Below are 114,680 nucleotides of genomic sequence, written 5' to 3'. Positions count from 1 at the left end.
TGAACCGATCAGATGGCGCGTAAAAACGTTGTTGAAAGACTTGCAGATGGCGGTTGATTTGTCGAACCGCCAAGGCAGCGCCATGCCCATTTCCGGTCTTGCCGCACAGCTGATGCAGCTGCACGCCAGCAATGGTTATGCGGAACAAGACCCCTCCACATTAATAAAATTGTATCCCTCACCCGATGCCTAATTTTTCCGCCAACCTCAGCATGTTGTTTGCTGAACATGCTTTGCCCGACCGTTTTAAGGCTGCCCGTCAGTGTGGCTTCAATGCGGTGGAAATACAATTTCCTTATAGTTTAAATGCGGCAGCTTTAAAAGCTCTGTTAGATGATAACCAATTGAAAATGGTGTTGTTTAACGTCGATGCCGATGATTTGCTGCAAGGCGGGGAAGGCTTGGCTTGCGTACCCAGCAAATGTGGACAGTTCTTGCAAGGCTTGGAGCAAGCCTTGCGCTATGCCGAAGTTTTAAAGCCTGTCGCCGTTAATGTTTTGCCGGGACGCTGCTTCGATAGCCGCCAGCAGGATGCCTATCGGCAAACCTTGTTGGCAAATTTGCAGCTTGCTACGCAAAGCTTGGCATCATTAGGTGTGAAATGCGTGTTTGAGGCCATTAACAACCAAGATATGCCGGGGTTTATCGTCAACACCGGCGAGCAAATGGTGGCAATACTGGATGAGTTGAACGAACCCAACCTGTCGATGCAATACGATATTTACCACGCCAAGATGATGGGTGCAGATGTCGTGTCGTTCATAACCGCACACGCTCAACGTATCGGTCATATCCAATTCGCTGATTGCCCAGGGCGCGCCCAACCCGGAACAGGGGAGATTGGTTTTCAAAAACTGTTTTCTGTAATTGACGATGCCGGTTATGACGGCTGGGTAGGGGCCGAATACAAGCCGCTTGGGGCAACTGCAGCCAGTTTGCAATGGCTGGATTAAGCCGCAGTGCTTGCGGGGGAAATCCTCTCTCCTGAGTTTGCAGATTCTTGTCTAGGGCTTCATGCGACTGGGTTGTTGGCGATGATGCGGGCAATCAGGATGTCGGCGGCATAATTTTCCTGTTAAAAGTAAGTTTATTTTTATAAACTTTGGCAACTGAGCAGTGCTGTTAATTTTTTGTTAATGCACCTTTCATTTCAACGTTTTGGAGAATTTGCATGACAGTCATTAGTTCAAATATCAGCGCGGTGTTTGCTGGGCATACCTTAAGAGAATGGCGCAATACGAATGCTTTTGCCGTTATTAAAAACGATGGTTCGGTGGTTGCTTGGGGTGAAAGTGATGCGGGCGGCGATCTGTCGGCAGTAGCTGATAAGCTTGATGGAACACAAGATGTGGTACAGATTTTCTCTACTGAAACGGCATTTGCGGCAATCCGGGCCGATGGTTCGGTCGTCACGTGGGGCGACGCTAATGCCGGAGGTGACAGCAGTGCCGTCGCCAGCAAGCTAAGTGGTGCCAATGATGTCCTGCAGATAGCTTCCACCGCTTTTGCGTTTGCCGCTTTACGCAGTAACGGTTCGGTTGTGGCTTGGGGCGATACCGGTTTAGGCGGGGATAGCAGCGCTGTGGCGGCTAAGCTCAATGGTATTACCGATGTGGTGCAATTATTTTCTACCCGTTATGCGTTTGCAGCCTTGCGCACCGACGGTTCGGTCGTGACATGGGGCGAGGGTGGTTCCGGTGGCGACAGTAGTTCGGTGGCTGCACAGATCAATGGCACAACAGCGGTCACGCAAATTATTTCTACCGGTACTGCTTTTGCTGCGTTACGTGCCAATGGCACGGTGGTGACGTGGGGCGATGCCAATGCCGGTGGTGACTGTAGCGGTGTGGCGGCACAACTCAGTTCGGTCAGTAAACTCGTTGCCAATGAATATGCGTTTGCCGCTTTGCGTGCGGACGGTTCGGTGGTGGCTTGGGGCGATGCCAATGCGGGTGGAGATAGCGGCGCTGTTGCATCCGCCATTAACGGTGCAATCAACGTAGTGGCGATTTTTTCGACCGCCAGCGCCTTTGCTGCCTTGCGTGAAGACGGATCATTAATCACTTGGGGAGATGGCAATGCGGGGGGCGATAGCAGCCAGGTTGCGTTGTCGCTGAATGGCGTGACGGATGCGGTACACGTTTTTGCCACGAGCTTCGCTTTTGCCGCCTTGCTGGCTGACGGGTCGGTGGTGACGTGGGGCGATGTCAATGCCGGTGCGGATAGTGGCGAAGTGCTTGCTGCCCTTAACGGAAGCGTGGATGTGGTCAACATTTTTTCTACAAGCAGCGCTTTTGCCGCCTTACGTGCGGACGGTTCGGTGGTGACGTGGGGCAATGGCAGTTACGGTGGCGATAGCAGTCAGGTCGCGGCACTATTGGACGGAAGCGTCAATATTGTGCAAATTTTTACGACCGCAGGCGCGTTTGCTGCGTTGCGTGAAGACGGTTCGATTGTGGTTTGGGGGAATGAAGAATTTGGTGGTGATAGCAGTGTTGTCGCTAGCCTGATTGCGGCTGGGGTGGTCAGTGCTGCCAATATTTATACCAATGATGCTTTTCATGCGCCGCCGGATTTAACTTTAATTGGCAGCAGCGTTAACGACGTGCTGGTCGGTGGCGATGGCAATGACACGCTACAAGGCGGTGGCGGAACCGACACGATGACCGGTGGATTGGGCAATGATGTTTATATTGTCGATAATACCGGCGATGTGGTCATTGAAACATCCACTCTGAGTACCGAGATTGATACGGTAAAAAGCCGGGTCACTTACCAATTAGGCAACCATTTGGAGAATTTGGCCTTGCTGGGGACGGTGGCTATTGATGCGATAGGCAACAGCCTTAACAATAACTTATTGGGCAATAGCGCCGACAATATTTTGGACGGTGGCTTAGGCGCTGATACTCTGACCGGCGGCTTGGGCAAGGATACTTATGTTATTGATAATAGTGGCGATGCCATAATAGAAACCTCAACCTTGCCGACGGAGATGGATACCGTAAAAAGCTATATCAGCTACAGCTTAGGGGCAAATCTGGAAAACCTCAGCTTGCTCGGTACTTCCGCCATTAATGCGACCGGTAATGCCCTTAATAACGTCTTGGTAGGTAATAATGCGGCAAATCGTTTGGATGGTGGCATCGGAGCGGATAGCCTAACGGGCGGTTTAGGTGGTGACATTTATTGTGTTGATGATACTGGAGATGTGATAGTTGAAACCTCTACGTTGATAACTGAAATCGACACGGTTGAAAGCACCATTTCTTATGTATTGGGCGCAAATCTTGAAAATTTGACCTTGGTGGGTGCTGCCAAAAACGCGACGGGAAATGCCTTAGCTAATGTCATTACTGGAAATGCTGCGGCTAATGCCTTATTGGGCGGTGCTGGCAATGATGTATTGGTTGCCGGTAACGGTGCCGATGTGTTGACGGGCGGCGGTGGCAAAGATTATTTGGATTTAACAGAAAGCGTTGCGGCTAAGGACACCGTAATAATAGCCTCCGGTAACAGTACCGTGGCGAACTTCGACGTCGTGGCAGGTTTCCAAGAAGGGCTTAGCGGCACAACAACGGCTGGAGTCGATAAGCTAGACTTGGCCAGTACAAGCATTGCTGCCAATACGGTGGCCAGTAATGGTGTTGATGCAGGCGCAATCAAAAGCCATAGTATCAACAATGGCATCATCCGTTTTGATGATACGGATGCTTTTAGTAACGCATTGGTTATCAATGCCGGAAATTTGGCTGATGTGCTGGCATATTTACAAAGCAATATCACGCTTGCCGGTGCGACGGTTGCCTTCAACGTAGGCGCTGACGCCTATGTTTTCCAAAACGAGGGGGGCAACGATGTGTTGGTGGAATTGCTGGGTGTCAATCTAACAGGTGTTGGCACTAGCGGTTTGGGGGTGGGTACTTTGTGGATTGCTTGATGGCTTCAAACGGGCTGCGATAGATGCTGTTTAGTTTTTCAGCCCTTGTTTTTAGGAAACAATTTGGGACGGTGTGACTGCTTTTTGGATCAACGCCCAATTTGCGTGACCACGGCATCGATGCCGCTTTTTTTCAGTCTTGATTTGACCGTATCGACGCTGGTCATTTTGTTGTAGGGGCCGATTTTTACCCGATACCAAACTTTAGGCTCAAGATTCGATTTTTCAGCTTTGTTGTTGACCTTGACGGTTACTTTATCAATTTTGGCGGGAATGCCCATTTTCGCCAGCTTTTTTCCTAATTGCTCGGCTTCTTTGCTGCTGCTGAAAGAGCCCGCCTGCACCATATATTGCTTGTTGTCATTGCTTTTACCGACTGCTTCTTCACGGCTGCGGGTTTTTACCTCGTGTTCGGGGATGACAATCTCTTTCTTGGGAAGGCTGTGATAGAAATCGAAATGCGGGTATGCCGGTTTGGCGGCTTGTTTTTCGGGTTCGGTCTTGGCTACATCGGTAGGGGCTGTTTTTTCGGCTGTTTCTTCCGAGGCGACAGGTGTTTTAGGTGTGGAAAAATGCAAATAGGCCAAAACCCCGCCGAACCCCGCCAACACCAGCACGACAGCAATGATTCGCAACGGGCCAGGGCCTTGCCGGCGCCCGCCCCGTGGTGTTTTTTTGCCTTGTACTCGGTGTTTGTAGTCGCGGGCCATAAGTTACATTGATTCGGGAGTGGTGACGGAAAGTAGGCCTAAGCCGTTAGCCAATACTTGTTTAATGGCGCAAATTAAGTTGAGTCGGGCATCACGCAATTTGGCGTCTTCAACCAAAAATTGGTGGGCGTTGTAGTAAGTATGGAATTCGGTCGCCAATTCACGCAGATATTGGATCAGCTGGTGCGGCTCGTAGTTGAGGGCGGCGCGTTGCAAGGCTTCTGGGTAACGGCTTAGGGTGCCGAGCAAAGCCGCTTCGTGCGGTTCGACCAATAACGCCAAATTTTCCATGCCTAATTGGATATTGCGCTCCAAAGCTTTTTCGTCCAGTTGACGCAGCACACTGCACACGCGGGCGTAGGCGTATTGTACATAAAACACCGGATTCTCGTTGGTTTTCGAGGTGGCGAGTTTTAAATCAAAGTCCATATGCTGTTCCGAACGGCGCATCACATAGAAAAAGCGCGCCGCGTCTTTGCCCACTTCATTGCGCAATTGTCTTAAGGTGATGAACTCGCCGGAACGGGTGGACATTTGTACTTTTTCGTCGCCACGATACAAGGTGGCGAATTGCACCAGCAAAACTTTCAGTTTGGCTTCATCAGCACCTAAGGCCTGCATGGCGGCGCGTACGCGCGGAATGTAGCCGTGGTGGTCGGCGCCCCAAATGTCGATGATTTGCTCAAAACCACGGTCAAGTTTGTTCATGTGGTAGGCAATGTCGGAAGCAAAATAGGTGTACTGGCCATTTTCGCGGACGACAACACGGTCTTTTTCATCGCCCAAAAGGCTGGAGGCAAACCAAGTTGCGCCTTCTTTTTCGTATAAGTGTCCGCCAGCTTGCAAGCGTTGCAAGGCCTGGTCGACCGAACCGTCATCCATGAGCTGGCGTTCTGAAAACCATTCTTGATAATCCACGCCAAATTCATGCAAATCGTCGCGGATGTCGTCCAGGATGGTGTTCAGGCCAATGGCGAAAAAGTCACGGTAAAGCGTGGTTCCTAATAAGGTTTTGGTGCGGGCGATCATCGCGTCGATAAACAGTTCTTTATCGCCGCCTTGCGGTTCGTCCAAAGGCAAGTTTTCCAACACCAAGTTGGCTGGTCGGCGGTATTCGTTGCCAGCGTTTTTGTGGGTTTGCCAAGCGATGTCGCGGACATAATCGCCGCGATAGCCGTTGCTGGGGAAGGGCAGCACTTCGCCGCATTCTTCCAGATAGCGCAACCAAATGCTGGTGGCGAGGATGTCCATTTGCCGTCCGGCATCGTTGACATAGTATTCGCGGTGGACATTAAAGCCGACGGCTTGCAGCAAGTCAGCCACCACCGAGCCATAGGCTGCGCCGCGTCCATGTCCGACATGCAAGGGGCCGGTCGGATTGGCGGAGACGAATTCGACTTGCACTTTTTTGCCGGCGCCCACTTGGCTTAAGCCAAAAGCAGGGCCTTGGGTGTGGATTTGCCCAATAATTTGGAATTGTGCGCTTTTATCAACAAAGAAATTGATAAAGCCAGGCCCTGCAATCTCGACTTTAGTGATGGTGCTGTCTTGCGGCAACGCGGCAATCAGTTTTTCCGCCAAGGCGCGGGGCGGCATTTGTGCCGGTTTTGCCAGCAACATCGCTAGGTTGGAGGCAAAATCGCCGTGTGATTCGTCACGGGTGCGGTCTATGTTGATGTTGGGGCTGATGTCGTGGTTGAGCGTGCCGTCGGATTTGAGTGCGGCAAGCGCTTGCAGGAGAAGGTTTTCTATCTTGTTTTTCATTACTGCCAAAGAGTGGTTTTATCAATTAATAGTGGGGCATTATCCATGAAAATCATCTCATTATCCATTCAAACAATACCGCTTTAACGGGCTTGCCAGCACAGGCCAGATAAGCAAAAATCAGCCTTTTATGTTCACTTAAAAGAAGGCCGTTATGATGGATCCGCGATTTAATCCCGCCAAACCTTTAGCCATTATTGCCGTGTGTGTGATTGGTTTTATTAATGCCACGCAAATGCTGAATTTGGTTTTTTCGCCAATGACCAAACAATTGGGCGGGATTTACCCGGCTTATTTTGGTGTTTCGGTGTTGGTCAGCGTACTGTGCTTGCTGGGGTTGTGGATGATGAAACGCTGGGCGGCGTTGGCCTATATTGCCGTGTTGGTCGCCAACCAGGCGGTTTTGCTGGCGACTGGGTTTTGGGAAATCAGCGCCTTGATAATGCCCTTGTTGATGGTTGGCCTGTTGCTTAAGCATTTGGCGGCAATGTCGTCTTAACAGCTTCAATACAAATCAATCGGATCAACATCCAAAGACCAGCGCACTTTTTGCGAGGGTTTATGTTGTTCTATGGCGGGTAACAAGGCATCCAGCGTGGCTTGCAAGTCTTGCCGCTTATGGCTTTGCAACAGCAGTTGGTAATGGTACAAGCCGGCGCGTTTGCTCATGGGGGCAGGAACCGGGCCGAGGATTTGCAAGGTCGATTTCAAATGCTGGCGCGCCAGTTGGCTGACGGTTTCCAAAAAAACAGGCGGCAAACGTGCATCAACAGCGGCGGCTCGGAATAGGGCTTGATAGCTGTAGGGCGGCAAGCCTGCTTGTTTGCGTTCAGCCAACGCTAAAGTGGCAAAGCGTTGATAGCCGTCTTGGATGAGGGTGGTCAGCAGCGGGTGTTCGGGATGGCGGGTTTGCAGGATGACGCGGCCTGGCTTTTCGGCGCGACCAGCTCGGCCTGACACTTGCACAATCAGTTGCGCGAGTTTTTCCGGCGCGCGGAAGTCAATGCTGAACAGGCCGCTATCGACATCTAAAATAGCCACCAGCGTTACATTGGCAAAATGGTGGCCTTTGGCGAGCATTTGTGTGCCTAAAATAATATCAGCGTGGCCTTGGTTGATTTGCTCCAAATAGTTTTGTAACGCGCCTTTGCGCTGTGTGGAGTCGCGGTCCAGGCGCACGATGGTTTGTTGTGGAAACAATGCGTTCAGCACGTTTTCCACCCGCTCAGTCCCTAGGCCCAAGGCGGTCAGCGTGCCGCCCTGGCAAGCGGGGCAGTGGTGCAGCAAACGTTGTTCTTTGCCGCAATGGTGGCAGCGCAGCAATTGCTCGAAGGCGTGGATGACCAAGTTGGCGTCGCAGCGTTGGCAATGCGCCACCCAGCCGCAGCTGTGGCAAATCAGTGTGGGCGCAAAACCTCGGCGGTTTAAAAACAGCAAGACTTGTTCATTTTTGGCGAGGGTCTGCTCTATGTCTGCCAGCAAGGCGTCAGATAAACCTTCTTGCAAGGGTTTGTTACGGATGTCCAGCAGTTGCAACACCGGTGCCAAGGCGTTGCCGGCCCGCTCTGGCAATTGCAGCCATTGGTAGCGTCCCCGCTGGGCGTTGTAAAGGCTTTCCAGTGACGGTGTCGCAGAACCCAACAGCACCGGGATGCCGTGTTGTTTGGCGCGGACAATGGCGACATCACGTGCTGAAAAACGCAGGCCTTCCTGTTGTTTGAACGAGCTGTCGTGTTCTTCATCAAGAATAATCAGGCCTAGGTTTGGGCATGGCGTAAACAAGGCCGAGCGCGTACCCAGCATGATTGCGCTGCGGCCTTGCTGCATTTGTAACCAAGCGGTTTGGCGTTGATTGTCGGTCAGTTTCGAATGCGATACGGTAATGGCGGCGGCAAAGCGTTGCCGGAAACGCTCTTCCAATTGCGGCGTCAGGGTAATTTCAGGCACCAGTACCAGTACTTGCAAGCCTTGCGCCAGCACTGTACGGATAATCTGCATATACACTTCGGTTTTGCCGCTGCCCGTCACCCCTTCCAGCAAAAACACCGCAAATTGCCCAAGCTGTGTGCTGACGGCGTTAATGGCGGCTTGTTGTTTGGGGTTGCAGGGCAAATCGTCTGCGCCCAGTCCGTGCGGTAGGGTATTGCTGCTGTCAAGGGTCAGCAATTGTTTGTCGATCAAGCTTTTTACCGCTGTGCGCCAATGGCTGTTCCACGCGTTTAAGGTGCTTTCCGATAATGGCTGGGAGTGTTCTTGGAATTTCTCCAAGACGCTTTTTTGTTTGGGCGAGCGTTTCAGTGTTTCGCTGGCGGTGGTTTTGCCAAGCGCGGTTAGCGCATAGCATTTTTCGCCTTGCAAGGTGGCAGCTTTGCCTTGGCGCAAGCCTACCGGAAATGCCGTGCTGAATACTTCACCTATCGGGTGGTGGTAATAACGGGCGACCCAATGCAGCAATTTTAAGTCTTGTGCTGATAGCAGTGGGTGTTCATCAATAATACGGCAGACGCGTTTGAGTTTGTTGGGGTCAATATCGCTATCGCCCACTACCGCTATCAAATAACCAATTTTATTGTTTTTGCCGAAAGGTACTTCTAAACGCGTCCCTGGTTTTAAGTTGGGATTGGGGTTGCTTTCTGGCGGTAGATAATCGAATAGCCGATAAAGCGGAACGGGGATGGCTATCCGATAAGCCAGCGTTTGTTGGAAAGGCTTTTTAGCCATGTCTGTTAAAAAGAAAGTGATAAGTTGTGTCTAAGTGACTGAATTTAGGTCTTGAGATTTTTACCCACAGGAGCTGTGGATAACTCTGTGGATAGAGCCTTTATAAAAGCCCTTAATGCTGGTTTTTATTACAATTTAGTCATATTGGCTAATTTTCAGACGTTTTTTATTTTTCTTTATATTTCAGTTGCTTATTTGTTTTTGAAAGAGGCGGTCTTGAGAAAAGTGAGTAATGTTTCACATTATTTTGCGTATTTCTTAACACGGCCTACAAGCTTGCCAAGTTGTTGATAGTTCGTTTTCGATACTACCTTTGAGATTTCCATAAGCATCCGACACAAGCATTTTTTAATGCGGCTGTCATATTGCCAGGCGTAAAAAAATAGGTTTTACGCCTGGCTGAGCGTTTACTTAGGTTTGACAAATTTAAGTGTCATCCGGTCGCTTTCACCAATATTAAGATACTTTTGCCGGTCTTTCTCAGACGATCGTAACGCCGGTGGCAAAGCCCAAACGCCTTCTGGATAGTCTTTGCTGTCTTTGGGGTTGGCATTGATTTCTGATTTTGCCAAAAACTCAAACCCTGCGTTGCGGGCTAGCGAGATGACATAGTCTTCGCTGACATAACCCGATTCAGCTTTCGGGTCTTGTGGTTTGTTGGCTGTATTGCGATGCTCCACCACGCCCAATAGGCCGCCTGGTTTTAAGGCTTTGTACATGGCTTTAAAAACCATTGCCGCTTGGTCGTTTTTCATCCAATTGTGGACATTGCGGAAAGTCAGCACGCGGTCAGCCCAGCCTTCCGGCGCAATTTCCAAAAACTTGGGCGGTTGTAAAACCGTTAACTGCATTTTGCTGTAGAGATCGGGGTTCTGCTGGGTTTTATTGATGAAACTGTTCAGGTTTTCGCGATAAAACGCTTGTTCGGCATCGGCTGAAAAATGCGCGGCGTAGAGCTTGCCGTGGTCTTTGAGATAGGGGGCGAGGATTTCGGTGTACCAGCCTTGACCGGGCCAGACTTCCACTACCGTCATAGTGGCTTTGACATCAAAGAATTCCAAGGTTTGTTGGGGGTGGCGATAGCGGTCACGGGCTTTGTTGTCGGCTGGACGATGTTTGCCGTTAATGGCTTCTGCCAAGCCGGCAAAATCATCAGCCAGCGCGTTACCATTCAATAAGGCCAATAACATCAGCCACGGAAATTTTTTCATGATGGGGTTCCTGGTTAGGATTTAGAGGTGTTCCAGATTTGCAAAAGGCTTAAGGTTGCCAGCATCAGGAAGGCGAACAATGTCCAAACGGGCATGCTCAGGCCGAGCATTGTCCAATTGATTTCAGCGCATTCGCCTGTACCGCTGAGCATGAGTTTGATGGTTTCCGATAAAGGGAAGTATTTAAAGACAAATTCCAGTTCTTGGCATTGCGGCACTTGGTCTTTAGGCAGGTTTTGCAACCAGACATGGCGGCTGGAAACGGCGGCACCGCACAAGGCTGTTACCGCACCGATGATGGCGTAGATTTTTACACCTTGTTTTGCCGGATTGTGCAAGGTGGCTATTAAAAACACCACGCCTGTCAAAAAGATGGCAATCCGTTGGGAAATGCAGAGCGGGCAAGGTTCCAGACCATCCACAAACTGATAATAAGCACCCATCGCCAGCAAAAACACGCATCCTAGAAAGCCCAGCAAAAACCAAATTCTGGGATTAAATTTAATGGCTTCGAACACCTTCAACCTCGTTTTTAAATTGTTTGATTTCTGAAGACGGCCCCATAACCACCAGCACGTCACCTGCGTTCAATTCGTGATGGTTGCCACCAATCACAAAATGCAATTGATCGCCCAAGGCTTTATCAACCACGGCGATCAGGATTAAATTATGCTTCTCCTTCAGGTTTAAGTCACTGGTTTTGACGTTTTCCAAGATGGAGTCGGGCGGAATTTCAATCTGTGCCATTTTTAAGTCATGACGACCAAAGACGGTGTTGTCCAAAATCGTGGAAATATCCGGGCGGATGAGCATTTCGTGGGTTTTACGCCCGCAAATCTCATAAGGATCAATGATTTTGTTGGCACCTGCCGCCAATAGTTTGGGGGCTGATTCGGGGTCGTCGACAATGGCGATAATGCTGACGTTTTTATCCAAAGCGCGGGCGGAAATGGTCAAAAACACATTGTCGGAATCTTCGGGGTAAAAACAGAAGATGATGTCAATGTCGGTGCCGATACCAATGGCGCGCAGGTCGTCATCGTTTTTAAAGTCGATGACGCGGGCGTGAAAGCCTTTGTCTTCAACTAATGCTGCTTCCTGTTCATCTTTGGCAATAAAAATCAGCGCATATTTGTCTGACTTTAAGCGGTTCATGGCCTCAAACGAAAGGCTGCTATAGCCAAATACGGCGATACGTTTCATGGTTTTCGGCTCCGTTTCAAGCGGCTGGTTTCAATCAGGCCGCGAAAATAGTCAATGCTGTAATCCCTTCCCATCACCATCAACAGATCACCGCTTTGCAATTTAAGCTGTGCGGGCGGGTTAAAATAAAAATATTGGTCTTTAATGGTGTAGCGGTTTTTATGTTTTTGGTGGATGGGGTTGCTGCTGATAATGCCTATCAGTAGGAGCTTTCTTTGCTCAAATTCAACCTCGCTAATCGTTTTGCCTTCTATCATGGAGTGTTCTTTGACGCATAAGGTTTCCATGATGAATTGTTGCTCCTCGCGTATAATTCCGAGGATAGCCTCAAAGGCAACGGGCTGTCCGACATATTCGGCGACCACCATGCCTGCAATTTCAAACGGTTGGATGACGTTGCTGGCACCCGCCTGGTACATTTTTTTGACATTGTCTTCCCGGTTGACACGGCTGATAATGCGGATGTCCGGATTTAGGTGGCGGCTGGTCAAGGTGATGTAGACGTTAATCACGTCGTTGCCGGTCGTACATAAAACCGCCGATGCGCCCGCGTTAATACCGGCATTGCTGAGTACCGAATTTTTGCTGGCATCGGCTTGGATAGCCAAATGCCCTAGTTGTTTGGCGTTAACGATGGCGACGGGGTCGGTGTCGATGATGACAAAATGTTGGCGGTCTTTTTTTAGCTGCGCGGCAATGTGTTGCCCCACCCGCCCAAAACCACAAATGATAATAAAGTGATTAAAACGGTTAATTTCCGCATAAATGCGATTTTCCCTCAGCACATTCATTTTATCGTTAAATGCCGAGACTATAATTGATACAAAAAACGACAACACGCCCAAGCCCGATAAGATCAGTGCCATTGTCACCACTCGCCCGCCGGTGGTTTGTGGGGAAATATCGCCGTAGCCAACCGTGGCAACCGTGACGACGGAAAAATAAAAGGCATCGAACAGGTTTTTGATATGGCTGTTTTGGGCAGGGAACTCAAACAAATAAATGGCGGCGCTGCCGATAAATACCAAAAAGCCTAAGAAGGTTGCTAGGGTGTACAGGTCAAAGCGTTTGCTGGCGAGGATTTCGGTGAACAGTTTGATGCTGTCAAAATAGCGGAACAGTTTGAACAGCCTAAAAATCAGCAGCACCCTAAAAATCCGCAAAGGCCGGTAGCTGGGCAATATCGCCAACAAATCAATTAACGCCAGGGGCGAGAGGATGTGTTCTAGCTTTTTGGCAATAATCAGTTTGATGGCATAACCCAGGCGGAAACGGATATTCAGGTAGGTGGCTTTTTCATAATGTTCAAGGATGATTTTGTGGCAATCGTTGAAGAGCCACAGCCTTAGCAGGTATTCGGCAATGAAGACGTTAATCAGGGCTTGTTCAAAAAGCTTTTCCGCTTCAGTGAGTTGGCGGTTGACTTCGTAGATCAGCAAGGACACGCTGAACAGCACCAGGCAAATCATAAAGACATCAAAGCATGATTTGTAAGGGCTGTTAGGGTTTTCTAGCACATTGTAGAAAAACTGCTTGCAGCGCCGATAACGTGCCGATGATTTTAAAAAGTACGCAAAATTGATAATCAGCCGGGTCAACATGTTTTTAATGGGTGTCTGTAAAGAGGGGCGCTTGAGTTGTTTGCTTGGCAAGTGCTTGAAATAATCAGAAATCCTAAAAAGGTTTGCCTGCCGCTAATATTAACCTTATGAGCCATCAAGCGGTCAAAAATTTGCTTTTGTGCAGATGTTAGCTACAGTGTTTACAGTGCAATTGTTTGTGAAATATTCCACAAGATGCCAATATTTTGTTAATTTACCGCAGAACCCATCCGATAAATGCCAGTGAAGAACAACAGAAAACTCCAGTTCGTCCAACCTTATACCAATAAGTTTTTGGTATTTGCCAGATCGCTTGATGCTTTGGTTATTGGTTTGACTTTATGGTCAATTTTGGGGGTTTTTGAGACAGAGTGGACACCAATTAACACTTGGTGGCTATTGATTGTGCTGGTGACGTTCGATATTTTTGCTGAATTTAATGAGTTGTACCGGCAATATTTTGATGCCTCGATATTTAGGGAATCGATTCGGATTATTTTTTCTTGGTTGTGGACCATTTTGGTTTTATGGGTGGTCAATGCCGTCCATCCTATTATTGAACCCCATCAGCTCAAGTTGTTTTGGGCTTGGGTTGCCGTTACGCCCATCGAGTTGTTATCTTGGCATATTGCCGCTATTAGTATTGTTTTGCTGGTTAAGCGCCTAGGATTTAAAAAACAGCGGGTCGTTATTTATGGTGCTACGCCGTTGGGTGCTGAGCTGGAAAAAATCTTTAAAAAAGAAGATGAGGATATTGATTTTTTAGGGTTTTTTGATGACCGCCAAAATTATGGCTCTGATCGTGGTATCGTTAAGGATGTTATTGTTAGTGGCAATTTTGAAGATTTGCTAAAGCAAGCAAGGGAAGGCAAGATTGATTTGGTGTGCATCGCTTTACCTATGCGCAACGAGCCGCGTATCAGGGACATGATCATTAAGCTTTCGGATACGACGGTGTCGGTTTATATGCTGCCTGACTTGGTGACCTTTGATTTATTGCGCTCAAGCTTGCGCAATATTAAAGGCATACCCGTCATCAGTGTGCACGAGACACCTTTTTATGGTGTGGATGGCATCATGAAAAGGCTTTTTGATATTTTCTTCAGTAGCTTCATTTTGCTGCTTATCGCTATTCCAATGCTTGTCATCGCTATTTTGGTCAAGCTCGGCTCACCAGGGCCGGTGATATTCAAACAACGCCGTTATGGCTTTAAAGGCGAAGAGATTGTCGTTTGGAAATTCCGTTCTATGACGGTTTGTGATGATGGCGGTGTTGTTGAGCAAGCCAAAAAGAACGATCCCCGCTTAACCAAGCTTGGTGCGTTTTTACGCAAGTCTTCACTGGACGAGTTCCCTCAGTTTTTTAATGTCCTGCAAGGCCGCATGTCAATTGTTGGTCCTAGGCCACATGCGGTTGCCCACAATGAGTTTTATCGCGGACAAATCCAAGGCTATATGCTTCGTCATAAAGTAAAGCCCGGTATTACCGGTTGGGCGCAAATCAACGGTTTTCGCGGCGAAACGGATACGCTTGACAAAATGGAAGGCCGGATACAGTACGATCTTGAGTACATAAAAAACTGGTCAATTTGGCTAGACGTAAAAATTATTTTCCTCACCATCTTCAAAGGCTTTTTTGGCTCCAAAGCCTATTAGATTTGTTCCGCGGTATCGCGTCTGTTCTGTGATGACTGCTTGGCGCAGATTTTCCCCTTAAAAAATTATCTGCTTAACTAATGCCGACATAAAAGTGTGGTAAATTGTGCCACAGTCTGGAAATCGTTTTTTTGCCGGATGTTGCACTTAAAATTTTTTCAATATATTCAGCCAGCCGGCTGACTCTTGTAGGACTTAGTTTATGAAAGCAATTTTCGTATTGGTGTTATTACTTATTTCTCCATGGACGCATGCGGGTACTGAAAACTATGCAATCAATCCCGGCGATCTTCTCGAAATAACCGTTTGGGATGAAGAGAAGCTCCATAAAGAAGTGCGTGTATTGCCAGACGGTACGATTAGCTTTCCTTTGTCGGGTGTTATCAAAGTGGCTGGCAAAAGTGCCGGTGCCATCCAAACCGAATTGACTGAGAAATTAAAGCCGTATATTGCCGAGCCTGTGGTTAACGTTTCCGTCAAGGCGGTTGAGGGCAATGTGGTTTATGCACTGGGGCAGGTAAAAAAACCGGGGCAATTTATCATGACCCAGTCTATGAATATGATGCAGTTGCTGAGTTTGGCGGGCGGATTAAGCCAATTTGCCAAGGCTGACGATATTGTCATTTTGCGCCGCCATGAGAAAGGTTCGGAGGCGATCCGTTTTAAATACAGCGAACTGGAAGGTGGTGAAGCACTGGATAAAAACTATCTGCTAAGCAGTGGTGATGTCGTGGTTGTGCCATAGGCTTTGTTTACCATGCTAAATTTAAATATGAACGGGAAAATGCTTGCCGCCTGGCGGATGGTTTTGGCAGGGTGCGTGTTTGCCCCTACCGCATATGCGGCGGAATGGTCTGTTAAATCGGACATCAAACAGAACATCGCTTATGATGATAACGTAAGGATGAGGAAAGAGGCGCAAGGGTCCATGTTTTATACCATCATGCCGCGTTTGGCGTTTGCCCATAAAACCGAAGTGTCCAATGTGACCGCAATGGCCAGTTATGGCACCCAGCGTTATGAAGCGATCGAGGGGTTAAATCAAGATATCCAAGCTTATGATTTAAATGCCAACTATTCCACCGAAAAATGGGCTTGGGGTGTTGTTGGCGCTTTTGACGCCACACCAAGCCGAAACTCTGCGGTAGACGATGCGGGTAATTTTGCCTCAACTGCAATTAGAACCGTCAAATCAATCAGCCCTTCACTTTCCTATACACTTTTTGAAACAGACAGGATCACGCTTGCGCCCAGTTATAGCGAAACCAGCTATAGCCAGAGCGGTTTCTCCAATAATAGCAGCCGATCCGCCAACCTCAGTTGGGTGAGGCAATGGTCTGAGGCTTATCAAACGTCATTAAGCGGTTTTTTTTCCAATTATGAGTTTGGGCGGATAAATGGTATTTCCCAAACCAGTACCACATCCAACAGTTATGGTGTCAATTTTGGTAACAACTACACGCTCTCTGAACGATGGGCGGTGAATTTATCCGTGGGTATACGTCAAGTTGAAAATAACAGCTTGACGGACTTCATTTTTTTTCAAGAAACCACGACCAGCACTTCGACAGGTTTCCTAACCGACTCGGGGGTTAGCTACACGGGCGAAAATTTTTCTGGCAAGCTTAGGTTAAGCCGCTCATTGGTGCCGTCAGGTCAAGGCCAATTGCAAGAACAAAGCTCGATAGGTATTGGTTTAGGCTATAACTTGTCAGAAACCGTCAGGGCTAAATTAGACAGTTCTTATCAGGAAAATGACTCAACTAACCCAACGCAGTCAATTTCCAGGAAAAACATCAATTTTGCACCCTCGGTATCTTGGCATCTGTCTACAGAATGGGTGTTATCGGCAAGTTACCGTTATCGTCAGCAAGACAACAATAGTACTATCGGTGCTGTTGATTCAAATTTATTCATGGTCGGCGTGAACTATGATTGGCAAGGCCTAAGTTTTTCGAGATAAAAATTTATGATAATGGAAGAACAAGAGAAGTCGCTAAAAGAATATTTGCATATTTTAGTCAGGCGCAAATACATGATTGTCGGGCCGATGATGGTCATGTTCGTGTTGAGTGCCATTGTTGCTTTAGCGTTACCGGCCATTTACCGGTCTGAAGCTACCATTCTGATCGAACAACAGCATATCCCTCCCGACTTAGTTAAGTCCACGGTGGTCAGTTTTGCGGATGAACGGATCAAGGAGATCCAACAAAAACTGATGACCGTTGATAATGTCACCAAGGTGATTGAAAAGTTTAATCTTTACCCCAGCGAGCAAAAATCAGCCAGTCCGTTTGTATTGGCTGAGCAGTTTATGGAGAACACGGAGCTTGAATTGGTGAATGCCGAGGTTATTGGTCGAGGCAAAACCACCAAAGCAACGCTGGCATTTAAGCTTTCATTTAATGACCAAAATGCCCAATTGGCGCAGAAAGTGGCCAATGAGTTGGTGACTCTATTTTTGGACGAAAACGTCAAATCAAGAACACAGCGCGCCGAAGAAACCACCGAGTTTTTAGAAGAAGAATCTGAAAAATTTAAGCGTGAAATACAAAAACTGGAAAGCCAGTTGGCGGAGTACAAAGAAAAATACACCAACAGTTTGCCGGAAATGCTGCCCGCAAACGTAGCGTCTATTGGACGGGTCGAGGCGCAGCTACAACAATTGCAATTGCAGGAAAAAATGGTTGGCGAACGCCGCATTAGCTTGCGCACACAGTTGGCAGTTACTAGCCCCAATGTCGTGACTATAGAAACCAAAGATAAGCCTGTTGAAACGCTGGAAAGTTTAGAAGGCGAATACAAAAGCCTAATGGAAAAGTATTCCGAGTTGCATCCGCAAGTTAAGGCTTTAAAACGCAAAATTGATAGCTTTGACAAAACTAAGCAACCTGCCAGCGAAGCAAGTAAAAAATTAAGCGCAACCAATCCTGTTTATTTGCAACTGCAAAGTGAAATAGATATTGCCGATATTGAAGCAAAAAATATAGCAGAGGAACGGAAGTCTTTGAATGAGAAGCTATCCCAGTTGGAGTTGAGCATATCCCAAACCCATCAAGTTGAACGTGGTTACGAGGATATGATGCGCGATTTGGAAAACCAAAAAGCTAAATACAAAGAGTTAAAAGCCAAGTCTTTGGAAGCCAAGCTGTCACAAACGCTTGAAGAAGAACAAAAAGGTGAAAAATTTTCCTTGTTGGAGCCACCACGGGTTCCTGAAAAGCCAGAAAAACCGAACCGCATAAAAATTATGTTTATTGGCTTTATCTTCTCGATTGTGGGGGGGCTGGCTTGTGGTTATGCGGCTGAAATGTTTGATGGTAGTGTTCGTGGCTATAAACAATTGGCTAGTTTGACCGGCATAGAACCCTTGGTTGTTATCCCCTATATTAAAAACGATGAGGATACAAAAAAAGGCAGAAATCACTTGCGGAACTTTGTTTTACTGGGGGCGTTTTTAGCCGTCAGTTTGTTGGTGTCCATCCATATGCTTTATATGCCATTGGATGTGATAATCCTAAAGATGTGGAATAAAATCGCTAGGATATAGTTTGAAAAGGTTTTGATGCGTGCTTGCCGGACTTTTCCGGCAAGCCTTAAAAAGAAAACTTCATTTAATTGGCAGACATGTTTAAAAAATTTATAAAAGCCAGACAAATAAGCACTAATGAAATGATTGAACGCCGAGTGGTGGCTATGCAAAAGCATACGCCGGAGTCTGACATTTTCAGAATGCTAAGGACTAAAATATTACGGCAGCTTAAAGAAAACGGTTGGAGCAGTTTTGGCGTGACCGCACCAACTCAAGGTGCGGGCAAGTCGATGATTTCCGTCAATTTGGCCATCACCATGGCAATGGAACAAAACCAAGAGGTATTGCTGGTCGATTTGGATTTGCGTTACCCCAAGCTGCATTGGTATTTGGACATGAAGATCACCACGGGTTTGCGTGACTACATCCTGTCTGATGTGCCTTTAGCGGATATTTTGATAAACCCGGGCTTTGAGCGTTTGACGGTGTTGCCTGGTCGAGGCCAGGCGATAGGTTCTTCCGAACTGGTTTCAGCGCCCAAAATGCAGGCTTTGATTAAAGAGATCAAGGAAGTCAACAAATCTAAAATTATCATCTTCGACTTACCACCTATTTTGGCGGCTGATGATGTACTGGCGAGTATGGATTATTACGACGCCGCTTTGTTGGTGATAGAGGATGGTAAAAACACGCCAGATGAAGTCACCAAAAGCTTGCAGTTATTATCCGAGACCAATCTGTTGGGAACTGTTTTGAACAAGTCAGATAACCCGCCAGACCATCAAAGTTACTATTCTAAAGACGTCTACTAGACAGGTGGGCGGCACAGGTCAGATGGCCTGTGCCATTTACGCTAGATTTTTCTTGCGATCAGTTCACCTAGTTTCACCGCACTACCACTGGTTAATCCTTCCAGCAGTTGCAGCCGATTAGCGCCAAATAGCGCGATAATGGTTGATCCCATATTAAATCTGCCTAGTTCTTGGCCTTTCTCCAGTTGTATGTTGTCTTCGCTGTACTGCCAAGTTCTGACCGTGTTGCTGCTGGGCGGCGTGACCACGCCATGCCAGACCGTTTCTATGCTCGACACGAAAATCGCCCCCACCAACACCAATGCCATCGGCCCCAGTTCGGTGTCAAAAATGGCGACGACGCGTTCGTTCCTGGCAAACAGATTATTCACCGAGCGGGTAGTCGCGGCGTTAACGCTAAATAGGCGTCCTGGAACGTGTACCATTTCAGTCAATTTGCCTGCAATCGGCATGTGCATACGATGATAATCTTTGGGCGACAAGTAAATGGTGGCGAAAGTACCGTCACGGAATGCGGCGGCGCGTTGCGGGTCTCCGCCTAGCAAATCGGTAGCGGTAAAGGTTTTGCCTTTGGCTTGGAATAAGGTGTCACCATCGATGTTGCCGGCTTGGCTGATGACGCCGTCAGCTGGGCTGACAATACCGCCGATGTCATGGGCAAGCGGCCTGGCTTCAGGCTTTAATTCGCGGGTGAAAAAGTCATTAAAGCTTTTGAAAACGCTGGCATCTTCTTGCAAGGCTTCGGACATGTTGACGCCATAAAGCTTAATCACTTGCTGGATCAGCAGGTTTTTAATACTGGGGTTTTCTGAATGGGTCAGTTTGCTCATCAGTTGTGATAAGCCATGATGGGGTAGGAGGTGTTGCGGTAAGCTGATAAGCGTGTCTTTAAAGGTCATGGGCGTAAAAACGGGGGATAAAAAATCCCCCAAAAGTAAGGGGAGAGGGTTATGGCAGGTTGACGGGTTGTGGTGCTTGCCAGTTAGGGTCGCGATGCTCAACGACCACGGTGGTGTAAATGCCGCCACGGACATTAAAGGCGGCGCGGATGCGCATAAATCTAGGCGCTGTGGCGGCTACTAAGTCGTTCAGGATGGCATTGGTAACGGCCTCATGGAATGCGCCTTCATCACGGAATGACCACATGTAGAGTTTTAACGATTTCAATTCCACACATTCCAGATTGGGTACGTATTCGATTTCAAAGGTGGCAAAATCGGGTTGTCCCGTTTTTGGACACAGGCAAGTGAATTCGGGAATATCAATGCGGATGGTGTAATCGCGTTGTGGTTGTGGGTTGACGAAGGTTTCTAGGTTTTTGCTCGGTTGTGTGGTCATGATAGTGGTTTTTGTGATGTAAAAAATTCTGCCAAGCTTTGCTTATCGGGCAGCAGTGGTGTTGTTTAAAAAATTCCGGTAATTGATGGAGACTTTTAAGCCCGCAAAATTACCTGCCATGTTAAAAAGTTCATGGCTGGTTTTGTCAAAGCTCAGCTTGACTTCATTGATGGCGTTTTTCTCGTAGCCTTCTTCAATGTGATGCGTTTCCAGCAGAAAGCGGTAAACGTAAACCTGATGGTCGGGTTCGTCCTTAATTTCAATGGGTGCGCCCAGTTTGGCGACCACCGCTGCTTGTTGCGGTAGCGGATCGTTAATTTTTGTCATCAGATCCGATTTGGCGCGCAGCTGCTGTTTTTCCTTGTCGATTTCCGCACCGGCAATCGAGCGCAATGACACTTCCAAAAATTTGGGCGGGGCAATTTCCAAAAACAATTTGGAGAACGACCAAGCGACCAATTTGTTTTCTTTATTGAAATCCATGTCCGCGTAAAACTTGATTTCCGGTTTGATGACTTGGTCGTTGGCATCCACTTTACGGAACCAATACCGCCAGCGTCTGCCGGTAGGGGTAGCGCTGTCGTCGCTGGCATAAAGGTGCGACAAGGACACGAAATCTTGGTTGAAAAGAATCGGTTCCTTAAAGTGCAAGGTAAACTCATCGGCTACTGACACGCTAAAATAGCGGTCAAATTCGCTCATTTGCAGATAGGTTTGGTAGGCGCGTAGCCAATACATGCAACCCGTCAGGCTCAGTGCCAGTAGGGTAATTATAATGAGCTTGAGTTTGCTTTTTTGCATGGCTTAGTGCCGCGTTTCTGAAGAGGGTGAAAGGGTTTCCGCCAACAGGGATTCGACATCTATTTTGTCAAACTCGTGGCGGCTGCTACAGAAATCACAGACTACTTCTATAGAGCCACGTTCCAATAAAATGCTTTCCAGTTCGTCGCGCCCCAGTGATTTTAAGGTGCGGTTGATTTTTTGTCGCGAACAAGTGCAGGCAAAGGCGACTGGTTCTGGTTCGTACAAGCGCACTTGTTCTTCGTTAAACAACCGGTACAAAATTTGTTCGCAGTCCAATTCCAACAGCTCTTTGGCGGTAATGGTATCCGCCAGCATTTCGACGCGTTGCCAATCTTCTTGGTTGTTGTCTTGTTTGGGCAGTTCTTGTAACAGTAAGCCAACGGCTTGGTTTTCGGTGGCAAACAACCATAAGCGCGTGTTGAGCTGTTCCGATTGGCTAAAATAATTTTCTAATGCCGCTGCCAGATTGTTGCCTTCTAAAGGCACAACACCTTGGTAGGGTTCGCCTTGGTCGGGTTCTATGGTTAAAGCCAGATAACCTTGTCCAAATAATGCTTCTAAGGTACCTGCTTGAATTTCCGGCCGGCTGCGCGCCAAGCCCCTAATTTTGCGGTCATGCGTAGCTTGAGCGACCAATGTTTTAATGCCGCCATCGCCTTGTGCTTGCAAAATGATCGAGCCGTTAAATTTGATGGTCGCGGATAACATCACCACGGCAGCCAAAGCTTGGCCTAGCTGTTGCTGGACCACATCGGGTTGCGATTGGTGTTGTTTGGCGGCTTGCCAGCTCTCTGACAAACTGACCCATTCGCCACGGATGCCCAATTCTTCAAATAAAAACCGGCGCAAAATATCTTGTTTAATCATGTTGCTCTCTTCACTGTGTTGACCTTTATTATAATCCAGAATCATAGTAACCTTAGCGATACCTGTTTGCACAGCGGAGTCGCCCATGCTCATCCCCAAACGAAAAATCACCCTGCCTAATCCTGCAGATGCGCTGCCGGGTCGCAATACTGCCATGCCGGTTTATAACCGACATTACGTCAATGGCAACCCGATAGCACCGCCTTTTCCCGAACATCTGCAAACCGCTTTGTTTGGCATGGGCTGCTTTTGGGGCGCAGAACGAAAATTTTGGCAGTTGCCGGACATTTTTAGTACGGCGGTGGGTTATAGCGGAGGTTTTACGCCCAACTTAACTTACGATGAACTCTGCACGGGGCTGACAGGCCACAACGAAGTGGTCAAAGTGATTTTTGATCCGGCCTTAATCGCCTATATCGATTTGCTCAAAGTGTTTTGGGAATCCCACAACCCTACCCAAGGTATGCGCCAAGGCAATGACATCGGCACACAATACCGGTCTGCCATTTATACAACAACCGACGAACAGCAAGAGCAAGCGTTGGCATCTAAAGAAGTTTACCAGCATTGTTTGCAACAAAAAGGTGTGTTATCGCCGATTACCACGGAAATATTGCCAGCAGGCGAGTTTTATTATGCCGAAGATTATCATCAGCAATATTTGGCTAAAGAACCGATGGGCTATTGCGGATTAGGCGGTTTGGGTGTTTGTTATGCCTAAGCAAAAATCAGCAGACAAAAAAAAAGCGGCTTAAAATAAGCCGCTTAGAGAGAATTAGGAAGGATATAACGCAACTTTCAGCTACTGGCTCCGGTTAAGAACCTTAAAAGTTAGGTTAATAATAGCAACAGTAAACGCAAATAAAAATGTGACATATTGTCGCACTTTGGAAACATAGAAGAGGAAAGACCTAAGATTGGGTCTTAATAGTTAACAATCCGCTGCCGTATCAAAAACAATGCTTTCACACGTCTCACCCAATTCAGAAGTTTCTGCCCGCCAAAACTTGCGCTGGTTGTTTATTCTTAGAAACCTAATGATCCTCAGCGAAGGGATGCTGATTTTCCTCTCCACTTTCGGGCTTAACATCCGCCTGCCGCATCAGCAATTGTGGCTGGTGTTGCTGGTGTTGGGGGCGCTGAACATTTACACCTCGGCGCGTTTGGATTCGGATGAGCCGGTGCTGGAAAGTGAAATTTTCGTCCAAATTACCCTGGACGTGATCGGCATTGCCGGCTTGCTGTATTTTACCGGCGGCGCCTCCAATCCGTTGACGTGGGTGTTTTTGCTTCCGGTGATTATCACCACCATCATGCTGCCGCAATCGTACTCGTGGTATATGGTTATCATCACCGCTTCCATGTACACCGTGCTGATCGCCTATAACGTACCGTTGCCGTCCATCGAGCCCTACATGCCCGACCCGCGCATGCTGCACCCTGACATGCCGCATTACGAATTCATCAAACACGCCCACGAAATGAGCGGGCGCAGTTATTTCAGCCTGCATTTGTTCGGCATGTGGTTTGGTTTCGTATTTAGTGCCGGATTGGTGGCGTATTTTGTTGCCGAATTGGCGAAAACCTTAAAAATCCAAGAACGCCGCCTAGCCGAAGCGCGCGAAAATGCCTTAAGGGATGAACGCGTTGTCGCGCTAGGCACGCTTGCCGCCAGCGCCGCCCACGATATGGGGACGCCATTAGGCACGATAGCGATCTTGGCGCACGAATTGGAGCAAGAATTTCCCTTGCACCGCTTCCCCGATTTGCACGAAAAAACTCTGATTATTCAACAACAGATAGACCGCTGCAAAGAAGCCCTGTCGGTTATGTCGGCATCGGCTGGCGAAATGCGCGCCGAATCGGGAAAAGCCGTGCCAGTGGTTGAATACTTAGATCACGTCATCAACCAATGGCGCACCCACAAACCCGGTGCCAAGCTGAGCTTTTTTGTTAGCAACGACATTGCAGCCGAGGCGCAAATTATCGCTGAACGCACGCTCACCCATTCCATCATCAATATTTTGAACAATGCTGCCGAAGCCTCACCTAAGGACAAGGGTGTCGAGCTTTACGCCAGCTGGGATATGCACACGCTTAATTTGCGTATCCGCGATTATGGCCCAGGCTTGCCACCCGAACTGGTCGAATTGGGCGGCAAATCGCCCGTGGTCAGCAAAAAGCACGGCTTGGGCGTCGGCCTATTTTTAACTTATTCCACCATCAAACGCTTGGGTGGACGTATTAACTTATATAATTTTGATAACGGCGGCGCGTGCGTGGAGATCAGCCTGCCCTTATTGAATGCGGAGACTTATGATGACGAATCAGGATTTGGATAACCCCAGATTACTGCTGGTTGATGATGACGAAACTTTCTGCAAAGTGCTGAAAAGTGCTTTGGAGCGCCGTAATTACGAAGTCTTAGTGGCAAACGACGTCAAAAGTGGCGTCGCTCTCGCCGAACAATACCTGCCTGAATATGCGGTGATCGACTTGCGTATCGGCTATGAATCAGGTTTGGAATTGGTCAAAAAGCTGATGTCTTTAGACGATAACACCAACTGCGTGGTGCTGACTGGCTTTGCCAGCATCGCCACCGCCGTTGAGGCGATCAAGCTCGGTGCTATCCATTATTTGACCAAGCCCGCCAACGCCGATGAAATTGTCAGCGCACTCAACAAAAACGAAGGTGATTCTTCCGTTTCAATTAGCGAAAATCCTTTGTCTGTCAAACGCTTGGAGTGGGAACACTTGCAAAAAGTGCTGATGCAATACGACGGCAACATCTCCGCCGCCGCCAGGGCCTTGAACATGCACCGCCGTACCTTACAGCGTAAATTGGATAAAAGGCCGGTGCGGGAGTAGGGTTGGTTATTGCTCTTTTTTAAGCTTATTGTTTGGTTGGATTGCGTCACAGCCACAATCTGTGGACTACCGATAATCATGAACAAACTCGAATTCGTAATCTGTATTAATACCGTGGTTAGGAAGTTTCGTTTTACAGCGGTGTTATAGCCAGCAATCCTTAATGATTAAAAGCCGGATCCGCATCCGGCTTAATTTCGTTGCATCACCCCATCACCAATAGCCATTTCAACATTGGCTTTCAAAAATAAATGGTTGTTTCAACCAAACAGCAATTGTTCAAAGCAACCAAGGCAGGGTTCTGTGGTGACCGGTTTTTTTTATGGTTATTTATTTTTGTTATTGATTTAAAACAGTTTTTTTATATTTTTATGGAATGGCATCGAAAATGCTTAATCATGAATGTGATGGATAACAAGCTGGTTTGGGTCAAGGATGGCAATAACTGAAATTTGCATCATAAAAATAATTTATTTATTGCTGGAGAATTACCATGAACAAAAATACTTATACCCGTTTGATTTTGGTGGCTTGTATGGCTGTAGCTTCTGCGCCTTTGTTGGCTGACGTGGCTGTTGGCACCGGGCAATCGGCCGACTCAGCACATCGTAAATCGGTAGCTGAAGAGGAAGAAAGGTCAGGCCACGTTGGCTATAGCGGTTTTGAGCAGAAAGCGGCCGGCGCGGAGCATCCTGCCAATAACACCGCATTGACTGCCCATAGCAAAGATGCCGGCAAACCATCAGCTGAGGAAGCCCATCGTAAATTTGTTGCCGAAGAGGAAGAAAGGTCGGGGCATATTGGCTATAGCGGTTTTGAAGAGAACAAAGCGGTGGCTAACACCAAATAAAAAAACGTCAGATATTTGATGTTAAGGCAGGTTTTTCATTAGGCAATCCGCTTTAAGTTTCGGGAGTAATCGCTGTTAGCTTCGTGAAACCTTGCCTGAAATCTTCAGGCAAGAGCGTAAGCCGGGATCAACTGATACTGGACGCGGTTATCACAGATAACGCTGTGCTTTTCAGGCCTACCCCGCGCATTTTGCGCGGGGAATCCCCTTTTCCCCTCTCTACTTTCTCCACCCCAGCACATAATAATTGACCCAATTAAGGCGGCTTAACGCTTCCAGCCCCACAGTTTCGACCATCGCGATCAGGCTGGTGATTTTTTGCTTTACGGCTAACCGTCTTAGGTAGCTGTAGGTGGGGAGGGTGTTGGTGGTGATGTCGTGTTCCAAGGTGTTGGTCAATTGGATTTTTTCTGCCAGTTTTCGGTAGTGGTTGATGCTGAAATCGACATTGCATTTGCCGTAAAAACTCCATGATGGCATTTTGATGGCGCTGAGCGGAAACAGTTTGTGGTTGGGCAAAAAATCGGACAAGGCCAAATAGCCGCCGGGTTTCAGTACGCGGTAGGCTTCTTTAAAAAACTGTTCGCGGTCTGGAAAGTGGAAGATGCATTCGACCGCCAATACCACGTCAAAGCTTTCGTCAGCAAAGGGCAGGGCGCAAGCGTCGCCTTGTTTGAATTCGATGCGGTTAGCGGGTTTGGCAATGACCGTGGCGCGGGCGCGCTCAAGTTGCCGTTCGTCAATATTGAGGCCTGTCAGGCGCATATCGCTGTAGTTGTCGTTGATATGGGCGGTGGTGCCGCCAAAGCCGCAGCCGACATCCAGCACGTCTTGCCCATTTTGGATGTGCCCGGCGGCGCAGACTTGTTGGCTGAGCGCTTCGGCGGCTTGTTCAAAATCCTCAACCGTTAAGGTCGCCTGTTTGGGTTCAGGCCAATAGCCCCAATGCACGTGTTTGCCAAAGCTTTTGGCAAGGGCGTCGTTGTCTTCGGTGAGCGATGACAGCAGGAAATCAAAGTAAGGTAGTTTGATACTGGGGCGGTTGGGCGGTTGGGATTCGTTCATGGCGGCATTCTCGATGGGATGTAAACGGTTTGGCCTCCACTATAACCTTGCATTGCGCGGGTGCAAAGCAAGGCGGGTTGGTTTGTTGCAAATAGCCTTAAGTTAAGACTTTTTCCGTTCGCCCTGAGCCTGTCGAAGGGCATTCATGGTTCAGCGCTCCATTTATGCCCTTACACATCAACGTGCAGCTAAATTTAACGGCATTAGGCTTACATCAGCGGCAGCAGTTGTGCGAGGATTTTGCCGTTGGTGGCGAGGATTTGTTTGGGGAAAACACCGGCATTGCCTTTAAAGTCGGTGACCGTTCCGCCGGCTTCTTGGGCGATCAATGCACCGGCGGCGACATCGTAGAGATTGAGTTCTTGTTCCCAAAAAGCATCGACTTGTCCGTCGGCAACCAAGCATAAATCCATGGCGGCAGAGCCGAACCGGCGTTGTCCGGTGGTCAGCTGGGCAATCCTGGCGAAGCGGGCCAGATTGTTGTCTTCCAAGTAGGCGCGTAAGCAGGCAAAACCGGTGGCAATCATGGCATTGCCCAGATTGTCTTCATTGGAAACGTGGATGGCTTTGCCGTTTTTCCACGCGCCTTTGCCGCGTTCTGCACTGTACATGTCATCTAATGCCGGTGCGTAGACCACACCCATTATAAGGGTTTGGTTAATTTCCAAGGCGACGCTGATCGACCAGAAATATTGGCCCTTGGAAAAGGAATGGGTGCCGTCGATGGGGTCAACAATCCAACGGGCATTTTGGTTGTTGCTTTGTCCGCTTTCTTCGCCCCAAAAGCCGTATTCCGGGTAGTCGCGGGTGAGGACTTCCTGCAAAAAAGCTTCGACGGCAACATCGGCGGCGGTGACAAAATCACGCGGATTTTTTTGCGTGACTTGCAGGTTCTGCAAATCGTTGAAATGGTTTAACGCCAAACTGCCCGCGTTGCGGACGATGGTTTCAATGGTGTTCAGGGTAATGGACATGACGAGGCCTTGGTGGTGTAAGAATAAAAAGAAAGCAGAACGTTCAGCGGCAGTATTTTTGCTGAAGGTTAATGGCGCGGAGCATTTTACCCTATAACGACAAACCGACCCGCTGCCTTGCATCCAAACAGTTGTCGCTGCCCAAGGTGAAATCCCGGCAAGTGCTGGGCCGGTCGGGGTAGATGTCACAAGTAAAGGTTTCGTGAATGGTATTGCCGCCCGCCAAAGCCGCGCAACGCAGGCCGCTGCGGCGGAGTTTGTTGCGCGTGCCGTCGATGACAATCAGGTCAGGATGCAGTTGGATGACAGCCTCGTCTGCGCCGACTTCAACGGCATCGTAGGCTTCACGGCAACAGGCACCACAGGTGAGGCAATCGAGTTCGACGGCAGCTTCCCAACGTTGGCAGGCGGGGGCGTTTTTGGGTAAGGCTAATGCCGGTTTATGCTGGCAATAATGCTGTTCCCCTTCGCTAAAAAACCAGGCGCAATCGGCGCAGCTGTGGCTTGGTAAATAATCGGCGATGGCGGCGTGGCCTGCCGGATGGCGGGCAGGCGGTGTTGTGGCGGCCTCCCACAATGAAGGCAAAAGTGTGCTGTTGCTGCGGCGTTCTTCCGCCAGTTGTTTGGGTGTGACGGCAACAATGGCCGCTGTTGCCACTAGTGCATGGTGCAGCGGTTGCCAGCGTGGCAAGGAAGCCCGCCACGCGCCAATGCGCGCGGCAACACAGCTGCGTTCTCGCCCGCCACCGTCATTGGGGTCTGCGTAAAAAGGGTCTTCCGGCAGATGCTGCCAAAACAGGATGCGGAAGTCGGTGGTCGGGGCAAAAAAACTGCGTAAGCCCAGGCCGCTAGCCAGATAAGCTTGCAAGCGCAAACAGGCGTGTTCCCGCCACGGATTATTGCCTATCCCGTACCCTAGCCCCCAATCTTGGCGGTTTTCGCCCCTTTCACCTTCAACCAGCGCGTGGCAAAGTTCGTGGAAAATCATTTGTGCAAGCGAGTCGTCAGGGTCAAACAAGCTATCATCGGCTATCCAGAGGGTGCCACGTCCGTCACTTGATGCATAGGTTTCGCGGGTGCGTTGAACGCGGAAGCCCATTTGTTCGGCACAGGCCAGCCACACCCGTGCCAGCGGGTCTTGGTAGTGGTGTGTGAGTGGGCGTGGGATGTCGGTCATGACGCTACGTTTGATGTGCGGGCCTTTGCTTATTGGGAATCGGCGGCTTTTTTCTGATAAACGACAAAATACAGGTTGCGGAAATAAATCAGCAAACCCGATGCTTGACCTAGGATAAAGACAGGGTCTTGCCGGTAGATGGCATACGCCAGCAGGGTGATGCCGCCGGCAATGCTGAAATACCAAAAGGCGATGGGGAAAACGCTTTTCTTTTCCTTTTCGCTTTTCAGCCATTGCACAATAAAACGCGCTGAAAACAAGGCCTGCCCTAAAAAGCCAATGGCAACCCAGATAGTTTCGGTCGTCACGATAATTCCTTAATGATTGGAGTTTTGGCGCGTTTTTGCAGCCAAATGACGCCCATTATGTCGATAATGCCCGCCCATAATCGGTCTAGTGTGCCGTATTTTGAGCGCCCATTGATGCGGGCGCGGTGGTTGACCGGCTCTGAAATGACTTGTCCGCCGGCACGGATAATAAGCGCGGGTAAAAAGCGGTGCATGTGGTCAAAGTAGGGCAAATCTAAAAACTTGTCTTTATAAAAAACCTTGCTGCCGCAGCCGGTATCGGGCGTATGGTCGCCAAGCAATCGGGCGCGGACGCTGTTGGCAAGTTTGGAAGACAGCAAGCGCCAATGCGAGTCGTGGCGATGGTTGCGCCAACCGACAACCATCCATAAGTTGGCAATACTGGCGCTTTGTTCCACTAGGGCATTGTAAAGGTTGGGAATGTCTGCCGGATCGTTTTGCCCGTCACCATCGAGTGTGGCAATCACATCGTACTGCGCCGCTTTAACGCCGGTGCGGATGGCGGTGCTTTGCCCGCTCTGTTGTTGGCTGAAAATCCGCAAGCTTTTATTGCCTTTCGCCAACAGCTCTTTTAAAACAAGGGTTGTCTGATCTTTGCTGCCGTCATCAACCACGATGATTTCATAGGCGTCGGCGACATGCATGGCGGATTCTATTTCTGATAATAATGAAACAATGTTGTCGGCTTCATTATGAACAGGAATAACAATGGAAATTTTCACGATTCCTCGCTGATAGACGGAAAGGCTGCTTGACGGTTCATGTTGGCTAAAATTCCCGATTCTAGCATTTTTTTTTTCAAAAAATCCTACAAAAACCGAGTGTTAGCTATTTGGTTAGCGAGGTTTTGTTTTTAACGTGTTGAAATAAAAGGGGCTTATGGGTGTGTCACTTGTTTTTTACAAGTTTATTGTTAGTGCCGTACCTTAAAATTTATTCCGTACTGGCTTGGCGAATAAAAATGCAGATTTAAACATTATTGCTTCTAGCGTAATAATTTTGGCACCATGGTCAATGCACTTGCAATCTGCTTGTATTTACTTTAACTTAGCTAGACATCCGTAAAGGCTAGGGGTGCTTCGAAGATTTTTTCGAGGCTGAGAGATACCCTTTGAACCTGACCCCGGTTAATACCGGCGTAGGAAAGCCAAGACTTTTCCCTGCGCCTATCTTATTGAATGTTGGAGATAACATGAGCGCAGTCATCAAAGAAATTACAGCTACTGAAGAAAAAGCTGTAAAAATCGATTCTTACCCCGCATCAGAAAAAATATACGTGCAAGGCAGCCGCGCTGATATTCGCGTGCCGATGCGTAAAATCACATTGTCCGACACGCCCGCACATTTCGGTGCTGAAAAAAATCCGCCGCTGTATGTTTATGATACCTCAGGCGTTTATACCGACCCGAGTGTCACCATCGACTTGAAAAAAGGCTTGCCTGATGTCCGCACTGCGTGGATTTTAGAACGCAATGACACCGAAGAATTGGCAGGCCCTACATCTGAATTTGGCTTGCAACGCCTGCATGATCCGAAAACCGCTCATCTGCGTTTTGAACACATCCGCAAACCGCGTCGCGCCAAAGCCGGACAAAACGTCAGCCAAATGCACTACGCTCGCCAAGGCATTATCACGCCAGAAATGGAATACATCGCCATCCGCGAAAACCAAAAAATGGATGAGATGCGGGCATTGTGGAAAGATCAACATCCTGGCGACTCTTTTGGCGCGTCTATTCCTGATGTGATTACGGCTGAATTTGTCCGTAGCGAAGTGGCTAGAGGCCGCGCGATTATCCCTGCCAATATCAATCACCCAGAATTGGAGCCGATGATTATTGGCCGTAATTTCTTAGTGAAAATTAACGGCAACTTGGGCAATTCAGCGGTTACTTCCAGCATCGAAGAAGAAGTCGAAAAAATGATGTGGGGCATCCGTTGGGGCGGCGACACCATTATGGATTTGTCGACAGGTAAAAACATCCACGAAACCCGTGAATGGATTTTACGTAACTCGCCTGTGCCAATCGGTACTGTGCCGATCTACCAAGCCTTGGAAAAAGTCAACGGCAAGGCTGAAGACCTGACTTGGGAAATTTTTCGCGATACATTAATTGAACAAGCTGAACAAGGCGTGGATTATTTCACTATCCACGCCGGTGTGCGTTTACATCATGTGCCGCTGACCGCCAAACGTATGACGGGTATTGTGTCGCGTGGTGGTTCTATTATGGCGAAATGGTGCTTAGCGCATCACACGGAAAGTTTCTTGTATACGCATTTTGAAGAAATCTGCGAAATCATGAAAGCTTATGACGTGTCATTCTCTTTGGGCGACGGTTTACGTCCTGGCTCGATTTACGATGCCAACGATGCTGCACAGTTCGGTGAATTGGAAACCTTGGGCGAATTAACCAAAATCGCGTGGAAGCATGACGTGCAAACCATGATTGAAGGCCCAGGCCATGTGCCATTGCACATGATTAAGGTCAACATGGAAAAACAATTGGAAGAATGCGGCGAAGCGCCGTTCTATACTTTAGGGCCGCTCACCACTGACATTGCTCCAGGCTACGATCACATCACTTCGGCGATTGGCGCGGCAAACATTGGTTGGTATGGCTGCGCGATGCTCTGCTACGTGACACAAAAAGAACATTTGGGTTTGCCGAACAAGCAAGATGTGCGTGAAGGTATCGTTACCTACAAAATCGCCGCCCACGCTGCCGATTTGGCGAAAGGTCACCCAGGCGCACAAGCGCGTGATAATGCCATGTCCAAAGCGCGGTTTGAATTCCGCTGGGAAGACCAATTCAATATTGGCCTTGATCCTGAAAAAGCTCGCGAATTCCATGATGAAACCTTGCCGAAAGAATCTGCAAAAATCGCGCATTTTTGTTCAATGTGCGGCCCGCACTTCTGTTCGATGAAAATCAGCCAAGACGTGCGTGATTACGCGTCGGCAAAGGGCATCTCTGATGAGCAAGAAGCGTTAAAGAAAGGTATGGATGAAAAATCCAAGCAATTCTTGGAAGAAGGCGCGGCGATTTACCACAAAGTCTAAACGGCAAGCTTAAGAAGTTATAAGGAGTGAAAAACAGGTTTTTCACTCCACTTTTCTAACGAATAAAAGCAGTCGAATATTTAATATCCCAGATGTTTTGGCCTTAAGCCGCTCAATAGCAGCGTTGCTGCGTAAACCAAAATCCCCAAAACAATCCATTTAAACAAATGCAGCACACGGGTTGGCGATTCCCAGTGTTGCCACCACGTTACATCCACCCAAAAATATAGCATGGCAGACATTGCCAAGCTGGCAAGCAGAATCCGACTGCCAAACAGCAGCCAGCCACTGGCGGGCTGATAAATTTTTTCTTTGCGTAGTTTTAGCAGTAGTAATGCGGCGTTAAAAAACGCGCCGAGCGATGTCGCCAAAGCTAAACCCGCATGGGCGAGCGGAAAAACCAAAGCCACGTTTAACCCAAGACTAGCTAGCATGGCATAAACGCCATAGCGTACCGGTGTGTGCATATCTTGGCGCGCACTAAACCCTGGCACCAGTACCTTTATCAACAAATAACCCAGCAAGCCGACCGCATAAGCTTTTAGGCTTTGCCCTGACATCACTACATCGGCAGCGGTAAACTCGCTGTATTGAAAGAGTGTAGAAAGCATGGGTTCTGCCAAAAAAATCAAACCAATCGTCGCGGGTACGCCAACCAAAACAGCCAAGCGCAAGCCCCAATCGAGTGCGTTGGCGAAACCGGCAGGGTCTTCGCTGGCGTGATGCTTGGCAAGGTTCGGCAAGATGACCGTGCCTAAAGCCAACCCTAAAATGCCCAATGGAAATTCCACCAAGCGGTCTGAATAATACAGCCAAGATACGCTGCCCACAGTTAAAAAAGATGCGACCAAAGTGTCGAGCAACAAATTGATTTGCGTGACAGACACGCTAAAAATCGCCGGTAACATATGCTTAAGGATGCGCTTAACGGCTGGATCTTGAAAATCCACGCGCAATCTGGGGATTAGCCCCAATGCTGCCAGTCCGGGCAGCTGAAATAAAAGCTGTACTGCACCCGCCAGTAATACGCCCCACGCCAAAGCAGTAACAGGTTCTTCAAGTCGAGGAGCCAGCCAAACCGCCGTGGCAATCATGCAGACATTAAGAAAAATGGGGGTGAGCGCGGAAATGGCAAAACGGTCATGGGCATTTAAAATGCCGCCAGCAAACGCCACCAGCACGATAAACAGCAGGTAAGGCAAGGTGATCTGCAACAGTTGTACTGACAAGGCGTGTTGGTCGCCCTGCCAAGCAAAACCGGGTGCCAGTAGCCAAATCAACACGGGCGCGGTAATCATGCCGATCAGTGTGAACAATGCCAGCCAGAGGCTTAGCGTGCCGGAGGTTTTATCGATTAATGTTTTTAAGGCAAGCGGATTGTCTTGGCGTTTGGCTTCGGCGATGATGGGTACGAAAACATGAGCAAACGCGCCTTCCGCAAACAGGCGGCGTAAGAAATTAGGGATTTTAAAGGCGACAAAAAAAGCGTCTGTAGCGGGATCTACGCCAAATAGCCGTGCAATGAGCATGTCGCGTACAAACCCCAGTAATCTTGATAGCAGCGTCATACTGCCAACCACTGCGGTGGACTTAAACAATTGCCCGCTCATGAGTAATCCTTAAAAAAGCCATTAAATGGTTGACAATAATAGCATTTAAAAAGATAATGCAGGGCTATTTAACTTTACCAAGATTCGAGACACTATGGCTAATACAGCACAAGCTAAAAAACGTGCGAAACAAGCGGAAAAAAGCCGTGTTCGCAATGCAGGACAACGCAGCAACTTGCGTACATTCGTAAAAAAAGTAATTGTCGCCGTTAATTCTGGCGATAAAGAAAAAGCCCAAGAAGCTTTTAAGATTGCCATGCCGATTATCGATTCTGCGGTAAACAAAGGCATCATCCACAAAAATAAAGCCGCACGCGGCAAAAGCAGATTGAACGCCAAAGTTAAAGCAATGGCTTAATCTTCGCTTTTTTGCGTTGCCCAAAAGGCCGGTGCGGTTTTCGCCCCGGCCTTTTTTGTGAGTTTAAAATATGGAAAAAGTTGGGTTTACGCCACCACCATATTATCCCGATGGATCAGTTCCTCGTCGTCAGCATAGCCCAGTATTTTTTCAAAATCCGCGCTGCTCTTGCCTGCAATTAACTGACTGTCCGCTGCCCCGTAGTTAATGAGGCCTCTGGCGATTTCCATGCCGTTTTCATCAAGGCATAAGACCAGCTCGCCGCGTTCAAATTGCCCTAAGACACTTTTTACCCCGACTGCCAGCAGGCTTTTGCCTTCATTTTTAAGCACTTTAACCGCGCCTGCGTCCAGTACCAATTGGCCTTTGACTTGCAGTTGCCCTGCCAGCCAGCGTTTGCGGGCGGCGATGGGTTCGAGGTCGGGCAGGAAGTAGGTACCCAGTTCTACGCCTGCAATCACTTGACTAATGACGTTTTCGGCGGCGCCAGCGGCGATCACCGTGGCTGCGCCGGAGCGTGAGGCCAGTCGGGCGGCACGGACTTTGGTGGACATGCCGCCTTTGCCTAAACCGCTGCGGCTATCACCTGCCATTTTGTCAAGGCTTGGATCGTTGGCGCTGATTTCTGACACCAAGGTTGCGTCCGGGAATAAGGTTGGGTCACCTGTGAACAGGCCTTGTTGATCGGTGAGGATGAGCAGCAGTTCGGCTTCAACTAGGTTGGCGACCAATGCGCCTAGGGTATCATTGTCGCCAAAACGGATCTCTTCGGTGGCAACGGTGTCATTTTCATTGATGACGGGGATGATGCCAAAATCAAGCAATGTCAGTAGGGTGCTGCGGGCGTTCAGGTAGCGCTGCCGGTCGGATAGGTCGTCGTGGGTCAGCAGCACTTGTGCGGCGTGGAGGCCGTGTTGCTGGAAGCCGTCGTCGTAAAAGCGCACCAGGCCCATTTGTCCGACAGCGGCGGCGGCTTGCAGTTCGTGCAAGGTCTTGGGGCGGGTTTTTAAGCCTAGCCGGCTCATGCCTTCGGCAACCGAGCCGGACGACACTAATACCACATCAACGCCGTTGTGGCGCAATTGTGCCATTTGTTTGACCCAATCGGCGATGGCGACTTTATCCAGCCCTTGTCCGCCTTTGGTGAGCAGTGAGCTGCCTATTTTGACGACGACACGTTTTAGATTTGCGAAATCATGCCTGCTCATTGGCCACCCGCCTTTGTTCTTCTAAAAACTCCATGATGGCAAACATCAGGGTTTGTGTGCCTGCACCATTGATGGCTGCTGTTTTAAAGACGGAGCCAGTCCAGTTGAGTTCGGCAATAATGGCGTCGCAGTGTTCTTCCACTTCGTCAGGTGGTAGGCGGTCGATTTTGTTCAGTACTAACCAGCGTGGTTTGTTGGCAAGGTCGTCGCTCCATTTTTCCACTTCGCGGATAATTTTTTGCGCGGCTTGTACGGGTGTGTCCATGCTTTCGTAGGGTGCAACATCGATAAGATGCAGTAACAGGCCGGTACGTGACAGATGTTTAAGGAATTGCAGCCCCAAGCCTGCGCCGTCGGCGGCGCCTTCGATAACGCCGGGTACGTCGGCGATGACAAAACTGCGGAATTCGTCGATTCTGACGACGCCAAGGTTAGGATAGAGCGTGGTGAACGGGTAGTCGGCAACTTTGGGTGTTGCTGAGGAGACGGCGCGGATTAAGCTGGATTTGCCGGCGTTAGGCATGCCGAGCAAGCCGACATCTGCGATCAGGGTCAGTTCTAATAGCAATAAGCGATGTTCGCCGGCAGAGCCTTTGCTGGCTTTTTGCGGGGCGCGGTTGATGCTACTTTTGAAGCGGGTATTGCCTAGGCCGTGGAAGCCGCCTTGGGCAACCAATAGGGTTTCGCCGACAGTGAGCAGGTCGCCAATCACTTCTTCGGTGCTGGCATCATAAACACGGGTGCCTAAAGGAACAGCTACGAAGCAATCTTCGCCTTTTTTGCCGGTGCAGTTACGCCCCATGCCATTTTGTCCGCGTTCGGCACGGTACACTGTTTGGTAGCGGAAGTCTGCTAGGGTGTTGACGTTTTCCATGGCGACCAGATAGACGCTGCCGCCGTCACCGCCGTCACCGCCGTCCGGGCCGCCCATTGGAATGTATTTTTCGCGTCGGAAACCGACCGCGCCATTGCCGCCATCGCCCGCTTCGACGCGAACTTCTGCTTCATCAACAAATTTCATAGTTGTTTACACCGCTTTAAACCAGATTGTAAAAACAAAAAAAGCCCCGCCATACAAACGGCGGAGCTTTTCGGGGTTTGGGGTTGTTCCCCTTTGCCAGCGTAGCTTTGCATGATGGCTATAAAAAGCGTGGCAGGCTGGGCTGGGTCAATTTTTTAGCCAAGCTCTGGCAAATGCCTCTTGGTCTGTTTTGAAGAATTCGATGCTGAATGGAACAAAACCATTTAGGAAAAAAAGCAGGGCGCTATCCCGCCATCTTAAGTCGCCAACAATTGCCAGCCTGTCCAGGTGCTTTTGGATGTATTCGTCATCTTCGTCATCGTCCCAACTGGCAAATTTGGAAACGTTGAGAAAACCATCTTCAATGATAATAAGGCCAATGGCTCTGCCGTGCCGTTTCATGAAGCTGACGACTTCTTTTTTTATGGCATCGGCATCAGGTCGATCTAATACACCTGATGAACGGACAACAAATAGATTGTTTTCTTCAAACTGGATAGTTAAGGCCATTAGCGCTACCTTATTGCTTGATAAGGAAAAAATATTTGCTATAGCTTAACATGGGCAAGGCTAATTTGATTTTCCAAAGGCTTGTGGTGTGTACAGGCCTTTGGAAGTCTTTGGAATTAAGCAGCGGGAACGATGCTGACAAATTTACGGCCTTTGGGGCCTTTAACTTGAAATAACACGGTGCCGGCAGCTGTGGCGAACAGTGTGTGGTCTTTACCAATTCCGACGTTTTCGCCTGCATGGAAGCGTGTGCCGCGTTGACGGACGATGATGCTGCCCGCAGGAATGGTTTCGCCGCCAAAGGCTTTTACGCCCAAGCGTTGTGCATTAGAATCGCGACCGTTGCGGGTACTACCGCCAGCTTTCTTATGAGCCATTGTTAACTCCTGAGATTATGCAGAAATGCCAGTGATCTGGACTTCTGTGTAGTATTGACGATGCCCCATTTGTTTCATGTGGTGCTTACGTCTTCTGAATTTAATGATTTTGATTTTGTCGTGACGGCCTTGTGACAAAACGGTTGCAGTCACTTTGCCGCCTTCAACCAGAGGTGCGCCGATTTTGATTTCGTCGTCTGATTGAATCATCAGTACTTTGTCAAACTCAACGCTGTCGCCAACGCCCAGTTCCAATTTTTCTATTTTTAAGTAAGTACCTTCCTGAACGCGGTACTGTTTACCACCTGTTTGAATTACCGCATACATCGGTCAAGCTCCATCAAGCAAAATCTGTTTTAAGTAGACCCGGCATTATATTTTTGTTGACAGGTTTAGTCAATTACATTTTTATTTTGATGATGTGTTGGCGCCCTATCTTATATTCTTTCCAAAGCCAGCAGGCTTTTTTGTCATGCTGTCATGCTATTAGGTCGGTTTGTTTTTATGCTTTCTGCGAAGCGCATAAGGCAGCTCTTGCCATACAGCCTAACTAGGCATGGGCGATTGCTGATGTATTAGGTTATAATAGGCTGATAATCAATAATTAAAACCCTACAGAAAGCACAAACTAATGGCCGCGCAACCTCAATCATCCACGCCTGCCCAGGCACTCATCGACTTTGATTCCATTAAAAATTTAACGTTGGCAGAAGCTAAGGCCGTTGATCGGTTAATTGTTGAAGAATTAAGTTCTGATGTGGTGTTGATTAACCAAATGGGGCATTACATTGTCGGTAGCGGCGGCAAGCGCTTGCGTCCAATGTTGCTGTTGTTGGCGGCAAAAGCGTTGGGTGAGGTCAGCCAAAGCCATTTGATCTTGGCGGCGGTGATTGAATTTATCCATACTGCGACTTTGCTGCACGATGACGTGGTGGACGAGTCGGACTTAAGGCGAGGCAAAGAGTCCGCCAACGCCGTGTGGGGCAATGCCGCCAGCGTCTTGGTTGGCGATTATTTGTATTCCAGCGCCTTTGAAATGATGGTGCGTACCGGCAATATGCGGGTTATGGAAATTCTTTCAAAAACCACGACAGCTATTGCTGAAGGTGAAGTGCTGCAATTGCTCAATTGCAACAACCCTGAAACTACCGAAGCCAAATACTTGGAAGTCATCGCCAGAAAAACAGCCATTCTGTTCAGTGCCGCTACCCGTTTGGCGGCGGTAATTTCAAGCGAAAGCCCTGAAGTGGAAGAAAATTTGGCGCAATACGGTCAGCATTTGGGTGTGGCGTTCCAGTTGATTGACGATGCACTTGACTATAAAGCCAACCCAGAAGAATTGGGCAAAAATTTGGGTGATGACTTGGCGGAAGGCAAGCCGACTTTGCCATTGATTTACGCCATCCAAAACGGATCGGAAAGCGAGGCGGCGATCATCATTGATGCCATTCAAAATGGCAACCGTGATGCCTTTAACGAGGTTTATGCCGTGGTGCAAAAAACCCAAGCGATTGCTTATACCGAGCAACGCGCCGAAGATGAAGCGCAAAAAGCCATCGATGCATTGGCAGTGTTGCCGGAGTCTGAGTTTAAAGAAGCCTTAAAGTTATTGGCTAAGTTTTCAGTTCAGCGAAGCTATTAATAGCTGTTCCGACATCTTTATTGGCGAGTCCCCCTCGCCAATCTCTATTTCTTCTGTCTAAACCATTTTTTATTTCCTTAGTACATACCAATGCCGTGGTTTTTTGCCTAGGTCAATGGTGTATTTGCCTTGTTGGTAAAGTGGTACCAATGCTTCTTCTTCGTCACCGCCGTTACTGATTGGATAAAGTTTTAAGTCTTCTGGGGCGTTGAAGCTGATCGTTCCGGAGATAGGTTCGGAAAGGAAGGGCAGGCTGTTTTTTTCAGTGGTTTCGGCTTTTGCCAGTGCTGTGATAAAGATTTTTGTCGAATCTTTGATGGCTTTGTTTTCTAAGCTTTGCACGCTAATAGTGGCTGCTGGTGTGGTAATGCTAAAACTGGCGTTCGCCAACTTAATATTTTCCCCGCCTAGCCATCCCGATACGGCTTGTGTCTTTTCGGTGTCAATGCTGTGGATGCCTTTTTCCCAATCACGTTTTAATTCTCCAGTATCTGAGATGACAAAGTTTTGCCCTTCGGGAATATAGTCTTTGTCAGGATCGGTAATGGCAATGCTGTTTTTAGCCAAGGGCGTGCTTTTCAACCAAGGCAGTTCGCTTGTTTCGGGTATGCCAATGGTCAGGCGGCTGGTTTCAAAGAGTGATCGGATGGTTTTTGATGTGTTGGGGTCAATCCGTTTGTAGAAAAAGTCATTTTTGGGCAATTGCAGCTGATAGTTGTTTTTCGCGGGGGCAACTTGGCCTTGTCGATAAATGAGGGCGGCAGCGGGCATTAAGCCTATTGTAGAAGGGTCGTTAAAAAAACTGTAATCGCCTGAGCGTTCGTCATTGCCAAGTTTTTGTTGGCTGTAGCCATAGAGCATTATGGCATCCCAGCCTTGTAAGCTGGCAATGCTCGCCGTGTAAAGCGGTGCTGTAAAGCGGTCTTCGCCGGCGAAGGGTTCAATAGCCCATTCGCTGCTGCTTAAGGGTTTGTTGGCAACTTGTGCACCTGCGATCCAAGCTAGATAGCTGGGGTTAAAGCGAGGATTATGTTTGAGTTCTTCCGCTAAGCCATAAGAGTGGCTATCAATGACATTGCCATCAGTTAATGAGGGCAGGCCAAAAATGCCCATTTTTCCCCAGCTGTTGGTAGTTGCCAGAAGGCTTTTATAGCCTTGTTGTCGGATGCTGTTGCTTAATGTTTGGTTAAAGCGATGCTCCAGCTCATTTAAAAATAGCTTGGCTGGACCCATTTCCCAAGGGTGACTGGTCTTGGTAGGCGGTAACTGGTAGGTTTCTGAGAAGGTTTTTGCCGCACTGTTAAAAAGAGTTGAATGGGCAATATAGTTGTTTTTTCCGCCGAATAGGTTGCCATAATGTTGGGTTAAATCGTTTTCATTAGTTAATAGTACCGAGATGATAGCGGGGTCGTCTTGGTAAGCAATTTTTGTATAGAGGTTAACATGACCAAGGTAGGCTTTATTAAAAGCCTGCATTTTTTGTTGGATGCTGGTATTTAGGTAACTAAAACCCTTGCCATCTTTTTTTGTTTTTTTTGCGTTGACTTCATCAAAATAATCAATGCCATCCGCCTCAGTAAAAGTGCGGTTGACGTGCAAATCCAGCCAAACATAAATACCTTGTTCCTTTAGGCATTTAATCCACAGGTCGAGTTTTTGTAATGACTGTTCAGATAGGGATTGGGTATCCGTTTCGGGGTTTTTGAAAATATTGGGTTTGACCCATTTGCTGTCGTGATGGTGGATTCTGACCAAGTTAAATCCTAGTTGCGCAAGACGTTTGGCATGTTTTTCTATGTCAACATCACTGCTTTGGTACAAGGCGTTCGCCATGACGTTGGTACCCCAAAATTTGGCTGCCGTACCGTCAGCAAAAACTAATTGATCTTCCCGTGCCTGCAGTATGCCGTGCTTGCCGGCGGGTTTGTGGTCGTTGTTCAGATACGATAAATCAATGGGTGATGCCGTGTCGTCCAAAATGTTTTTATGCCATTGGCTTAGGTCGGTCGGTTTTGTGCCGATTGAACCTTCAAGTTTGTTTTTGCTGTTGACGCTGATGGTGACGTTCGAGTGTTGCGGGCCTTTCTTGATGTCTGTGAAGAACAGCGCCCTGATGAGGCTTTTTTGGCCCTTTTCAAAATACAGCTTGGCAGGTGCGGGTGAGAATTTGACGGTGACGGATTCCCCGTTAGGTGTTTGCCATTGCCAGCCCTGGTTGTCTGGAAGCAGCTCGGGTGGCTGGGCTTTGGATGGAAAAGTGGGTGAGTCGAGCTGAAATTTGTACTCAATCCCAAAGCCAATGGCATCCGGCACATCGGCGTGTTTGTCCCATTCGTAAGCCCAAGTCATTTGTTGGTCTTGTTGGCTGATACTGCCTTTGAAATCGATATCCATGCTTTCATTGCGCCCAGTAAAGCTGTCAAGATTGCTGCTGGTGCTCACTTTTGTATTGGCCCATTGCCATTTTCCCGTCCAACCCACATAGGTGCTGCGGATCAGCGGCAGGGTTTGTTCGCCTAATGAGAACAAGGCATTTTTTTTCTCGATTTTGATTTCGTCAATTGCAAAGCTGTTAAGGCTGAGTAACAGGCCGGAGGTAAGAAAAATGGCGGAGGATAGGCGCATAGTAATTCAAGAATTGGATTTTAATTGGGAGGATTGCTTTTTCAGTTCTTTAAGTGTTTTTTCGGCAATGTTTACATAAGCAGCACTGATGCCTATAAATGCCCAGAACAGGACAGGGACATAATCGATCGGGCTGGTGGTAAAAATAGTCAATAAAATGCCACTGAGAATGCTCAATAGGATACGCCCCAAGCGGATCAGTTCAGTTTCGTTGGCAGGTAAGTGCTTGCTTAACCAGTAGCATTTTGACATCAGTACCGCAAAAATGGCTAAAAATAATCCCAGCCCAATCATGCCATTGTTGAGCGCGATAAAGACAAAGCTGTTAACAATGTCGATAATGCCTTGGCCTTGGCGCATGCTTTCCATTTCTGGCGTTTCCAGAAATGTTGTCGAGCCGAACCAAGGGTTTTGTTGGAATACCACCCATGATACTTCCAGCAATTTGGCGCGGTAGTCGATGGTGTCCGAGCGCGCCGTGCCAATAATCGGTAACAAGTCGATAAATTTTCTGCCGGCTTCTGTCAGGCTCAGCAAAAATAGCCCGCCAATTGCTGATGCGGCGAGCGTTGATAAATACTTAATGCTGTTTGGCCCCGTCCACAGGTAGGTTGCGAAGGCGATGGTAAACGCTACCCAAGGGCCGCGGGCGACGGATGCCAATAATCCTGCGATGACCGCAAGCATTAATAGGTTAAATGTTTTTTTGTTACGGATTAATGGCTTAAGGTAGAGTAGCACATAAAATTCGATGAGCATTGCATAACCCAGAATGATGGGCCCCTTAAAAACAGATGTCGCCCTTAGCGCGCCTCCTCTGTTATCGTAAGCAAATTTCGGGTTTTTTCCGGTTAAGACTGTGATGAGATCGTTAAATAAATGCCAATGTTTGATGGCCTCAAAAATGGCGATAAAAGTTGTTGGCAACAAGCCGATGGCAAAGGCAATCAGCGCTCGATTGAGGTGGGGTAAATCGGGTAAAAACCGGCTGAGCATGAAGTAAGGCAAATAAATATCCAAGAAATATAAAAAACATTCCCTTAAGGCATTTGTCGCCGTATTGTCCCTAAATTCAGAAAAAGAAATCAGGGCAATGTATAAGATTAGCCAACGATCAGTCGGCATTGTGAAAATACGCATTGGCGTGCGGCCGGTAATGAACGGTAGCAGCAGGCAACAAAGCGCCAATAATCTGGGGTAGGTCAGTTCGAATAGATAGCGTATGCCGGGCATGGGGATTTCTACCGGCAAAAGCGGCAGTGCGCATAGCAATAGCAAGTAATAAGTTATTCGGTTTGCGCTAGATTTTGGGAAGGCTAAAAAAGTAAACAGGATAAAAAAAGCGACAAACAGCCAAAAGTTGCCCAGCAAAAATGCCGAAGCAACCACGGCTAACCATAGGTTGCGCCAACGGATTAATGTCTTTAGGTTTAAAAAGGCAGGCAATGCCCTACCTACCATAGTAAATGCACCAAAACTTATCGCTAAAACGAAAAAAAATGAGCGGATCGACTCGGACATGGATTTTATTGGGGGTAAAGGTGATAGTAAAAGGAGAGGTTGCCCAAAAATGAGACAATTTCAGCAAAATTGATCTAGCTTATGATTATAATCGTTATCGATGCTAAATAAGCCAACTATAATAATGCTGGCGTCCCTAAAAATTAAAGCTTAATTGTTGCTGTTTTGCTGTTTGGTAAAAAAGAATGCATAAAAAAAGGATTGTTTCCGCAGGTAGCTGGGTGTTAGCCAGTTATTTTATGTCCCAATTGGTGCGGTTAGGGAGCAATCTTGTTCTGACCCGATTGTTGGTTCCAGAAATGTTCGGCGTGATGGCCATTGTAACCGCTATCAATATCGGTGTTTTTATGTGTACGGAAATGGGCTTAAAGCAAAATATTTTCCGTCATGTACAAGGGGGGCAACCCGAATACCTTAATACCGCTTGGACGATACAAATTATCCGTGGCGGCATAATTTGGCTGTTCATTGTCGGATTGGGCTGTTGGCTAAAGTGGTTTGGGCAAGCGGAGTTGGGGCAAGGCGTATACGCTTACCCGCAATTACCGGAAATTTTATGGGTTTCTGGCGCAAACGCTTTAATAGCGGGGGGTGCTTCGACTAAAATTTGGTTGGCGCAGCGCGACTTACAATTGCATAGGGTCACGCTTATCGAGTTGTTTTCGCAAGTAGTCGGCATTGCTGTGATGATTGCTTGGGCTTATTATGAAAAAACCATTTGGGGCTTGGTCTATGGGAATTTGCTGGGTACTTTTTTAAACACAATCTTGTCACATTGTTTGCTGAAAGGTTCGCGAAACAAACTCTACTTCGACAAGGCAATTGCTCTAGAATTTTTGCATTTTGGCAAATGGCTCTTTGCATCGGCGGTCATTACTTTTTTTGCGCTGCATGGCGACCGTATCATTTTGGGTAAATTTCTAGCGGCGGAAAAATTAGGTATTTATACGGTTGCTTATTTTTTAGCCGATTCCGTCAATACCGTCTTGGGCAAGATTAGCGATGGCGTGCTGTTTCCGCTGCTCAGCGCCGCTTGGCGTGAAAAGCCAGAGTCGATAAAAACCATCTATTACAAAATACGCTTGTTGCAAGATACTTTTGTTTTGTTGGCCGCTGGTTTTTTGTATTCGACAGCGCCGTTGATTATCGACATACTTTACGATGAACGCTATCAGGATGCAGGGTGGATACTAAGGGTTTTATCCATTTCTTTGATCGGCTCCGTTTATGTGCTGGGCAGTAAGCTGTTAACGATCATTGGCAAGCCATTTGTAAGGACAATCATCGTCGCCGCAAGGGCGATTTTATTATGGGTTACCGTACCTTTGGCATTCAATTTATACGGTATGCATGGGGCTGTTTATGCCATTGCGGGCAATGTCATCATTGAAGTCTTTATTGTCCTCTTGGCGCTGCATAAGTATAAATTGTTACGCTTTTTTCGAGAGATCATGCTGATCCCCATGGTCGCTGTGGGTTATGCGCTTGGGATTGCGTGCCAACAGTTTTATTTCTTTATTCTTAAGGATTTTTCTTCATGGACAAAACTACTAGGCTAATACCGGATTTTCTTATTGTCGGTGCCATGAAATCGGGAACAACAACGCTTTACCAGTATCTTTGCGGACATCCCGATATTTTTATGACCACGCCCAAAGAGCCCGGTTACTTTAGCCGCGATAGCGTCTATCAAAAGGGTAAAGATTGGTATTTGTCGTTGTTCAAGGATGCAAGGGCAGGGCAGTGGCTAGGCGAAGCTTCCACCTGCTATTCGCGTTGGCCGCATTTTGCTGATGTTCCTAAGCGAATCCACGCTTTCAATAAAGATGTCAAACTCATTTTTATCATGCGTCATCCCGTTGAGCGGGCTTACTCGCATTATGGTCATTCGTTGTTTACCGACAATAAGCATTACCGCTCCTTTGAGGAGGCCTTGGATGCCGAGCCGGAAATACTGGATGCCAGCAAATACATGTCCCAAATTAATCGGTTTTTGGAATATTTTCCTAAAGAGCAAATTTTGCTGGTTGATTTCGATGCACTGATAAGTGATCCGGATGCCATAATGCAAACAGTGCAAGCCTTCATTGGCTGCAATGTCATCAATTTGTCAATCGCAAGTGAGATAAAGGCAAACGAAGCGGGCGAAGCGAGCATTAAGCGCAAATTGACGAAGCAAATTTATAAAATAAGAAGGTTGCCCGGCATCAGTCTGCTTGTCAATGTCTTGTTGCCTGCCGGTAGCCGCAATCAACTGCTGCACAAATTAGTCGACGATTTGGTTGGCTCGCCTTTCGGTCAATGGTTAAAAAGGCGAGGAAAAAAACGCTTGTCGCCTTTGAACGCCAACACAAGGGTCAAGCTGCTCAGTGATTTGATGGAAGACACAAAAGCATTGGAGGTCTATTGGGGCAAAGACCTTTCAAAATGGTATCAATAGCAAAAAGGGGGAATTTATGACAAAGCTTGATCTAATTAATCCAATTGACCGTGATGCACTAAAAGCATCAATCCTTGCCAGCGCGCCTTACCCTAATTTCCATATCGACAATTTTTTAAAAGAAGACTTTGCCGAAGCTGTTTTTCAGGCGTTTCCTTCGTTTGAGGATGCCCAAAAAATAGGCCGTGGCTATCACAAGGTTAACGAGAAGTTAAAGGTTCAGATTACCAATTCGGAATTGTTTCCTGATCCTATCAAAAAACTGCATGAGCTGTTGGCATCGCCTGAGTTTTTGGCCTTAATCGGTGATCTAATGAGTATTCCCAATCTTCTTGCTGATCCTGATTTAATCGGCGGAGGTATCCACGAAACCAATTCCGGCGGGCATTTGGATGTACATGTCGATTTTAACTATCTAAAGGATAAGCAGTGGCATCGGCGTCTCAACATCCTCATCTATTTCAATAAAGATTGGAAAGACGAATACGGCGGTTTCTTTGAATTGTGGGATAAGGATGTAAAAAAATGTCACGGTTCTTATGCGCCTATTTTTAATCGGGTGTTTGTTTTTGAAACCAGCGAAATTAGTTTCCATGGCGTGACACCGGTCACTTGCCCGCCTGACATCATGCGCAAATCATTTGCCGCTTATTACTACACCGCAGAAGCCCCGGCACATTGGGACGGGCAACACCATTCAACGATCTTTAAACCGCGGCCTGACGAGTGGCTTAAAGGCAATGTTTTGATGCCTTATGAAAAATCCACGGCTCAAGTTGCTGGTGTTTTGGGCAGGTTAAAAAAGAAATGCTCAAATTTTTTTGTAAAATCATAGGCTTGGTAGTCTAATCAAATGACGGTTTAAAACGTATATGATTTATTTTTTAAGTGGCGCGTTACGCTCAGGTACAACGCTTTTGCATCTGATGTTAGACCATCATCCTCAGCTGGTAAGTCCAGGTGAATTTGATTTTATGTTTGATCTTATAGGGGATGACGGGCAGCTTCCCACACTTGATAAATATTACGAGTTTTTACAGACTAGCCGTATTTTTAATTCAAAAGCCTTAATCATTGATAAAAGCCTTGGCTTTGTTGAATTAATCCACTCTTTTGCCCAGCAACTTAAAAAGTCTGACAATGTTTTGATTTTAAATGTACATCGTAATTTTCATCGCATTTTTTATATTTTTCCTGAAGCCAAATACATACACTTGTTAAGGGATCCGCGTGATGTGTCCAGATCCAGCATTGAAATGGGATGGTGTGGCAATGTCTATTTTGGTGTTGACCACTGGATAGCTTCGGAAAGGTCATGGGATGTTTTGGCTAGTCGGGTAGATGATTCAAAAATTTACAGTCTTAATTTTGAAGGTTTGGTGTTAAACCCTGAGGATGAGTTAAATAAGGTGTGTGTTTTTTTAGGGGTTATCTACAGCCCTCAAATGCTCGATTATCCTAAAAAATCCAGTTATAAAAAACCGGATAAAGCCTTGGCTAGCCAGTGGACTAAACGGTTGAGCCGCTCAGAAATCCAACATGTTGAAAGCAAAGCCAGTGATTTAATGCTCAATCGAGGTTATGCTCTAAGTGGTTTGCCGCTTAAGCATGTCAGCATATTAGGCAAGGCTGGTTTGTTGCTACAAAATAAAATATTTAGGTTACGTTTCGGTATCAATCGTTATGGCTTTATCCTTTTTGCCAAAGAGCTGCTAAGCCGTCGATTGGGCTTTAAAGCGTTCCACGAGCAGTGTGTTTTGGAAAAAAACCAAATAGACAAACAACATCTTCGTTAATTATGGAAAAACTTGTTAATAGCCATCATTACGAGCTAGCGGTGGTGGTGATTAATTTCCGCACCGCAGACTTGACGATGGCGTGCTTGCATTCCTTATGTGCAGAGCTTAAAACCTTAAACGCCTGCGTGGTGTTGGTCGATAATTTTTCTAACGATGGTTCTTTGGAAAAAATTGAACAACAGTTGGAAGGTTTAGCGCTACATGAACAGCTGATTGTTTGCCGCTCGTCTCGTAACGGTGGTTTTTCTGCCGGCAACAACGTTGGGATTCAGGCGGTCTCGGCAGATTTTTATTTGCTGGCCAACAGCGACACCTTGATTTCTGAAGGCGCGTTAGGGATTTTATTAAAAGCCGCGAAAGCCAATCCTCAAGCAGGCTTGGTGGCGCCGCGCTTAGAATGGCCTGACGGCACGGCGCAAGAAAGTTGTTTTAAATTTCACAACCCCCTAAGCGAATTGGCGAGTGCCGCAAAAACCGGTTTTATAAGCCGTTTTCTTAAAAACTACCTTGTTCCGCAAGCAGTTAGCGATCATGCCCGTTTTTACGATTGGCTTAGTTTTGCTTGCGTACTGATAAAAGCAGATGTGTTTGCTGGCATCGGTCTGATGGATGAAGGCTATTTCATGTATTACGAAGATGTGGCCTTTTGTTATCATGCCAAACAATCTGGTTGGCAAATTTATTACGAACCTGCCGCCCATGTGGTGCATCTCCGTGGCGGCAGTTCGCCGCTGAAAGCACAAATGAAATTAAGAAAGCGCTTGCCACGTTACTATTTTGAATCAAGAAGCCGCTATTTTTACAACACTTACGGGCAATCGGGGTTGTTGGCAGCCAATTTGTGTTGGACGTTGGGCTGGCTTATCACTTCTTTACGGCGTGTTTGTTCCAAAACTTATTTGCCGGATGTTGCCCAGCACCAATGGCGCGATATTTGGATCAATTTTTTTCATCCCTTAAAGTCCTATCTGCATCCTGACCATTATGACCAAGCCTGATTTCATCATTATTGGTGCAATGAAATGTGCGACCAGTACGCTGCATAGCCAATTGGCTACACAAGCGGGCATTTTTATGAGCGAGCCTAAAGAACCTAATTTTTTTAGTGATGACAGCCAATATGCCAAAGGCTTGGCTTGGTATGAAAGCTTGTTTGCCCATGCGCAGGCTGGTGAACTGTGCGGTGAATCAAGCACCCACTACACCAAACTGCCCGATTACCCGCATTGCGTGGCACGCCTGTCCGCTTATGCGCCGCAGGTGAAGTTGATTTATGTCATGCGTCACCCTATTGATCGGTTGGTGTCGCATTATATTCACCAGTGGTCGCAAAATGTTATGGCTTGTGACATTAACCAAGCTGTCGACCAATACCAAGAATTGACCGCCTATAGCCGCTACGCCATGCAGTTACAGCCTTATATCGACTGTTTTGGCAAACAAAACATTTTGCCGGTGTTTTTTGAAGCTATTAAAGCCCAACCGCAACAGCAGCTGGAAAAGATTGCCGAATTTATTGGTTATACCCAGCCCGTCGTTTGGCAAAAAGATTTGGCGGCGCAGAATGTTTCCAACGAACGCATACGCCGTTTTCCAGGTTATCAGTGGTTGGTCGAATCGCCATTCATGACGCAGTTACGCCGGCATTTGATACCACAAGCCTTGAGGGATCGTGTCAAAAAACAACTGACCCTGCAAGAACGCCCTGAATTGGATGCTGCACACGTGCAACAGTTGACGGCTTTGTTCAATGAAGATTTGCAGCAATTAGGCGATTGGTTGGATGTTGATTTAAATTGCGCCAATTTTGCCCAATTTGCTTTGTCGTGCAATGGCTCGTGGAAGTAAGGCGATGACTGCTGAGAGCAATAAAAAGTCCTTCAAAAGCAAGGCTAATGAAATTTATGAAGCAAGCTAAGTCCGATCCGATTGATTCTAAGATAGGTGCCGTTGTCATTGGCCGCAACGAAGGCGAGCGTTTGCGCGTTTGTTTGAATGCTTTGATTGGGCAAGTGGCGGCGATTGTTTATGTCGATTCAGGATCTATGGACGATAGTTGTGCTATGGCGGAACGCTTGGGGGTAATGGTGGTGGCCTTGGATTTGACCCAGCCATTTACTGCCGCCAGAGCCCGAAACAGCGGGTTCGCACAGCTTATGGCTTGCCAAGCCGATTTGCAGTTTGTGCAATTCGTCGATGGCGATTGCGAGGTGGCTGATACTTGGCTTGGGTACGCCAGTGCTTTCCTGCGACAACACCCTGGCTATGCGGTTGTCTGCGGACGCCGGCGTGAGCGCTTTCCCGAACAATCCATTTATAATCAATGTTGCGATTTGGAGTGGAACACGCCCGTGGGTGATGCTTTGGCGTGTGGTGGTGATGCACTGATGCGGGTTGAAGCTTTTGCGCAGGTGCAAGGCTACCGCGAAAGTTTGATTGCGGGTGAAGAGCCTGAATTATGTTTCCGTTTACGTGCTGCCGGGTGGAAAGTTTGGCGGCTGGATCAGGAAATGACCTTGCATGACGCTGCCATATTGCATTTTTCGCAATGGTGGAAACGCAACGTCCGCAGCGGTCATGCCTTTACTGAAGGCACGTATTTGCATGGCAAATCTGCTGAAAAATTTTGGCTACGCGAAACCCGTCGGATTGTGCTGTGGGGGCTGTTGACTCCTGCTGTAATTTTTACGATGGCATTCATCGATCCTGTATTGTCTGCGTTATTGTCAGTCTATCCTTTGCAAATGCTAAGGATTGCCACTAAAACCCAAGGCAGTTTGAAGACACGATTGTCTTGGGGTGTCCTGACGGTATTGGGCAAATTTGCTGAAGCATTGGGTTTGCTAAAGTTTTATTATGCAAAATGGGTCAACAAAGCGACCCAGATTATTGAGTATAAATAAAAGCAGCTTCTACCCTTGGCGACCGGCTTGTGATTGCCAAAGGTTACTCCCAATATCCCACCCAAAAACTTTCTTATGTTTCTGCCTCAACATTCCCATCTTTTTTTATCAGCTAGGTTGCCCAGATGGTTTTAGACAGTTTGGTCTTATTAGTGGCGGTTGTTATTGCCATTCCTTTGTGGGTTATCGCATTGCAAAGTGCGTTGGCGTTGACGTTAAGCAATATCGGCACTTGCGAGCAAGAAAGTGGCAGTCAACCTACTTATGCCATTGTTATCCCTGCACATAATGAAGCGGGGATTCTCCATGTGTCATTATCTAAGTTATTGGCGGAGCTTGACGACCCTGCTGTGGTGGTTGTGGTTGCCGACAATTGTACCGATGCCACCGCAGATATTGCCCGTGCTTTGGGTGTTAAGGTGTTGGAGCGCCATGATCTTACTAGACGCGGCAAAGGCTATGCATTAGCACACGGGATTGAATATTTGCGTGAATGGACTGCTCCGCCTGAAATCGTGGTGTTTCTGGATGCCGATTGCGACATCAATCGCCTTTCTATGCAAAGGCTGTTAGCTTCTGTCAGCCTTCACAATAAGCCTGCCCAAGCCATCTATTTGATGCGCATGGGTGACAAACCAAGCATAAAGCGCCGGGTTGCAGGGTTTGCTTGGTTGGTCAAAAACAAAATCCGCCCCTTGGCGATGAACCGATTGGGTTTGCCGGTCACATTAACCGGCACGGGAATGGCGTTCCCTTGGCGGATTTTTGATGTTGTCCAGCTTGCCCACGGCAATATTGTCGAGGACATGCAACTGGGTATCGATTGCGCCATATTGGGGATGCCGCCTGTATTGTGTACTGATGCCGAAGTGTTTAGCGATTTTCCTGAACAGCAGGCCGCCGAACAGAGCCAGCGCACCCGTTGGGAACACGGGCATTTGCAGACTATCGTTCAGCAAATCCCTCGCTTGCTGGCAAAAACCTTACAGAACAGGGATTGGCGCTTATTGGGGCTGGCGCTTGATATTGGCGTGCCGCCATTGTCATTGTTGGTGCTGATGGCGATTGTGGGAGTGGTTTTTTCGGCTTTGTTGTTGCCTTTTACAGGGTTTCCTATCGGTTTTTATGGGCTGTTGGTTAGCTTTGCCTGTTTTGCGCTGATGATGGTTTTATTGTGGCGTCGATTCGGTTTGGATTACTTGTCAGCGAAAGATTTGTTGGCAATTCCTTTGTATGTAGTTTCCAAGTTTTCGATTTATAAAGCATTTATTGTTAAGCGCGAAAAAAACTGGGTACGTACCGATCGCGATGTTTAATGTTGTAAATTCTTACCCCTCTGACAATCCCCTAAAACTCAAGGACCTGCCATGAGCATAGCAAAATCAAAGGATGCCAAAATCCGCCAGCAATTAGATTACGATTTTTCCAGAAATGTCTGGTGTGTATTGGGCTTGCCTTTTGACGCATTGACTATGCCACAAGCCATTGATGTGCTGGTATCCGCTTGCGCTGAAGGTCGGCGTTGTTTTATGTCCACGCCTAACTTGAATTATATGGTTGCCTCGCAAGAAGATGCGGCATTTCGGCAATCCGTTATTAACAGCGATTTATCAGTAGTGGATGGGTCGCCTATTGTTCGGGTTGCCAAATGGCTAGGTGTACCTTTACCAGAGCGTATAGCCGGTTCTTCTTTATGCGAACAGCTTTATTCGCGGCCCGCCGACCAGCCGTTGCGGGTGTTCTTTTTTGGTGGCGAAGAAGGGGTTGGCGAACACGCTTGCCAAGCGATCAACCAAGCCTATTCGGGGTTAACGGCGGTGGGCAGTTTTTGCCCGGGTTTTGGTACGGTCGCCGAAATGAGTTCACCGGAAACGCTCTCCGTTATCAATGCCCAAGCGGTCGATGTTTTGGTGGTTTCCATTAGTGCCAAAAAAGGCCAGTACTGGATTGAAGCCAACAAAGACAAGCTGCAGGCGACGGTTATTAGCCACCTGGGGGCTGTTATTAATTTTTTTGCCGGAACAGTACAGCGCGCCCCCGAATGGACCCAAAAGTTGGGGTTGGAGTGGTGTTGGCGCATTTATCAAGAACCGAGCTTATGGAAACGTTATTTTCATGATGGTCGTGTATTTTTAGGTTTGCTTTGGCGAGATGTCTTACCTTATTGGTTGTGGCTGAAACGCCATCCGCTTGATGCATCCCTGCCGGCGGAGTTAAGCATTGAAACCAGCCTAAACGCCGAGCAAGACACTGTTACAGTCACTTTGTCGGGTATTTGCGATGTGCGGACGGTGGCGCAAACCAATCCGCAATTTAAGGCGCTTGCATTACTGGATCGGCATGTGGTGTTGGATTTGGCGAATGTCAGCAGGCTAGATGGCGCGTTTTTAGGCCAATGCTTATTGCTTTACAAATATGTGCTGGCTGCCGGTAAAACCTTGCGGTTCATAAACGCAAGCGCCGATATTCGGCAGCTTTTGCTTTGGAATAAAGTGGACGATTTGCTAAATGAAGGTATTTGAATGGTTTTATGATAGAAAAAGCAGATTACTCACATAGAAAAAGGTTTTGTGTTGTCAGGGGCTTTTTATATTCAGCAGTATGAATGAAGCTTCATATTCCATTACAACTAATGTTGTTCCTGGTCATGAGAATAAGAAAATGAATATAGCTATAGTTGGATGTGGGTTTGTGGCAGATTACTATTTGGCAACGATCCCTCTGCATCCACAGTTAAATTTGGTTGGTGTTTTTGATAGTGATTCTCAACGGAATCAAAAGTTTTCAAATTACCATTCAATAATGTCCTACCAAAGTTTAGAAGATTTGTTGGCGGACAAAACGGTTGAGATGGTATTAAACCTTACTAATCCGCGTAGTCATTATGATGTAAGTAAAGCCGCGCTAGAGGCTGGTAAGCATGTTTATTCAGAAAAACCATTGGCTATGCAGTTGGATCAGGCGGCTGAGCTTGTCGAACTTGCTGAAAAGAATGCATTGCTGATAGCTTCAGCACCTTGCAGTCTTTTAGGGGAAACAGCCCAGACGCTTTGGAAGGCTATTCGAGATCAAGCGGTTGGCAAGGTTCGGGTTGTCTATGCTGAAATGGATGACGGTTTGGTGCATCTTATGCCTTATAAGAAATGGCTAAGTACGTCAGGAACCCCTTGGCCCTATAAGGATGAGTTTGAAATAGGTTGCACTCTTGAACACGCCGGTTATTACTTGGCTTGGCTAGTGGCATTTTTTGGGCCAGCCTTAACGGTGACTTCATTCGCATCAATCCAAATAGCGGATAAGCTCGTCGATGAGCCTTTGAATATGGACTCTCCTGACTTCTCTGTTGCCTGCGTTCAATTTGCATCAGGAATTGTTGCAAGGCTTACTTGTAGCTTAATAGCCCCCCATGACCATAGCATCAAAATTGTTGGTGACAAAGGTGTTTTGTATGTTGACGATTGTTGGAAATATAAGTCTCCAGTCTATAGTCGGAAAATGCTCACGATACGCCGTAAGACTTTTTTAAGCCCTTTTAGAACGCGGTATCCCTTATTAGATTCGAGGAGGGCAAAAGCAAAAACTAAAGGGGCTCAAAATATGGATTTTGCAAGAGGCCCAGCTGAATTGGCTGATGCCATATTGGAAGTGCGCCCATGCCGACTTTCTTCAAGCTATTCGTTACATGTAACTGAGCTTGTTTTGGCAATACACTACGCTCGCGAACAAGGGGCAATGTATAAAATGACAACGACATTTGACAGCATTGAACCAATGGCTTGGGCAGTGGCTTAATATTAATTTCAGTCGCAGGGAGATATTAAAAATGGTGACAAAAGTACGCTGGGGTATTGTGGGGACAGGTAACGTCGCGAGAAAGTTTGCTGCGGACTTTCAGTATGTACCTAATGCTCAGCTAATTGCAGTAGCATCGCGCAGCCAAAGTACAGCCAATTCGTTTGCTGCTGGTTTTGGTTTGGAGAAATCTTATGGTAGTTATGAGCGAATGCTACAAGACAAGGATGTTGATGTTGTTTATATAGCAACTCCACATCTTAGCCACATGAGAGATTGCCTGTTGGCAATTTCAGCCAATAAATCGGTTTTGTGTGAAAAGCCTTTTTTTATTAATGCGTTAGAAACAGATCAGGTAATTGCGGCTGCTAGAAAAAATCGGGTTTTTTGCATGGAAGCAATGTGGATGCGTTTTATGCCCTTGATAAAAGAGGTTAAGCATCGAATAGAGAATGGGGAAATAGGCGATATTAGCGAATTACATGCTAGTTTTGCGTTTCCTGTAAATTTTGATGTAAACAGCCGTTTTTTGAACCTTGAACAAGGGGGGGGTAGCCTTTTGGATCGGGGTGTATATCCCATTTCCCTTGCTTATCATCTTTTGGGAAGTCCTATTAAAGTATCGGGTGATGCAACATTAAACAGTTCCGGAGTGGATACGCTCTCCAGCTATCGATTAGATTATCAATCTGGTGCTGTAGCGTATTTATCATCTAGTTTCAACTATCGATCCAGTAATGAAGCTTTTATCTTTGGGACAAAAGGCTGGATCCATATTCATGAGCCGTTTTTCCGTCCTGAAGCTATATCCTTTTATTCTGAAGTGGCTTCTGCGGCGACAATTAAAAAAGCATTATTATCTGGGGATCAACAAAACCCAGTTTTACGTAAGTTGTTAAAGAGGTTGCAGCCTTTAAGCAGCTTGTTTTCCAACGCAGACAAAAAATACATGAAAATCTTAGGCAATGGTTATCAATTTGAAATCGAAGAGGTTTCCCGTTGTGTATTTGAAAACCTTCAGGAAAGTCAAATAATGCCATTAGATGAGTCTTTGGCCATTGTTAAAACGATGGATAGTTTGCGTCATCAGTGGGGAGTTTTTTATCCTCAGGAACAGCAATCGACCTAGCTTTTGCCCATAATTGGGAGAAAATCGAAGGGAAACTAAAATTTCATATTTTGAGCATTATCATTCATGGTTTCGAGCAGCAATTCTTCTAAATCTATAACTTATATCATTAGCCAATACCCTATGTTGTCGATGATATTTATTATTAGAGAAGTTCTACAGTTAAAAAAAAATGGTTTCAATATTGATGTGGCATCTATTAATGCGGCGGATAGGCGTTTTGAAAGCCTTGTTGCTGATGAGGCTCAAGAATCGGCTCTAACTTACTATGTAAAATCCCACGGGTTAATGGGAGCATTGTTTGCACATATTAAGACCTTAATTAAACACCCTGACGGTTATTTTAAAGGTGTGTGTTTATTATTCGCTTTGGGGCGGTTAGATATTAAAAGTATCATTTACCACCTAATGTATTTCACCGAAGCCCTGATGGTGGGTGTATGGATGCAAAAAAAGCAACAAAGCCATTTGCATGCCCATTTGGGCAGTCAGGCGATGACGGTGGGTTTGTATGTTAAAACCGTGTTTAACACCACGTTGTCTGCTACTATCCACGGCCCGGATGAGTTTTATGATGCACCGGGGCAATATTTGACACAAAAAATTATCGCCGCTGACTTTATTGTTTGTATCAGCCATTTTGCCCGCAGCCAATTAATGAAGCTGTCGCCTTACGAACATTGGCATAAGTTTGAAGTATCCCGCCTGGGTGTTGATCCTGCCGTGTTTTCGCCAAAAGCTTTTAATGCCGCGCCTGATGTTTTTGAAATCATTTGTGTAGGCCGCCTTACTTGTGCAAAAGGCCAGCCTATTTTGGTGGAGGCGCTTGCCCAACTGTTGGCCCAAGGGCGTTCGGTACGCTTAAGGTTGGTGGGCGATGGTGAAGATCGGGCCGCTTTGGAACGCCAAGTAAAGACTTTGGGGTTGAGCGATTCAGTCATTTTTTCAGGTGCGGTCAATCAAAATCATATTAGAGAGCTGTATGCCGCCGCTGATATTTTCTGTATACCCAGTTTTGCCGAAGGCATACCGGTGGTGTTGATGGAGGCGATGGCGATGGAAATCCCCTGCGTGACCACGCGCATTACCGGCATACCAGAATTGATCCAAGACGGTGAAACAGGTTTGTTGGTGGCTCCCTCATCGGTTGATGAGCTTGCCGAGGCTTTGGCGCGTCTGATGGATGACGCACGGCTGCGGCTGCGGTTGGCAAAAAAGGGTAGGGAATATGTTTTGGAACATTATGATTTGGCAAAAAATGTGGAACGATTGGCTGACATTTTTGCCGCCCGATTGAAATAAGGATCAGATATTTTCTGCTTTAGGCGATGCCGATAATTTCTGGTAAAGTTCTGCTTAATTAATTTTTAAAATAGTCTATCTTTATCAATTGTTTTTGTGACTCAGTTCGCATTTTTAAAGTAGGTTTTGGGTTTGGATTGGGGCATGGAAAAAAAATTGGCTTGGCGGATGGGCTTGATAAACGGGTCTATGTTAATCATGGGCTGCTTGTTGGTCATGGTTGTCTTTTGGGGAGGGGTAGAAGAGCTTGCCACACGCTGGGATAAGCAGGAAGAATACAGCCACGGCTACCTGATACCCTTTTTAACCCTTTATTTTATTTGGCAAAAAAAGGACAGCTTAACTGTTAGTCGTTTTTTCCCATCTTGGTGGGGCGTGTTGGTTGTGTTGTTGGCATTAGTGGTTGGTTTTGTCGGCGAAATCAGCGCCCTTTACATTCTTATCCATTACGCATTGATTGCCATTTTTATGGGTTTGGCCTTGTCATTGATGGGCTGGCCCGCCGTCAAGCCCGTGCTGGTGCCTATCGCCTTGCTGATTTTTGCCATTCCAATCCCTTATTTCATTGAGGCGGGGTTATCGGCAAACCTGCAGTTGTTGTCCACCCGTATGGGGGTTGCGTTTATCCGTGCTTGCCAGATACCTGTGTATATGGAAGGCAATATCATCGATTTAGGCGTTTTCCGTTTGCAAGTTGTAGAAGCTTGTAGTGGTTTGCGTTACTTGTTTCCATTAATGAGTTTGGGCTTTATTTGCGGGTTTTTGTTTAAGGCTCCACTTTGGAAACGGGCCATCGTGTTTTTCTCTACCATTCCCATCACTATTATCATGAACAGCTTCCGCATCGGTATGATTGGTGTGCTGGTCGATAACTATGGCTCCAGTATGGCTGAGGGTTTTATCCATGATTTTGAAGGCTGGATAGTCTTCATGGCGTGTATGGGGGTGTTGCTGCTCGAAATTTTGCTGTTGACCAAAATAGGTAAAGATGCGAAACCTTTCTCTGAAGTATTCGGTTTGTATATCGAAGAATTGGATTTATCGACGGGTTATACAGTCACTGAACGCCCCTTTTCAAAGCCGTTGGCGGCGGTGTTGCTGAGTTTGCTGGTTGCGACAGGGGTTGCTTTTTCCATTCAGAAACGTCAGGAGATTTTACCGCCCCGAACCGAATTTGCTGGTTTTCCAATGCAGTTAGGTGGTTGGCAGGGATCAAAAAGCACTTTGGAAGACAATGTGTTGGAGGCGTTGGGATTGACTGATTACATTATGGCGGATTACAAAACTGATAAAGATGAGGTCGTTAATTTCTATTCGGCCTATTACGCCTCGCAGCGTAAAGGCAATTCACCGCATTCACCGCGCGTCTGTATACCGGGGGGTGGTTGGAAAATTACTGAAATCAAAGAAGTTTTGTTTAATGGGTTTCCTGTCAATAGGATTATTGTCAAAAAAGGCGATGACACCCAATTAGTTTATTACTGGTTCCAGCAACGGGGTAAAAAAGTCGCCAACGAATACTTGGTCAAATGGTATTTGTTCAATGACGCGTTGTTTTTAAACCGTACCGATGGCGCGCTAGTGCGTCTGACAACAGTTCTTAAACCAAACGAAACAATAGAAGATGCTGAGAGGCGGATTCAGGATTTTACGTCAATAGTATTACCTGAGTTGCCAAAATATATCCCCAATTGAAGAATTCAGGCTTATCCCATTGCTTAAGCTGCTTGGGTTTGGTTCTACAAAATTAACTATCTCCTATTTATGAGGAATTTATGTATTTTATTCGGTGTTTGATTGTTTTGGTGATGCTTTTGCAAGGCTGTGGTAGCGAGGAGCACATTCAAAAATACTTAGATAGCGGTAAAGCTTTGTTTAAGGCGGGTGATTATGCAAAAGCTAAGGTTGAGTTTAAAAATGCCTTACAAATTGATAATAAATCAGTAGAGGCGTACTACTACATTGCCCAAATCGACGAAAAAAACCAAAACTGGCAAGGCATGTTTGCTAATTTGATGGGAGCCATCAAATTAGACCCGAAACATTTTGATGCGCGAATCAAATTGAGTCGCCTCTATCTGTTTGTGGGCGAATACGACAAAGCTTTTGAGCAGGTTGACATTGTCCTGGTGCAAGCCCCCGAAAATGTTGATGCCTTAGTGCAAAAAGGTACGATTTTATTAAGGCAGGGCAAGCTGAAAGAATCGATGGATTTTGCTGACAAAGCTTTGGCAAAGCAAGCCGATCATGTAGATGCAACGGTTTTGAAATCAGCTGTTTACATGAAAAACAAAGATAGTCAGATGGCTATAAATACCGTCGATAAGCTGCTAAAAACAAGGCCGGATGACATGTCTCTGTACAGTTTAAAGCTGGAGATTTACCGCCAAAATGACGAAACAGCGAAAGTCGAGCAGACCTTTTTGGAGTTAATTAAAAGGTTTCCCCAAAACAACGAATTTGTTATCGGTCTAGCCAGCCATTATGAAAAACACGGGGACGACGACAAAGCCATTATTGAGTTAAGAAATGCCGTCGAGAGACAGCCTGCCAACATCAAGCCAAAAATGGCTTTAATTGATTTCTTGTTAGAGAAAAAGCCCGATTTGTTTGAAAAGCAAGCTAAAGAGTTTTTGCTCACTAATCCTGATGAATCTGATATTTATTTCCGATTGGCAAACTACTACATCAAAGAAAAACGTATTGATGAAGCCAAACAAGCGTTAAATTGGATTATTGATCACAAAGGCGATTCGAAACAGGCTTTGACCGCCAAAGTTGTGCTTGCCACCATTGAGGTTCAAAACAACGACATCCCATTGGCGACCAGTTTAGTCAATGAAGTATTGGCAATTGATGAACGGCATTTTGAAGGCATGATGCTAAAAGCTAATTTGGATTTGATTAATGGCGCGTTTGATGAAGCCATTTCCCAATTAAGGACTATTGTTAGGGATTACCCCAAATCTGATGAGGCGATGGTGTTGCTTGCCCGTGCGTACACCAGTAAAAATTCACCCGAATTGGCGTCTGAAAACTTCCGCAAAGCCTTGGAGTTGAATCCGGGCAATTTTGATGCGGTGTTGCCAGTGGTATCGGGTATGTTGAAAAATCAGGACTTAAGCCGTGCTGAAGAGGTGTTGCAGCAAGCGCTTGAAAAAGACCCCGGCCATCCAGGTGCTTTACAAGCCATGGCACAAATCAGATTGCTGAAAAAAGACTGGGCGGGTTCCCAAAAAGTGGCAGATACCATTTCAACTAAACCTAAAGGCCTAGGCTTTTCAAAATATTTAAGCGGTAAAATCTCTGAAGGGCAAGGTTTGTATAAAGAAGCTGCAGAAAATTATATGCAAGCTCTGGAATACTCACCTGAATTGGAAGACGCTTTGACAGGGGTAGTGAAAAGCTTGGAGGCGTTAAAGCAGAACAGTAAAACCCATGATTATTTAGACAAGTACATTGCTGCGCATCCAGAAAAATGGTTTGCCGTGGTTTTAAAAGGCCAGGTACTGACAGTAGAACAGCGTTGGGCTGAGGCTATCAAATTACTGGATGCAGCTACTGCTAGATGGCCTAAAGAGCCGGAAATTTATGAGTCTTTAGCGAATGTCTATTTAGGGAAAAATGATCTGGATAGCACTATCAGTACTTATGTAAAAGGCTTGCAGGCCAATCCTGAAGATACCCGTATTAAATTTATGTTGGCTTCTGCTTATGAACAACAAAAAAAATACGCCCAAGCCTTGGAAAAATATGAAGCTTTAGTTGCCAAAAACCCCAACATGGATTTTGCCGTCAATAACTATGTTTCATTGCTGCTTGATCGGTTTGAAAGCCCAGAGAATATTGATAAAGCCTTTAAATTGGCTGCTAAGTTTGAAAAGTCAGGGCAGCCTTATTTCCTCGATACTTATGGGTGGGCGCTGTATAAGACAGGCAAAATTGAGGATGCTTTAACAGTGTTTAAAAATGTAGTGGCTTTGTCGCCAGATGTTGCTGTGTTCCACTACCATTTAGGGGTGGCGCATATGAAGTTGAATGATTCTTTTGCTGCGGCGGCGGACTTTGAAAAAGCCATTGCCATCGGTAAAACTAGCGGAGATTTCGCAGAGGAAGACGAAGCGGTCAAATTGTTGGCAAGTTTAAAAGCGGACAAAAAAGCCAAGTAATTGCCATAATCTAAAAAATAAAAGGCCAAACAGAGAAACTGCCTGTTTGGCCTTTTTTATATCCATGTGATTTTGATAAAACAATCCGTTAAATCGCGTTTTGTTTGCCTTTTACCACAAGGGCAGTGGCAAGGCGTGGTACACTTACTTACCTTTAAATGCCTGCGAAAAACAAACGGTAAGCTTTACTCTGTTTTTTTTAGATTTATCAAAGTCATCAATGCACATTGATGCGTTAAGCTTCTTCTTCCTTATCTTCTTCACCCGCCATTTCAGAAATTTCTTTTAAGCGCGAGATGGCCTTAAAGTTAAGGCTGTTTTCGGGGTAATTGCCCTCGCTGTCGGCTTCGCCAGCCAATTCTCCGGTTAACAATTCCAACGCCTCATTGACGGTTGCCACGCAATAGACGGCAAACAAACCTTGGGCAACGGCATCCAGCACCGTTTGTTTAAGCATCAAGTTGCGTTTGTTGGCGACAGGGATAATCACTGCGTGTTCGCCGTTTAAGCCGCGCGCCTGACAAAGCCGGAAGAAGCCTTCGATTTTTTCGTTAACGCCGCCAATGGCTTGCACCTCACCGTATTGGTTGATGGAGCCAGTGATGGCATAGCTTTGCTTGATGGGTGTGCGGGTTAGTGCTGACAACAAACAACATAACTCGGCTAGCGAGGCGCTGTCGCCGTCGATATGGCTGTACGATTGCTCAATGGCAATGCTGGCGGAAATGGCCAGCGGAAATTGCTGGGCATAAAAATGCCCCAAATAGCCGGTTAAAATCATCACGCCTTTGGAATGGATGGCTTGGCCTAATTCTGCCTCGCGCTCAATATCGACAATCCCGCGCGAACCCGGGTACACCGTGGTGGTGATACGCGCCGGCGCACCAAAGCTGCTGCCGCCAATTTCCAGTACCGTCAGACCGTTGATTTTGCCAACGGCGACACCACTGGTGTCGATTAAAATCGTGCCGTCGAGCATGTCTTCCAAAATATCGTCAGAAGTTTTGCCGTTGCGGTATTCGCGTGCCGTTAATGCTTGTTCGATGTGCTGCCGTTCAAGTTGCGCATCGTTTGCCTGCCGACAGAACAGATCCGCTTCGGCGATAATGTCCAGTGCATCGTTAATATGCGCAGAAAAATGCTGCTGGCTTTCCGCCAAACGGCAACTGTGTTCAATTAAGGCTTCTGCGCCACTTTGAGCCAACGGTTTTGCGCCGGAATCTGCAGCTTGCTTGCGCATGAGCAGCACAAATTGCGCTATAGTCTGAGGGTTGCACGGAATCAGATAATCAAAATCCGCCAAGATTTTAAACATTTCCTTAAATTCGTTATCCAGTTCCTCAAGTAAGTAGTAAATGTCGCTATCGCCCACCAAAATGATTTTGACATTCAGCGGAACCACCTCCGGTTTTAAGGTGGTGGTGTTGACGCCGTATTCAGAATACGGTGCTTCAATTTCAATACGACCCGCTTGCAAGGCGCGCTTCAAACCTTCCCAGACCAACGGATAGGTCAACAGCTTTTCGGCATCCAGCACCAAATAACCGCCGTTGGCCTTGTGCAACGACCCCGCGCAAATTTTCTGGAAATGAGTGACTAACAAGCCTTGGTCGTTGACATATTCGATGCGCCCAAACAAATTTTGAAACGTCGGGTGTGCTTCGTGGACAATCGGTGCGCCGCCGTCGGCTTGGCTTTCGATAAGGATATTCGGCACAAACTGCTCGACCAATAGTGCGCGTCTGGCACTGGCGGCTTGTGGGTCTAAGGTTTTCGGCAGCAAATAATCGCTGATGGTGCTGAGCAACTGCAGCTTTAAGGCCGACAAATAAGTGATGGCATCGTCGATGGCTTGCCAAGCGCTTTCCAGTTCGGTAAATAACGGTTCGAGTGCCTGATTGATCGTGTCGTGGTCAAGTTGCTTGATGTGTTCAACCATCGTGCGCCGCCATTGCGGCATTTCCAACAGCACTTCGCTTAAATAATCTTCCAAGGTTTCCACTTGCAGATGGAAGGCTTCACGCTCGGCAGACGGCAATTGCGAAAACTGTTCTTCATTAATGGCTTTGTGGTTGCGGATGGGCGCGAAACTGATGTTGTTGTCGCCATCGCGGAACAAGGCAATATCAGCGGCGCGGGCTTGCTGGTCAACCAAGTCGATGGCGTTGTTGTAAGCATGGCTAAAGTGCCGCTCCAGCGAGTTCTTTTTTTGTTGGTACGCAGGGCTTTCAAAGGCCGCAGGGAAAATTGCCAGCAAATCATCCAACAGCTTTTCGACCGCTTTGGCAAACACGCCGGCTTGACCAGCGGGCAATTGCAAAGCCAAAGGCTCGCGGCTGTTATCGAAATTATCGACATAAGCATACGAAGGCGGTGCGGGCAATTGTTCTACCCAAGTATCCAAATGCTGGCGGACCATCGACAAACGCCCTAAGCCAGGATCACCCATGACAAAAATATGGTAGCCGGGCTTTTGCATGGCAATGCCAAACGCCAGCGCTGCATTGGCGCGGTCTTGACCTAATAAATTGAGCGGGGAGCGGGGAATTTCAGGAAAATCAATGCCGCTAAGATCGGCAGTAAATTTTAACGCAGCAAGCGGCAAAGGCTGGTGATGGGTCATCGGTTATCAATGCTGGGGAAGAAAATAAACCGGTAATCATAGCATTGTTGGTGGTTTCTTTCAGAATAGGTAAGTGAAAAGCAGCATATAGCCCGGAAAAATTAACGGGATTTTTGTAATAAGCTGTTCAGTCGATTTTTATCAGTCATCATAATAAACACTGGATTTGAGATAACTAAAAAACTTTGAAAAAATATCAAAATACTTTTAAATTCAAAAATAAAGAGTAAGTGAAATTTACAACATCTGATTTAAAAAAAGACTGGCATGGGTGAAAAGCAGTTTTATACATTATTGCCAGTTTTTAAAAAGACTTGCCTTGAAACCTAAGCGCCTAATAAAAATTAGCTTGTATTGTGAGCCAAATCCTCGACCAGTTTCATCGGGGGCAAATGTCCTGAAAGGCAGCCACTCGTATTTCATTTTATGTCACAACAATTCGCTTCGGCACTGTAAGGTGGCAGCAAATAAAATTGCATTCATTCTCCACCACTGTATCTAAAAGGCTGCTATTTTACTGCCTGACGACTTGTTATTAAGGCATTTAATGGGAGAAGATCGAGCATTTACCAAGTCCCACAGTATTTGGAAGCTCTCATGAGCCTTGCCGCTAAATGGTTGGCATAGTCATTGAGTAGTAGAGCATTACGGTTGCGGATTGTTTGGTGGCGGTCGCCTCGGCTACGCTCAGTGAACGACAGAGCATAATGGCTATAACAATCAATTGACAACGATTTCTCCCTTTAATGATGAGGGCTTGATTCGGCACCAGATCACTTTTGCTAAAGCGTATTAAACGGATGCTACTGACATTGCAGAAGCTTTAAAGTCTGTACATGCCAATCCAATAAACTAAGATTTTTCACAAGCTTGACCAAACCAGTAAGGTGTCTGTTTTTGCCATGTGCTGCCTTGGAAACGTTTGTGCAGCAGATCAAAGGCGGCTTTAGAGGCCTTGCCGGTTGCACAATTTTGACAACCACCGTAGCGGGTGGCCTTAACCGCTAAAGCCAATGCTTCGGGCAGGCGTTTGTCGTTGGGGTTGTATTTGGCCCAAGCCACTACTTGGTTGGCTAAAAAATTTGATCCGCCGGTCAATGCCGCCAGTTTGGCGTTCTCATCAGCTGCTTGGGCAATATCGGCACGGCTGTAAAAGCTGGGGCTTGGCAAGTCGCTTTGCGGGTTGCCATAGTCGTCAACATACTGACTGTTCAAATCATCATCGCACCACCAGTCATTGCCATTGCCTACCCTTTCGCTGAGCGCAACCGTGCGGCCTTCGCCTTGTTCAACCAAAGGCCTCATGCCGGGATGGTTAAGCATCAGCCACACCGCCTCATAAAAACGCGCTTGCTGGTTTTTGGCTTGGCGATACGGTTTGATGGCTTTTTCCAGTTCCGGCAAATATTTAATCAGCTGTGGCGTGAAAGCCTGTGCGCTCGCGTCATTCCCCAACAGCACCGCCCGCATCCATACCGACATCACCAAGCGGCGTTTTAGATAATCCGGCAAATCTTTATGCAGGGCGATTTGTTTTAATAGCGATAAGGGCGTGTGCAGGTTCAAGGTGCGTCTGGCATCGGCATCGAACATGTTGCGGTCTAGCCATTCGCGCTCATTGCGATAGTAATCTTCCCCTTCTTTAGGCTTAGAGAGGTCAACCAACATCGAACTAAAGCCATTCCAAGCAAATGCCGTGGCTTGGCGTTGTGAATACTTAACCAATTCATCCACATTTTGCGCCAACAGCATGCGTTGCTGGTACAGCAGGCTGATGGTACTGCTGTTAAGCCTAGCCTTAGGCAAGGCCAGCAAGGTGTCCAAGATTTTTCTGGCAGGATTGCTTTGGCCTTGTGCGCTAAGCAAGCGGGCAACGTGGTAATTAACCGTCAGATACGCAGGTGAGTCAGCTTTAACTGCTGAACTGGCATGCAGCAAATGCGTGCTTTCGGGTGTGTTCGGTGCCGCTTTCATCAGGCAGGCAACCAGCCAAGGCAGACTTTGGCTGCTTTGCCAACGCTCATAGGCATGGCGAAACGCGGCCGCCGCATCGTCTCCGCTAGGCTCGATGTAGCCACCGCTTTGGTATTGGACGGTGAAAAGCCAATCAGTCAATTCGCTGGCTTGGCGCATAGCCTGTGTAGAAGGCACGGTTTGGCCATATTCTTGGCTATTCAACAAATAGCGATAATCGACGAGGTTTTGAAAAAAATACGGATTTTCGGCAGGCTCCAACAGCTTTTTGGCGAGTGTGTTGTGAGCGTTTTCTGGATTGATGCGGTAATTGACAAAGTTTAACAACTGCTGGGCTGCGGCATGGAAACTTGCCGCCTGCGGGTCTGCCAGCACGGCATTAATCGCTGGCAATGCCTGTTCGTACAAAGTTTTTTGCTGATGGGCATCATCGCCCATATAAACCCTGGCTTGGCGCACAGCCAGCCTTGCCAACAGATATTTGGCAGTGCTTTGCCATTCTGAAGCACTATCGGCGGCAATTTTACCAAAGCCGTCTTGGGCTTCTTGCCAGCGCATGGCGTAGAAATGTGCTGCGGCGATTTGGTAAGCGCGGTCCCGCTTTAGCCAATCCGGCGCATCGGCAGCGGTTTCGGCAAGTTGTTCCGAGCTGGTTTGCGTGCAATTGGCAAACACCAAATCCTGTGCTGTTAGCCAATCTTTAACCGCTGCGCTGCCCGGATAGCTTGCCAAACGTGCCTGCAAGGTTTTGCTGGCGGTTTCGAAAGCATCGGACGCGCAATTCAGAAAGACGTGGTACGCATTTGCGTTAAGGGTGCGGTAATCACCAATGCTGCCAGGCTCAGCCAGATCAGGAAAAGCCTGTTTGCGTACCGTCAGCCAATGGTTAAGCGCCACATCACCGTTGTTGGGATCGGTGTCTTTTTGTTCAAACTCGGCTTGCCAATTGCGGATCAAACCTTGCTGTTCGCTGGCGGATAGTGGAATGCCCAGCAGTTCACGGTAAGCACGAAACAACACCGTGCGATTCCAATTGGGCTGGATAATACCGAGATTGCCTTGAGCAAAATCGGCAAAATTGTCAGGTCGCCCGCTGAAGACAAAAACGGGTTCGGCAAAATCGGAACCGCAAGCGTGAGCGGGAGTTGCCGCAATCGCTAGCCAGCAGAGGCTTACAGAAAAGGCTAAGGTTTTTAGCGGGTTTTGCATGGCGTGATTCCGCGATGAACAGTCAAGTTTTCAGTTTTTGGGCAAGGTACGTACAGCGCACCCTGCGGTGAATTATAGCCGCCGAAAAATTGGCGGTTTAAGCGAGGCTAACGGATTCCACTAAGCAAACCTTCCAAATCCTGCTCAATCCAAACCGCTCTCACACCCTTAAACACATAAACCCGCCGCCCAGCAAAACGCTTCGGCAGCGGCTCATCGGTTGCAATGCCCACACTCTGCCGGCACAACGGTAGCGCAAAATCATTGCCATTTATAAGATGTTGCCGCACTTGGTGGGTATCGGCCCCCATACGGAAAACCATCGGCACCGCCTCATCTACTGGCAGGTCGTTTATCCACGGATCACCCAAACAAAACGAGGCCAGTGCGGTCATCGACAAGGGCATGTCTGCGGGTAATTGGCGGCGTAAATCTATTAGAAACTGGCGATAAAATCCCCGTTCGGAGACTTTAGCATCGTAGTCAATCTGCACCGCTGTCACGTTTTTTAGCGCAAGCGTTGTTAACACTGTTGCGACCAACTGCTGGCGTTGCGCGGATGACAACGCCGCAGGCTGTTCCCCTGCATTTTCAATACGCGTTACCGCCATCAGTGGTGTAGAGGGAGAAACTTTAAGTGGCTGCCGACGTGGCACCCGCACAATACCATCGCCATTGAGTTGCAGGGTTTGCGCCAAAAATGCCACGCCAATGTTTTTGCCGTCAAGAAAACGCAAATCCTCAGGCCGTTCCCACGCCCATAAAATCAGCGGCGGCATGTCATCTAAGCTTTTAGCTGCGGCGGCCTGGCATTCCAGCAAAAACATTGCTGCCAAAAATAAAGGCAAGATGGTTCGTTTCAACATGATAAACAGCTCGATAAGGTATCAATTAGGTATTGTTGCTGTTTTTCTTGTTGGGAACATATCAATATCGCAGTTGTTATGAACCCAGATGCCTTGTTCACCCGCATAATAGGTATGAAACGCCTCAACTTTTAAATTATATACCCGCCTCCTTTCTATATCGTGGTAACCCCTGAAGACCATTACATTACAAAATCGGAAATTTACGAGTCCATCTACAGCATCGAGTTCAGCGGCAGGAATCCAGCCACGATCTTTATGATAAATAGGATGATCCGCAGTAACCCAAATCGTTTCCCTCACGTTATTTGTAAGGTCACTCACTATCAGTTTGGAAAGCGGTTGGTCTTCGGTTACAAGGGTTTGGGTGACTCTTCGATATGTGTATTCGTCCTCTTGTCTCAGATGTTTGGGAGGATGCTGATTATCCGAGTATGACAACATCCAATCGCCTATCCGAATCTCTTCAATAGGCTTTAATCCTTCTTTAGTATGTACCAAAGTACCTGCTGCAAAGCAGGGCTGCTGTCTAATTTTTAATCTTATAGATTGTTCCGTTTTTGTGGTCATTTTCTGGTAGTAACTGATAACAACGAGTTGTACGGGATGATGGATCAATGTATTACGCCATAATATCAGGTGTCGTTCTTGGAAGACTTCAAGATTTCTTTTTTGCGGGCATTGCCGAGTTGTAGGTTGCAATACCTTGTCGCCCTGCCTTTGCCTGTACCGTCTGCTCGTGACCAAATGCCAAAATCTATTTTTAGCATTTCGGAAGGATACATAATTAGGCTTTGGCTTTTATTTTGAGCCGCAATTGATGTAATCATAACGGCCTATTTAATGTGGTGGTGGGGCTATTTTTTAGCTTGCATTATCGTACTTGATAACTCAGTGGTAAACGGGCCGATAACAAATAATGACCGAAATAGTTTTCGTCGTAACAAAAGCTTATATTTCAGAAATAAGCATCCGCCGCTTGTCTGCTATTTTTCAATTTGGCAAAGGTCGTAAATTGGTTGAGTATGCTGCCATCGAGAAATAAAAAATGCTCTGCTGTCGCTTCGATAAAATCGGTGTCGTGTTCTATCATCAACATGGTTTTGCCTTGTTGCTGTAAGTGCGGGGTGATTGCTGTTTGGTTATGTGGGCTAATGCCAGCCACGGGTTCGTCCAATAACAAGAGCTCTGCACCGTTTGCTACACAACAAGCCAAATTCAATAATTTGTACTGTCCAAAGCTGATTTCGTTTGTTATAGAGCCTTGAATGTCGTGCAAAAAATAATCGGCGATTATTTGGCCTGCTTTGTTTTCTAAATGTTGCAGGTTGTTTTTGAACAATGAAGCTGGCAGTAATGCGTTTAACCAGTTATCGGTAGGGTTGCGTTGCCAGCAATATATTTTCCCTAACGGGTAGATTTGAGATCAATCGCAATTCTTGAAAAGTTCGGCTTATGCCGAGTTTGTTTATTTGGTGCGGCGATGATTGGGTTATATTTTTATTTTTGAAAATTAAGCTTCTTGAGTTTGTTTTATGGAAGCCACTGATGAGGTTGAAGAGGGTTGTTTTACCTGATCCGTTCGCACCCATAAGAGCGTAGATTTTTCCTTGCTCTAGGCAAAATGATAAGTTTGTAAAAATTTTCTTTTCTGGGGAAAAGCCAAAACTTATTTTTTGGAATTTGAGCATTTTTAGATATGCCAATTAATCTCCGCCGCCGTTTGCGCGCCAATCACGCACTGGTTAAGGTTGGCGGGCATTTGTGATTGGCTTTGTGAAAGCGGGATGCGGCCTGCCATGATTTCCGCCAGTTCCTGCGGGTAGAGCGGGTCTTGTTCGGGGTTGGCGTAGCCGCTGGGGTAGAGTGGTTCGTTATTGGTGTTGTATTTGTCGGTGGCGCCAACGGTGTGCAGCAGTTCGTGGGCGATGACCACATTGTTTTGTTGAGTTTGTTTATCGGCGGCAAAAGCGTGGACGATGGCGACCAGGCCATTGTCGATGCCCAGCGAATGTTGCAGGTGACGGCCTTTCTGGGCTTCGTGGTAGAGGACAAAAATGCGCACGCGGTGCAGGTTGGATTCGTCATCGGGCGTGTTTTGCCAAACCCAATGGCGCAGTTGCAGGCTCCATAAGATGACGTCCAGCGGATTGCCGCTGAGGGGCGGTTCGGGCGGCAGTTCGTCCAGTTTTTCGCCTAAATGGGTGAGCGTGGGTTGTTCGGCAATTAAGTCGTAATCTTGGCTTTGTTGCTGGATAAAGGTGTCAATCGCCGCAAAATGCGGGTCTTCCAAGCTGCTTATGTAATCATCAACCAACACGCTGCCGTCATCGGCATTAATGGGGTAAATAACCACGGGCAAGGTTTCAGACCAAGAACGCGCCTGTACATGTTGGATTTTGGTGTAAAAAGCCGCCCACGCCAAAATGCACAATAAGATTAGGATACGGACAAGCTTAAACACAATTTAGTCTTCGGTGAGTGTCAATTCAATTTCTTCAACCGTTTTGCCGTTAATGGCAAAACCGCGCATTTCCAAGACACCCTTGGTGTTTAAAGAAATAATCAGGTTAAACAATTCAGGATAGGCCGATTCGGCAATGTCGGTGGCGGAAGGCTGTGCCGGTGCGCTGGGGTGCGAATGGAAAATGGCGAACGGTTGTTCTTGTTGATCGCGCATGGTTTTTAGGGCGGCGATGTGTTCGCTAGGATCGAACAAAAAACGCTGTTGCGGATTTTCGGCAATGTTTTTGATCGGGTAACAACGCAGCGGCAGGCCATTTTGGGCGCTGACCAGTCCGCAGATTTCCACGTCTGCCGACAATTGCGCCAGATGTAACAGTTGGTTGGTGAGTTTTCTGGACAGTTGCATGGGCTTGATGAGTAAAGTTTAAGTGGAATTAACTATAAAGTAAGTGGCGTGCTGGTGCTAGTTTTACCATTGCCCGACCGTCACGCGCGGTTGTCCTGACAAGTCGGTGTGGGTTTGGATGTTTTGGTAAGCCAAACCTGTCAGTAGCTTTTGCACGGCCGCTTGTTGGTCGTAGCCGTGTTCCATCAATAAATAGCCGCCGGTTTTTAAGCGGCTGCGGGCGCTATCGGCAATTTGTTGTAGATCGCTTAAGCCTTGTTCGGCGGCGATTAACGCGCTGTTTGGTTCAAAGCGCACGTCGCCTTGTTGCAGGTGATGGTCGTGGTCGGCAATATAGGGCGGGTTGCTGATGACCAAATCAAAACGTCCGGCAGGCACGTCGGTAAACCAATCGCTTTGGTAAAATTGGATGTGTTGGGCCTGCAAGCGGACGGCGTTTGCTTGGGCGACGGCTAAGGCGGCAGCGCTGGCATCGACGGCACACACGCGTGCTTGTGGGCATTCTAAAGCCAAGGTGATGGCGATAATGCCGGAACCTGTGCCTAAATCAATCAGATCCACGCTTTGCTGGGGTGCGATTAACGCTAGGCTAAGTTCGATCAGCAATTCGGTTTCCGGCCTGGGAATCAGCACGTCGGCGTTGACGAAAAACTCGCGCGACCAAAACTCCCGCACGCCAGTCAGATAAGCAATAGGCTGGCCTTGTTGACGGGCGGCGAGCAGGTTTAAAAACTGTTGTTCGCTGGCGGCATCGAGTTCTCGTTCAGGCCAGGCGCGCAAGTGGCTGCGCGATTTACCCAAGGCAAAAGCCAGCAGCACTTCGGCATCGAGTTGCGCGGAATCGGAGCGGTCTGCCAAATTGTGGGCGGCTTCGCGCAGTGCGGTTTGGATATTAGTCATCGCCCAATTGCGTCAGCAGTTCGGCCTGATGCTCGCTAATCAGTGGCTGGATGACTTGCTCCAAACCGCCTTGCATGATGTCTTCCAATTTGTACAAAGTCAGGTTGATGCGGTGGTCGGTCAAGCGGCCTTGCGGGTAGTTGTAGGTGCGGATACGTTCGGAACGGTCGCCGCTGCCCACTTGCAGCTTACGGGTCATGGATTGCTCGGCGTGATGTTTTTCCTGTTCTGCCGACAATAAACGCGAGGCCAGCAACGACATGGCACGGGCGCGGTTTTTGTGTTGCGAGCGTTCGTCTTGGCATTCCACCACCACGCCCGTTGGGATGTGGGTGATGCGGATGGCCGATTCGGTTTTGTTGACGTGCTGACCACCGGCACCGGAGGCACGGTAGGTGTCCACTTTTAAATCGGCGGGGTTGATGTCGATGGCATCGACTTCTTCTACTTCCGGCATGATGGCGACCGTGCAGGCTGAAGTGTGGATACGGCCTTGCGATTCGGTTTCTGGCACACGTTGGACGCGGTGTGCGCCGGATTCAAATTTAAGTTGCGAATACACGTCGCGGCCTGAAACGCGCAGGATGACTTCTTTGTAGCCGCCATGATCGCCGTGGCTTTCGCTGATAATTTCGGTTTGCCAGCCGCGTTTTTCCGCGTAACGTTGGTACATGCGCGACAGGTCGCCGGAGAAAATCGCCGCTTCATCGCCGCCGGTACCGGCGCGGATTTCTAGGAAAATGTTGCGGTTGTCGTTGGGGTCTTTGGGTAACAGCAGCAATTGCAGTTCGTGGTCGAGGGCGGCAATTTGCTGTTGCGCTTCGCTGATTTCTTCTTTGGCGAGTTCGCGCATGTCAGGGTCGCTGTCGGTCGCCATTTCTTGTGCGGAGGCCAGTTGTGCCAAGGCGTTTTCGTAGCGTTTGTAGCATTCCACCAAGGGTGTGATTTGTGCGTATTCTTGGCTAAGGCTGCGGAATTTGTTTTGGTTGGCTTGGACTTCAGGCTCGGATAACAGCGCGGCAATTTCGTCGTAACGTTCGCACAGGCTTTCTAGTTTTAATTGTATGGATGGCTTCATTGCGTTTTGTTCAGTTTAAAAATTTCATGTACGGCGGCAATCAGGTCGTGGCGTTCGTTTTCGGCTGCCAAGCGGATTTGCGCGCTGGGTGTGTGGGTCAGTTTGTTGGTTAAGGCATGAGCCAATCGCTCTAAAGCTTCTTCGGCGGTTACGCCGTTTTTTAGCAAGGCCAAGGCTTTTTGTAGGGCTTCGTCGCGGTGTTGTTCGGCTTGCTGGCGGTAGTTGCGGATGGTGGTTTGAGCATCTTGTGCGCGTAACCAAGCCAAAAAGTGATCGACTTGGGTGTCGATGATTTCTTCGGCTTGCTGGGCGGCTTCGCGGCGCGAATTCATGTTTTGGTTGATGGTGTGCTGCAAGTCGTCAACGGTGTACAGGTACACGTCTTGCAGTTGTTCGACTTCGGCTTCTATGTCGCGCGGTACGGCTAAATCGACCATGAACATGGGTTTGTGCTTGCGCTTTTTTAACGCGCTTTCAACACGGCCTTTGCCCAAAATGGGCAGTTGGCTGGCGGTGGAGGAGATGACAATGTCGGCTTCCGCCAAATGGTTGGGCAATTCCGCTAAAGAAATGGCATAGCCGTCAAATTGGCTGGCTAGGCTGTGGGCTTTGTCGTAAGTACGATTGGCGATGATGAGGCGGCCTATGCCTTGGCGCGACAAGTGCCGCGCGGTCAGTTCGATGGTTTCGCCAGCACCGATCAGCAAGGCGGTTTGGTCGCTGAGTTTGTCAAAAATCTGTTGTGCTAATTGCACGGCGGCAAAAGCGACCGAGACGGGGCTGGATCCGATTGCAGTGTCGGTGCGGACTTTTTTGGCGGCACTAAAGGTGTGTTGGAACAATTTGCCTAAGGGTTTGCCTAATGTACCTGCTTCGCAAGCGGCTTGGTAGGCGGTTTTCATTTGCCCAAGGATTTGCGGTTCGCCTAATATCATCGAATCCAAGCCGCAGGCGACGCGGAACATGTGCCGGATCAGTTCGCTGTCGGTGTGCGAATAAAGGTAGGGGGCAAAATCTTGGCGGTTGATTTGCTTGCTTTCCGCGACCCAGTCAATTAAGGGTTGTTGGTTGGAGGTGTCGCTGTTGCAATAAAATTCGGTGCGGTTACAGGTTGATAAAATCGCCGCCTCGCTGACATGGCTCAGCCGCCGGAAGGCTTTTAGCGAAGATGGCAGGATTTCCATAGGGTAGGCCAAACGCTCGCGGATGCTGACCGGCGCTGTGGCGTAATTGATCCCTACAACAAGAAGTGTCATTGTGATTTGTGATTATGGAATTAAGGGTTTAAGCGGATCAGCAAGCTGTCCGGTTTGAGGGCGTTGCGCGTTTTTGCCGCTGCTGTATGGCGCATATTATGGAGTGCTATTGCAATAAATAGAATAGCTTTATCATTAGCGGCTAATTCAGCTGTCTGAATCCAGCGCGTTTTCTGGTAATCTATGGGCAAATGCTTGTACATCAACATAGGATTCTGAGTGTTAATTTTTAGATTATTGTTAGTTGTTCCGCTTATTGGGTTGGTGGCGTGCGCCACTTCCGAAAAACAAACAGGGGCTGTCGACCCAGCGGCCTTAGCCGCAAAATCAAGTGAATCTAAAGCCAAGGCTAGCCCTGTCAATACAGCCATTGATCCTGATGTGCTGTTTATGTTGCTCACCGCCGAACTGGCGGGTCAGCGTGGTCAGTATGACATTGCCATGGAAGGTTATTTGGAAGCGGCAAAACGGGTGGATGACCCACGTTTTGCAGAGCGGGCGGTGGTGATCGCCATGTTCATCAAAAATACCGGCAAGGCTCAAGAGTCATTGGCGATTTGGTTGCGCCAAGCGCCTAAAAATCCTGAAGCCAGAAAGGTTGCGGCTTTGTTGGCGTTAAGGGATGGTGACCAGGCTAAGGCAGTTGAGCATTTCGATGTTTTATTGGGCGTTTCTTCTGCCGATGATTTCGAAAAGTCGGTGTTGGAAGTGGCTTCTGTCCTGCAAAAGGAAGGTCAGTTGAGGAAAATGACCGGTGTGTTGTCGGCGTTGTCTGCCAAACATGCTGACCAAGCGATTGTTCCTTATTTGCAATCATTCTTTTGGGCGCAGTTAAATGACAAGGCGCAAGCCGAAGTCTATATCGAAAAAACGCTAAAAATTAAGCCGGACTGGGATAAGGCTTTGGTTTGGCAAGCCCAAATTGCGGTTTTTTCGGGTGATTTTTCTAAAGCGGAAACAATCTTACGATATGCCGTCAGCAAGTATCCTGAGAATCCAAAAATTAAGCGTTTGTTGGCACAAGTGCTGGTTAAGTCGGATCAATATGAAGAAGCCGGTACGGTTTTTGAAGAGATTCTGGAGGCCAATCCTAGCGATTACGAAAGCCAGTTGTCGTTGGGCTTGGTTTACTTGCAAGATGGTCAGGATGACGATGCCGAAGATATTTTTAAAAAATTGCAAGAGCGCCCCGATTGGCGCAACCAAAGCAGTTTTTATATGGGGAAGCTGGAAGAAAAGCGTGGCAAATTACCGCAAGCAGTCGCTTGGTTTGATAAGGTTTCAGATGGCCCGTTGGCTTTTGATGCTTCTGTGTCGTCGATTATGTTGATGGTCAAGCAAAAGCAGTTTAACGAAGCAAGCCTTAAGGCTTCTGCGATGATGGGCAAGTTCCCTAAAGAAAAAGTCCGGATTTTGTTGATCCAGTCGGAAGTTTTTAATAAGCAAAAAAACTATCGGCAAGCGTTTAATTTGTTGACTACCGCCTTAACCGATATGCATGATGAAGAAAGCCTGCTTTATACCCGCGCCTTAATGGCGGAAAAGTTGGCAAAGTTTGATCTAATGGAAGCGGACTTACAAAAGATTTTGGAGAAAAACCCTAAAAATGCCGAAGCGCTGAATGCTCTGGGGTATTCATTGGCTAATCGCACAAGTCGTTATGCCGAAGCCGAGCAGTATTTGTCCAGGGCGCTGGCGGTGAGGCCAAACGAACCAGTTATTGTCGATAGCTATGGTTGGGTTTTGTTTAAGAAAGGTCAGGCGTTAAAAGCATTGGATTTTCTGCAAAAAGCCTATGCCAAGCAAAAAGAAAGTGAAATAGCTGCCCATCTAGTTGAGGTTTTGTGGTCTTTGGGCCGCAAGGATGAGGCTAATGGTATCTTTAGTGAAGCAATTAAGGCTGCGCCTGATGATGAGTTTTTGCTGGAAGTGCAGCAGCGCCTATTGAAGAATGCCCAGTAACAATATGCCGCTCAATCTAAGGTTGTTGGCGATGGCGTTAATTGCGCTATCTTTATCGGCCTGTGCAATTTTTTCACCCCCACAAGAGCGGCCTGAAGAGAAGGTGTTGTATCTGTTGCCGGAATGGCAGTTTTCTGGGCGGCTTGCAGTATCGCAAAAATCCGATTCTTGGTCCGCCAGCATTACATGGCAACACCGTCCTGATGATGAGCGGATCAAGCTGTCCGGGCCGCTGGGCCAGGGCGCGGTGAAGGTGCATTTGGATGCAGTGTCTGTCAGTATTGATAGGGGGGATGGCAAGCCGCAGACATCAAGCGATCCCCAGCAATTCATCAGTGAGCAGTTGGGTCTGGTTGTGCCGATACGGGCTTTGAGATATTGGGTGTTGGGGTTGCCCGAGCCTTCGGTGCCATCGACAAAATTCGGTAAGGGTTTTAATCAGTTGGGTTGGTTGGTCGAATTCGAGCAGGTTCAGTTGTTTGATGGTCAGGTGTTGCCTAAAAAAATAACCGTGCTGAATCGGCAGGCCAAATTAAAATTAATTATAGATCAGTGGGATTTAAGACATGCAGGGGCAAATTAAGCCGTCATTATGGATGGAGAGATGGCCTGCGCCAGCAAAACTAAATTTGTTGTTGCAAATCGTCGGCAGAAGGCCGGATGGTTATCATTTATTGCAGACGGTATTTCAGTTTATTGATTTGTGTGATTGGATCAGGTTTCATCCTCAGGAAGACGGAGTGGTCAGTTTATTAAAAACCATTCCGGGTGTGCCTGAAGCCGAAGATTTAACGGTCAGGGCTGCAAATTTGCTTAAGTCGGCTACAGGATGCCAGCAGGGTGTCTGTATAGAGGTGCAAAAAAACCTGCCTATGGGTGGTGGTCTGGGAGGTGGCAGTTCCGATGCGGCAACTACGTTGGTGGTTTTAAATAAGCTTTGGGATTTGGGGTTGTCTACTGAGCGGCTAATTGAGCTTGGGCTTACGCTGGGTGCGGATGTGCCGGTATTTGTTTTCGGGCATGCTGCTTGGGCTGAAGGTGTTGGCGAGGTTTTGGAGAAAATTGTCGTTCCAGAATCATGGGTTGTGGTGATTAGACCCGATTGCCATGTTAATACAGGCGAAATTTTTAACGCAAAAGAATTGACACGCGATAGTAAATCAATCAAAATAGCTGACTTTATAGCTGGTCAGCACAATAATGATTGCGCTGACGTTGTTTGTGAGCGTTATCAAGTCATAAAAGACGCAATGCTTGATTTGTCGGTATTTGCCGAGGCAAGGCTGACAGGAACTGGTTCCTGTGTTTTTGCTGAGTTTGAGTCGGAATCTACTGCAATTGTTGCGTTCAAGTCTCTTAGTAGTAAGTGGCAAGTCTTTTTGGCTAAAGGGGTGAATGAATCCCCTTTGCTTTCAAAGTTAAAGGGCTGTGAGCTATTTTTCTAATTATTGGGTCGTCGCCAAGCGGTAAGGCACGGGGTTTTGATCTCCGCATACCAAGGTTCGAATCCTTGCGACCCAGCCATTTTAGCCTTCATGAAATTGAATGAATGTAGGAGAGCATGAATGAATGACACTTCTTTGATGGTGTTTTCTGGGAATGCTAACTTAGCTTTGTCTGAAGGTATAGTTAAGAAGCTAAATATGCGGCTAGGGATGGCGGCAGTAGGTAGGTTTAGCGATGGTGAAATTGCTGTAGAGATCGAAGAAAATGTCCGTGGTAAGGATGTTTTTGTTATTCAGCCAACCTGTTCACCGACTAATGAGAATTTAATGGAGTTGTTGGTGATGATTGATGCCTTTAAGAGGGCGTCAGCTTCGCGAATTACTGCTGTAATGCCTTATTATGGGTATTCAAGGCAGGATAGGCGTTCAAGATCTGCTAGAGTGCCTATCAGTGCAAAGTTGGTGGCAAAAATGATTGAGCAGGCTGGTGCCAATAGGTTGCTAACTGTTGATTTGCATGCAGACCAGATCCAAGGTTTTTTTGATATACCGGTTGATAATGTTTATGCGTCGCCAATTTTGTTGGGTGATGTTTGGCGTCAGCAGTATAAGGATTTGATTGTTGTTTCGCCTGATGTTGGTGGTGTTGTCAGGGCAAGGGCATTGGCAAAGCGCCTGAATGATGCTGATTTGGCAATCATTGATAAGCGTCGATTGCGTGCAAATGTTGCTGAAGTCATGCATATCATTGGTGATGTTGATGGGCGTACTTGTGTCTTGATAGATGATATTGTTGATACGGCGGGTACTCTCTGTCATGCGGCGGCGGCATTAAAAAAGCACGGCGCGGTGAAGGTTGTTGCTTATTGTACACATGCGGTTCTTTCCGGTAATGCCATTAAAAATTTGCGTAATTCTGTCATGGATGAGTTGGTTGTTACAGATACCATACCGTTAAGTCAGGATGCAATTGAGCTAGGGAAAATAAGACAGTTAAGTGTTGCTGAGATGCTGGCTGAGACCATTAGGCGAATTTCTGCCGGCGAGTCCGTCAGTTCGCTGTATGTGGATTAACAGAATTTAGAATTTGCCATAAAGGCTTAGGGTTGAAGAAAGATGTCTAAAGTATTTGAATTTATTGCTGAGAGCCGTGTTGAGATTGGTAAGTGTTCTGCACGCAGGGCGCGTCATAAGGGCAATGTGCCTGCTGTAATCTACGGTGGTCATAAAGAGCCGCAAATGCTGGTTTTGAATCATAACGAAGTTATTAAGCATCTTGAGCATGAGGCTGTTTACTCTCATGTTTTGGATATAACTGTTGATGGTAAGACAGAGCAGGCTATCTTGAAAGCGGTTCAGCGTAACCCTGCAAAATTTCAGGTAATGCATTTGGATTTTCAGCGCGTAAACATGTCTGAAGTTGTTAAGGTTCATGTTCCTTTGCATTTTGTTAATGAGCAAACATCTGTGGGTGTAAAAAAAGGTGGTGCTGTATCACATTTGATGGCGGATGTTGAGGTGGTTTGTTTGCCTTCTGTGTTGCCTGAGTATATTGAGGTTGATTTACAAAACCTAGATGTTGGTGGTATTTTGCATTTGTCTGATTTGGTTTTGCCTTCAGGTGTTGAGTTGGTTGAGTTAAGTCATGGCGCAAGCCATGACCAGCCTGTGGCGTCTGTCGTTGCTGCAAAATAAGTCTGCGGATTTTGTATTAATTAATGATAAAGCTAGTTGTTGGATTGGGTAATCCTGGTCGGCAATATGAAAAGACCCGGCATAATGCCGGGTTTTTGTTTTTAGATAAATTGATTGCTGGCTATGGTGGTCAATGGCAGTATCGCTCTGAATTTGAGGGATATGTTGCTGAGATATGTGTGTCGGCAAATAAATTGATTTTATTGAAGCCAGATACTTTTATGAATAAAAGTGGTTGTGCTGTTGGGAAATTGGTTCGGTACTATAAGTTGCATGCCGAAGAGGTCTTGGTTGTGCATGATGAGATGGATTTTGATGTGGGTGTGCTGAAGCTAAAAGCGGGTGGTGGTCATGCTGGGCATAATGGGTTAAGGGATATTATTGCGCATTTGGGTGCGGCTTCGTTTTTGCGTTTAAGGTTAGGTGTTGGGCGTCCGGTTGCTGGTCGTTCGGTTGCTGACTATGTGTTATCAGTGCCCTCTGCTGTTGATTTTGGTTTGTTATTGATGTCCTTTGATAAGGTTATGGTTGTTTTTAGCGAATTGGTCAGTGGCAAGATTGATGTTGTTATGTCTAAGATAAATGCAGATAAAAAATAAAATAAAAAATTATTTGACATATGTTGTTCGTTAAAAGATAATATAGAGCTTACCCGATATAGGAGGGGTTCCCGAGCGGCCAAAGGGATCAGACTGTAAATCTGCCGGCTCTGCCTTCGGAGGTTCGAATCCTCCCCCCTCCACCAAATTTAGTGACTGCGGGTGTAGTTCAATGGTAGAACTCCAGCCTTCCAAGCTGATCACGTGGGTTCGATTCCCATCACCCGCTCCATTCTGAGATGTTGATCAATTGCTCATATAGCTCAGTAGGTAGAGCACTTCCTTGGTAAGGAAGAGGTCACCGGTTCAAATCCGGTTATGAGCTCCAGTATAACGATTAATCAAAGTGTGATGTATGGCCAAAGAAAAATTTTCCAGAAATAAGCCGCACGTAAACGTAGGCACGATCGGTCACGTTGACCACGGCAAAACAACCTTGACAGCAGCATTGACTACTGTAATGGCAAAAATCCACGGTGGTGCGGTTAAAGCGTTCGACCAAATTGATAATGCACCCGAAGAGCGTGCGCGTGGTATCACCATTGCAACATCACACGTTGAATATGAATCATCAAAACGCCATTACGCCCATGTTGACTGCCCAGGCCATGCTGACTATGTAAAAAACATGATCACCGGTGCGGCGCAAATGGATGGCGCTATTTTGGTTTGTTCAGCAGCTGACGGCCCAATGCCACAAACGCGTGAGCACATCCTGTTATCAAGACAGGTTGGCGTACCTTATATTGTTGTGTTCCTGAACAAAGCCGACATGGTTGACGACGAAGAGTTGATCGAACTGGTTGAGATGGAATTGCGCGAACTGCTCGATATGTACGAATTCCCAGGCGACGATACCCCAATCATCCGTGGTTCAGCCTTATTGGCCTTGCAAGGCGACCAAAGCGACATCGGCGAAGCCTCTGTTGTCCGTCTTGTTGAAGCGCTAGACAGCTATATCCCAGAACCAGAACGTGCCGTTGATGGTGCATTCCTAATGCCAATCGAAGACGTATTCTCGATTTCAGGCCGTGGTACTGTAGTAACTGGCCGTATTGAGCGCGGTATCATCAAAGTCGGTCAAGAAGTTGAAATCGTCGGCATCAAAGCCACTGTGACAACCACCGTAACTGGTGTTGAAATGTTCCGTAAATTGTTGGATCAAGGTGAAGCGGGCGATAACGTTGGTTTATTGTTGCGTGGTACTAAACGTGATGACGTGGAACGTGGTCAAGTATTGGCGCACAAAGGCACCATCAAGCCGCATGCCCATTTCAACGCAGAAATCTACGTGTTGTCAAAAGAAGAGGGTGGTCGTCACACGCCATTCTTCGACGGTTACCGTCCACAGTTCTACTTCCGTACCACAGACGTAACTGGCGCAGTTAAATTGCCAGAAGGCGTTGAAATGGTAATGCCTGGTGACAACATCTCCGTTAGCGTGAAACTGATTTCACCAATCGCTATGGAAGAAGGTCTACGTTTTGCAATCCGTGAAGGTGGTCGTACTGTCGGCGCGGGTGTTGTTGCTTCTATTATTGAGTAATGCGGTTTTTTTGTTTATAATAGTCCGTTATGAGTTTTCTGAGATAGGTCAGTAGTTCAATTGGTAGAATAGCGGTCTCCAAAACCGCGGGTTGGGGGTTCGAGACCCTCCTGGCCTGCCACTCAGCAAAGCTTTCAAAGCTTTCAAAGTTTATAAAATAATAAAAAGAAGAAATCATGAATAGTCAGCCAGAACAATCAGTATCGGTTATTGATATTGTCAAGCAAGTGATGTCCGTTGTGTTTGTGGTTGCTGGTGTAGCTGCTTTCTATTATTTTTCAGATATTCAGTTGGTTTATAGGGTTCTTTGTCTTGTTGCAATGTTGTTGGTTGTTGTTGGTGTTTTATACACGACAGTTCTTGGTAAGTCTGTTTGGGGGTTTGTTTTGGAGTCCCGGATGGAGGTAAGAAAAGTCGTTTGGCCAACTCGAGATGAGACAATGAGGACAACTTTAATGGTATTGGCAATGGTGTCCATTGTTGGTGTGGTGTTATGGGTTCTTGATATTGCACTGTATACCGGTGTTCGTTATTTGACTGGTCAAGGTGGTTAAATAATGTCCCTGCGATGGTATGTTGTTCATGCTTACTCAAACTTTGAAAATAAAGTTAAGCAAGGGTTAGAAGAAAGAATAAAGCGCGAAGGGCTAGAAAAATATTTTGGCAAGATTCTTGTTCCTACAGAGGAAGTGGTAGAGATGAGGATGGGTCAGCAAAGAAAAAGCGAGCGCAAGTTTTTCCCTGGTTACGTATTGGTTCAGATGGAGTTGACAGATGAAACTTGGCATCTTGTAAAAGATGTTCCGAGGGTTCTTGGTTTTATTGGAGGAACTTCTGACAGGCCAGCTCCTATATCTGAGCGCGAAGCTATGTCAATATTAAATAGAGTTGAAGAGGGTGTTAATAAGCCTAGACCTAAAACTTTATTTGAAGTTGGTGAAGTTTTGAGAATTATTGATGGCCCATTTAAAGATTTCAATGGTGCCGTCGAAGAAGTTAATTATGAAAAAAATAAATTGAAAATATCTGTGCTTATATTTGGAAGATCTACTTCTGTAGAGTTGGGATTTGGTCAGGTAGAAAAAAGCTAGTGTATTTGTCTTTATTAATTATTTATGGAGTCTCTGTCTGAATAAGGCAGGGATTTTTTGTGTCTTTGGGGAGCTGAAAATGCGTTTGTACCCATAATGGAGTAAAGAATGGCTAAGAAAATTACAGCATACATCAAGCTTCAAGTAAAGGCTGGTGAAGCAAACCCAAGTCCACCGATTGGTCCCGCTTTGGGTCAGCGTGGTGTAAATATTATGGAGTTTTGTAAAGCATTTAATGCCAAAACTCAAGATGTTGAAAAAGGCTTGCCGCTACCAGTAGTTATTACTGTGTATAGCGATCGTAGCTTTACATTTATTACTAAAACCCCTCCGGCGACTGTTTTGATTAAAAAAGCAACGGGTCTAAAAAGTGGTAGCAGTAATCCAAATACAAAAAAAGTTGGCACAATAACACGCGAGCAGCTTGAAGATATTGCCAAAATAAAAATGGAAGATTTGAATGCGGCTAATCTTGATGCTGCTGTAAAAACAATAGCAGGCAGTGCCCGTAGTATGGGTCTGAATGTGGAGGGGTTGTAATGGCTAAGTTAACAAAAAAAGCAAAACTGATTAAAGAAAAAGTTGATCGATCCAAGCAATATACTGTTGCAGAAGCTGTTCAGTTGTTGAAAGAGTTTGGTACATCAAAGTTTAACGAAGCCATTGATGTCAGTGTTAACTTGGGTGTTGATCCTCGTAAATCAGATCAAAATGTCCGTGGAGCTACAGTTTTACCAAATGGAACTGGTAAGGTTGTCAGGGTGGCTGTTTTTACCCAAGGCCCAAATGCTGATGCTGCAAGAGCTGCGGGTGCAGATATTGTAGGTATGGATGATTTGGGTGATCTGGTTAAAAAAGGCGAAATGAACTTTGATGTTGTGATTGCTTCTCCAGATGCTATGCGTGTGGTTGGTCAATTGGGTCAGATTTTAGGGCCAAGAGGCTTAATGCCAAACCCAAAAGTAGGGACTGTTACTGCTGATGTTGCCACTGCGGTTAAAAATGCAAAATCTGGTCAAGTTCGTTACCGTACTGATAAATCAGGCATTATTCACTGTACTTTGGGTAAATTAACTTTTGAAGATGCGGCAATCCAAGGTAATTTGGAAGCCTTAATTGCAGATTTAAAGAAAGCTAAGCCTGCGACATCAAAAGGTGTTTATATTAAAAAAATCACCTTATCATCAACAATGGGTCCAGGTCTTTGGTTGGATCCTAGCAGTTTTACTGCCTAAAATTTAAAGAACTTTGGGTTGCCGTTTTTGCGGTAACCGTCAAAGACCGCAGGTGTCCTAGACTTAATTTCCTGCGTAGACGGGTACTAGCCTAATAATAAATAGGTAAAGAACCGTAAGCTGCGTCTTTAAAATAAGTAAAGGAAGACTTTACGGTTTTATAAAAGATGCGTTTTGTTAATCTGATAATTCAGAAATATATCGGAGATAAGCTGTGGCACTAAATTTAGATGGCAAAAAAGCTGTCGTAGAAGAAGTTGCTGCAATCGCTGCTAAAGCCCATTCTGCTATTGCAGCAGAATATCGCGGTTTGACCGTAACGGAATTAACTGCGTTGCGTAAAACAGCAAGAGAAACAGGCGTCTATCTGCGAGTGGTAAAAAACACCTTGGCAAGACGTGCCGTAGCAGGGACAGAATTTGAATGTATGCAATCTGGGCTTGTTGGGCCTATGTTGATTGCATTTTCAATGGATGATCCTGGTTGTGCGGCTCGATTGATTGGTGATTTTGCAAAAGAACATAACAAATTAATCCCTAAAGTTGTTGCTATAGGCGGTCAAGTTTATGACTCAAGTGAATTGAGTCGATTGGCCAAATTGCCAACCCGCGATCAAGCAATCAGCTTGCTGATGGCGGTGATGAAAGCACCGATTGAGAAATTTGTCCGTACTTTGGCAGAGCCGCACGCAAAATTGGTTCGCACCGTTGCAGCGATTAAAGAACAGAAAGAAGCTGCGTAAGCTTTTAATACAGAAAACCTATTGAGGCACAATAAAAATGGCAATTACTAAAGAAGATATCTTAGAAGCTATCTCTAACATGAGCGTGATGGACGTTGTTGAGTTGATTTCAGCAATGGAAGAAAAATTTGGCGTTTCTGCTGCTGCAGTTGCAGTTGCTGCTGCGCCTGCTGCTGGTGCTGCTGCGCCTGCTGCTGAAGAGCAAACTGAGTTTGATGTTGTGTTGACAGGTTTTGGCGAAAACAAAGTAGCTGTTATTAAAACCGTCCGTGGCATCACCGGTTTGGGCTTGAAAGAAGCAAAAGACGCTGTTGAAGGCGTTCCAACTGTCCTGAAAGAAGGCGTTGCTAAAGCAGAAGCTGAAGACATCAAAAAACAACTTCTGGAAGCTGGCGCGACCGTCGATATCAAATAAGTACATCGACAAATCTTTGGCGTAAGCCATAAAAGCATGGCTGGTGGCATAAAGTCACCGGCCTTTTACTGTTTACAAAAGGTTTACAGTAAAAACACCCCTCTTATGAAAAAAGTTTGGAAGCGATATGTCCTACTCTTTTACCGAAAAAAAGCGTATTCGAAACAATTTTGGGAAAAGCCATGAAGTGCTTGAAGTTCCCTACCTTTTAGCCACTCAAATTAATTCCTATGCAAGTTTTCTGCAATCAGGTGTGGCTCCCGAGAAGCGTGCAGATATAGGTTTGCATGCGGCATTTTCTAGTGTATTCCCTATAGAAAGCCATTCCGGTTATGCGGTACTCGAATATGTTAGGTATCGGTTAGGAGAGCCTGTATTTGATGTAAGGGAATGTCAACAAAGAGGAGCAACTTTTGCTGCGCCATTGCGGGTATTGGTGCGCTTGGTCATTTATGACAAAGATGCGCCTGCTAATGCAAAGGTTGTAAAAGATATTCGCGAGCAAGAAGTCTATATGGGTGAATTGCCGCTGATGACCGAAAATGGCACGTTTGTCATTAATGGTACTGAGCGTGTTATTGTTTCCCAGTTGCACCGCTCACCAGGCGTTTTCTTCGATCATGACAAAGGTAAAACCCACTCTTCAGGCAAATTGCTGTTTAATGCCAGAGTGATTCCTTATCGTGGTTCTTGGTTAGATTTTGAATTTGACCATAAAGACTGCGTTTATGTGCGAATTGACCGTCGTAGAAAAATTCCAGCAACAATTTTGCTGAGAGCATTAGGTTTCGACAATGAAGACATGATTAAAATGTTTTACGAAACCAACAAATTCACTGTCAGCGCAGAAAAGTGTTTGTTCCAGTTTGTACCCGAGCGTTTGCGCGGCGAAATTGCTGCGTTTGATATAAAAGCTGGCGAAACTGTTCTGGTTGAAGAAGGCCGCAGAATTACCGCAAAACACATCCGCGAAATGAGCAAAGCGGGGTTGACCGAAGTTGTTGTGCCTAGAGAATACTTGGTCGGCAAAATATTAGGGCACAACCTGATTGACCAATCGACAGGTGAATTGATTGCCAATGTTAACGATGAAATCAGTGAAGTTTTACTGGATAAAGTAATCGATGCCGGTATTGTTGATATCAATACTTTGTATGTTAACGACTTGGATAGAGGCCCTTACATTTCTAACGCAATGCGCTTGGATGTGACCACCAATACACTGGAAGCATTGGTCGAAATTTATCGGATGATGAGACCTGGTGAGCCGCCAACGAAAGAATCAGCGGAAAACTTGTTCCAAAACCTGTTTTTTACCGACGAGCGTTATGATTTGTCGGCTGTTGGCCGGATGAAATTCAACCGTCGCCTTGGACGTGAAGAAGTCACTGGCACAGGTACGTTAACGAAAGAAGACATTATTGATGTTTTAAAAGAGCTGATAAACATCCGCAATGGTAACGGCAATGTTGACGATATTGACCATTTGGGCAATCGTCGCGTGCGTTCAGTGGGCGAGATGATTGAAAACCAATTCCGTGTCGGTTTGGTGCGCGTTGAGCGTGCGGTGAAGGAGCGTCTGACGTTGGCTGATTCTGAAGGCTTGATGCCACAAGAAATCATCAATGCCAAACCAGTTTCTGCAGCGGTTAAAGAATTTTTTGGCTCTAGCCAGCTGTCGCAATTTATGGACCAAAACAATCCGTTGTCACAAGTTACCCATAAACGCCGGGTATCAGCTTTGGGACCTGGTGGTTTGGCGCGCGAGCGGGCTGGTTTTGAGGTTCGTGACGTTCACGCCACCCATTATGGTCGCGTGTGTCCAATTGAGACACCAGAGGGTCCGAACATTGGTTTGATTAACTCTTTGTCGGTTTATGCCCGCACGAACGATTATGGTTTCCTAGAAACACCTTACCGTAAGGTGGTTGATGGCATCGTAACTGAAAACGTCGATTATTTGTCTGCGATTGAAGAAGGCGAATATGTTATTGCCCAGGCGTCTGTGCCGGTTGATGAAAGTGGCCGATTGGTTGACGGTTTGGTGTCTTGCCGCCATAAGGACGAGTTTACCTTGGCGATGTCCGATACCGTGCAATACATGGACGTATCGTCTAAGCAGATTGTTTCGGTCGCGGCTTCCATTATTCCGTTCTTGGAGCATGACGACGCGAACCGTGCATTAATGGGTTCCAACATGCAACGCCAAGCGGTACCTACGTTGCGCGCCGAAAAACCATTGGTGGGTACGGGGATGGAACGCACCGTAGCGAAAGACTCCGGTGTGACCGTGGTTGCCCGTCGTGGTGGACGTATCGAAATGGTCGATGCTGCCAGAATCGTGGTAAGGGTTAACGACACAGAAACAGAGTCTGGCACGCCTGGTGTGGATATTTACAATCTGACCAAATACACCCGCTCAAACCAAAACACCTGTATTAACCAAAAACCATTGGTTAAATTGGGCGACACCGTTAATGCCGGTGACATCCTTGCCGATGGCCCATCAACCGATATGGGCGAATTGGCGTTAGGCCAGAATATGCTGGTGGCATTTATGCCTTGGAATGGTTACAACTTCGAGGATTCCATTTTGGTCTCCGAGCGTGTTGTAAAAGAAGATCGTTTCACCACTATCCATATCGAAGAGAAAACTTGTGTCGCTCGAGATACCAAGCACAGCCCTGAAGAAATCACTGCCGATATTCCTAATGTCAGTGAAGAAGCCTTGTCCAAGTTGGATGAGTCCGGCATTGTTTACGTAGGTGCAGAAGTTAAAGGTGGGGACATTCTTGTTGGTAAAGTGACTCCCAAAGGCGAAACCCAGCTGACACCCGAAGAAAAATTGTTACGGGCTATCTTCGGTGAAAAAGCCGCTGACGTAAAAGATACTTCTTTGCGTGTACCGAGCAGTATCGAAGGTACAGTTATCGATGTGCAGGTCTTTACACGCGATGGTGTTAAAAAAGACAAACGCGCATTGGATATTGAACAAGAAGAAATCAAACGTTACCGCAAAGATTTGGATGACCAATTAAAAATCTTGGAAGGTGATATTTTTGACCGTGTCGCCAAGTTATTGATGGGCAAAGTCGCACAGTCAGGCCCGGCGCAATTGAAAGCCGGTACAGAAATTAGCGAAGACTATTTGCAAGGCTTAAAGCATTCAGATTGGTTAAAAATCAAAATGAAAGACGAAGAGCTTAATCTGCAATTAGAAACAGTTGCTGCCCAAATCGAACAACAGCGCAAAGATTTCGAAGAAAAATTCGAGATCAAAAAGAAGAAAATCACCATGGGTGATGATCTGCCTCCTGGCGTGTTGAAAATGGTCAAAGTCTACTTGGCGGTCAAACGCCGTATCCAGCCGGGTGACAAAATGGCGGGTCGACATGGTAACAAAGGTGTTATCTCGATGATTAGGCCCATTGAAGACATGCCTTATACCGCCGATGGCAATCCCGTTGACATCGTTCTAAACCCGTTGGGCGTACCTTCGCGGATGAACGTTGGTCAGGTTTTGGAAACCCACTTAGGTTGGGCTGCCAAAGGCTTGGGTATTAAAATCGGCAAAATGCTGGAAGCACGGGCCAAAGTCATTGAAATTCGTGGATTCTTGGAAAAAATCTACAACAGCAGTGGCAGAAAAGAAGATTTGGATTCGTTCTCCGACGCTGAAATCATTGAGATGGCCAGCAATCTAGTTGCCGGTGTGCCGATGGCAACCCCTGTATTCGATGGTGCTAGCGAAGATGACATTCGTCTGATGTTGAAACTTGCCGATTTACCAGAACACGGTCAAACCGTTTTGTATGATGGTTTGACAGGTGAGCCGTTCGAGCGTGAAGTCACAGTAGGCTACATGTACATGCTGAAATTGAACCACTTGGTTGACGACAAAATGCATGCGCGCTCTACCGGGCCATATAGCTTGGTTACGCAGCAGCCGTTGGGTGGTAAAGCCCAGTTTGGTGGTCAGCGTTTCGGTGAGATGGAGGTTTGGGCATTGGAAGCTTACGGTGCCGCTTATACCTTGCAGGAAATGCTCACGGTCAAATCGGACGACGTCACTGGACGTACGCGTATGTACAAAAATATTGTCGATGGTGACCATAAAATGGAAGCGGGTATGCCGGAATCATTCAATGTATTGATTAAAGAAATCCGATCTTTAGCCGTCAATATAGAGTTGGATCGCGAATAATCGCCAACGCTAAGGTTTGCTATTCAGGGTAAAAGTCGCTATTGGCTTTTACCCAAACTTGATTTGATGACTGATATACCCAGCTTCGGCGCAGCCGGAGCCAATTAAAAAGGGGAGACTCTCTTGAAAGATTTAATGAATTTCTTAAAACGCCAAGGCCGTGCCGATGACTTTGATGGCATCAGTATTGGCTTGGCATCACCAGACATGATTCGGTCTTGGTCTTATGGTGAAGTTAAAAAACCAGAAACGATCAATTACCGTACATTCAAACCAGAGCGTGACGGATTGTTCTGTGCCAAGATTTTTGGCCCTGTCAGCGATTACGAATGTTTGTGCGGAAAATATAAACGCCTAAAGCATCGCGGTGTCATTTGCGAAAAATGTGGCGTTGAAGTGACTTTGTCAAAAGTACGCCGCGAGCGTATGGGGCATATTGATTTGGCAAGCCCTGTCGCACACATTTGGTTTTTGAAATCATTGCCTTCGCGTATCGCCCTATTATTGGATATGACGCTCAGAGAAATTGAGCGTGTATTGTATTTTGAATCTTTCGTAGTACTTGATCCAGGTTTGACGCCTTTAGAAAAAGGCCAATTGTTGACCGACGATGAGTATTTGGATGCTGTAGAGCAGCATGGCGATGATTTTATCGCCAAAATGGGTGCGGAAGCGATCTATGATCTGTTGAAAGCGATTGATTTAAAAGAGCAAGTTGAGACTCTTAGAGAAGAAATCAATTCCACTAACTCTGAAACAAAAATTAAAAAATACGCCAAACGCTTGAAGGTAATGGATGCCTTGTTGGCCTCTAAAAATCGTCCGGAATGGATGATTTTACAAGTGTTGCCTGTATTGCCGCCAGAGTTGCGCCCATTGGTACCTTTGGATGGTGGTCGTTTTGCGACTTCTGATCTCAATGACTTGTACCGTCGGGTCATCAACAGAAATAATCGTCTAAACCGTTTATTGGATTTGAATGCGCCGGACATTATTGTCCGTAACGAAAAGCGTATGCTGCAAGAATCGGTCGATGCTTTGTTGGATAACGGTCGTCGTGGTCGCGCCATTACCGGTACTAACAGACGTCCGCTGAAATCTTTGGCGGATATGATTAAAGGTAAACAAGGCCGTTTCCGTCAAAACTTGTTGGGTAAACGAGTTGACTATTCGGGTCGTTCGGTAATTGTTGTGGGGCCAACGCTGAGATTGCATCAGTGTGGTTTGCCGAAAAAAATGGCTTTGGAGCTGTTCAAACCCTTTATCTTTAGCAAATTACAGTTCCGTGGCTTGGCGACAACCATTAAGGCAGCCAAAAAAATGGTTGAACGCGAAGGTGCAGAGGTTTGGGATATTCTTGAAGAAGTCATCCGCGAGCATCCTATTTTGCTCAATCGTGCGCCGACGTTGCACAGATTAGGTATCCAAGCTTTTGAGCCAACCCTGATTGAAGGCAAGGCCATTCAGTTGCACCCGTTAGTTTGTAGCGCATTCAACGCTGACTTTGACGGCGACCAGATGGCTGTGCATATTCCGTTGTCAATCGAAGCGCAGTTGGAAGCCAGAACGTTGATGATGGCGACCAATAATATTTTGTCGCCTGCGAACGGTGAGCCAGTTATCAATCCATCACAAGACGTGGTTTTGGGTTTGTATTACATTAGCCGTGAGAAGATCAACGCTAAAGGCGATGGAACGGTCTTTGGTGATGTGAACGAAGTGCAAAAGGCATTACAGTTTAAAAGTGTCGAGTTACAGTCAAAAATCCAACTGCGGGTAACTGAGCTGTTGTTGGATGAAGAGGGTGTGCGCGTTCCGAAAACCCGCCGTGTCAATACAACGGTTGGTCGTGCGCTGATTTGGGAAGTTGTGCCTAACCGTATGCCATTCGATTTGGTTAACTGCGATATGACCAAAAAGAACATCTCGCGTTTAATCAACTATAGCTACCGTTATTTGGGTAATAAAGACACTGTCATTTTGGCTGATCAGTTAATGTATCTTGGTTTTAGGTACGCAACCCGTTCTGGCGTGTCTTTCGGTATTGAAGACATGGCGATCCCAGCTAAAAAGGCCGACATCATTGCTTCCGCTGAAGCCGAAGTTAATGAAATCCAAAGCCAGTATGCTTCAGGTTTAGTTACGGACGGCGAACGCTACAACAAGGTTGTCGACATTTGGTCTCATGCTAACGATCAAGTTGCGAAAGTGATGATGGATGGTTTGGGTGAAGAGTCTGTTGTTGACCGTGATGGCAATACAGTCAAACAGAAATCCTTCAACTCCATCTTTATGATGGCGGAATCGGGAGCGAGGGGTTCGGCGGCACAGATTCGTCAGTTAGCAGGTATGCGTGGTTTGATGGCAAAACCAGACGGTTCTATTATTGAGACGCCTATTACCGCGAACTTCCGGGAAGGTTTGGACGTATTGCAGTACTTTATTTCAACTCACGGTGCCCGCAAAGGTTTGGCGGATACCGCTTTGAAAACCGCAAACTCAGGTTACTTGACACGCCGATTGGTGGATGTTGCCCAAGATTTGGTAATTACCAGTCAAGATTGCGGTACATCAAATGGCTTGGTCATGATGCCGATCATCGAAGGCGGAGATGTGGTTGAACCGCTTTCCGAACGAGTGCTAGGCCGTGTGGCGGCAGTCGATGTGTTGGATGGTTCTGGCGAAAATATTGTTGTACCAAGAGGAACTTTGCTAAACGAGCATTGGGTTGCCGTTTTGGAAGCACAAAGTGTTGACCAAATTTTGGTGCGTTCAATCATTACCTGTGAAAACAGACATGGCGTATGTGCTGCTTGTTACGGGCGTGATCTAGGACGCGGTCACTTGGTTAATATCGGTGAAGCGGTCGGTGTTATCGCCGCCCAGTCAATCGGTGAGCCTGGTACTCAGTTGACAATGCGTACCTTCCACATTGGTGGTGCTGCATCGCGTTCAGCTGCTATCAGTAACGTACAGGTCAAGTCTGCCGGAACTGTCCGTCTGACCAACTTGAAATCGGTTATTAACCGCGAAGGCAACTTGGTGGCTGTTTCCCGTTCTGGTGAGGTTGGCGTGGTTGACGATTACGGTCGTGAGCGTGAACGCTATAAAATTCCATACGGTGCAGTATTGTCCGTACAGGAAGGCTCAAAAGTTAACGCCGGTGACATTATTGTAACGTGGGATCCCTTTACCCACCCAGTAATCACTGAGGTGGACGGTATTGTTGAATTGATTCATTTCGTTGACGGCGTTACTGTACAGAAACAATCTGACGAAGTGACGGGTTTGAGTTCTCTGGTTGTTACTGATCCTAAGCAAAGGGGTAGTGCTGGTCGCGAGCTGCGTCCGATGGTTAAATTGACCGATAAGGACGGTAATGGAATTAATTTGCCTGGAACCGAAATTCCAGCCCAATACTTCTTACCGGCTGGCGCGATTGCGGGTATTAAGGACGGCGGAGAAGTTAAGGTCGGTGACGTTCTGGCAAGGATTCCACAGGAATCCAGTAAAACGAGGGATATTACCGGTGGTTTGCCGCGCGTAGCCGATTTGTTTGAAGCGCGTAAAACAAAAGACCCCGCCATTCTTGCCGAAACAAGCGGTACTATTTCATTCGGTAAAGAAACAAAAGGTAAGCAGCGCGTTATTATTACCGATGGTACTGGCGAGCAAGTAGAAACCTTAATTCCTAAATGGCGTCACATCACTGTTTTTGAAGGTGAATATGTAGAAAAAGGTGAGACGATTGCTGAAGGTGAATTGACTCCGCATGACATTCTAAGATTGCGTGGCATTGAAGAGTTGGCAAATTATCTGGTCAAAGAAATTCAAGACGTTTATCGTTTGCAAGGTGTAAAAATCAACGACAAACATATCGAAGCGATTATTCGTCAGATGTTAAGAAAAGTTGAGATTACAGCTTCTGGCGACACTGGTTTCTTGAAAGGTGACCAAGTAGAGCGCTCATTAATGCGTTTTGAAAATGACAAGGTTGAATCAGAAGGTAAGATTCCTGCAAGTTATGAGTCAATCTTGCTGGGTATTACAAAAGCTTCGTTAGCAACCGAATCATTTATCTCGGCAGCATCATTCCAAGAAACAACGAGAGTGTTGACGGATGCCGCTGTAAGAGGCTTGAGTGATGGCTTGATAGGCCTTAAAGAAAACGTAATTGTGGGTCGATTAATTCCTGCAGGTACAGGGCTTGCTTACCATGATGCCCGTAAAAACAAGTTTGTTCCACAGGTTGAATCTGAATCGGAAAACAGCATGGCTGTTGATGCAGAAGAGGCTTTAAAACAAGCATTAAATATTTAGAAAGATTCCTAACAATAAAAATCTTCTTGACCTAAATCAGAATGGCGAGTACTATAGCCAGCTAACATAAATTAACGTGATTTAGTCGAGTCGGATCATATTTAACCGTCAGTGGATGTTGTCGCTAGACGGTTAATTTTTTATTGCCTGACAGTTAAATTAAAACCGGAGTATTTGAAGATATGGCCACGATCAATCAGCTGGTTCGTAAGCCGCGTGCTAAAAGAATAGAAAAAAGCAATGTACCCGCTTTAGAGGCTTGTCCTCAGCGACGAGGTGTATGTACGCGAGTTTATACCACAACACCAAAAAAACCAAACTCTGCACTACGTAAGGTGGCAAGGGTTAGGTTGACCAACGGATCTGAGGTAAGTAGCTACATCGGTGGTGAGGGGCATAATCTTCAAGAGCATTCCGTGGTCTTGATTAGAGGTGGTAGGGTTAAAGACTTGCCAGGTGTTCGTTATCACGTGGTTCGTGGTAGTTTGGATGCTTCAGGTGTGACCAACAGAAGATGTGGTCGCTCAAAATATGGAACAAAACGGCCTAAGAGCTAAGATTCGGTTGGTGATAAATGTCTAGAAGAAGAGTTGCTACAAAAAGGGAAATAATTCCAGATCCTCGGTTTGGTAGTGTTATGCTGACCAAATTCATGAATATGATTATGGAAAGCGGAAAGAAGTCGATCGCTGAAAGTATTGTCTATGGTGCATTAGATGTTATTGAGTCTAAAGGTCATGCGGTTCCTTTGGATGTATTGTCAAAAGCGCTTGAGAATGTACAGCCAAGAGTTGAGGTTAAATCTCGTCGGGTTGGTGGTGCTACATATCAGGTTCCTGTTGAGGTTCGTCCTTCAAGAAGGTTGGCTTTGGCAATGCGTTGGTTGATTGATGCTTCGCGTAAAAGGAATGAGCGCACCATGGCAAAGAAACTGGCTGGCGAGTTGATGGAGGCTTTTGAGGGTAGAGGCACAGCAGCTAAGAAGCGTGAGGATACGCACAGAATGGCAGAGGCTAACAAGGCGTTCTCACATTATCGTTGGTAATTAGAAAAAGGTTGCGGTTGTGGCTCGTAAGACGCCGATAAGTAAATATAGAAATATCGGCATTATGGCGCACATAGATGCTGGAAAGACAACAACAACTGAGCGTATTTTGTTTTATACCGGTGTTTCTCACAAGTTGGGTGAGGTGCATGATGGTACGGCTACGATGGATTGGATGGAGCAGGAGCAGGAGCGAGGGATAACAATAACATCTGCGGCTACCACTTGTTTTTGGAGTGGTATGGAAAAGCAGTTTGACGAGCACCGTATAAATATTATTGATACGCCTGGTCATGTTGATTTTACGATCGAAGTCGAACGTTCGTTAAGGGTGCTTGATGGTGCTTGTGCGGTTTTCTGTGCTGTAGGTGGTGTAGAGCCGCAATCTGAAACGGTTTGGCGTCAAGCAGATAAATATCACGTTCCACGTTTGGTTTTTGTTAATAAGATGGATCGTACTGGCGCTAATTACTTTAGGGTCATTGAGCAGATAAAGCAGAGGCTGGGCGCAAGAGCTGTTCCAATGCAGTTGCCGATCGGTGCTGAAGATAAGTTTGAAGGCGTTGTGGATCTGGTCAAGATGAAGGCGATATATTGGGATGATGCCAGTATGGGTATGTCTTTTGTAGAAAAAGAAATTCCTGTTGATATGTTTGAGCTGTGCAGTAAATGGCGAGAGCATATGGTTGAGGCAGCAGCTGATGGTAGTGATAGTCTCATGGACAAATATCTTGAAGAAGGTGATTTGTCAATTGATGAGATACGTCAAGGTATTCGCTTAGGCTCTTTGTCTAATAGATTGGTTCCTGCTTTTTGTGGCTCAGCCTTTAAGAATAAAGGTGTCCAGACTGTTTTGGATGCTGTTATTGAGTATTTGCCAGCGCCAAGTGATGTTCCTGCAATTGTTGGTCATTTAGATGATGGGGTTGGTCAGGCAGAAAGACGTGCAAATGATGACGAACCATTTGCCTCATTAGCTTTTAAGATTGCAACCGATCCGTTCGTTGGAACATTGACGTTTTTCAGGGTTTATTCGGGTGTTTTGCGTTCTGGCGATGCTGTATACAATTCAGTAAAAAAGAAAAGAGAGCGCATTGGTCGCATTGTTCAAATGCATGCCAATAGCAGAGAAGAAGTGAAAGAAGTGTATGCAGGTGATATAGCGGCTGCAATTGGTCTTAAGGATGTGACCACCGGCGATACGCTGTGCGATTCCGGTAGTGTAGTTGTTTTGGAAAAAATGGATTTTCCAGATCCGGTAATTTCAGTAGCAGTAGAGCCAAAAACAAAAGCAGACCAAGATAAAATGGGTGTTGCTTTAGCTAAATTGGCTCAGGAAGATCCTTCGTTTAGGGTAAGCACAGATGACGATTCAGGGCAGATCATCATTTCAGGGATGGGAGAGCTTCATCTAGAAATTATTGTCGATAGACTGAAAAGAGAGTTTGGAGTCCAGGCTAATGTGGGTGCGCCCCAGGTTGCTTATCGGGAGACCGTGAAAATCGCTGTTGAACATGAATGCAAGTTTATAAGGCAGTCAGGCGGTAAAGGCCAATATGGACATGTTTGGTTAAGGATTGAACCAAAAGATGAAGGGGCTGGTTATGAATTCGTCAATGAAGTTGTAGGTGGGGTTGTTCCTAAGGAATATATCCCAGCCGTTGATAAAGGCGTACAGGAGCAGTTGAAAAGCGGTGTATTGGCTGGTTATCCTGTTTTAGATGTAAAGGTGTCTTTATTTGATGGTTCTTATCATGATGTTGATTCGAGCGAAATGGCTTTCAAAATTGCTGGCTCTATGTGTTTCAGAGAAGGCGCAAGAAAAGCCAATCCGGTTTTGCTTGAACCAATTATGAAAGTTGAGGTTGCAACACCAGAGGATTATATGGGCGATGTGGTTGGTGATATTAACCGACGTCGCGGTATCATCCAAGGCATGGAAGATACGCCCTCAGGTAAGATGATTAGCTGCGAAGTACCGTTAGCGGAGATGTTCGGTTATGCGACTGATCTGCGATCAGCTACACAGGGTCGTGCTACCTATACAATGCAGTTTGCAAAATATAATGAAACGCCTGCAAGCATAGCAGAGGCAATCGTTAAAAAATCTTCATAAAGTTGAATAAATAAAACAAAGGTATTAACTCATGGCCAAAGAAAAATTTTCCAGAAATAAGCCGCACGTAAACGTAGGCACGATCGGTCACGTTGACCACGGCAAAACAACCTTGACAGCAGCATTGACTACTGTAATGGCAAAAATCCACGGTGGTGCGGTTAAAGCGTTCGACCAAATTGATAATGCACCCGAAGAGCGTGCGCGTGGTATCACCATTGCAACATCACACGTTGAATATGAATCATCAAAACGCCATTACGCACACGTTGACTGCCCAGGCCATGCTGACTATGTAAAAAACATGATCACCGGTGCGGCGCAAATGGATGGCGCTATTTTGGTTTGTTCAGCAGCTGACGGCCCAATGCCACAAACGCGTGAGCACATCCTGTTATCAAGACAGGTTGGCGTACCTTATATTGTTGTGTTCCTGAACAAAGCCGACATGGTTGACGACGAAGAGTTGATCGAACTGGTTGAGATGGAATTGCGCGAACTGCTCGATATGTACGAATTCCCAGGCGACGATACCCCAATCATCCGTGGTTCAGCCTTATTGGCCTTGCAAGGCGACCAAAGCGACATCGGCGAAGCCTCTGTTGTCCGTCTTGTTGAAGCGCTAGACAGCTATATCCCAGAACCAGAACGTGCCGTTGATGGTGCATTCCTAATGCCAATCGAAGACGTATTCTCGATTTCAGGCCGTGGTACTGTAGTAACTGGCCGTATTGAGCGCGGTATCATCAAAGTCGGTCAAGAAGTTGAAATCGTCGGCATCAAAGCCACTGTGACAACCACCGTAACTGGTGTTGAAATGTTCCGTAAATTGTTGGATCAAGGTGAAGCGGGCGATAACGTTGGTTTATTGTTGCGTGGTACTAAACGTGATGACGTGGAACGTGGTCAAGTATTGGCGCACAAAGGCACCATCAAGCCGCATGCCCATTTCAACGCAGAAATCTACGTGTTGTCAAAAGAAGAGGGTGGTCGTCACACGCCATTCTTCGACGGTTACCGTCCACAGTTCTACTTCCGTACCACAGACGTAACTGGCGCAGTTAAATTGCCAGAAGGCGTTGAAATGGTAATGCCTGGTGACAACATCTCCGTTAGCGTGAAACTGATTTCACCAATCGCTATGGAAGAAGGTCTACGTTTTGCAATCCGTGAAGGTGGTCGTACTGTCGGCGCGGGTGTTGTTGCTTCAATCATTGAGTAATAAATATGTCTAATCAAACTATCAGAATCCGTTTGAAATCTTTCGACCATAAATTGATCGATCAATCGGCTAGCGAGATAGTAGAAACAGCAAGAAGAACGGGCGCCCAGATAAAGGGTCCTATTCCTTTGCCTACTAAAAAAGAACGTTTCACCATTTTGATATCACCGCATGTAAATAAAGATGCGCGTGATCAATATGAATTAAGAACATACAAAAGGCTGTTGGATATTGTTGAACCAACAGACAAAACCGTTGATGCATTGATGAAGCTTGATCTTGCAGCTGGCGTGGATGTTCAAATAAAGTTGAATTAATTGAGGAATTGGCAGATGTCAATAGGTCTTATTGGTCGTAAATGTGGAATGACCAGAGTTTTTTGTGAAGATGGAACTTCTGTACCGGTTACAGTGTTACAGATTGATTCTAATCGGGTCACTCAGGTTAAAACTGTTGAGCGTGATGGATACAAATCGATCCAAGTAACAGCAGGTGAAGTTAAATCATCGAGAGTCAATAAAGCAATGGCAGGGCATTATGCTGCTGCAAATGTGACTGCTGGTCGTGGTCTTTGGGAGTTTCGTCTTGCTGAAAACGAAGGCAATGATTTGTCTGCCGGTTCTGAATTATCCGTTGGTGTCTTTAGTGAAGGTCAAGTGGTTGATGTTCAGGCTAGAAGCATTGGTAAAGGATTTGCTGGTGGTATCAAACGCCACAATTTCCATATGCAAGATGCTACCCACGGCAACTCAGTATCGCATAGGGTATTAGGCTCTATCGGTATGAACCAGACTCCTGGTCGAGTTTTTAAGGGTAAAAAAATGGCGGGTCATATGGGCGCGGCTATTACTACTGTGCAAAATTTGACTATTCAAGCCATCGATGTTGAGCGTAACTTGATATTGGTTAAAGGGGCTGTGCCTGGTTCAAAAGGAAGTGATGTTGTTATCACGCCAGCTTCAAAAGTTAAGAGAAAAGGATAAGTCATGAGTTTACATATCCCAGCGTTAAGTTCAAAGGATGCAGTTGCATCACTAGAAGTGGCAGAAGCTGTATTTGGTCAAACGTATAACGAAACATTAGTTCATCAGCTTGTGACTCGCTACCTTGCGGGTGCAAGAGCAGGTACTAAAGCCCAAAAAACACGTTCTGACGTAAGCGGCGGCGGAAGTAAGCCTTGGCGTCAAAAAGGAACGGGTCAAGCTCGTTCAGGTAGTACACGAAGCCCAATTTGGCGGACAGGTGGTGTTACTTTTGCTGCAAGACCAAGATCATACGAACAAAAACTGAACAAAAAAATGTTCCGTGTTGGTATTCGCTCAATTCTTTCTGAATTATTGAGACAAGAGCGTTTGGTAGTTAGTAATGCTATCGTGCCAAGCACTCCTAAAACGAAAGAGTTGTTGGCTTCTTTAAAAGAAGTTGTTGGCAAACGTATTTTGATAGTGGTTGCGGATGTTGAGCCAAATTTGTTTTTGGCAGCTAGAAATATTCCATATGTTGAAGTTATCGAAGCTATTAACTTAAGTCCTGTACTTTTAGTTGGTGCCGATAAGGTTATCATGACGCCAGATGCGCTGAAGAAAATTGAGGAGCATTTAGCATGAAATTAAGCGTATATGAATTAGCTTCAATTATTGAAGCACCAGTCATTTCAGAAAAAGCAACAATTGGTGCTGAAAAAAATCGCCAATTTGTGTTTAAAGTTAAAAAAAGTGCAAACAAAATTGAAATAAAAGACGCGGTGGAAGCCATGTTTAATGTTGAGGTTGATTCTGTCAACGTACTCAATGTTAAAGGCAAAGAAAAGCGGTTCGGACGTTCCGTTTATCATAAATCTGATTGGAAAAAGGCCTACGTTAAGTTAAAACCAGGCCACGATATAGAATTTTCCGCTGTTTAATAAATAAAGAAGGCCAATAGGAAACGGTAAAATCATGGCGATTGTAAAGTCAAAACCGACATCACCAGGATCGAGGTTTGTAATACGCATCAAAACTGATGGTTTGCATAAAGGCAAGCCATATGCCCCTTTGCTTGAAAAAAATAGCAAAACGGGTGGTCGTAACAATATGGGGCGTATTACGACACGCCATGTCGGTGGTGGTCATAAACAACATTACCGTATTATCGACTTTAAAAGAAACAAGCTGGATATTCCGGCAGTAGTAGAACGTTTGGAATATGATCCAAACCGCACAGCTAATATCGCCTTAATCCTGTTTAAGGATGGTGAGCGCAGATATATTATCGCTCCAAAAGGTCTGGAAGTTGGTCAAGAAATATTGTCATCCGAGACAGTGCCTGTCAAACCCGGCAACTGTATGCCATTAAGAAATATACCAATGGGTACAACACTGCATTGTGTTGAGCTAAAGCCTGGTAAAGGTGCCCAAATTGCTAGAAGTGCAGGCACTTCTGTGCAGTTGGTAGCAAGGGATGGCATGCATGCAACAATCAGATTACGTTCTGGTGAGATGCGTAAAGTTATGGCTGATTGTCGTGCTGTAATTGGTGAGGTATCTAATTCTGAGCATAATCTTTCTTCGCTAGGTAAAGCGGGCGCATCAAGATGGCGCGGCATCCGACCTACCGTAAGGGGGGTTGTAATGAACCCGGTTGACCATCCGCACGGTGGTGGTGAAGGTCGTACTTCAGGTGGCAGGCATCCAGTTTCTCCTTGGGGTATGCCAACTAAAGGTTATAAAACCAGAAAAAACAAACGCACTGACAATATGATCGTCAGACGCCGCAAGCAAAAATAGTGAGGGTTTAAAGTGCCACGTTCAATTAAAAAAGGTCCTTTTATTGATCATCATCTTCTCAAAAAAATTGAAGATGCAGTCAAGACTAATAATAGGAAACCGATTAAAACTTGGTCAAGAAGATCGATGATTCTTCCGGAAATGTTGGGTTTAACGATTGCTGTCCACAACGGAAAATTGCACATACCCGTGTTAATTTCTGAAAATATGATTGGGCATAAATTGGGTGAGTTTTCACCTACCCGCACCTACAAAGGCCATGTGGTCGATAAGAAATCTAGGTAATTCTCTATATGGAAATCTCAGCAAAATTAAGCAATGCGCCTTTATCGGCACAAAAAGCACGTCTTGTTGGCGACCAGATTCGTGGATTGCCTGTTCATAAAGCACTCGATATTCTGACGTTTAGCTCAAAAAAAGGCGGCGCAATATTAAAAAAAATACTCTTGTCCGCTGTTGCCAATGCAGAGCATAACGAGAGTGTTGATATTGATGATTTAAAAGTATCGACCGTATTCGTAAATGAAGGCGCGACGATGAAAAGGTTTAAGGCAAGAGCTAAAGGACGTGGTAACCGTATCCTTAAAAGAACCTGCCACATTACAATTAAAGTCGAAGAAACTCTGTAGGGGCAGGAAATGGGTCAGAAAGTACATCCAATTGGTATACGCCTTGGTATTGTCAAAGATTGGAATTCAAGATGGTATGCAAGCAGCAAAGATTATCCATTATTTTTGCATCAAGATTTAACTGTCAGAGAATTCATTAAGAAAAAGCTCGCACATGCGTCTGTAAGCCGTATCCAAATCAACCGTCCGGCCAATAATGCGCATATCACTGTGCATACAGCCCGTCCTGGTATTGTGATTGGTAAAAAAGGTGAAGACATTGATGTGTTGAGACAAGAAATCTCCAAAATGATTGGTGTTCCTGTCCAGCTGAATGTTGAAGAAATCAGAAAGCCTGAGTTAGATGCCCAATTAGTCGCCGAAGGCGTTGCACAGCAATTGGAAAAACGTATTATGTATCGTCGCGCTATGAAGCGTGCCGTAACCAATACAATGCGTCTAGGTGCTGAAGGAATCAAGATCAGTTTAGGTGGTCGTTTAAATGGCGCCGAAATTGCCCGTACTGAATGGTACAGGGAAGGCCGTGTGCCTTTGCACACATTACGTGCCGATATTGATTATGCAACAGCAGAAGCCAACACCACCTATGGAATTATCGGCATTAAAGTGTGGATATTCAAAGGTGAGGTTTTCGATATGGATGCGCATTTGGCAGCCATTAATTCAGACACTAAAAAATAGTTGAAGGGAACAAGACATGCTTCAACCTAAAAGAACAAAATTTCGTAAGCAGCATAAAGGAAGAAACAACGGTATTGCAGTTCGTGGTTCTTCAGTTAGTTTTGGTGAATATGGCCTTAAATCAGTTGATAGAGGTCGTTTGACGGCAAGACAAATCGAGGCCGCAAGAAGAGCAATCTCTCGTCATGTCAAGCGTGGCGGTAAAATTTGGATTCGAGTGTTCCCTGATAAGCCGATTACTAAAAAACCTTTAGAAGTTCGTATGGGTAAAGGGAAAGGTAGTGTAGAATACTGGGTTGCCCAAGTTAGACCAGGGATGATGTTGTATGAAATCCAAGGTGTTTCAGAAGAATTAGCAAGAGAAGCGTTTGCGTTAGCCTCTGCGAAGTTACCTTTAAAAACACTATTTACTGCCCGGACAATAATGTAATGAAAGCAAGTGAATTACGCCAAAAATCAAAAGACGAATTGCAGTCACTATTAAACGACCTTTCTCGTGAGAAATTTACTCTACGGATGCAAAAAGCGACTGGACAATTGAGCAAATCGCACCAAGTAAAAGTTGTAAGGCGTGATGTCGCTCGTATACAAACAATATTGAAAGAAATGGCTGGCGCATAATATGAGTGAAAACCAATCCAAGCTAAGAACCATTACTGGTCGTGTAGTAAGCAATAAAATGGACAAGTCGGCGACAGTTTTAGTTGAGCGTGTTGTAAAACATCCTGTTTATGGAAAATACATTAAACGCTCAACAAAAATGATGATCCATGATGAACAAAACCTTTGTAAGGAAGGTGACCTTGTTTCAATCACTTCATGTAGACCGATGTCTAAGCACAAAAGCTTCAAACTTGTGCAAGTTCTAGAAAGTACAAACAGATAGCATTTGCTGTCTAATTTAATTATTAGGAAATAATCATGATTCAGATGCAAACTAGCCTTGACGTCGCCGATAACAGCGGTGCCAAAAGGGTCATGTGTATCAAAGTATTGGGTGGGTCGCATAGACGATATGCAGGCATCGGCGATATTATCAAAGTCAGTATTAAAGACGCTATTCCACGTGGTAGAGTCAAAAAAGGTGAAGTTTATAATGCCTTAGTTGTACGTACCAGCAGTGGTGTTCGTCGTCCAGATGGATCTGTTATCCGTTTTGACGGCAACGCTGCGGTTATTTTGAACAATAATTTGCAGCCGTTAGGAACGCGTATTTTTGGCCCTGTTACACGTGAGCTTAGAGGTGAGAAATTTATGAAAATTATCTCATTAGCTCCAGAAGTATTATAAGGAAGGGTCAGTATGCAAAAGATTAAAAAAGGTGATGATGTCGTTGTTTTGACTGGTAAAGATAAAGGCAAAAGCGGTCGCGTCACAAAAATTTTAGACGGAAAAGTATTGGTTGAGGGCGTTAATCGCGTCAAAAAAACACAGAAAGCCAATCCTAACACTGGTGTTTCCGGTGGAATTATTGAAAAAGACATGCCAATCAGCATTTCCAATGTTGGCTTATATAACCCAGCGACCAAAAAAGCTGATCGTGTTGGCTTTAGATTTCTGGAAGACGGAAAAAAAGTCAGATATTTTAAATCAACAAACGAAGTTGTTGATGCATAAGGTGTAGATGAATTATGGCTAGACTAGAAACCGTTTATAAAGAAACAATATTGCCGGCATTGATTGAGCAATTTGGTTACAAATCTGTTATGCAGGCACCAAAAATCACAAAAATCACTCTTAATATGGGTGTGGGTGGAGCCGTTGCAGACAAAAAGATTTTGCAATCAGCAGTCAGTGACATGGAAAAAATAGCTGGTCAAAAGCCAGTCATTACATTGGCTAGAAAGTCAATCGCAGGCTTTAAAATTCGCGACGATATGCCAATAGGATGTAAAGTCACTTTACGTAGCGACAGAATGTATGAATTTCTGGATCGTTTAATTAGTATCTCAATTCCTAGAATCCGCGATTTTAGAGGCTTGAGTGCTAAAAGCTTTGATGGCAGAGGTAATTATTCAATGGGAGTTAAGGAGCAAATAATTTTCCCAGAAATTGATTATGACAAAATCGATGCTTTACGTGGTATGGATATTACTATTACAACAACAGCTAAAACAAATGAAGAGGGATTGGCCTTGTTAAAGTTGTTTAACTTTCCATTTAAAAACTAAAGAGCGATTTTGTATGGCAAAGAAGTCAATGATTGCGCGCGAAGTAAAGCGTAAGAAATTAGTAGAAAAATATGATGTCAAGCGTAAGGCTTTGAGAGAAGCTATTAGAGATCCTAATACATCTTTTGAAGACCGTGAAGCCGCTCAAGTGCAGCTCCAAAAACTACCTAGAGATTCTAGTGTGACACGTGTTCACAACCGCTGTAATTTAACAGGACGACCACACGGTTTTTACCGTAAATTCGGTTTAAGCAGAAACAAGTTACGCGAAGCAACAATGCGTGGCGATGTTCCTGGTGTCGTTAAAGCCAGTTGGTAACATCAAGTTTGGAGACTTTATTATGAGCATGACTGATCCAGTAGCAGATATGTTGACCCGTATAAGAAACGGTCAATCTGCTGGCAAAAAAACTGTAAAACAACCTTCTTCTAAATTAAAAGTATCGATTGCAAAAGTACTTAAAGAAGAAGGATATATAAAAGATTTTAGCGTAGAAACCATTGGTTCACACAGTGAGATGACAATTGAACTGAAGTACCACAAAGGTCTTCCTGTAATCGAGAGCATTGACAGAGTGAGCAGACCTGGTTTGCGCATCTATAAATCAAAAGATGAACTGCCAAAGGTATTAGGTGGTTTAGGTATTGCTATTGTATCAACCTCGAATGGCGTAATGACAGATAGAGCCGCTCGTGCAATTGGTCATGGCGGTGAAGTTATATGTACTGTTTGTTAACGAAGGCCTGATATGTCAAGAATTGCAAAAGCCCCTGTCACTATTCCAAGTGGCGTTAACGTAAAGGTCGATGGAAATCAAATGACCGTTAAAGGTAGCAAAGGCGAGTTGTCTTACGACTTTAATGCGGCTGTAACATTTGCGATTGCAGATAATGTGTTACAAGTTGAATGGAATAGAGATGATAAGAAAGCAACGGCACAAGCAGGTACAGCTAGAGCTATTGTGAATAATATGGTTACAGGCGTTTCAGCTGGCTTTGAGAAAAAGCTCACCCTGATCGGTGTTGGATATAGAGCTCAAGCGAAAGACAAAATATTGTCTTTATCGTTAGGGTTTTCTCACCCAGTTGATTACGAAGTTCCTGCTGGTATTACGGTTGAGACGCCTTCACAGACTGAGATTGTCGTAAAGGGTAGCAACAAACAATTGGTCGGAGAAGTTGCAGCCAAAATTAGAGCTTATCGTCCACCTGAGCCTTATAAAGGTAAAGGGGTCAGATATAGCGACGAACATGTTGCAAGAAAAGAAGCTAAGAAAAAGTAAGGTGACATGATGCAAAAGAAACAGACTCGAATGAAGCGCGCATTAAAATTGCGTAGCCAAATTAAAAAACTTAAAGCAACAAGACTGACCATCCACAAAACTTCACAGCATATGTATGCACAAGTTATTAGTGGTGATGGCAGTACAACTATTGCCAGCGCATCTACAACGCAAGCAGAAATTAAAAGCAATTTAAAAAATACAAGCAATATTGCTGCTGCAGCTGAAGTGGGTAAGTTCATCGCTCAAAAAGCTTTGGCAGCTGGTGTTACCAATGTTGCCTTTGATCGTTCTGGTTTTAAATACCACGGTCGTGTTAAAGCATTAGCTGAAGCTGCTCGTGAAGCAGGTTTGAAATTTTAGGAGAAGAAAATGGCTACAGCACCCGCACAAGGCAGTACTGACGGCTTGCAAGAGAAGCTTGTTAACGTAAGACGAGTGGCAAAAGTTGTAAAAGGTGGTAGGGTTTTCGGCTTTACTGCTTTGACAGTTGTTGGTGATGGTGAAGGACGAGTGGGCTATGGTGTAAGTAAAGCCCGTGAAGTACCTATCGCGATTCAAAAGTCTTTGGAACAAGCACGAAAAAACATGCGTAAAGTTGCCTTAAAAGGCGATACGCTTCAATATCCTGTTATGAATGTAACAGGGGCTGCGAAAGTATATATGCAACCTGCATCTGAAGGTACAGGCATTATTGCTGGTGGTGCGATGCGTGCGGTATTTGAAGTTGTTGGTGTACACAATGTTTTGGCTAAATGTATTGGTACAAGCAATCCAATTAATGTTGTGAGAGCGACAATTAATGGTTTGACAAGTATGCACAGTCCTTCACAAATCGCGGCTAAACGTGGTTTGAGTGTTGATCAAATTATTGGATGATTGTTATGGCAGCAACTACGTTAAGTGTCACTATGGTTAAAAGCAAATTTGGTCGTCTGCCAAGACATCAAGCTTGCTTGAAGGGTTTGGGGTTGAAGAAGATGAATCAAACCATCCAGGTTCCTAATACTCCAGAATTTAGAGGCATGATAAATAAAATTTCATACATGCTTAAGATTGAGGAAATCTAATGTATTTAAATACAATTAGTTCGAGCGAAGGCTCAAGAAAAAAATCAAAAAGAGTTGGTCGTGGTATTGGTTGTACGCTAGGTAAAACATGCGGACGTGGTCACAAAGGTCAAAAAGCACGTAGTGGTGGTTTTCACAAAGTGGGTTTTGAGGGTGGTCAAATGCCTTTACAACGCCGTTTGCCAAAAATTGGATTTGTTTCTCATCTAAAAATGCTTTCTGCGGAAGTGAGATTAGGTGAATTGAATAGCCTGAGCGTTGATGTTGTTGATTTGAAATCTTTAATAGACGCCAACATTGTTCCAATTTTTACTAAGAAGGTAAAAATAATCAAATCAGGTTCATTGTCAAAAGCTGTGACTATTTCGAAAGAAATTAAGGTTACAGTTGGCGCAAAAGCATCCGTTGAGGCTGCTGGCGGTAAAATCGAAGCGTAAGCTAAAAATCTTCAAGGACTCAGATGGCTAATAAAGACGGTGATTTTTCAGAATTAAAGGCAAGATTGTTTTTTGTTCTTGGTGCATTCGTTGTTTATCGCATAGGTTCGCATATTCCTGTTCCTGGGATTGATCCAAAAGCTTTGGCTGCGATGTTTGAGCAACAAAGTGGGTCTATACTGGACATGTTTAACATGTTCTCAGGTGGGGCTTTGATGCGGCTAAGCTTATTTGCCTTGGGGATTATGCCATATATTTCTGCATCTATTATTATGCAATTGATGACTGTCGTTGTGCCAACAATGGAGCAGATGAAAAAAGAGGGCGAGTCAGGTAGAAGAAAAATATCACAGTACACCCGTTATGGGACTGTTGTTTTGGCAACGTTTCAAGCAATTGGCATATCATTAGCATTGCAGAATCAAACAGCAGGTGGGTTATCTGTTGTTGTAAGTCCAGGTATTTCATTTGTTGCAATTACAACGATTACTTTGGTAACAGGTACTGTGTTCTTGATGTGGTTAGGCGAACAGGTTACTGAGCGTGGCATTGGTAATGGAATATCCATGATAATCTTTGCTGGTATCGTTTCGGGCTTGCCTAAGGCTGTGGGCGGAACATTGGAGTTAGCTCGTACAGGAGAGATGAATGCTGGGTTGATTATCCTTTTGTTTGCCTTGTCTATCTCTGTTACTGCTCTTGTTGTTTTTGTGGAAAGAGGTCAGAGACGTATTTTGATCAATTACCCGAAGCGCCAACAAGGTAGAAAGTTGTATGGTGCCCAGAGTAGTTTTTTACCATTAAAGCTTAATATGGCTGGAGTAATTCCTCCAATCTTCGCTTCTAGCATTATTTTATTCCCGGCCACTGTGGCTGGTTGGTTCGGAAATAGCGAGGGCTTTTCTTGGCTTCAAGATGTCGCCACTATGCTGTCACCTGGTCAACCCGTTTACGTGATGTTGTATGCTGCTGCAATTATTTTCTTTTGTTTTTTTTATACCGCTTTGGTTTTTAATGCTAAAGAAACGGCTGAGAATTTAAAGAAGTCAGGTGCTTTTTTGCCTGGTATAAGACCTGGTATCCAGACAACAAACTATATTGATAAGGTAATGACCCGTCTAACTTTGATTGGCGGTTTTTACATCACTTTGGTTTGTTTGCTTCCTGAGTTCTTGATTGTTTATTGGAATGTTCCATTTACATTTGGTGGAACATCTTTATTGATTATTGTTGTTGTGGTTATGGATTTTATTTCTCAAGTTCAAACTCATGTTATGTCGCAACAATACGAAGGCTTGATGAAAAAAGCTAATTTGAAAAAATAAATCTTTGCCATAAGGCATTTGAGAGGGTTGTAGTGAAAGTTCGCGCATCAGTTAAAACAATTTGCAGAAATTGTAAAATCGTTAAGAGAAACGGTGTAGTAAGGGTCATCTGTGTAGATGGTAGACATAAACAAAGGCAAGGTTAAATTTTCTTGCTTCGTGTTTATCCTAGTGCTACAATTCTAGGCTTAACTTTAAAAAGACTACTCGGGGGAGTATCTGAATGGCACGTATTGCCGGTATAAATGTACCAGATCACAAGCACGCGGTAATTGCATTGACTGCAATTTATGGTGTTGGACGCCAAACGGCTAGTGATATTTGTAACGAAGTAGGTATTCTTCCTACTGTTAAAATTAAAGACCTTGCTGAAGAGCAAATTGAGTCTATTCGTACGGTTGTGTCAAAAATGACTGTTGAGGGTGATTTGAGGCGCGAAGTGTCAATGAATATCAAGCGATTGATGGATTTAGGTTGCTATCGTGGTATTCGTCATCGTAGAGGCTTGCCTTTGCGTGGACAAAGAACAAGAACTAATGCTCGTACCCGAAAAGGGCCACGCAAGCCAATTAGAAAATAATGTTTGATTGTTAAATTATAGAGATTAAGAGCAATGGCTAGTCCCAATCGCGCGAGAAAGCGTATTAAAAAAGAAGTGGCAGATGGTATTGTGCACGTACATGCTTCTTTTAATAACACGATCATTACGATAACTGATAGAAAAGGTAATGCCTTGTCTTGGGCTACTTCTGGAGGGTCAGGGTTTCGTGGTTCAAGGAAAAGTACGCCTTTTGCAGCGCAGGTTGCGGCAGAAAAAGCCGGTATTGTCGCTCAAGAATTTGGTATGAAGAATGTTGACGTGATGATAAAAGGTCCTGGTCCTGGTCGTGAGTCAGCTGTTAGGTCTTTAAACAATCTTGGGTTTAAAATTAATAACATAGTCGATGTGACGCCAATCCCGCATAATGGTTGCCGTTCTCCCAAGAAGCGTCGCGTTTAAAGGTAATTGGAGTAGAAAATGGCAAGATATATAGGGCCTACTTGCAAGTTAAGCCGTAGAGAAGGGACTGATCTTTTTTTAAAAAGCAGAGGCAAGTCCTTAGAAAACAAATGTAAATTAGATCAAAGACCTGGTCAACATGGTGCTAAGCGCACCAGAAATTCTGACTATGCTATGCAGTTAAGAGCAAAGCAGCGTTTGCGCAGAATTTATGGAATATTAGAAAAGCAGTTTAGAAACTACTACAAGTCTGCTGATATGAAAAAAGGTGCAACAGGTGAAAATCTGCTAAATCTTTTGGAGTCTCGTTTAGATAATGTTGTTTACCGCATGGGTTATGCGTCTACTCGTGCTGAAGCCCGTCAGTTGGTTTCTCATAAGTCAATTATGGTAAATGATTCTTTGATCAATGTGCCTTCTTATCAGGTTAATCCAGGTGATGTCGTTTCGGTAAGGGAAAAGGCAAAAAAACAACAGCGTATTGTTGACGCGCTTACTGTTGCAGAGCAATACGGTTTACCAAATTGGGTTGAAGTTAACACTAAAACAATGTCTGGTACATTTAATTCGTTGCCTGATCGTGTTGATCTGGGTAGTGATATAAATGAACAGTTGGTTGTTGAGCTTTACTCTAAATAATTGCAGTTCTGAGGGATATAAATGCAGAGTTCTATTGCTGGCTTATTAAAGCCTCGTTTGGTTGAGGTTGAGTCAAAGTCTCCCAATCATTCAAGGATTGTAATTGAGCCGTTAGAGCGTGGATTCGGTCACTCACTAGGTAATGCACTAAGACGGGTATTGTTATCTACAATACCTGGATGTGCAGTAACTGACGTAGAAATCGAAGGTGTGCTACATGAATACACCACAATCGAAGGCGTTCAGGAAGATGTAATTGATATTTTGCTTAATTTAAAAAAGCTATCAGTTATTTTGCACTCGAAAGATGAGGTTGAATTAAGTCTTTCTAAAACGGGTGCAGGTTGCGTTAAAGCATCGGATATAGTCTTGTCTCATGATGTCGAGATTGTTAACCCTGATTTGGTTATTGCCAATTTAACCCAAGCAGGCGTACTTAACATGAAGATTCGTGTTAGGCGCGGGAGAGGTTACGAGCCTGTAAGCGTAAGGAAATCTAATTCAGATCAGAGTCTTTCTGTTGGTACCTTGCAGTTGGATGCGTCCTATAGTCCTGTTGTAAAAGTCGCTTATCAAGTTGAAAGTACTCGTGTTGAACAAAGAACCAATTTAGATAAGCTTATTATTGAGCTTGAAACAAATGGTACTGTTGATCCTGAAGAAACTATTAAGCTTGCTGCAACTATATTGCATGACCAACTTTCTGTTTTCGTTGATTTTGAAAAAGAGATCGAGCAACCCGGATCCGATAAGGAAAATGAGCCTCGCCGCCCAGAAATTGAGCCTATTTTCTTACGCCCCGTTGATGATTTGGAATTAACCGTAAGGTCAGCCAATTGTCTGAAAGCTGAAAATATTTTTTACATTGGTGATTTGATTCAACGAACAGAAGTTGAGTTGTTAAAAACACCTAATTTAGGCAAAAAATCTTTAACTGAAATAAAAGATATTCTTGCTTTGAAGGGATTGTCCTTGGGTATGCGGTTGGAAAATTGGCCGCCAGAAAATCTTATCGACCAATCTAACGCAATAACACATTAATAATTAGGTCTTTCACAATGAGACATCGTAAATCCGGTAGAAAATTTAATATGAATAGTAGCCATCGTAAGGCGCTATTCAGTAATATGGCAAATTCATTATTTAAGCATGAGTTGATTAAAACGACTTTGCCTAAAGCGAAAGAATTAAGAGGCTTTGCCGAGCCTCTGATTACTCTGTCAAAAGATGATAGTGTTGCCAAAAGAAGGCTTGCTTTTGCAAAATTACGTGATCGCGATATGGTTACTAAGCTGTTTAATGAGTTAGGGCCACGTTATAAAAATCGTCCAGGTGGTTATTTGCGTATTATGAAATGCGGTTTTAGGCCGGGTGACGACGCGCCAATGGCTTATGTCGAGCTTGTTGACAGACCAGAATAAAACTAAAAAGCCGGTTTTCCCGGCTTTTTTTTTGCCTTGGACAAATGTGTTATTGTTGGCAGTAGTTAATTTGGCTTTATTGTTTATTTTCATTTTATGTTGTTTAAAAGAATAAATGATCGTTTGCAACAGTACTGGTTGTTGTGTCGTTTTGATAAGCCGGTAGGTATTTTTATTTTATTGTGGCCTACTTTGTGGGGGCTTTGGTTCGCGGCAAAAGGGATGCCTAATCCATTTGTTTTGTTTGTTTTTTGTGCTGGCGTCGTTTTAATGAGGGCGGCTGGTTGCGTAATTAATGATTATGCAGACAGAGATTTTGATCCACATGTGGCGCGTACCAAACTACGCCCTATCGCATCAGGGAAAGTTAAGCCAAATGAAGCTCTTTTGGTGTTTGGCTTTTTATCGCTCTTGGCTTTCGCTTTAGTTTTGATGCTAAATCTCTATACTATCTTGCTTTCGGTAGTGGGCGCGTTTTTGGCAGCCAGTTATCCTTTTATGAAGCGCTATACTTACTTGCCACAAGCTTATTTAGGGATGGCTTTTGGTTGGGCTGTACCAATGGCTTATGCCGCCCAGCTTAATCATATTCCGTTAGAGGCATGGTTGTTATATGCTGCAGTAGTCTTGTGGGCTTTGGTTTATGACACTATTTACGCAATGGTGGATAAGGATGATGATTTGAAAATTGGTGTCAAATCCACTGCAATTCTATTCGGCGATTACGATAGGCAAATTATTGCTGTATTACAATTAATGATTGTTTCTTTGTTAATAGTTGTGGCTTATTTGGAGGATTTGACCTGGCCATTCTATGTTGGCTTGTTGTTTGGGGGGCTTCATTTTCTTTATCAACAGTTTTTAATTGCGGGGCATGTAAAGCAAAAATGTTTCAAAGCATTTTTAATCAGTCACTGGTTTGCTTTGATGGTTTTTGTTGGTTTATTAGTAAGCTACCTTTAGGATAGAACTGAAAACTTAATAATGAGACGGTGGGATTTCTACTTTATCTATTGTTATAGTCGTAAAAGCGCCCCATCAAATCTGTTATACTTTGTTCCTCTAGCCGCTAGGCTGCCCCTCTTTAATTACCCATCATTTAGTTGAGCAAGTGGATTTAAAACATATAAGAAATTTTTCAATCATCGCCCATATTGATCATGGCAAGTCGACCTTGGCGGATCGCTTTATTCAGATATGCGGCGGTCTGTCAGACAGGGAAATGTCTGCCCAAGTATTGGATTCTATGGACATTGAACGCGAGCGTGGCATTACCATCAAGGCACAAAGTGTTACCCTTGATTTTAAGGCCAAAGATGGGGAAACCTATCAGCTTAATTTTATTGATACACCGGGGCATGTTGATTTTTCATACGAGGTTTCCCGTTCATTGGCTGCTTGCGAAGGCGCCCTGTTGGTGGTCGATGCTGCGCAAGGCGTTGAAGCGCAAAGTGTTGCTAATTGTTACACTGCAATCGATCAGGGCTTGGAGGTTGTGCCGGTACTCAATAAGATCGATTTGCCTTCCGCCGAACCCGAGCGAGTCCAATCTGAAATTGAAGAAGTTATTGGCATACCTGCCGATGAAGCTTTGATGATAAGTGCTAAAACAGGTCTTGGCGTGCTTGATGTTTTGGAGCAGTTGGTGGTCAAGGTACCGCCTCCACAAGGCAATATTGATGGGCCTTTGCAAGCTTTGATTATTGACTCTTGGTTTGACAGTTATTTGGGTGTTGTCTCGTTGGTTAGGATTGTCCACGGCAGTATCCGTAAAAAACAAAAAATCACGATCATGTCGACGGGAAAATCTTTTCTTGTTGATTCCGTAGGTGTGTTTACCCCAAAACGCCTAGAAAAGGATTTGCTGAATACAGGGGAAGTTGGTTACATGGTGGCTGGCATCAAAGATATTTTTGGTGCGCCAGTAGGTGATACTATCACTTGGACCGATAAGCCTGCCACTGAACAGCTCACTGGTTTCCAGCGCGTACAACCACGAGTCTTTGCTGGACTCTATCCGGTCAGTTCGGACAATTATGAAGATTTGCGTGAAGCCCTAAAAAAACTCAACTTAAATGATGCCGCATTGCAATTTGAACCTGAAACATCGCAAGCGCTAGGGTTTGGGTTTCGTTGTGGCTTTTTAGGTATGCTGCATATGGAGATCGTGCAGGAACGTTTGGAGCGTGAATACGATGTCGATCTCATTACGACTGCACCAACAGTTATTTATGAGGTTCTCACCCAAACCGGTGAGATCATTATGGTCGATAATCCTGCCAAGTTGCCTGATGGTGGTATTGTCAAAGAAATTCGTGAACCTATTATTCGTGCCAATATTTTCGTGCCTGAAGCTTACTTAGGCGGTGTCATTACCCTTTGTATTGAAAAACGTGGCGTACAGAAAGATATGCAATTTGCTGGCAGACAAGTGTCATTGCACTATGAGATGCCTTTAAGCGAAGTGGTGTTGGATTTTTTTGATCGCTTAAAATCAGTAAGCCGAGGCTTTGCTTCGTTCGATTATGAGTTTTTACGTTTCCAAGAAGCGGATCTTATCAAGCTTGATGTGATGATTAACTCTGAAAAAGTAGACGCCTTATCGATTATCGTCCATCGTGATATGAGCAGTACCCGTGGTCGTGATTTGGTCGAAAAAATGAAAGAGTTGATACCACGACAGATGTACGAGGTGGCTATCCAAGCTGCTATTGGTTCAAAAATTATCGCACGCTCGACTGTAAAAGCATTACGTAAAAATGTTACTGCAAAATGTTATGGTGGCGACATCAGCCGTAAGAAGAAATTGTTGGAAAAACAAAAAGCCGGTAAAAAGCGCATGAAACAAGTCGGCAGCATTGAAATCCCACAAGAAGCGTTCCTTGCTGTGTTACAGCTAAATAAGGAATAAACCCTTGCCCTTAACTTAACAACCAAGCTTATGGATTTTGACTTTGCATTTTTTTTATTGGTAGCAACCGTTGTCACCGGCTTGATTTGGGGCGGGTATTTGCTGTGGTTACGCCACACGGGCGAAGCTTATAGCGAAGAAACCCAGCCGGTCATGGTTGAATATGCGCGGTCTTTTTTTCCTGTTGTGCTGATTGTTTTATTGTTGCGCTCATTTTTGGCAGAACCATTCCGCATTCCCTCGGGGTCAATGATGCCGACTTTATTGGTGGGTGATTTTATTTTGGTCAATAAATTTACTTATGGCATTCGCTTACCTGTTATTAATAAAAAAATTATTGCCCTTAACGAACCGAAACGCGGAGATATTGTCGTTTTTCGTTTTCCTAATGACCCTACGGTAGACTACATTAAACGGGTTATTGGTTTGCCAGGCGATAAAGTTTCCTATGAAAATAAACAGCTGTTCATTAACGATGAGCCGGTTAAACAGGTTTCTTTAGGCGCTTTTCAAGGTGTTGGTCAAGGTGAAGATATGACGGGTGCGGAGCGTTTGCTGGAAGACCTGACTGGTGTTGAGCATAATATTTTGGTTCGACATGATGCGCCATCAGGAACGTTTGAATATGTGATTCCTCAGGGGCGTTATTTTGTTATGGGTGATAATCGCGACAATAGTAACGATAGCCGCTACTGGGGAACCGTGCCTGAAGAAAACTTGGTGGGTCGTGCGTTCTTCATTTGGATGAGTTGGGATTGGTCTTATAAGGGCGTCGCTTTTGACCGTATTGGCACAGTACTAAAATAATAAGAGCTGCTAAAATAGAGGCTGGCGTTCGTAAATATTAGGAGATATGGCTATGAAAACAAATGTTAATTTCCAAAACCAAAAGGGTTTGACTTTAATAACAATGATTCTTTTATTGGGGGTCATCGGTTTTTTTGTTTTACTCATCCTTAAAATTGGCCCCATTTATCTCGATCACGGTAAAGTCGTTGATGCATTGGCAGCAGTAAAAAGCGCCCCTGACTTTGACGAAATGAGTGAGCATGACATTAAGGA

General features: G+C 45.9%; 117 protein-coding genes, 5 tRNA genes and 1 riboswitch (2 of these 123 cut by a window edge). Of the genes, 86 read left to right on the top strand and 36 right to left on the bottom strand.

The features are described 5' to 3' along the window. From ACYQ1O_RS01185 to ACYQ1O_RS01175, 3 genes are all read left to right on the top strand, one after another. On the top strand, nt 1-193 hold the 3' portion of the coding sequence (locus ACYQ1O_RS01185; RefSeq protein WP_459989691.1) for an NAD(P)-dependent oxidoreductase. It extends 692 nt beyond the left edge of the window; the window shows 193 of its 885 coding nt (coding positions 693-885); the start codon falls outside the window, past its left edge; its stop codon occupies nt 191-193. Further along, nucleotides 186-953: a hydroxypyruvate isomerase family protein gene (locus ACYQ1O_RS01180; protein WP_459989690.1), complete on the top strand. Its 768-nt coding sequence runs from the start codon at nt 186-188 to the stop codon at nt 951-953. Before ACYQ1O_RS01185 ends, ACYQ1O_RS01180 begins: the two co-directional genes overlap by 8 nt. A 218-nt stretch (nt 954-1,171) precedes the next feature. Next, complete coding sequence (locus ACYQ1O_RS01175; protein ID WP_459989688.1) at nt 1,172-3,940, top strand: hypothetical protein; 2,769 nt, start codon at nt 1,172-1,174, stop codon at nt 3,938-3,940. Between the two features lie 89 nt (nt 3,941-4,029). On the opposite strand, the gene ACYQ1O_RS01170 is transcribed toward ACYQ1O_RS01175, so the two are convergent. Together ACYQ1O_RS01170 and argS are read right to left on the bottom strand one after the other, a co-directional pair. Then, on the bottom strand, nt 4,030-4,650 hold the full coding sequence (locus tag ACYQ1O_RS01170) for an SPOR domain-containing protein (protein ID WP_459989686.1): 621 nt from the start codon (nt 4,648-4,650) through the stop codon (nt 4,030-4,032). 3 nt (nt 4,651-4,653) lie between these two features. After that, nucleotides 4,654-6,414, bottom strand: coding sequence for an arginine--tRNA ligase (gene argS, locus ACYQ1O_RS01165; protein WP_459989684.1), 1,761 nt, complete (start codon nt 6,412-6,414; stop codon nt 4,654-4,656). A 154-nt stretch (nt 6,415-6,568) separates the two neighbouring features. On the opposite strand from argS, the gene ACYQ1O_RS01160 reads away from it, so the two are divergent. Then, the gene (locus ACYQ1O_RS01160; RefSeq protein ID WP_459989682.1) at nt 6,569-6,913 is read left to right on the top strand and encodes a hypothetical protein; all 345 of its coding nucleotides are present in this window, start codon (nt 6,569-6,571) and stop codon (nt 6,911-6,913) included. 5 nt (nt 6,914-6,918) lie between these two features. Here ACYQ1O_RS01160 and ACYQ1O_RS01155 read toward each other — a convergent pair whose 3' ends face one another. The 5 genes from ACYQ1O_RS01155 to ACYQ1O_RS01135 form a co-directional block, all read right to left on the bottom strand. Continuing rightward, on the bottom strand, nt 6,919-9,135 hold the full coding sequence (locus tag ACYQ1O_RS01155; protein WP_459989681.1) for a primosomal protein N': 2,217 nt from the start codon (nt 9,133-9,135) through the stop codon (nt 6,919-6,921). A gap of 407 nt (nt 9,136-9,542) precedes the next feature. Continuing rightward, the gene (locus ACYQ1O_RS01150; RefSeq protein WP_459989679.1) at nt 9,543-10,346 is read right to left on the bottom strand and encodes a class I SAM-dependent methyltransferase; all 804 of its coding nucleotides are present in this window, start codon (nt 10,344-10,346) and stop codon (nt 9,543-9,545) included. A gap of 14 nt (nt 10,347-10,360) precedes the next feature. Continuing rightward, nucleotides 10,361-10,864 (bottom strand): disulfide bond formation protein B, encoded by a 504-nt coding sequence (locus ACYQ1O_RS01145; RefSeq protein ID WP_459989677.1) that lies wholly within the window; start codon nt 10,862-10,864, stop codon nt 10,361-10,363. After that, complete coding sequence (locus ACYQ1O_RS01140) at nt 10,848-11,549, bottom strand: NAD-binding protein (RefSeq protein ID WP_459989675.1); 702 nt, start codon at nt 11,547-11,549, stop codon at nt 10,848-10,850. The genes ACYQ1O_RS01145 and ACYQ1O_RS01140 overlap by 17 nt, the downstream gene beginning before the upstream one ends. Continuing rightward, entirely contained in the window at nt 11,546-13,150 is a 1,605-nt protein-coding gene (locus ACYQ1O_RS01135) for an NAD-binding protein (protein WP_459989673.1), read from the bottom strand. The genes ACYQ1O_RS01140 and ACYQ1O_RS01135 overlap by 4 nt, the downstream gene beginning before the upstream one ends. A 237-nt stretch (nt 13,151-13,387) precedes the next feature. Between ACYQ1O_RS01135 and ACYQ1O_RS01130 the strand changes: the two genes are divergently transcribed. From ACYQ1O_RS01130 to ACYQ1O_RS01110, 5 genes are all read left to right on the top strand, one after another. Then, a complete protein-coding gene (locus tag ACYQ1O_RS01130) occupies nt 13,388-14,806 on the top strand; it encodes an undecaprenyl-phosphate glucose phosphotransferase (RefSeq protein ID WP_459989671.1) in 1,419 nt (472 codons plus the stop codon). 202 nt (nt 14,807-15,008) lie between these two features. Beyond that, entirely contained in the window at nt 15,009-15,551 is a 543-nt protein-coding gene (locus ACYQ1O_RS01125; protein WP_459989669.1) for a polysaccharide biosynthesis/export family protein, read from the top strand. Nucleotides 15,552-15,563: 12 nt separating this feature from the next. Further along, nucleotides 15,564-16,769, top strand: a complete 1,206-nt coding sequence (locus ACYQ1O_RS01120) for a hypothetical protein (RefSeq protein WP_459989668.1) — start codon at nt 15,564-15,566, stop codon at nt 16,767-16,769. Between the two features lie 6 nt (nt 16,770-16,775). After that, nucleotides 16,776-18,356: a GumC family protein gene (locus ACYQ1O_RS01115; protein ID WP_459989667.1), complete on the top strand. Its 1,581-nt coding sequence runs from the start codon at nt 16,776-16,778 to the stop codon at nt 18,354-18,356. Nucleotides 18,357-18,478: 122 nt separating this feature from the next. Further along, nucleotides 18,479-19,150 carry a CpsD/CapB family tyrosine-protein kinase gene (locus ACYQ1O_RS01110; protein ID WP_459989666.1) on the top strand — a complete coding sequence of 224 codons (672 nt, stop codon included), beginning with the start codon at nt 18,479-18,481 and terminating at the stop codon, nt 19,148-19,150. A gap of 41 nt (nt 19,151-19,191) precedes the next feature. On the opposite strand, the gene asd is transcribed toward ACYQ1O_RS01110, so the two are convergent. The 4 genes from asd to hslO are packed head-to-tail and all read right to left on the bottom strand — an operon-like array spanning nt 19,192 to nt 22,159. After that, on the bottom strand, nt 19,192-20,049 hold the full coding sequence (gene asd / locus ACYQ1O_RS01105) for an archaetidylserine decarboxylase (protein WP_459989665.1): 858 nt from the start codon (nt 20,047-20,049) through the stop codon (nt 19,192-19,194). A gap of 49 nt (nt 20,050-20,098) precedes the next feature. After that, the gene (gene queF, locus ACYQ1O_RS01100; protein WP_459989664.1) at nt 20,099-20,488 is read right to left on the bottom strand and encodes a preQ(1) synthase; all 390 of its coding nucleotides are present in this window, start codon (nt 20,486-20,488) and stop codon (nt 20,099-20,101) included. 42 nt (nt 20,489-20,530) lie between these two features. Then, nucleotides 20,531-21,289 (bottom strand): hypothetical protein, encoded by a 759-nt coding sequence (locus ACYQ1O_RS01095; RefSeq protein WP_459989663.1) that lies wholly within the window; start codon nt 21,287-21,289, stop codon nt 20,531-20,533. 3 nt (nt 21,290-21,292) lie between these two features. Continuing rightward, nucleotides 21,293-22,159 (bottom strand): Hsp33 family molecular chaperone HslO, encoded by an 867-nt coding sequence (gene hslO / locus ACYQ1O_RS01090; RefSeq protein ID WP_459989662.1) that lies wholly within the window; start codon nt 22,157-22,159, stop codon nt 21,293-21,295. Nucleotides 22,160-22,244: 85 nt separating this feature from the next. Here hslO and msrA point away from each other — a divergent pair, with 85 nt between their 5' ends. The 4 genes from msrA to ACYQ1O_RS01070 all read left to right on the top strand — a co-directional run bounded on the left by msrA (nt 22,245) and on the right by ACYQ1O_RS01070 (nt 25,877). Further along, complete coding sequence (gene msrA, locus ACYQ1O_RS01085; protein WP_459989661.1) at nt 22,245-22,880, top strand: peptide-methionine (S)-S-oxide reductase MsrA; 636 nt, start codon at nt 22,245-22,247, stop codon at nt 22,878-22,880. Nucleotides 22,881-23,118: 238 nt separating this feature from the next. After that, nucleotides 23,119-24,501, top strand: coding sequence for an ATP-binding protein (locus ACYQ1O_RS01080; protein WP_459989660.1), 1,383 nt, complete (start codon nt 23,119-23,121; stop codon nt 24,499-24,501). Beyond that, a complete protein-coding gene (locus ACYQ1O_RS01075; RefSeq protein ID WP_459990619.1) occupies nt 24,479-25,027 on the top strand; it encodes a response regulator transcription factor in 549 nt (182 codons plus the stop codon). Before ACYQ1O_RS01080 ends, ACYQ1O_RS01075 begins: the two co-directional genes overlap by 23 nt. Before the next feature lie 493 nt (nt 25,028-25,520). Beyond that, nucleotides 25,521-25,877 (top strand): hypothetical protein, encoded by a 357-nt coding sequence (locus ACYQ1O_RS01070; RefSeq protein WP_459989659.1) that lies wholly within the window; start codon nt 25,521-25,523, stop codon nt 25,875-25,877. Between the two features lie 219 nt (nt 25,878-26,096). Here the strand turns inward: ACYQ1O_RS01070 and ACYQ1O_RS01065 are convergent, their stop codons facing one another. The 5 genes from ACYQ1O_RS01065 to ACYQ1O_RS01045 form a co-directional block, all read right to left on the bottom strand. Then, nucleotides 26,097-26,942 (bottom strand): class I SAM-dependent methyltransferase, encoded by an 846-nt coding sequence (locus ACYQ1O_RS01065; RefSeq protein ID WP_459989658.1) that lies wholly within the window; start codon nt 26,940-26,942, stop codon nt 26,097-26,099. 209 nt (nt 26,943-27,151) lie between these two features. Then, on the bottom strand, nt 27,152-27,916 hold the full coding sequence (locus tag ACYQ1O_RS01060) for an inositol monophosphatase family protein (RefSeq protein WP_459989657.1): 765 nt from the start codon (nt 27,914-27,916) through the stop codon (nt 27,152-27,154). Between the two features lie 91 nt (nt 27,917-28,007). Further along, the gene (locus tag ACYQ1O_RS01055) at nt 28,008-29,093 is read right to left on the bottom strand and encodes a YkgJ family cysteine cluster protein (RefSeq protein WP_459989656.1); all 1,086 of its coding nucleotides are present in this window, start codon (nt 29,091-29,093) and stop codon (nt 28,008-28,010) included. A 29-nt stretch (nt 29,094-29,122) separates the two neighbouring features. Beyond that, nucleotides 29,123-29,401 carry a lipid-A-disaccharide synthase N-terminal domain-containing protein gene (locus ACYQ1O_RS01050; RefSeq protein ID WP_459989654.1) on the bottom strand — a complete coding sequence of 93 codons (279 nt, stop codon included), beginning with the start codon at nt 29,399-29,401 and terminating at the stop codon, nt 29,123-29,125. Next, on the bottom strand, nt 29,398-30,123 hold the full coding sequence (locus ACYQ1O_RS01045; protein WP_459989653.1) for a glycosyltransferase family 2 protein: 726 nt from the start codon (nt 30,121-30,123) through the stop codon (nt 29,398-29,400). The genes ACYQ1O_RS01050 and ACYQ1O_RS01045 overlap by 4 nt, the downstream gene beginning before the upstream one ends. A gap of 338 nt (nt 30,124-30,461) precedes the next feature. Then, a riboswitch (TPP riboswitch) is annotated at nt 30,462-30,563 on the top strand. A gap of 30 nt (nt 30,564-30,593) precedes the next feature. Between ACYQ1O_RS01045 and thiC the strand changes: the two genes are divergently transcribed. After that, nucleotides 30,594-32,465: a phosphomethylpyrimidine synthase ThiC gene (gene thiC, locus ACYQ1O_RS01040; RefSeq protein ID WP_459989652.1), complete on the top strand. Its 1,872-nt coding sequence runs from the start codon at nt 30,594-30,596 to the stop codon at nt 32,463-32,465. A gap of 80 nt (nt 32,466-32,545) precedes the next feature. On the opposite strand, the gene murJ is transcribed toward thiC, so the two are convergent. Further along, on the bottom strand, nt 32,546-34,075 hold the full coding sequence (gene murJ / locus ACYQ1O_RS01035) for a murein biosynthesis integral membrane protein MurJ (protein ID WP_459989651.1): 1,530 nt from the start codon (nt 34,073-34,075) through the stop codon (nt 32,546-32,548). Nucleotides 34,076-34,169: 94 nt separating this feature from the next. Here murJ and rpsT point away from each other — a divergent pair, with 94 nt between their 5' ends. Next, nucleotides 34,170-34,433 (top strand): 30S ribosomal protein S20, encoded by a 264-nt coding sequence (gene rpsT / locus ACYQ1O_RS01030; RefSeq protein WP_459989650.1) that lies wholly within the window; start codon nt 34,170-34,172, stop codon nt 34,431-34,433. Between the two features lie 86 nt (nt 34,434-34,519). On the opposite strand, the gene proB is transcribed toward rpsT, so the two are convergent. The 5 genes from proB to rplU form a co-directional block, all read right to left on the bottom strand. Next, nucleotides 34,520-35,641: a glutamate 5-kinase gene (proB, locus tag ACYQ1O_RS01025; RefSeq protein ID WP_459989649.1), complete on the bottom strand. Its 1,122-nt coding sequence runs from the start codon at nt 35,639-35,641 to the stop codon at nt 34,520-34,522. Further along, on the bottom strand, nt 35,628-36,662 hold the full coding sequence (gene cgtA / locus ACYQ1O_RS01020) for an Obg family GTPase CgtA (RefSeq protein ID WP_459989648.1): 1,035 nt from the start codon (nt 36,660-36,662) through the stop codon (nt 35,628-35,630). Before cgtA ends, proB begins: the two co-directional genes overlap by 14 nt. Before the next feature lie 147 nt (nt 36,663-36,809). Then, nucleotides 36,810-37,172 carry a SpoIIAA family protein gene (locus tag ACYQ1O_RS01015; RefSeq protein ID WP_459989647.1) on the bottom strand — a complete coding sequence of 121 codons (363 nt, stop codon included), beginning with the start codon at nt 37,170-37,172 and terminating at the stop codon, nt 36,810-36,812. 116 nt (nt 37,173-37,288) lie between these two features. After that, nucleotides 37,289-37,549 (bottom strand): 50S ribosomal protein L27, encoded by a 261-nt coding sequence (gene rpmA, locus ACYQ1O_RS01010; protein WP_459989646.1) that lies wholly within the window; start codon nt 37,547-37,549, stop codon nt 37,289-37,291. A gap of 15 nt (nt 37,550-37,564) precedes the next feature. Beyond that, nucleotides 37,565-37,876 (bottom strand): 50S ribosomal protein L21, encoded by a 312-nt coding sequence (gene rplU, locus ACYQ1O_RS01005; RefSeq protein WP_459989645.1) that lies wholly within the window; start codon nt 37,874-37,876, stop codon nt 37,565-37,567. Nucleotides 37,877-38,180: 304 nt separating this feature from the next. Here rplU and ispB point away from each other — a divergent pair, with 304 nt between their 5' ends. Beyond that, on the top strand, nt 38,181-39,191 hold the full coding sequence (gene ispB, locus ACYQ1O_RS01000; protein WP_459989644.1) for an octaprenyl diphosphate synthase: 1,011 nt from the start codon (nt 38,181-38,183) through the stop codon (nt 39,189-39,191). A gap of 69 nt (nt 39,192-39,260) precedes the next feature. Here the strand turns inward: ispB and ACYQ1O_RS00995 are convergent, their stop codons facing one another. Continuing rightward, on the bottom strand, nt 39,261-41,816 hold the full coding sequence (locus ACYQ1O_RS00995; RefSeq protein WP_459989643.1) for a cellulase family glycosylhydrolase: 2,556 nt from the start codon (nt 41,814-41,816) through the stop codon (nt 39,261-39,263). Between the two features lie 6 nt (nt 41,817-41,822). After that, nucleotides 41,823-43,277, bottom strand: coding sequence for an O-antigen ligase family protein (locus tag ACYQ1O_RS00990; protein WP_459989642.1), 1,455 nt, complete (start codon nt 43,275-43,277; stop codon nt 41,823-41,825). Nucleotides 43,278-43,522: 245 nt separating this feature from the next. Here ACYQ1O_RS00990 and ACYQ1O_RS00985 point away from each other — a divergent pair, with 245 nt between their 5' ends. The 14 genes from ACYQ1O_RS00985 (at nt 43,523) to ACYQ1O_RS00920 (ending at nt 60,871) form a co-directional block, all read left to right on the top strand. Then, nucleotides 43,523-44,896, top strand: a complete 1,374-nt coding sequence (locus tag ACYQ1O_RS00985; protein ID WP_459989641.1) for an oligosaccharide flippase family protein — start codon at nt 43,523-43,525, stop codon at nt 44,894-44,896. Further along, nucleotides 44,875-45,777: a sulfotransferase family protein gene (locus ACYQ1O_RS00980; RefSeq protein WP_459989640.1), complete on the top strand. Its 903-nt coding sequence runs from the start codon at nt 44,875-44,877 to the stop codon at nt 45,775-45,777. The genes ACYQ1O_RS00985 and ACYQ1O_RS00980 overlap by 22 nt, the downstream gene beginning before the upstream one ends. Before the next feature lie 16 nt (nt 45,778-45,793). Then, on the top strand, nt 45,794-46,612 hold the full coding sequence (locus ACYQ1O_RS00975) for a 2OG-Fe(II) oxygenase (RefSeq protein ID WP_459989639.1): 819 nt from the start codon (nt 45,794-45,796) through the stop codon (nt 46,610-46,612). Between the two features lie 37 nt (nt 46,613-46,649). After that, entirely contained in the window at nt 46,650-47,573 is a 924-nt protein-coding gene (locus tag ACYQ1O_RS00970) for a sulfotransferase family protein (RefSeq protein ID WP_459989638.1), read from the top strand. A gap of 2 nt (nt 47,574-47,575) precedes the next feature. After that, a complete protein-coding gene (locus ACYQ1O_RS00965; RefSeq protein WP_459989636.1) occupies nt 47,576-48,574 on the top strand; it encodes a glycosyltransferase family 2 protein in 999 nt (332 codons plus the stop codon). Then, the gene (locus ACYQ1O_RS00960) at nt 48,561-49,424 is read left to right on the top strand and encodes a sulfotransferase family protein (RefSeq protein ID WP_459989635.1); all 864 of its coding nucleotides are present in this window, start codon (nt 48,561-48,563) and stop codon (nt 49,422-49,424) included. Before ACYQ1O_RS00965 ends, ACYQ1O_RS00960 begins: the two co-directional genes overlap by 14 nt. 47 nt (nt 49,425-49,471) lie before the next feature. After that, nucleotides 49,472-50,479, top strand: a complete 1,008-nt coding sequence (locus tag ACYQ1O_RS00955; protein WP_459989634.1) for a glycosyltransferase family 2 protein — start codon at nt 49,472-49,474, stop codon at nt 50,477-50,479. Nucleotides 50,480-50,604: 125 nt separating this feature from the next. Further along, nucleotides 50,605-51,795, top strand: coding sequence for a glycosyltransferase family 2 protein (locus tag ACYQ1O_RS00950; protein ID WP_459989633.1), 1,191 nt, complete (start codon nt 50,605-50,607; stop codon nt 51,793-51,795). Between the two features lie 51 nt (nt 51,796-51,846). Next, nucleotides 51,847-53,001: a WecB/TagA/CpsF family glycosyltransferase gene (locus tag ACYQ1O_RS00945; RefSeq protein WP_459989632.1), complete on the top strand. Its 1,155-nt coding sequence runs from the start codon at nt 51,847-51,849 to the stop codon at nt 52,999-53,001. A gap of 79 nt (nt 53,002-53,080) precedes the next feature. Next, entirely contained in the window at nt 53,081-54,271 is a 1,191-nt protein-coding gene (locus ACYQ1O_RS00940) for a Gfo/Idh/MocA family protein (protein WP_459989631.1), read from the top strand. Beyond that, nucleotides 54,234-55,400, top strand: a complete 1,167-nt coding sequence (locus ACYQ1O_RS00935) for a Gfo/Idh/MocA family protein (RefSeq protein WP_459989630.1) — start codon at nt 54,234-54,236, stop codon at nt 55,398-55,400. The genes ACYQ1O_RS00940 and ACYQ1O_RS00935 overlap by 38 nt, the downstream gene beginning before the upstream one ends. A 444-nt stretch (nt 55,401-55,844) precedes the next feature. Beyond that, nucleotides 55,845-56,702, top strand: a complete 858-nt coding sequence (locus ACYQ1O_RS00930; RefSeq protein ID WP_459989629.1) for a glycosyltransferase family 4 protein — start codon at nt 55,845-55,847, stop codon at nt 56,700-56,702. Between the two features lie 144 nt (nt 56,703-56,846). Then, a complete protein-coding gene (gene xrtD / locus ACYQ1O_RS00925; RefSeq protein ID WP_459989628.1) occupies nt 56,847-58,397 on the top strand; it encodes a VPLPA-CTERM-specific exosortase XrtD in 1,551 nt (516 codons plus the stop codon). Nucleotides 58,398-58,477: 80 nt separating this feature from the next. After that, nucleotides 58,478-60,871, top strand: a complete 2,394-nt coding sequence (locus ACYQ1O_RS00920; RefSeq protein WP_459989627.1) for a tetratricopeptide repeat protein — start codon at nt 58,478-58,480, stop codon at nt 60,869-60,871. 235 nt (nt 60,872-61,106) lie between these two features. Here ACYQ1O_RS00920 and ACYQ1O_RS00915 read toward each other — a convergent pair whose 3' ends face one another. The 12 genes from ACYQ1O_RS00915 to ACYQ1O_RS00860 form a co-directional block, all read right to left on the bottom strand. Next, nucleotides 61,107-63,494, bottom strand: a complete 2,388-nt coding sequence (locus ACYQ1O_RS00915) for a Lon protease family protein (RefSeq protein ID WP_459989626.1) — start codon at nt 63,492-63,494, stop codon at nt 61,107-61,109. Between the two features lie 852 nt (nt 63,495-64,346). Further along, nucleotides 64,347-66,677 carry a hypothetical protein gene (locus tag ACYQ1O_RS00910; RefSeq protein ID WP_459989625.1) on the bottom strand — a complete coding sequence of 777 codons (2,331 nt, stop codon included), beginning with the start codon at nt 66,675-66,677 and terminating at the stop codon, nt 64,347-64,349. A gap of 107 nt (nt 66,678-66,784) precedes the next feature. Beyond that, nucleotides 66,785-67,543: a hypothetical protein gene (locus ACYQ1O_RS00905; protein ID WP_459989624.1), complete on the bottom strand. Its 759-nt coding sequence runs from the start codon at nt 67,541-67,543 to the stop codon at nt 66,785-66,787. Between the two features lie 21 nt (nt 67,544-67,564). After that, complete coding sequence (locus tag ACYQ1O_RS00900; protein WP_459989623.1) at nt 67,565-68,113, bottom strand: polymorphic toxin-type HINT domain-containing protein; 549 nt, start codon at nt 68,111-68,113, stop codon at nt 67,565-67,567. A gap of 388 nt (nt 68,114-68,501) precedes the next feature. Continuing rightward, a complete protein-coding gene (locus ACYQ1O_RS00895) occupies nt 68,502-68,885 on the bottom strand; it encodes an ATP-binding cassette domain-containing protein (protein ID WP_459989622.1) in 384 nt (127 codons plus the stop codon). Nucleotides 68,886-68,913: 28 nt separating this feature from the next. After that, nucleotides 68,914-69,234 carry an ATP-binding cassette domain-containing protein gene (locus ACYQ1O_RS00890; protein WP_459990618.1) on the bottom strand — a complete coding sequence of 107 codons (321 nt, stop codon included), beginning with the start codon at nt 69,232-69,234 and terminating at the stop codon, nt 68,914-68,916. A gap of 2 nt (nt 69,235-69,236) precedes the next feature. After that, nucleotides 69,237-70,007, bottom strand: coding sequence for a hypothetical protein (locus ACYQ1O_RS00885; RefSeq protein ID WP_459989621.1), 771 nt, complete (start codon nt 70,005-70,007; stop codon nt 69,237-69,239). A 3-nt stretch (nt 70,008-70,010) separates the two neighbouring features. After that, nucleotides 70,011-70,415 carry a M67 family metallopeptidase gene (locus tag ACYQ1O_RS00880; protein ID WP_459989620.1) on the bottom strand — a complete coding sequence of 135 codons (405 nt, stop codon included), beginning with the start codon at nt 70,413-70,415 and terminating at the stop codon, nt 70,011-70,013. Nucleotides 70,416-70,478: 63 nt separating this feature from the next. Further along, nucleotides 70,479-71,315, bottom strand: a complete 837-nt coding sequence (gene prmC, locus ACYQ1O_RS00875) for a peptide chain release factor N(5)-glutamine methyltransferase (protein ID WP_459989619.1) — start codon at nt 71,313-71,315, stop codon at nt 70,479-70,481. Continuing rightward, nucleotides 71,308-72,393, bottom strand: coding sequence for a peptide chain release factor 1 (prfA, locus tag ACYQ1O_RS00870; protein ID WP_459989618.1), 1,086 nt, complete (start codon nt 72,391-72,393; stop codon nt 71,308-71,310). Before prfA ends, prmC begins: the two co-directional genes overlap by 8 nt. Beyond that, a complete protein-coding gene (hemA, locus tag ACYQ1O_RS00865; RefSeq protein ID WP_459989616.1) occupies nt 72,390-73,649 on the bottom strand; it encodes a glutamyl-tRNA reductase in 1,260 nt (419 codons plus the stop codon). Before hemA ends, prfA begins: the two co-directional genes overlap by 4 nt. Nucleotides 73,650-73,669: 20 nt before the next feature. After that, the gene (locus ACYQ1O_RS00860; RefSeq protein WP_459989615.1) at nt 73,670-74,020 is read right to left on the bottom strand and encodes a hypothetical protein; all 351 of its coding nucleotides are present in this window, start codon (nt 74,018-74,020) and stop codon (nt 73,670-73,672) included. Nucleotides 74,021-74,039: 19 nt separating this feature from the next. Here ACYQ1O_RS00860 and ACYQ1O_RS00855 point away from each other — a divergent pair, with 19 nt between their 5' ends. The 56 genes from ACYQ1O_RS00855 to ACYQ1O_RS00580 form a co-directional block, all read left to right on the top strand. Next, nucleotides 74,040-75,611 carry a tetratricopeptide repeat protein gene (locus ACYQ1O_RS00855; protein ID WP_459989614.1) on the top strand — a complete coding sequence of 524 codons (1,572 nt, stop codon included), beginning with the start codon at nt 74,040-74,042 and terminating at the stop codon, nt 75,609-75,611. 31 nt (nt 75,612-75,642) lie between these two features. Next, on the top strand, nt 75,643-76,194 hold the full coding sequence (gene lolB / locus ACYQ1O_RS00850) for a lipoprotein insertase outer membrane protein LolB (protein WP_459989612.1): 552 nt from the start codon (nt 75,643-75,645) through the stop codon (nt 76,192-76,194). Further along, nucleotides 76,178-77,056 carry a 4-(cytidine 5'-diphospho)-2-C-methyl-D-erythritol kinase gene (ispE, locus tag ACYQ1O_RS00845; RefSeq protein ID WP_459989610.1) on the top strand — a complete coding sequence of 293 codons (879 nt, stop codon included), beginning with the start codon at nt 76,178-76,180 and terminating at the stop codon, nt 77,054-77,056. Before lolB ends, ispE begins: the two co-directional genes overlap by 17 nt. Before the next feature lie 4 nt (nt 77,057-77,060). Continuing rightward, a tRNA-Gln gene (locus tag ACYQ1O_RS00840) sits at nt 77,061-77,135 on the top strand. Nucleotides 77,136-77,176: 41 nt separating this feature from the next. Then, entirely contained in the window at nt 77,177-78,130 is a 954-nt protein-coding gene (locus ACYQ1O_RS00835) for a ribose-phosphate diphosphokinase (RefSeq protein ID WP_459989608.1), read from the top strand. 42 nt (nt 78,131-78,172) lie between these two features. Then, nucleotides 78,173-78,751: a 50S ribosomal protein L25/general stress protein Ctc gene (locus tag ACYQ1O_RS00830; RefSeq protein WP_459989606.1), complete on the top strand. Its 579-nt coding sequence runs from the start codon at nt 78,173-78,175 to the stop codon at nt 78,749-78,751. 23 nt (nt 78,752-78,774) lie between these two features. Next, a complete protein-coding gene (gene pth, locus ACYQ1O_RS00825) occupies nt 78,775-79,350 on the top strand; it encodes an aminoacyl-tRNA hydrolase (protein ID WP_459989605.1) in 576 nt (191 codons plus the stop codon). 61 nt (nt 79,351-79,411) lie between these two features. Continuing rightward, nucleotides 79,412-79,496: transfer RNA gene (locus ACYQ1O_RS00820), tRNA-Tyr, on the top strand. 12 nt (nt 79,497-79,508) lie between these two features. Further along, a tRNA-Gly gene (locus ACYQ1O_RS00815) sits at nt 79,509-79,582 on the top strand. A 20-nt stretch (nt 79,583-79,602) separates the two neighbouring features. Beyond that, a tRNA-Thr gene (locus tag ACYQ1O_RS00810) sits at nt 79,603-79,678 on the top strand. A gap of 27 nt (nt 79,679-79,705) precedes the next feature. After that, a complete protein-coding gene (gene tuf / locus ACYQ1O_RS00805) occupies nt 79,706-80,896 on the top strand; it encodes an elongation factor Tu (RefSeq protein WP_459989579.1) in 1,191 nt (396 codons plus the stop codon). Nucleotides 80,897-80,941: 45 nt separating this feature from the next. Continuing rightward, nucleotides 80,942-81,017: transfer RNA gene (locus tag ACYQ1O_RS00800), tRNA-Trp, on the top strand. Between the two features lie 55 nt (nt 81,018-81,072). Continuing rightward, a complete protein-coding gene (gene secE / locus ACYQ1O_RS00795; protein WP_459989603.1) occupies nt 81,073-81,450 on the top strand; it encodes a preprotein translocase subunit SecE in 378 nt (125 codons plus the stop codon). A gap of 3 nt (nt 81,451-81,453) precedes the next feature. Continuing rightward, on the top strand, nt 81,454-81,987 hold the full coding sequence (gene nusG / locus ACYQ1O_RS00790) for a transcription termination/antitermination protein NusG (RefSeq protein ID WP_459989600.1): 534 nt from the start codon (nt 81,454-81,456) through the stop codon (nt 81,985-81,987). 108 nt (nt 81,988-82,095) lie between these two features. Further along, the gene (gene rplK, locus ACYQ1O_RS00785; RefSeq protein ID WP_459989598.1) at nt 82,096-82,527 is read left to right on the top strand and encodes a 50S ribosomal protein L11; all 432 of its coding nucleotides are present in this window, start codon (nt 82,096-82,098) and stop codon (nt 82,525-82,527) included. Then, nucleotides 82,527-83,222, top strand: a complete 696-nt coding sequence (rplA, locus tag ACYQ1O_RS00780; protein ID WP_459989596.1) for a 50S ribosomal protein L1 — start codon at nt 82,527-82,529, stop codon at nt 83,220-83,222. The genes rplK and rplA overlap by 1 nt, the downstream gene beginning before the upstream one ends. A gap of 214 nt (nt 83,223-83,436) precedes the next feature. Then, nucleotides 83,437-83,964: a 50S ribosomal protein L10 gene (gene rplJ / locus ACYQ1O_RS00775; protein ID WP_459989594.1), complete on the top strand. Its 528-nt coding sequence runs from the start codon at nt 83,437-83,439 to the stop codon at nt 83,962-83,964. Between the two features lie 37 nt (nt 83,965-84,001). Further along, nucleotides 84,002-84,379: a 50S ribosomal protein L7/L12 gene (rplL, locus tag ACYQ1O_RS00770; protein ID WP_459989592.1), complete on the top strand. Its 378-nt coding sequence runs from the start codon at nt 84,002-84,004 to the stop codon at nt 84,377-84,379. A 127-nt stretch (nt 84,380-84,506) separates the two neighbouring features. Further along, a complete protein-coding gene (gene rpoB / locus ACYQ1O_RS00765; protein ID WP_459989590.1) occupies nt 84,507-88,583 on the top strand; it encodes a DNA-directed RNA polymerase subunit beta in 4,077 nt (1,358 codons plus the stop codon). Nucleotides 88,584-88,718: 135 nt separating this feature from the next. Beyond that, nucleotides 88,719-92,903, top strand: coding sequence for a DNA-directed RNA polymerase subunit beta' (rpoC, locus tag ACYQ1O_RS00760; RefSeq protein ID WP_459989588.1), 4,185 nt, complete (start codon nt 88,719-88,721; stop codon nt 92,901-92,903). 182 nt (nt 92,904-93,085) lie between these two features. Further along, the gene (rpsL, locus tag ACYQ1O_RS00755) at nt 93,086-93,460 is read left to right on the top strand and encodes a 30S ribosomal protein S12 (protein WP_459989585.1); all 375 of its coding nucleotides are present in this window, start codon (nt 93,086-93,088) and stop codon (nt 93,458-93,460) included. A 17-nt stretch (nt 93,461-93,477) separates the two neighbouring features. Next, entirely contained in the window at nt 93,478-93,948 is a 471-nt protein-coding gene (rpsG, locus tag ACYQ1O_RS00750) for a 30S ribosomal protein S7 (RefSeq protein ID WP_459989583.1), read from the top strand. Between the two features lie 19 nt (nt 93,949-93,967). Then, the gene (fusA, locus tag ACYQ1O_RS00745) at nt 93,968-96,064 is read left to right on the top strand and encodes an elongation factor G (RefSeq protein ID WP_459989581.1); all 2,097 of its coding nucleotides are present in this window, start codon (nt 93,968-93,970) and stop codon (nt 96,062-96,064) included. 31 nt (nt 96,065-96,095) lie between these two features. Then, nucleotides 96,096-97,286, top strand: a complete 1,191-nt coding sequence (tuf, locus tag ACYQ1O_RS00740) for an elongation factor Tu (protein ID WP_459989579.1) — start codon at nt 96,096-96,098, stop codon at nt 97,284-97,286. Between the two features lie 5 nt (nt 97,287-97,291). Further along, nucleotides 97,292-97,603 carry a 30S ribosomal protein S10 gene (gene rpsJ / locus ACYQ1O_RS00735; RefSeq protein ID WP_459989578.1) on the top strand — a complete coding sequence of 104 codons (312 nt, stop codon included), beginning with the start codon at nt 97,292-97,294 and terminating at the stop codon, nt 97,601-97,603. Between the two features lie 15 nt (nt 97,604-97,618). Continuing rightward, on the top strand, nt 97,619-98,269 hold the full coding sequence (gene rplC, locus ACYQ1O_RS00730; RefSeq protein ID WP_459989576.1) for a 50S ribosomal protein L3: 651 nt from the start codon (nt 97,619-97,621) through the stop codon (nt 98,267-98,269). 3 nt (nt 98,270-98,272) lie between these two features. Then, complete coding sequence (gene rplD, locus ACYQ1O_RS00725) at nt 98,273-98,893, top strand: 50S ribosomal protein L4 (RefSeq protein WP_459989574.1); 621 nt, start codon at nt 98,273-98,275, stop codon at nt 98,891-98,893. Next, complete coding sequence (gene rplW / locus ACYQ1O_RS00720) at nt 98,890-99,189, top strand: 50S ribosomal protein L23 (protein ID WP_459989572.1); 300 nt, start codon at nt 98,890-98,892, stop codon at nt 99,187-99,189. The genes rplD and rplW overlap by 4 nt, the downstream gene beginning before the upstream one ends. 34 nt (nt 99,190-99,223) lie before the next feature. Then, on the top strand, nt 99,224-100,051 hold the full coding sequence (gene rplB, locus ACYQ1O_RS00715; RefSeq protein ID WP_459989570.1) for a 50S ribosomal protein L2: 828 nt from the start codon (nt 99,224-99,226) through the stop codon (nt 100,049-100,051). 12 nt (nt 100,052-100,063) lie between these two features. Beyond that, the gene (rpsS, locus tag ACYQ1O_RS00710) at nt 100,064-100,336 is read left to right on the top strand and encodes a 30S ribosomal protein S19 (RefSeq protein WP_459989568.1); all 273 of its coding nucleotides are present in this window, start codon (nt 100,064-100,066) and stop codon (nt 100,334-100,336) included. 8 nt (nt 100,337-100,344) lie between these two features. After that, nucleotides 100,345-100,680, top strand: a complete 336-nt coding sequence (rplV, locus tag ACYQ1O_RS00705) for a 50S ribosomal protein L22 (RefSeq protein WP_459989566.1) — start codon at nt 100,345-100,347, stop codon at nt 100,678-100,680. A gap of 9 nt (nt 100,681-100,689) precedes the next feature. Further along, nucleotides 100,690-101,361, top strand: coding sequence for a 30S ribosomal protein S3 (gene rpsC, locus ACYQ1O_RS00700; RefSeq protein ID WP_459989564.1), 672 nt, complete (start codon nt 100,690-100,692; stop codon nt 101,359-101,361). A 16-nt stretch (nt 101,362-101,377) separates the two neighbouring features. Next, nucleotides 101,378-101,791: a 50S ribosomal protein L16 gene (gene rplP / locus ACYQ1O_RS00695; protein ID WP_459989562.1), complete on the top strand. Its 414-nt coding sequence runs from the start codon at nt 101,378-101,380 to the stop codon at nt 101,789-101,791. Then, nucleotides 101,791-101,982, top strand: a complete 192-nt coding sequence (gene rpmC / locus ACYQ1O_RS00690; protein WP_459989560.1) for a 50S ribosomal protein L29 — start codon at nt 101,791-101,793, stop codon at nt 101,980-101,982. Before rplP ends, rpmC begins: the two co-directional genes overlap by 1 nt. A 1-nt stretch (nt 101,983) precedes the next feature. Further along, a complete protein-coding gene (gene rpsQ / locus ACYQ1O_RS00685) occupies nt 101,984-102,247 on the top strand; it encodes a 30S ribosomal protein S17 (RefSeq protein WP_459989559.1) in 264 nt (87 codons plus the stop codon). 35 nt (nt 102,248-102,282) lie between these two features. After that, on the top strand, nt 102,283-102,651 hold the full coding sequence (gene rplN / locus ACYQ1O_RS00680; protein ID WP_459989557.1) for a 50S ribosomal protein L14: 369 nt from the start codon (nt 102,283-102,285) through the stop codon (nt 102,649-102,651). A gap of 12 nt (nt 102,652-102,663) precedes the next feature. Continuing rightward, nucleotides 102,664-102,978, top strand: a complete 315-nt coding sequence (gene rplX, locus ACYQ1O_RS00675) for a 50S ribosomal protein L24 (protein WP_459989555.1) — start codon at nt 102,664-102,666, stop codon at nt 102,976-102,978. A gap of 14 nt (nt 102,979-102,992) precedes the next feature. Further along, a complete protein-coding gene (rplE, locus tag ACYQ1O_RS00670; RefSeq protein WP_459989553.1) occupies nt 102,993-103,532 on the top strand; it encodes a 50S ribosomal protein L5 in 540 nt (179 codons plus the stop codon). A gap of 13 nt (nt 103,533-103,545) precedes the next feature. Continuing rightward, a complete protein-coding gene (rpsN, locus tag ACYQ1O_RS00665; protein WP_459989551.1) occupies nt 103,546-103,851 on the top strand; it encodes a 30S ribosomal protein S14 in 306 nt (101 codons plus the stop codon). 22 nt (nt 103,852-103,873) lie between these two features. After that, nucleotides 103,874-104,269: a 30S ribosomal protein S8 gene (rpsH, locus tag ACYQ1O_RS00660; protein ID WP_459989549.1), complete on the top strand. Its 396-nt coding sequence runs from the start codon at nt 103,874-103,876 to the stop codon at nt 104,267-104,269. Between the two features lie 12 nt (nt 104,270-104,281). Further along, nucleotides 104,282-104,815 (top strand): 50S ribosomal protein L6, encoded by a 534-nt coding sequence (rplF, locus tag ACYQ1O_RS00655; protein ID WP_459989547.1) that lies wholly within the window; start codon nt 104,282-104,284, stop codon nt 104,813-104,815. Nucleotides 104,816-104,824: 9 nt separating this feature from the next. Continuing rightward, nucleotides 104,825-105,178, top strand: coding sequence for a 50S ribosomal protein L18 (gene rplR, locus ACYQ1O_RS00650; protein ID WP_459990617.1), 354 nt, complete (start codon nt 104,825-104,827; stop codon nt 105,176-105,178). A gap of 9 nt (nt 105,179-105,187) precedes the next feature. Continuing rightward, nucleotides 105,188-105,694, top strand: coding sequence for a 30S ribosomal protein S5 (gene rpsE, locus ACYQ1O_RS00645; protein WP_459989544.1), 507 nt, complete (start codon nt 105,188-105,190; stop codon nt 105,692-105,694). Between the two features lie 5 nt (nt 105,695-105,699). Further along, nucleotides 105,700-105,885 carry a 50S ribosomal protein L30 gene (gene rpmD / locus ACYQ1O_RS00640; protein WP_459989542.1) on the top strand — a complete coding sequence of 62 codons (186 nt, stop codon included), beginning with the start codon at nt 105,700-105,702 and terminating at the stop codon, nt 105,883-105,885. Then, a complete protein-coding gene (rplO, locus tag ACYQ1O_RS00635; RefSeq protein WP_459989540.1) occupies nt 105,885-106,322 on the top strand; it encodes a 50S ribosomal protein L15 in 438 nt (145 codons plus the stop codon). The genes rpmD and rplO overlap by 1 nt, the downstream gene beginning before the upstream one ends. 23 nt (nt 106,323-106,345) lie before the next feature. Beyond that, a complete protein-coding gene (secY, locus tag ACYQ1O_RS00630; RefSeq protein WP_459989539.1) occupies nt 106,346-107,647 on the top strand; it encodes a preprotein translocase subunit SecY in 1,302 nt (433 codons plus the stop codon). Nucleotides 107,648-107,679: 32 nt separating this feature from the next. Then, a complete protein-coding gene (rpmJ, locus tag ACYQ1O_RS00625) occupies nt 107,680-107,793 on the top strand; it encodes a 50S ribosomal protein L36 (protein ID WP_243219931.1) in 114 nt (37 codons plus the stop codon). A gap of 77 nt (nt 107,794-107,870) precedes the next feature. Beyond that, complete coding sequence (gene rpsM / locus ACYQ1O_RS00620; protein ID WP_459989538.1) at nt 107,871-108,227, top strand: 30S ribosomal protein S13; 357 nt, start codon at nt 107,871-107,873, stop codon at nt 108,225-108,227. 33 nt (nt 108,228-108,260) lie between these two features. Further along, nucleotides 108,261-108,647, top strand: coding sequence for a 30S ribosomal protein S11 (gene rpsK, locus ACYQ1O_RS00615; protein WP_459989537.1), 387 nt, complete (start codon nt 108,261-108,263; stop codon nt 108,645-108,647). Nucleotides 108,648-108,665: 18 nt separating this feature from the next. Next, entirely contained in the window at nt 108,666-109,286 is a 621-nt protein-coding gene (gene rpsD, locus ACYQ1O_RS00610) for a 30S ribosomal protein S4 (protein WP_459989536.1), read from the top strand. Between the two features lie 21 nt (nt 109,287-109,307). Continuing rightward, the gene (locus ACYQ1O_RS00605; RefSeq protein ID WP_459989535.1) at nt 109,308-110,327 is read left to right on the top strand and encodes a DNA-directed RNA polymerase subunit alpha; all 1,020 of its coding nucleotides are present in this window, start codon (nt 109,308-109,310) and stop codon (nt 110,325-110,327) included. A gap of 17 nt (nt 110,328-110,344) precedes the next feature. Then, entirely contained in the window at nt 110,345-110,707 is a 363-nt protein-coding gene (gene rplQ / locus ACYQ1O_RS00600) for a 50S ribosomal protein L17 (RefSeq protein WP_459989534.1), read from the top strand. 96 nt (nt 110,708-110,803) lie between these two features. Continuing rightward, nucleotides 110,804-111,670, top strand: coding sequence for a 4-hydroxybenzoate octaprenyltransferase (ubiA, locus tag ACYQ1O_RS00595; protein ID WP_459989533.1), 867 nt, complete (start codon nt 110,804-110,806; stop codon nt 111,668-111,670). A gap of 148 nt (nt 111,671-111,818) precedes the next feature. Beyond that, nucleotides 111,819-113,618, top strand: a complete 1,800-nt coding sequence (gene lepA / locus ACYQ1O_RS00590; RefSeq protein WP_459989532.1) for a translation elongation factor 4 — start codon at nt 111,819-111,821, stop codon at nt 113,616-113,618. A 30-nt stretch (nt 113,619-113,648) separates the two neighbouring features. Next, on the top strand, nt 113,649-114,425 hold the full coding sequence (lepB, locus tag ACYQ1O_RS00585) for a signal peptidase I (protein ID WP_459989531.1): 777 nt from the start codon (nt 113,649-113,651) through the stop codon (nt 114,423-114,425). A gap of 52 nt (nt 114,426-114,477) precedes the next feature. Next, a protein-coding gene (locus tag ACYQ1O_RS00580; protein ID WP_459989530.1) for a DUF4845 domain-containing protein crosses the window boundary here: on the top strand, nt 114,478-114,680 show its 5' portion. It continues 181 nt past the right edge of the window; 203 of the gene's 384 nt are visible here — the first part of the coding sequence; its start codon is at nt 114,478-114,480; its stop codon lies beyond the right edge, outside the window.

It is taken from the genome of Methylosoma difficile, from assembly GCF_054657615.1.
This window is presented reverse-complemented; position numbering and strand designations above follow the sequence as displayed.

Coding starts and splice junctions, on each gene's coding strand:
- ACYQ1O_RS01180 (WP_459989690.1), top strand. CDS start 186: ATGCCTAATTTTTCCGCCAACCTCAGCATGTTGTTTGCTGAACATGCT.
- ACYQ1O_RS01175 (WP_459989688.1), top strand. CDS start 1,172: ATGACAGTCATTAGTTCAAATATCAGCGCGGTGTTTGCTGGGCATACC.
- ACYQ1O_RS01170 (WP_459989686.1), bottom strand. CDS start 4,650: ATGGCCCGCGACTACAAACACCGAGTACAAGGCAAAAAAACACCACGG.
- argS (WP_459989684.1), bottom strand. CDS start 6,414: ATGAAAAACAAGATAGAAAACCTTCTCCTGCAAGCGCTTGCCGCACTC.
- ACYQ1O_RS01160 (WP_459989682.1), top strand. CDS start 6,569: ATGATGGATCCGCGATTTAATCCCGCCAAACCTTTAGCCATTATTGCC.
- ACYQ1O_RS01155 (WP_459989681.1), bottom strand. CDS start 9,135: ATGGCTAAAAAGCCTTTCCAACAAACGCTGGCTTATCGGATAGCCATC.
- ACYQ1O_RS01150 (WP_459989679.1), bottom strand. CDS start 10,346: ATGAAAAAATTTCCGTGGCTGATGTTATTGGCCTTATTGAATGGTAAC.
- ACYQ1O_RS01140 (WP_459989675.1), bottom strand. CDS start 11,549: ATGAAACGTATCGCCGTATTTGGCTATAGCAGCCTTTCGTTTGAGGCC.
- ACYQ1O_RS01135 (WP_459989673.1), bottom strand. CDS start 13,150: ATGTTGACCCGGCTGATTATCAATTTTGCGTACTTTTTAAAATCATCG.
- ACYQ1O_RS01130 (WP_459989671.1), top strand. CDS start 13,388: ATGCCAGTGAAGAACAACAGAAAACTCCAGTTCGTCCAACCTTATACC.
- ACYQ1O_RS01125 (WP_459989669.1), top strand. CDS start 15,009: ATGAAAGCAATTTTCGTATTGGTGTTATTACTTATTTCTCCATGGACG.
- ACYQ1O_RS01120 (WP_459989668.1), top strand. CDS start 15,564: ATGCTAAATTTAAATATGAACGGGAAAATGCTTGCCGCCTGGCGGATG.
- ACYQ1O_RS01115 (WP_459989667.1), top strand. CDS start 16,776: ATGATAATGGAAGAACAAGAGAAGTCGCTAAAAGAATATTTGCATATT.
- ACYQ1O_RS01110 (WP_459989666.1), top strand. CDS start 18,479: ATGATTGAACGCCGAGTGGTGGCTATGCAAAAGCATACGCCGGAGTCT.
- asd (WP_459989665.1), bottom strand. CDS start 20,049: ATGACCTTTAAAGACACGCTTATCAGCTTACCGCAACACCTCCTACCC.
- queF (WP_459989664.1), bottom strand. CDS start 20,488: ATGACCACACAACCGAGCAAAAACCTAGAAACCTTCGTCAACCCACAA.
- ACYQ1O_RS01095 (WP_459989663.1), bottom strand. CDS start 21,289: ATGCAAAAAAGCAAACTCAAGCTCATTATAATTACCCTACTGGCACTG.
- hslO (WP_459989662.1), bottom strand. CDS start 22,159: ATGATTAAACAAGATATTTTGCGCCGGTTTTTATTTGAAGAATTGGGC.
- msrA (WP_459989661.1), top strand. CDS start 22,245: ATGCTCATCCCCAAACGAAAAATCACCCTGCCTAATCCTGCAGATGCG.
- ACYQ1O_RS01080 (WP_459989660.1), top strand. CDS start 23,119: ATGCTTTCACACGTCTCACCCAATTCAGAAGTTTCTGCCCGCCAAAAC.
- ACYQ1O_RS01075 (WP_459990619.1), top strand. CDS start 24,479: ATGACGAATCAGGATTTGGATAACCCCAGATTACTGCTGGTTGATGAT.
- ACYQ1O_RS01070 (WP_459989659.1), top strand. CDS start 25,521: ATGAACAAAAATACTTATACCCGTTTGATTTTGGTGGCTTGTATGGCT.
- ACYQ1O_RS01065 (WP_459989658.1), bottom strand. CDS start 26,942: ATGAACGAATCCCAACCGCCCAACCGCCCCAGTATCAAACTACCTTAC.
- ACYQ1O_RS01060 (WP_459989657.1), bottom strand. CDS start 27,916: ATGTCCATTACCCTGAACACCATTGAAACCATCGTCCGCAACGCGGGC.
- ACYQ1O_RS01055 (WP_459989656.1), bottom strand. CDS start 29,093: ATGACCGACATCCCACGCCCACTCACACACCACTACCAAGACCCGCTG.
- thiC (WP_459989652.1), top strand. CDS start 30,594: ATGAGCGCAGTCATCAAAGAAATTACAGCTACTGAAGAAAAAGCTGTA.
- murJ (WP_459989651.1), bottom strand. CDS start 34,075: ATGAGCGGGCAATTGTTTAAGTCCACCGCAGTGGTTGGCAGTATGACG.
- rpsT (WP_459989650.1), top strand. CDS start 34,170: ATGGCTAATACAGCACAAGCTAAAAAACGTGCGAAACAAGCGGAAAAA.
- proB (WP_459989649.1), bottom strand. CDS start 35,641: ATGAGCAGGCATGATTTCGCAAATCTAAAACGTGTCGTCGTCAAAATA.
- cgtA (WP_459989648.1), bottom strand. CDS start 36,662: ATGAAATTTGTTGATGAAGCAGAAGTTCGCGTCGAAGCGGGCGATGGC.
- ACYQ1O_RS01015 (WP_459989647.1), bottom strand. CDS start 37,172: ATGGCCTTAACTATCCAGTTTGAAGAAAACAATCTATTTGTTGTCCGT.
- rpmA (WP_459989646.1), bottom strand. CDS start 37,549: ATGGCTCATAAGAAAGCTGGCGGTAGTACCCGCAACGGTCGCGATTCT.
- rplU (WP_459989645.1), bottom strand. CDS start 37,876: ATGTATGCGGTAATTCAAACAGGTGGTAAACAGTACCGCGTTCAGGAA.
- ispB (WP_459989644.1), top strand. CDS start 38,181: ATGGCCGCGCAACCTCAATCATCCACGCCTGCCCAGGCACTCATCGAC.
- ACYQ1O_RS00995 (WP_459989643.1), bottom strand. CDS start 41,816: ATGCGCCTATCCTCCGCCATTTTTCTTACCTCCGGCCTGTTACTCAGC.
- ACYQ1O_RS00990 (WP_459989642.1), bottom strand. CDS start 43,277: ATGGTAGGTAGGGCATTGCCTGCCTTTTTAAACCTAAAGACATTAATC.
- ACYQ1O_RS00985 (WP_459989641.1), top strand. CDS start 43,523: ATGCATAAAAAAAGGATTGTTTCCGCAGGTAGCTGGGTGTTAGCCAGT.
- ACYQ1O_RS00980 (WP_459989640.1), top strand. CDS start 44,875: ATGGACAAAACTACTAGGCTAATACCGGATTTTCTTATTGTCGGTGCC.
- ACYQ1O_RS00975 (WP_459989639.1), top strand. CDS start 45,794: ATGACAAAGCTTGATCTAATTAATCCAATTGACCGTGATGCACTAAAA.
- ACYQ1O_RS00970 (WP_459989638.1), top strand. CDS start 46,650: ATGATTTATTTTTTAAGTGGCGCGTTACGCTCAGGTACAACGCTTTTG.
- ACYQ1O_RS00965 (WP_459989636.1), top strand. CDS start 47,576: ATGGAAAAACTTGTTAATAGCCATCATTACGAGCTAGCGGTGGTGGTG.
- ACYQ1O_RS00960 (WP_459989635.1), top strand. CDS start 48,561: ATGACCAAGCCTGATTTCATCATTATTGGTGCAATGAAATGTGCGACC.
- ACYQ1O_RS00955 (WP_459989634.1), top strand. CDS start 49,472: ATGAAATTTATGAAGCAAGCTAAGTCCGATCCGATTGATTCTAAGATA.
- ACYQ1O_RS00950 (WP_459989633.1), top strand. CDS start 50,605: ATGGTTTTAGACAGTTTGGTCTTATTAGTGGCGGTTGTTATTGCCATT.
- ACYQ1O_RS00945 (WP_459989632.1), top strand. CDS start 51,847: ATGAGCATAGCAAAATCAAAGGATGCCAAAATCCGCCAGCAATTAGAT.
- ACYQ1O_RS00940 (WP_459989631.1), top strand. CDS start 53,081: ATGAATGAAGCTTCATATTCCATTACAACTAATGTTGTTCCTGGTCAT.
- ACYQ1O_RS00930 (WP_459989629.1), top strand. CDS start 55,845: ATGCAAAAAAAGCAACAAAGCCATTTGCATGCCCATTTGGGCAGTCAG.
- xrtD (WP_459989628.1), top strand. CDS start 56,847: ATGGAAAAAAAATTGGCTTGGCGGATGGGCTTGATAAACGGGTCTATG.
- ACYQ1O_RS00920 (WP_459989627.1), top strand. CDS start 58,478: ATGTATTTTATTCGGTGTTTGATTGTTTTGGTGATGCTTTTGCAAGGC.
- ACYQ1O_RS00915 (WP_459989626.1), bottom strand. CDS start 63,494: ATGACCCATCACCAGCCTTTGCCGCTTGCTGCGTTAAAATTTACTGCC.
- ACYQ1O_RS00910 (WP_459989625.1), bottom strand. CDS start 66,677: ATGCAAAACCCGCTAAAAACCTTAGCCTTTTCTGTAAGCCTCTGCTGG.
- ACYQ1O_RS00905 (WP_459989624.1), bottom strand. CDS start 67,543: ATGTTGAAACGAACCATCTTGCCTTTATTTTTGGCAGCAATGTTTTTG.
- ACYQ1O_RS00900 (WP_459989623.1), bottom strand. CDS start 68,113: ATGACCACAAAAACGGAACAATCTATAAGATTAAAAATTAGACAGCAG.
- ACYQ1O_RS00890 (WP_459990618.1), bottom strand. CDS start 69,234: ATGCTCAAATTCCAAAAAATAAGTTTTGGCTTTTCCCCAGAAAAGAAA.
- ACYQ1O_RS00880 (WP_459989620.1), bottom strand. CDS start 70,415: ATGCAACTGTCCAGAAAACTCACCAACCAACTGTTACATCTGGCGCAA.
- prmC (WP_459989619.1), bottom strand. CDS start 71,315: ATGACTAATATCCAAACCGCACTGCGCGAAGCCGCCCACAATTTGGCA.
- prfA (WP_459989618.1), bottom strand. CDS start 72,393: ATGAAGCCATCCATACAATTAAAACTAGAAAGCCTGTGCGAACGTTAC.
- hemA (WP_459989616.1), bottom strand. CDS start 73,649: ATGACACTTCTTGTTGTAGGGATCAATTACGCCACAGCGCCGGTCAGC.
- ACYQ1O_RS00860 (WP_459989615.1), bottom strand. CDS start 74,020: ATGGCTGTATTGACAGGGCTAGCCTTGGCTTTAGATTCACTTGATTTT.
- ACYQ1O_RS00855 (WP_459989614.1), top strand. CDS start 74,040: ATGTTGCTCACCGCCGAACTGGCGGGTCAGCGTGGTCAGTATGACATT.
- lolB (WP_459989612.1), top strand. CDS start 75,643: ATGGCGTTAATTGCGCTATCTTTATCGGCCTGTGCAATTTTTTCACCC.
- ispE (WP_459989610.1), top strand. CDS start 76,178: ATGCAGGGGCAAATTAAGCCGTCATTATGGATGGAGAGATGGCCTGCG.
- ACYQ1O_RS00835 (WP_459989608.1), top strand. CDS start 77,177: ATGAATGACACTTCTTTGATGGTGTTTTCTGGGAATGCTAACTTAGCT.
- ACYQ1O_RS00830 (WP_459989606.1), top strand. CDS start 78,173: ATGTCTAAAGTATTTGAATTTATTGCTGAGAGCCGTGTTGAGATTGGT.
- pth (WP_459989605.1), top strand. CDS start 78,775: ATGATAAAGCTAGTTGTTGGATTGGGTAATCCTGGTCGGCAATATGAA.
- tuf (WP_459989579.1), top strand. CDS start 79,706: ATGGCCAAAGAAAAATTTTCCAGAAATAAGCCGCACGTAAACGTAGGC.
- secE (WP_459989603.1), top strand. CDS start 81,073: ATGAATAGTCAGCCAGAACAATCAGTATCGGTTATTGATATTGTCAAG.
- nusG (WP_459989600.1), top strand. CDS start 81,454: ATGTCCCTGCGATGGTATGTTGTTCATGCTTACTCAAACTTTGAAAAT.
- rplK (WP_459989598.1), top strand. CDS start 82,096: ATGGCTAAGAAAATTACAGCATACATCAAGCTTCAAGTAAAGGCTGGT.
- rplA (WP_459989596.1), top strand. CDS start 82,527: ATGGCTAAGTTAACAAAAAAAGCAAAACTGATTAAAGAAAAAGTTGAT.
- rplL (WP_459989592.1), top strand. CDS start 84,002: ATGGCAATTACTAAAGAAGATATCTTAGAAGCTATCTCTAACATGAGC.
- rpoB (WP_459989590.1), top strand. CDS start 84,507: ATGTCCTACTCTTTTACCGAAAAAAAGCGTATTCGAAACAATTTTGGG.
- rpoC (WP_459989588.1), top strand. CDS start 88,719: ATGAATTTCTTAAAACGCCAAGGCCGTGCCGATGACTTTGATGGCATC.
- rpsL (WP_459989585.1), top strand. CDS start 93,086: ATGGCCACGATCAATCAGCTGGTTCGTAAGCCGCGTGCTAAAAGAATA.
- rpsG (WP_459989583.1), top strand. CDS start 93,478: ATGTCTAGAAGAAGAGTTGCTACAAAAAGGGAAATAATTCCAGATCCT.
- tuf (WP_459989579.1), top strand. CDS start 96,096: ATGGCCAAAGAAAAATTTTCCAGAAATAAGCCGCACGTAAACGTAGGC.
- rpsJ (WP_459989578.1), top strand. CDS start 97,292: ATGTCTAATCAAACTATCAGAATCCGTTTGAAATCTTTCGACCATAAA.
- rplC (WP_459989576.1), top strand. CDS start 97,619: ATGTCAATAGGTCTTATTGGTCGTAAATGTGGAATGACCAGAGTTTTT.
- rplD (WP_459989574.1), top strand. CDS start 98,273: ATGAGTTTACATATCCCAGCGTTAAGTTCAAAGGATGCAGTTGCATCA.
- rplW (WP_459989572.1), top strand. CDS start 98,890: ATGAAATTAAGCGTATATGAATTAGCTTCAATTATTGAAGCACCAGTC.
- rplB (WP_459989570.1), top strand. CDS start 99,224: ATGGCGATTGTAAAGTCAAAACCGACATCACCAGGATCGAGGTTTGTA.
- rplV (WP_459989566.1), top strand. CDS start 100,345: ATGGAAATCTCAGCAAAATTAAGCAATGCGCCTTTATCGGCACAAAAA.
- rpsC (WP_459989564.1), top strand. CDS start 100,690: ATGGGTCAGAAAGTACATCCAATTGGTATACGCCTTGGTATTGTCAAA.
- rplP (WP_459989562.1), top strand. CDS start 101,378: ATGCTTCAACCTAAAAGAACAAAATTTCGTAAGCAGCATAAAGGAAGA.
- rpmC (WP_459989560.1), top strand. CDS start 101,791: ATGAAAGCAAGTGAATTACGCCAAAAATCAAAAGACGAATTGCAGTCA.
- rpsQ (WP_459989559.1), top strand. CDS start 101,984: ATGAGTGAAAACCAATCCAAGCTAAGAACCATTACTGGTCGTGTAGTA.
- rplN (WP_459989557.1), top strand. CDS start 102,283: ATGATTCAGATGCAAACTAGCCTTGACGTCGCCGATAACAGCGGTGCC.
- rplX (WP_459989555.1), top strand. CDS start 102,664: ATGCAAAAGATTAAAAAAGGTGATGATGTCGTTGTTTTGACTGGTAAA.
- rplE (WP_459989553.1), top strand. CDS start 102,993: ATGGCTAGACTAGAAACCGTTTATAAAGAAACAATATTGCCGGCATTG.
- rpsN (WP_459989551.1), top strand. CDS start 103,546: ATGGCAAAGAAGTCAATGATTGCGCGCGAAGTAAAGCGTAAGAAATTA.
- rpsH (WP_459989549.1), top strand. CDS start 103,874: ATGAGCATGACTGATCCAGTAGCAGATATGTTGACCCGTATAAGAAAC.
- rplF (WP_459989547.1), top strand. CDS start 104,282: ATGTCAAGAATTGCAAAAGCCCCTGTCACTATTCCAAGTGGCGTTAAC.
- rplR (WP_459990617.1), top strand. CDS start 104,825: ATGCAAAAGAAACAGACTCGAATGAAGCGCGCATTAAAATTGCGTAGC.
- rpsE (WP_459989544.1), top strand. CDS start 105,188: ATGGCTACAGCACCCGCACAAGGCAGTACTGACGGCTTGCAAGAGAAG.
- rpmD (WP_459989542.1), top strand. CDS start 105,700: ATGGCAGCAACTACGTTAAGTGTCACTATGGTTAAAAGCAAATTTGGT.
- rplO (WP_459989540.1), top strand. CDS start 105,885: ATGTATTTAAATACAATTAGTTCGAGCGAAGGCTCAAGAAAAAAATCA.
- secY (WP_459989539.1), top strand. CDS start 106,346: ATGGCTAATAAAGACGGTGATTTTTCAGAATTAAAGGCAAGATTGTTT.
- rpsM (WP_459989538.1), top strand. CDS start 107,871: ATGGCACGTATTGCCGGTATAAATGTACCAGATCACAAGCACGCGGTA.
- rpsK (WP_459989537.1), top strand. CDS start 108,261: ATGGCTAGTCCCAATCGCGCGAGAAAGCGTATTAAAAAAGAAGTGGCA.
- rpsD (WP_459989536.1), top strand. CDS start 108,666: ATGGCAAGATATATAGGGCCTACTTGCAAGTTAAGCCGTAGAGAAGGG.
- ACYQ1O_RS00605 (WP_459989535.1), top strand. CDS start 109,308: ATGCAGAGTTCTATTGCTGGCTTATTAAAGCCTCGTTTGGTTGAGGTT.
- rplQ (WP_459989534.1), top strand. CDS start 110,345: ATGAGACATCGTAAATCCGGTAGAAAATTTAATATGAATAGTAGCCAT.
- ubiA (WP_459989533.1), top strand. CDS start 110,804: ATGTTGTTTAAAAGAATAAATGATCGTTTGCAACAGTACTGGTTGTTG.
- lepB (WP_459989531.1), top strand. CDS start 113,649: ATGGATTTTGACTTTGCATTTTTTTTATTGGTAGCAACCGTTGTCACC.